The organism is Stenotrophomonas sp. YIM B06876 (assembly GCF_030711595.1).
Lineage (GTDB): Bacteria > Pseudomonadota > Gammaproteobacteria > Xanthomonadales > Xanthomonadaceae > Stenotrophomonas.
In genome coordinates this window covers 1-115,343 of the sequence record NZ_JAUJUJ010000006.1, presented here as the reverse complement: position 1 = coordinate 115,343, position 115,343 = coordinate 1, and the positions used below count along the sequence as shown (strand labels likewise).

The window sequence follows — 115,343 nt, the reverse complement described above, 5'->3', positions numbered from 1 at the left end:
GCAGCGCCCGCTTCTGCGCGCCGAATGCGCTCACCGTCAACGGCGACACGCTGCGCTTCAAGAAGGCCCTGGTCGCCACCGGCGCGCATCCGGTGGTGCTGTCCATTCCCGGCCTGGCCGAGGCCGGCTACCTGACCAACGAGAACGTGTTCAACCTGACCGAACTGCCGCGCCGGCTGATGGTGATTGGCGGTGGCCCGCTGGGCTGCGAACTGGCCCAGGCGTTCTGCCGGCTGGGCTCGAAAACCACGCTGGTGCAGGACATGCCGCTGTTCCTCGGCAACGAGGAACGCGATGCCGCGCAGCTGCTGTCCGATGCATTCGCACGCGATGGCATCGAGGTGCGGCTCAACACGGTGCCGGTGGCGGTGCGGGTGGAAAACGGCGAAAAGCAGGTCGATCTGGTCAGTGCCGACTACCGCAACACGGTGACGGTGGATGCGATCCTGACCGGCATCGGTCATGTGCCGCACGTCCAGCACCTGGGGCTGGAAGCGGCCGGGGTCGACTACAGCCTGAGCGAGGGCATCGGCGTCGATGATTTCCTGCGCAGCAGCAACCCGGACATCTATGCCGCCGGCGACGTGTGCCTGGAACACAAATACACCCACACCGCCGAGGCGGCGGCGCATCTGGTGGTGCAGAACGCGCTGTTCGCCGGGCGCGGGCGCATGAGCGAACTGGTGGTGCCGTGGTGCACCTTCACCGATCCGGAAATCGCCCATGTCGGCCTGTACGTGCGCCAGGCCAACCGGCTGGACATCCCGGTCAAGACCTTCACCATTCCGATGCACCAGATCGACCGCGCGGTAACGGACAGCGAGCAGGGCGGTTTTGTGAAGATCCATACCCGCGGCCGCACCGACAAGATCCTCGGCGCCACGATTGTCGCCCGCCATGCCGGCGACATGATCAACGAGATCACCCTGGCGATGGTGTCCGGAATCGGGCTGCGCACGCTGGCTAGGGTGATCCATGCCTATCCCACCCAGGCCGCGGCGATCCAGCGCGCGGCGCAGGCCTATTACCACACCCGTTTCACCCCGCGGGTGCAGGCGCGCGTGCAGCGCTGGCTGGCGCGCTGACTACTGCCGCGCTGTCACACCGCGTTGCCGGCCACGCGCGAACAATGAGGCTCGCCGCTGCGGCACCGACCTTCACCACGCTCCGGGAGCTTCCATGGAAATCGGCATGATCGGCCTTGGCCGGATGGGCGCCAACATGGCCCTGCGCCTGCTGCGCGGCGGGCACCGGGCGGTGGGGTTCGACCCCAGGACCGAGGCACGCGCGGCGTTGGAAAAAGAAGGCGCCGGCTCGGCCGATTCGCTGGCCGCGCTGGTCGCCGCGCTGCCGGCCCCGCGGGTGTTGTGGCTGATGGTGCCGTCCGGGGCGATCACCGATACCACCCTGGACCAGCTGCTGCCGCTGCTGGCGGCCGGCGACACCGTGGTCGATGGCGGCAATTCCAACTACAAGGACACCCTGCGCCGCGCCGCCACGTTTGCTGGCCGGCAGCTCCAGTACGTCGATTGCGGCACCAGTGGCGGCGTGTGGGGGCTGGCCGCGGGCTACAGCCTGATGATCGGTGGCGACAGCGCCACGGTGGAGCGCCTGCGCCCGCTGTTTGAAACCCTCGCCCCGGGCAGGGACCAGGGCTGGGGCCGGGTCGGGCCGGTGGGTGCGGGCCACTTCACCAAGATGATCCACAACGGCATCGAGTACGGAATGATGCAGGCCTATGCCGAAGGCTTTTCGATCCTGCAACACAAGCACGATTTCGCGCTGGACCTGCACCAGGTGGCGCAGATATGGCGCTACGGCAGCGTGGTGCGCTCGTGGCTGCTGGACCTGACCGCCACCGCACTGGAAGCCCATCCGGGCATGGCCGGGATCGCCCCGTATGTCGCCGATTCGGGCGAGGGGCGCTGGACCGTGGATGAAGCCATCGACCTGAACGTGCCGGCGCCGGTGATCACCCAGGCGCTGATTGAACGGCTGCGCTCGCGCGATACCGATTCGTTCTCCGACAAGCTGCTGGCGGCCATGCGCAACCAGTTCGGCGGGCATCCGCTCACGCACGAATAAGCCGCGCCGCGGCCTTCAGCGGTCGAGCACGGCCAGCGCGCGGCTGCAGACGTGTTCGACGGTGAAGCCGTATTCGCGCAACAGCACCGCCGCCGGCGCCGACGCACCGAAATGTTCGATCCCGAGCATGTCGCCGTGCGCGCCGACATAGCGCTCCCAGCCCTGCGACACCCCCAGCTCGATGGCCAGGCGCGCAGTAACCGCCGGCGGCAGTACGCGCTCACGCTCGGCCTGTGGCAGGGCCTCGAACAACTCCCAGCTCGGCATCGACACGCAGCGCACGGCGATGCCCTGCGCCTGCAGGCGTTGCGCCGCGGCCAGCATCAGGCTGACTTCCGAGCCGCTGGCGATGAGGATCAGCTCCGGCGCGCCAGCCGCCGCGTCGCTGAGGATGTAGGCGCCTTGGCGCAGGCCCTCGGCACTGGCGTAGTGCTGGCGATCCAGCGTGGGCAGGCTCTGCCGGCTCAGGATCAGCGCCACCGGCGCGTCGCGGGTTTCCAGCGCCACCTGCCAGGCCACGGCGGTTTCATTGGCATCGCCCGGGCGCAGGGTGATCAGGTGCGGCAGCGCGCGCAGGTTGGCCAGCTGCTCCACCGGCTGGTGGGTCGGGCCGTCCTCACCCAGGGCGATGCTGTCGTGGGTGAACACATGGACCACATGCAGCCCCATCAGCGCGGCCAGCCGGATCGGCGGGCGCATGTAGTCGGAGAAGATCAGGAAGGTGGCGCCGAACGGGATGAAGCCGCCATGGGCCGCCAACCCGTTCACGATCGCGCCCATCGCGTGTTCGCGCACGCCGAAATGCAGGTTGCGGCCCTGCGCGCTCCAACCGGCCGCGTCCGAGCCCTGCAGGTCCTCGCCCGGCGTGGCGGGCGGATTGAAGTCGCCCTGGTCTTTGAGCGCGGTTTTTGTCGAGGGGTCCAGGTCGGCCGAGCCGCCGGTCAAGGCCGGCAGTCGCGGCGCGATCGCATTGATCACCTTGCCCGAGGCCTCGCGGCTGGCCATGCCCTTTTCGTCGGCGGGGAATACCGGGATATCCGCATTCCACTGTGGCGGCAGTTGTCCGTCCAGGCGCTGGCGCAGTTCCCCGTACTCCGCTGGAAATGCCTCGGCATAGGCCTGCAGGCGCTGCTCGTACGCGGTCTCCAGATCGCCGCCGCGTACCAGGGCCTCGCGGAAATGCGCGCGCGCACGCTCCGGCACCAGGAAGTCCGGTTCGGTCGGCCAGCCCAGCGCCTGCTTGGTCCGGCGCACATCCTCCACCCCCAGCGGCGAGCCGTGCGCCTTGAAGCTGTCCTGCTCGGGCGAGCCGTAGCCCAGATGGGTGCGCACCAGGACCAGCGAGGGCCGGGCAACGTCCTCATGCGCCGCGCGCAGGGCCGCATCGATGGCCTCGATATCGTTGCCATCGGCCACGTGCAGCGTCTGCCAGCCATAGGCCTGGAAGCGGCGGGCGCGATCTTCGGAAAAGGCCATGTCGGTGCCGGCCGACAGGGTCACCAGGTTGTCGTCGTACAGGCACACCAGCTTGCCCAGCTGCAGGTGCCCGGCCAGCGAGGCGGCCTCCGAGGCCACTCCTTCCATCAGGTCGCCATCGCTGACGATCGCATAGGTGTGATGGTGGATCAGCGCGTGCCCGGGACGGTTGTAGCGCGCCGCCAGCTGCGCCTCGCCGATGGCCATGCCCACGGCGTTGGCCATGCCCTGGCCGAGCGGCCCGGTGGTGGTTTCCACCCCCGGCGTGTGCCCGCGCTCGGGATGGCCCGGGGTCTTGCTGCCCCATTGCCGGAACTGCTTGAGATCGTCCAGCGACAGGTCGTAGCCGGTCATGTGCAACAGGCTGTAGAGCAGCGCCGAGCCGTGTCCGGCCGACAGCACGAAGCGGTCGCGGTCGACCCAGCCCGGATTCAGCGGATGGTGCCGCAGCCAGCGGGTCCACAGCACATAGGCCATCGGCGCGGCGCCCAGCGGCAGGCCGGGATGGCCACTGTCGGCCTTCTGCACCATGTCCACGGACAGGAAACGCAGGGTGTTGATGCACAGCTGGTCGAGTTCGGCGGACATGGCGGTTACCTGCAAGGTAATCAGGAGGCGGAGGGCGCGGCGGCGCGGCCGGCGGGATCGCCGCCCTGCAGGGCGGTATCCACGATCTGCTGGGCCTGCTGCAGGATCGCCTGCAGGTGCGCGTCATCCTTGAAACTTTCGGCGTAGATCTTGTAGATGTCCTCGGTACCGGACGGGCGCGCGGCAAACCAGCCGCTGGCGGTGCTGACCTTGATGCCGCCGATCGGCGCATCGTTGCCGGGGGCGCGATCCAGCACGCTGTCGACCTTCTCGCCGGCCAGCTGGGTGAGCTGCAGCTGGTGCGGCGAGAGCCGGGCCAGTTGCGCCCGCTGCGGCGCGGTGGCCGGCGCCTGCACCCGGTCGGCGAAGGGCGTGCCCAGGGCCTGCGCCAGCGCCTGGTAGCGCTGGCCCGGATCGACCTGTTCGCGGGCGCTGATTTCCGCCGCCAGCAGCGCCGGTACGATGCCGTCCTTGTCGGTGGTCCACACCTGGCCGTTGCGGCGCAGGAACGCGGCGCCGGCGCTTTCCTCGCCGCCAAAGCCGAGCGAAGCCCCCAGCAGGCCCTCGACAAACCACTTGAAGCCGACCGGCACCTCGAACAGCGGGCGCCCCAGCTGGCGGGCGATGCGGTCGATCAGGCCGGTGCTGACCACGGTCTTGCCGATCCCCGCCTTCGGGTTCCATTGCGGGCGATGCCGGAACAGGTAATCGACCATCACCGCCAGGTAATGGTTGGGCGGGATCAGCCCGCCGCCGCGGGTGACGATGCCATGGCGGTCGTGATCGGTATCGCAGGCGAATGCCACGTCATAGGCCGCCTTCAGCCCGATCAGCCGCTGCATCGCATAGGGCGAGGACGGGTCCATGCGGATCCGTCCGTCCCAGTCCACGGTCATGAAACCGAACTGCGGATCCACCTCCTCGCTGATCACGCTCAGATCGATCCGGTAGCGCTCGGCGATCGGCGCCCAGTAATGCACCCCGGCGCCGCCCAGCGGATCCACCGCCAGGTGCAGGCCGGCGCCACGGATCAGCTCGAAGTCGATCATGGCGCCCAGATCGCCGACATACGGCTCCAGATAATCGAATGCGTGGGTGCTGGCCGCATGCCGCGCGCGCAGGTAGGGCATCCGCCGCACGTCGCGCAGCCCGCCGCGCAGCAGCGCGTTGGCGCGCTGCTCGATCCAGCCGGTGACATCGACATCGGCCGGGCCACCGTTGGGCGGGTTGTACTTGAAACCGCCGTTGTCGGGCGGGTTGTGCGAGGGGGTGATGACGATGCCATCGGCCAGCCGCGTGGTCCGCCCGTGGTTGTGGCCGAGGATGGCGTGGGAGATCACCGGGGTCGGGGTGAACTCGCCGTTGCGCGCGATCATCGTGTCCACGCCGTTGCCGGCCAGCACTTCCAGCGCGCTTTCAAATGCCGGCTGCGACAGCGCATGGGTATCGAAGCCGATGTAGAGCGGGCCGTCGATCTGCTGGCGCTGGCGGTAGTCGCAGATCGCCTGGCTGATCGCCAGCACGTGCCATTCGTTGAAACTGCGCTGCAACGAGCTGCCGCGATGGCCGGACGTGCCAAACACCACCTGCTGCGCCGGCACCGACGGATCCGGGCGCAACCCGGCATAGGCGGCCAGCAGCCGGGCCACATCCACCAGCAGCGACGGCGGCGCCGGCTTGCCGGCCAGCGGACTGATCGCGGTGCTCATGGCCCCCCCGGCGGCGCGGCGGGCCCGCGCCCGGGCGCCTTGTCGGCGATGCGCTGCAGCAGCTGCTGCCAGGATTTGACGAACGCCGCCGCACCGTCTTCCTGCAGCTGGTGGGCCAGCGCGTCCAGGTCGATCCCGGCCTGTGCAAAGCGCGCCAGCACGGCCTCGGCATCGCCGCCGTCCACCGCCATCGGGCCTTCCAGCACGCCGTGGTCGGCAAACGCGCGCAGGGTGGCCGGCGGCATCGTGTTGATGGTGCCGGGGGCGGCCAGGGCCTGGATGTACAGCGTGTCTGGCGCCTGTGGATCCTTGGTGCCGGTGCTGGCCCACAGCAGCCGCTGCGGCAGCGCGCCGGCGTCGGCGAGGGCGCGCCAGCGCGGCGAGGCCAGCAGCTCGCGGTAGGCGCGATAGGTGCGCCCGGCCATGGCGATGCCCAGCCGGTTGTGCAGCGCCGGCTCCACCCGCGGGTTGGCCGCCACATCCCAGCGACTGACAAACAGCGAGGCCACCGAGCTCACCCGCGGATCGAGCCCGTCGGCGATGCGCCGCTCGATGCCGCGCATATACGCCTCGGCGCTGGCCAGGTATTGCGCGCAGGAGAACAGCAGGGTCACGTTGATCGGAACGCCGGCATGGATCGCGTCCTCGATCGCCGGAATCCCCGCCGGAAGGCCGGGGATCTTCACCAGCAGATTGGGACATGCGGCCTGGGCATGGATCTGGCGTGCGGCGGCGGTGCTGCCGGCGCTGTCGTGGGCCAGCAATGGCGACACCTCCATCGACACCCAGCCATCGCCGTGGTGACTGGCCTCGAACACCGGCCGGAACAGCGCGGCGGCGCGGCGCAGGTCTTCCAGCGCCAGCTCGATGAACAGCGCCTCGCCCGATTTGCCCGCCGCCACTTTCTCGGCGATGCCGGCGTCATAGGCGTGGCCGCTGCCAATGGCCGCATCGAAGATGCTGGGATTGGAGGTCAGCCCGGTGATGGAGAACTCGTCGATGTACTGCCGCATCGTGCCGTCATCGAGGATCTGGCGGGTGATGTTGTCCAGCCACAGGCTCTGGCCGAGCGCGTGCAGGTGCCGGGTAGGGTTCATGTCGACTCCGGAGAGGATGTGATCAGCGGGACGGGCCCATTGGCGCGGGCGGACGGCTGGCGCGCGGCGGCGAAGTCCGCCAGTGCGAAGTGGCACAGCTGGCCGATGTGATCGACGCTGAGGTCCGGTGCCGGGTCCACGGAGGCGGTCTGCACCGCGGCGGCGTAATGGCCCTGGCGCACGAACACGGTGGTGACGCGCGTGCCCAGCTCGCGCTTGACCGCCGCCAGCAGCAGCGCCTTGTCATCGACCATCACGTAGTGGCCGGCCGGAAACCGCTGTTGCATCGCGGCCAGCCGCTGCTGCTTGTGCACGTACACCAGGACCCGCCCGGCCACCGCCTGCCACAGGCCGCAGCGGCGGATCTTGTGCGGCTGGAACACGATGTCGCCATCGGAAAAAATCACCGGGGTGCCGAGCGTTTCCAGGTGCCGCAGCGTCTGCCGCGCCTGCGGATAGAAGCGCTCGGCGAAGGGATAGTCGAACAGGAACGCGGACAGCTGCAGCAGGGCCGGCTCGTCGTCATTGTCCAGCCGCAGCTGCTGCAGCGCGCCGAGATAGTCGGCGTAGCCGAGCGTGCGCTTCAACCCGGCATACAGCGCCCAGTAGCGCTCGCGCTGTCCGGCTCCGACGCTGCGGTCCAGCTGCGCGCCAAGGTCGGCGGCAAAGCGGTCGTTGTCGAGCAGGGTGTTGTCGACATCGAGCAGGAACAGCGGGCGCTGCGCGCTCAGCATGGCGCGCCCGCCTCCGGCTGCGGATCGTGCCAGCCCTCGGTGTCGGCGACGATCGCCGCCGCTGCGGGTGGCCCCCAGCTGCCGCGCGGGTAGGACTGCACCGGTCCGGGGGCATCCAGCACCGGCTGCACCACCGCCCACGCCTGTTCGACGCAGGCATCACTGGTGAACAGCGTGCCGTCACCGCGCAGGGCATCGCCCAGCAGGCGCTGGTAAGGCAGCGCGTCGTAGCCGGGCTGATTGCGCGCCAGCAGCTCCACGCCTTCGCCGCGCATCCCCGATCCGGCCTGCTTGACCCGGGTCCCGGCGGCGATCACCACCTCGGGGCTGAGCCGGAAGCGGAAGAAGTTCGATTGCGCCGGGCTGATGACGTCGAACACCGGCAACGGCGGGGGGTTGAGGTCCACCCTTACTTCGGTGGTGGTGATCGGCAGGCATTTGCCGGCGCGCAGGTAGAACGGCACTCCGGCCCAGCGCCACGTGTCGATGTGCAGCCGCAGCGCGATGAAGGTTTCAACCTGCGAGTCGGGCGCCACGCCTTTCTCGTGGCGATAGCCGTCGAACTGGCCGCGCACCACGTTGCCCGGTTCCAGCGGACGCATCGCCCGCAGCAGCCGCAGCTTCTCGGCGCGCATCCCCGCCGGGTCGGTGCTGACCGGCGCTTCCATCGCCAGCAGGGTGACCACCTGCAGCAGGTGGTTCTGCACCACGTCACGCAGCGCGCCCGCTTCCTCGTAGAAACTGCCGCGGCCTTCGATGCCGAAGCTCTCGGCCAGGGTGATCTCCACACTGTGGATATAGCTGCGGTTCCACAGCGGTTCCAGAAAACTGTTGGCGAAGCGGAAGTACAGCAGGTTCTCCACCGCCTCCTTGCCCAGGTAATGGTCGATGCGGAAGATCGCCGATTCGGGAAACACCGTTTGCAGCGTGCGGTTCAGCGCCTGCGCCGAGGCCAGATTGCGACCGAACGGCTTTTCCACCACGATCCGCGCATTGTCGGCACACCCGGCCTTGGCCAGTCCCTGCACCACGGTGGCGAACATGCTTGGCGGAATGGCCAGGTAATGCAGCGGGCGTCTGGCCTGGCCCAGCCGTTGCCGCAACTCGTGGTAGACCGCGTCCTGGGTGTAATCGCCGTCCAGATAGTACAGCTGCGCGCACAGCCGGGTGAAGGCAGCGGGGTCGAGCGTGGCGTGTTCTTCGATGCTGGCGCGCGCGCGGTCGCGCAGCTGTTGCTGGCTCCAGCCGCTGTAGGCGATGCCGATGATCGGCATCTCCAGCTCGCCGGCGAGGATCATCGCCTGCAGCGCAGGGAAGATCTTCTTGTACGCCAGGTCACCGGTCGCACCGAAAAATACAAACGCGTCTGAACAGGGGCTGGTCATGGCCGCAACACCGGCAGCCGCGCTGCCGGCAAGGTGCTCGCTGTCATCGCCAATGCATGGCCTGGACCGTCACCGTGCTCCCGGCCACGTTAAGGCCGGGCATGGAGCGGCTTTCACACCGCGCAACGCCCGCCCTGCCGCGCTAGGACGGCGGCGCGCAGCGCACCTGCAGGGAGTGGTCCCTGCCGTCGTCGACCAGGGTGATCGGCGCCCCGGCATCCAGCGGCTGCACGCCATCGGCGGGCGCATCGGCGCGGATGACGGTGATGTGGTAATCGGTGCCGCCATAGCGGTAGTCCACGGTGAAGGATGGCCATTCCGGCGGCAGCAGCGGCGCGATCCGCAGTTGCGCGCCCTGCACCTGCACGCCGAGCAGCGATTCCAGCAGCAGCCGGTACATCCAGCCGGCCGAACCGGTGTACCAGCTCCAGCCGCCGCGGCCCACGTGGCGCTCCGCCGCGTAGACATCGGCGGCGACCACGTACGGTTCGAGCTGGTAGATGCCGGCGGCGGCATCGCTGCGGCCGTGCCGGGTCGGTTCGAGCAGGCGCAGCAGCTGCCACGCGCGCGGGCCATCGCCGCGGGCAGCGAAGGCCATGGCGGCCCAGATCGCGGCCTGGGTGTACTGGCCGCCGTTCTCGCGCACGCCCGGCACATAGCCCTGGATATAGCCGGGAGCGGGCAGCGAACGGTCGAACGGGGGCGTCAGCAATCGCACCAGCCCGCTGTCCTCGTCGACCAGGTGCTGCAGCAGCGCCGCCATCGCCTGCTGCTGGCGGCCGTCATCGCCCGCGTCTGACAGCACCGACCAGCTCTGCGCGATCGAATCGATCCGGCATTCGGCGTTGCCGGCCGATCCCAGCGGCGTGCCATCGTCAAAATAGGCGCGCCGGTACCAGTGGCCATCCCAGCCATGCCGCTGCAGATTCTTCTTCAGCGTTGCAGCCTCGGCTTCGCAGTAGCCGGCAAACCCGGCATCACCGTAGCGACGCGCCAGCGGCGCGAACTGCAGCAGCACGTGGCGCAGGAAGAAGCCGAGCCAGACACTTTCCCCCCGGCCGTGTTCACCCACCAGGTTCATGCCATCGTTCCAGTCGCCGCTGCCGATCAGCGGCAGGCCATGCACGCCGCGCGCCGCGGCATGTTCGATGGCGCGCACGCAGTGCCGGTACAGCGGCTCGCGCAACTCCGTGCGGGCCGACAGGTCGTAATACGACTCCTCGCCGGCATTGAGCGGCCGGCCTTCGAGATAACCGGCCGGTTCATCGAGCACCGCCTGGTCGCCACTGGTGGTGACATACCGGCTGACCGCCAGCGGCAGCCACAGGTAGTCATCCGAGCAGCGGGTGCGCACGCCACGCTCCAGCGGCGGATGCCACCAGTGCTGCACGTCACCCTCCAGAAACTGGTGCTCGGCGCACAGCAGCAGATGCTGCCGCACCCGGTACGGCGCGGCATGCACCATCGCCATCGCATCCTGCAACTGGTCGCGGAAACCGATCGCCCCGCCGGACTGGTAATAGCCGCTGCGCGCCAGGAAGCGGCAGGCGATGGTCTGGTACATCAGCCAGCCATTGACCAGCACATCCACCGCCGGGTCCGGCGTATGCACCTGCACCCGGCCCAGCACCCATTGCCAGTGCAGCCGTACCGCCTCCAGTGCCGCTGCCGCGGTGCCGGGGCCGCGGCAGCGCTGCAGCAGTTCCACGGCCGCGCGGGCGTCGGCGGCCACCCCGAGGCGGAACACCACCTCGTGTTCTTCGCCCGGTTCCAGCTCGAAGGGCACCTGGAGCGCCGCGCACGGGTCCAGCCCGGCCCCGACCTGTCCGGACAGGCGCGCGTTGGCCATCGCCGCCGGCGCCCGGGTGCTGCCGTTGCGGCCGAGAAATTCCGTGCGGTTGCCACTGAGGCTGCGGCCCGGATCGTCGACATCGAAAAACGCCACCCGATCGGGAAATTCGGTGTTGTAGGCATTGCGCGCCAGCAACGCACCGGTGAGCGGATCGGTCTCGGTCACCACATACATGCCCATGCGCGCGCGCAGATCGCCCAGCACCCACTCGACATACCCGGTGGCCGACAGCCGCCGCCGGCGCGCGGAGTCGTTGCGGACCTTCAGCACGATGAACTTGACCGGCAGATCCTGCGCCACGTACATCCACACGCTGCTGCCGACGCCATCCTGCTGGTGCTCGAACACGCTGTAGCCGAAGCCGTGGCGGATCCGGTAGCTGCCCTGGCCGCGACACGGCAACGGGGTTGGCGACCAGTAGCGGCCGCTGTGCTCGTCGCGCAGGTACAGCGCCTCGCCACTGGCATCGGTGACCGGATCATTGGCCCAGGGCGTGAGCCGGAATTCGTGCGCATTCTCGCCCCAGGTATAGGCGCTGCCGCTTTCGGAAACGACGCTGCCGAACTGCGGATTGGCCAGCACATTGGCCCACGGCGCCGGCGTGGCGTGCCCGGCGGCCAAGGTGATGATGTACTCGCTGCCATCGGCACTGAAGCCGCCGTAGGGCCCTTCCAGCAACAGCGGCAATGGCGCCGGCGCCGGTGGCGGCAGCTCCCGCTCGGGCGTGCCGCTGACCGCCAGCTGCGCCGGATACAGCCGCAGCGGCCGGCGCGCCGCCTGCTCGGCAAGACTGCCGCCATTGCCGGTCAGCACCAGCCGCGCCACGGTCTGCACCAGGATGCGGTCTTCGCTGGCGATCTGCTGCGCCGGGACCACGAAGATTCCCCCGGCCCGGTTGACCAGGCTCGCCTCCACCCCCGAGCTGATCAGCCCCATGACCATGTCCTGCAGCTGCTGGCGATAGCCGGCGTGGTCTTCGATCAGCACCACCAGGTCCACCGCCAGGCCCTTGAGCCGCCAGTACGCGTGGGCCTGCACCAGTTGCCGGGCCAGCGGCACATGCGCCGGGGTGGAGATGTGCAGCAGCACGATCGGCAGGTCGCCGGAGATCGCCTGTCCCCACAGCGCCGACTGGCCACGGCGGTTGGCGCGCAGGATCGCCGCGTCGGCGCGGACGGCGGCGTTGGCATACAGGATCGAGGCGGCCATCAGCTCGTACAGTTGCGCGTCGGCGTGGCTGGCGTTGAGCTGGCGCAGCATCACCTGGCTGTGGGTCCAGGCCAGGTCGACCACGCGCTCGGCCAGATGCCGGTCGCGGTATTTGGCGATCAGATGCAGGCAGGCCTGGCGGCTGTCGGCCACGCCGGTGACCATGTCCACCAGCGCCGACTGCTCCGGTTGCAGCGTGATCCGGCAGCGGATGGCGACAATCGGGTCCAGTACCGCGCCGTGGCTGTCCGAGAGCCGGCCCTCACCGCCGGCACCGGCCTGCAGCACCACCGGGTCGGCCACGCTGCGGCCGCGGCCGATAAAGCGGGCGCGATCGGTTTCGTAGGAAATCTGCTGGACATCGGCCTCGTGCACGGCCATCAGATGGCACATCCACGGCGCCGGATCGGCGCCCGAGCGCGGCCGCCGGGTACAGACGATGGCCTGCAGTTCCGGGATCAGCTCGGTCTGCACGAACAGCTTGCTGAAAGCCGGGTGCAGCGCATCGGCGATGGCCGGCGCCAGCACCACTTCGGCATAGCTGGTGATCTCGATCGTGCGCGCGACCCGGCTGCGATTGGTGAGGCGGACCCGGCGCAGCTCGATGTCGTCCTCGGACGACACCACAATTTCGGTATGCGCGTCGTAGTCCTGGTGACGCACGCGGAACTCGGCGCGGGCATCGGAAAACGCCGCCTCGTAGTGCTCCACCGGTTGCAGCAACGGCTGATGCGTGGCCGACCAGCACTGGCCGCTGGCGACATCGCGCAGGTAGCAGAACAGGCCCCAGTCATCCCGGCTGAGGTCCTCCTGCCAGCGCGTGACCGCCAGCTCGCCGCAGCGGCTGTAGCCGCCGCCAGCGCTGCTGACCATCACGTGGTAATGGCCGTTGGACAGCAGCTGCACCGCCGGCCGCGAGCGGTCCGGGTCGGTGAATATCCGCAGCGTGGCCTCGGCGTTGGCGGTGGCCCCGGCCGGGTTTCCGGTCGCATGCAGGTACTTGACCGCGGTGCGGGGCATCCGTTCCTGCAGCAACAGCAACGTCGCCCGCAGGTGCGGATCGGTCTGGAAGCGGCGCTGCATCGGCTGCTGCCGCAACAGATAATCCAGCGCCAGCAGACTCATCCCCTGGTGATGGGCCATGAAGGCCCGCAACACGACCGCGCGTTGCCCGCGCGGCAAGCGCGCCGGGGTGTAGTCGACCGCCTCGTACAGGCCGAAGCGCCCTTCCAGCCCCTCGGCGGCCAGCCGCTGCAGATTGGCGCAGGCCGGCCCGGGCGCCACCATCAACGCCAGCGCGCTGGCATAGGGCGCCACCACCAGTTCTTCTTCCAGGCCCCGTTTGAGCCCCAGCCCGGGCACGCCGAACGCGCGGTACTGGTAGTTCAGATGGATGTCCATGATGTTGTACATCGACTCGGAGATGCCCCACGGCACCCCGCGTTGACTGCCGTATTCGATCTGCCGGGCCACCGCGGCGTGGCAGGTCTGGTCGAGCAGGCTGTCCTCGTAGCCGGGCATGACCAGCAACGGCATCAGGTACTCGAACATCGAGCCGGTCCATGACAGCAGCACCGGCTCGCCGCCGGTGGTGGTCAACAACCGCCGCAGCATGAACCAGGTTTCCTGCGGCAGTTGTTCCTGGGCGATGGCGACAAAGCTGGCCAAGCGCGCTTCGGAGGCCAGCAGGTCGTAATGACCGTTGTCGAGGCGGCGCTCTTCCAGGTTGTAGCCGATGGTCAGCAGCTCGGCGAGCGGATCGTAGAGGAAGCCGTATTCCATGACCGCCATCGCGGCCAGCTGCGCGGCCAGCCCAGTGATCTCCTGCACCAGTGCGGTGGCGACCGGCTGCAGCGGGCGGGCGGCCAGCTGCCGCAGCGTGGCAAAGCCTCCCACCGCAGGCTCACCGGCAGCGGACGCGACGCTGAAACCGGCCAGATAGGTGCGGGCATCGTCGCACTGCGCCGCCAGTGCGCTTATCCAGAAACCGGCCTCATCGTCGGCCTCACCGGTATGGGCGGCGGCCACGGCGGCGCTGAGCCGCTGCAATCGCGGCAGGCACACCTGCGCGGCCTCGGGTGTCAGCGGCGGCGCCGCGCGCGCCTGGTCCAGCTCGCGCTGCAACGCGGCCAGCCCGCCGGTATCGATCGCCTGCGCCGCGCAGGCCGTACGCAGCACCTGCACGGTGTCGTCCAGCCCGTCCAGCAATCGCGGGTCGAACACAGGCTCATCGACCAGGGCCAGCAGGCCGGCGCGCAGCGTCAGCAGGTGCCCGGCCAGGTTGCCGCTGTCCACGGTGGAGATGTAGTGCGGGGGCAGCGGCTGCAGCGTGAGCGTGTCGTACCAGTTGTAGAAATGGCCGCGGTGTCGCGGCAGCTGCAACATGGTCTGCAGCGCCGGTGCGGTGCGGTGCAGCAACCGCTGCGCCGTCAGGTAGCCGAAGTCATACGCGGCCAGATTGGCCAGCAGTGCCAACCCCATATTGGTCGGCGAGGTGCGATGGGCGATGCGCGCGGGCTGCTCCTGCACGTTGTCCGGCGGCAACCAGTTGTCCTGCGGGCCGACATGGGCTTCGAAGAAGCCCCAGGTTTTACGGGCCAGCGCACGCAGGAAGCGCAGCTCGATGGCGGACGGGGCGAACTCCGCGCGTCCGGACGGCCGCCCCACCCACCACGCCAGCGCGGGGGCCAGCAGCCACAACAGCAGGACCGGCGCGGCCACCGTCAGCGCCGCGGGCCGCTGCAGCGCCAACGCGGGCAGCAGCGCCAGCGCAAGCCCCGGGGCGATCCACATCAGCCGGTAGTGCCCGGCCAGGCTCGCCGTGCTGGTGCGTTCCGTCTCGCGCGAGGCGTTCCACTGCAACCGGTGACGATGGCTGATCGCCATCCGCCACAAGGTGCGGATCACCGCATCGAGGCTGTAGAGCGCCTCGTGCGGCAGCCACGCCAGCGTCAACCCCACCCGTAGCAGCTGCTGCCCGGTCGCCTGCAGGCACAGCCGCAGGTGCTGGCCGAACGGCAGGTCGCGCGGCTTGCGCAGCAGCGTCAGCACCGCGGCCAGCAGTCCCGGCAGCAGCAGCACCGCCACCACCAGCATCGTCCACGGCAGCAGCGGCGAGAGCACCAGCCACGCGGTCAGCAGCAACCCCTGCAGCACCACCGGCATCAGGCTGCGGCGCAGGTTGTCGAATATCTTCCAGCGCGACAGCAGCGACAGGTGGACGGGTCCGGTGCGGTCCTTGCGCGGCACCCGCGGCCACAGCCACGGCAACAATTGCCAGTCGCCGCGGATCCAGCGATGGCGGCGGGTGACGTCGGCGCTGTAGCGCGAGGTGTATTCCTCGTACAGCTGCAGATCGCTGATCAGCCCCGAGCGCGCATAGCAGCCCTCGATCAGGTCATGGCTGAGGATGCGGTTGTCGGGAAAGCGGTCATCAATGGCGCGCTCGAATGCCTGCAGGTCGTAGATGCCCTTGCCGATGAACGAGCCTTCGCCAAACAGGTCCTGGTACACGTCCGAAACCGTGCGTGTATACGGATCGATGCCGGCATCGCTGCCGAACAGGCGCGCATAGCTCGAGCGCGCCGCGCTGGGCAGGCTGATTCCCACGCGCGGTTGCAGGATCGCGTACCCGGCCACGACCCGGCCTTTTTCCGGGTCGTAGCGTGGCTGGTTGAGCGGATGCGCCATGGCGCCGATGAACTGCCGCGCGCTGCCCCGCGGCAGCTGCGTATCCACATCCAGGGTGATGACATATTTCACCTCTTCCAGCACGTCGAGGCGGCCGACGATCAGGCAGAAGCGATCGGTCCGGCCGCCCAGCAGCAACGCGTTGAGGTCGGCCAGCTTGCCGCGCTTGCGCTCGTGTCCCATCCATACCCGTTCGAGCGGATTCCAGCGCCGGGGCCGGTGGAACAGGAAGAAGCGCTCACCGCGTGCATCGCCATGGATCGCATTGAGCCGCTCGATGCCGTGCTGCGCGCGCGCCAGTATCGCCGCGTCGTCGGCCATCACTTCGGCAGGGGCATCGCCGAAGTCGGTCAGCAGTGCGAAATGCAGGTACTCGTCACGGTTGGCGAGGAAGCGCACCTCCAGCCCTTCGATCAGTTCATCGACATCCTGCAGCCGCGAAAACATGCACGGCACCACCACCAGGCTGCGCTTGTGGACGGGCACGCCTTTTGAATAATCCATGCGCGGCAGCATCTGCGGCTTCAGCACGATCGACGCCAGCCAGTTCACCAGGCTGATCGCCAGCTGGCCGGCGGCCATCACCCCGGCCACGGCGAGCAGCAGCCGCCAGTGCGTGGGGATGCCGGTGTGCGCCAGGCGGTGCAGCAACGGCCCGCAGATGCCCAGCGTCAGCAGCGTGATCGCGCCGAAATAGAACCGCAGCGGGAACCGCGTCAGCCGTTGCTGCCATGCATCGCGATAGCCGGGCCGCGCGCCGAGGTGCCGTTGCAGCAGCGGCAGCCCGTGGCCGACCAGGTAGAAGCCGACATGGCCCTGGCTGCCGGCCGCCCCCGCAGCGGGCTGGCGGGCCAGCGCCAGCGCGCTCTGCGCCACCTCGACCTCGCTGCGAGCGCTGTTGCGCGCCAGCCGTTCCACCACGTGGCGATAGTCGTCGCGGGTGGCGAAGTCCATTTCCGCATAGACCGCGGCCGGATCGTCGCGCAACACGCGCTCGACCGCGCTGGCACTTTCCACGAATTCGCGCCAGTCCACGGTGGCCAGCAGGCGCAGGCTGGCGATGCTGTTGCCGATCGACACCTGGTCGGCGGCCTGCTGCTGGGCTTCCAGCTGCACCAGGCGCTCGATGCCCAGCCCCGACTCGGCCAGGTGCTGTTCAACCCAGTTCAACGGCAGCGCCAGCGCCGGCCCCTGCCCCTGCAACCGCCGGGTCAGTTCGGCGACAAACGAGCTGGCCATCGGCGGCGCGGAGCGGGCCATGTCGGCCAGCGTCAGCACCACATTTTTGGGATCGCGCTCGGCCACTTCCACCATCCGCTCGGCCCACTGGCCGGCCAGATTGCGTTCATCCCAGTCGGCCAGCACCGATGCCGCGATCCGGCGCAGATTCTCGATCAGCGCCAGCCGCAGCATGATCGGAATGGCCCACAACTCGCCCAGGGTCAGCTCGGTGACGCGCTGGTAGGAAGCCACGAAGCGGCCCAGCCGTTCGCGGTCGATGCGGCCGTCGCCATGGCTGATCGTTTCGATGGCGATATCGTAGACCCGCGGCCGTTGCGCGTTTGCCCCGTTGAGCAACCGCGGCAGCTCGCGGCTGTAGCCTTTGGGCAGATGCCGATGGGCGGTGCGGATCTGTTCTTCGATCAGGTAGTAGTTGTCGAGCAGCCATTCGGCGGCCGGGGTGATGGCCCGATCCGCGCCATGGGCGCGGGTCAGCAGCTCGCAGGAACGGGCCAGCAACGCCTCGTTGGCCGCCAGCCGCTGCAACAGCCAGTTCCCCGGCGAACAGGGCCCGGACCGATGCGCGCTGGCCAATGCGGCGCCATACACATCCATCTGCTCGGCACTGAACAACTCCGAACGCAGGATCGGCTCGCGCAGTTGTTGCCGTGGCCGGCTACGGCTGGCACCCGGACGGAACCCGACTCTGAGCCGGCGGATCCGGCGCGCGAGAAGGAAGGAACTGATCATGGAAAGTCGCCTTCCTTTGCAGCTCGGGCAGGGCAACGAAGCAGGGCCGGCCGCGGCGGGAACCAATTGCAGACGCGCCGGCCAAGGCGTCAAGTTCTACCCGCATCGCACGCAGTGGCGCGTGAAAGCACCGCGCCGCCACGACCGATCCGCCAGCGCGGTGAACGCCGCGAGGGCGTCATTGCAGGAGGTTTACCGCGTGGCCACCGACGGTGGCTGCAGCACCTGGCGCAGCATCGACTTGAGCCCGCGCCCCTGGGAGCGGAAATACGCGCGCTCGGCGCGCCAGTCCGGGAAGCGTGTTTCCACTTCGGCCCAGAACGCCGGGGAATGGTTGGCTTGCAGCAGATGGCACAGCTCATGCACCAGCACATATTCGAATGCCGACGGCCGCCCCAGCACCAGCGCCAGATCCAGCGCCATCGAACCGTCCGGGGCCAGCGAGCCCCATTGCGAGGACATCACCTTCAGCCGCAGCCGGCTGGGCGCGCGCGGCAGTCCGGGCAGATAGCGCGGCAACCAGCGACCGACGTCGGCGCGCATCTGCGCTTCGTAGAACTCGCGCAGGGCGCGCCGCAACGCCGGCTCGCCCGCCTGGGGCGGCAACTGCACGCAGGCGCCGTCGGTATCGACCACGACCTGGGCGAAACGGCCCGGCTGCCAGCGCAGCGGCAACAACGCCCCACGCAGCGGCAGCAGGCCGGGCTGGTTGAGCCGCACCGGTGCCGGCAGCTCGTCGCGACAGTAATGCGCCAGCTGTTGGACCAGCCATTGCCGGTTGGCCTGCAGGAAGCGTTCGCCTGCCACCAGGCTGGCGCGCGGCGGCAGGGTCAGGCGCACGCCGCGCTCATCGACGCTGAGCTTGAGCCGGCGCGCACGCGGATCGCGCACGCGCAGCACGTCGATCTCGGATTCCTCCAGTCGCAGCCGCACCGTGTCACGCTGGATTGCGGGAGCGGCGGGAACCACAAGACGGCGGAACAGGCTGGACATGCTCACAGCATAGCCCTTCGCCACGCAGGCTCCTGTGCAGGCGCGGCGATGCTCAGCTGTCGGCCTTGCTGAGCTTGAATGCCGTTTCCAGCAACAGGAACAGACGACGGATCTCGCCACTCTGCAGCACGAAGCGGGCGTCCAGTTCGGCGCGGCGGCCATCGTCGTCGGAATGCTCCAGCTGGTCGAGCGCGCCATCGAGGAACTTCAGCTTGCGCACGATCAGATCCTCGCCCAGCACGAACGACATGTTGTCTTCGAACACCAGCGCCAGCTTGGTCACCTGCTTGCCGGCATCCAGGTGCTTGTCGATCTCGTCGCACCGCAGTTCCTGGTGCTGGCACTTGACCACCGCGCCGCCCTCGGCCGGATCCTTCATCTCGCATTCTTCGCCCAGGCTCAGCCCGGTCGGCAGCGGCTCGCCGGCAATCCAGCTGGTGAGGATCGAGCGCGGCGCGACTTCGGCATTGAGCGGCATCGCCGGGAAGCTGCCGAGCAGGCCGCGGATATCGCTCATCACGTTCTCGGCGGTCTTCTGGCTGGAGCCGTTCACCGTCACATAGCCGTGCGCCAGGTCGAAGAAGGCATCGATGCGCGAGGTTTTCACGAACGCGCGCGGCAGCAGCTCATGCAGCAGGTCGTCCTTCAGGCGCTTGCGCTCGCGGCCGCCCGGACGCCGGCCTTCCTTTTCCTCGATCTCTTCCAGCCGGCGCTCGAGCAGATCGTTGACCACCGCGCCCGGCAGGATCTTCTCCTCGCCACCGACGGTCAGCCACAACGCCTCCTCGATCCGGTGCGAGAACACTTCCTTCTCCTCGCGGCCGAACGGCGAGGTGAAGCCGCGCGAGCTCATTTCCAGCGCGCCCACCGGCTTGAGCAGCGCGTTCGGCAACAGCGTGTCGATTTCGGAAAAATCCACCGTGGTGGGGAAACGGAAAAACGTCAGATTTTTGAAGAACATGGATTACCAACAAGAGGTTCGAAAGAAGGGACGCCACTGCGCCCCGAGGTTAGGCGATCGGCGTCTCAGCCGCTGCGCCGGCATCCGCATCGGCCGGCCACGGCGCTACGGCCGGCCGCGACGCAGCCGGGTCCCGGCCCAGCCCGATGAAGTCGAACAGCGCCGGATCGGCCAGTTGCGAAGGCTCGACGCTGCCCAGCGCGCGGGCAATCTGCTCGACCCGGCCGGGGTACTGGTGTTCCCACTGCGCCAGCATCCGCGCCACCTGCTGGCGCTGCAGGTTCTGCTGGCTGCCGCACAGCGTGCACGGAATGATCGGAAACCGGCGCGCCCGCGCGTAGTCGACGATATCGGCCTCGCGCACGTAGGCCAGCGGGCGGATCACCACATGCGCGCCATCGTCACTGCGCAGCTTCGGCGGCATGGCCGAGAGCTTGGCGTGGTGGAACAGGTTCATGAAGAACGTGGCCACCATGTCGTCGCGATGGTGGCCCAGCGCAATCTTGCTGAAGCCGTGCTCGCGCGCATGCCGGTACAGCGCGCCGCGCCGCAGCCGCGAGCACAGCGAACACAGGGTCTTGCCCTGCGGTATCACCCGGCGGACCACCGAATAGGTGTCCTGTTCGATGATCTGGAACGGCACGCCCAGCGCCTGCAGGTAATCCGGCAGCACGTGTTCGGGGAAACCGGGCTGTTTCTGGTCCAGATTGACCGCAACCAGTTCGAACGGCACCGGCGCCTTCTTCCGCAGCTGCAGCAGCAGGTCCAGCAGGGTGTAGCTGTCCTTGCCGCCGGACAGGCACACCATCACCCTGTCGCCGGCCTCGATCATGCCGAAGTCGGCGATCGCCTGGCCCACCTGGTGGCGCAGGCGCTTGCCGAGGCGCGCATGCGCACTGGGATCCATGTGCGGATCACGGGCGCGCATGACGGGATCGGGCAGGGGAATAACGGCGCTCATCCACGCCATTCTACCGGCTCGTACTCCGCCGCACGGCCCCCGCCACCCGGCCAGCCCATAGCTGTGTATGCTCCAGGTCCGTGGAAACCATGCCGCCCGAACAGCTGCGCCAGCGCCTTGCCGAACTGCAGGCCGAACATCGCGCGCTCGACGAACAGATCCGGCGCATCCCGGCCAACCCCGACGACGAACTGGAAGCCAAGCGCCTGAAGCGGCGCAAGCTGCAGTTGAAGGACTGCATCGGCCGGCTGCAGGACCTGCTGACCCCCGACGAGCCGGCGTGAGAGGCGCAGCGCGCGCCCGCTGACCTCGGCCGGCAGCAGCGGGCGCGGATCGACCTGCCGCGCAGGCGCCATCGCCACGCTCATCCCGCTGTTGACGATGGCCGAGCCCTGCCGCAAAGCACCGGCGGCAATCACGGCACCCCGCGCGGTCGAACGCGGCGTGACGCTGCAGGTGGGCAACCGGGCGCCGCGCCGATGAACGCCTCGCCACGCGCCGGATCCCGGCGCGGCCACGCAATCAGCGGACCCGATCGCGCCCGGCGGCAAGCGCCGCGGTGATGTCCCGCGATCAGTCCTGCGGCGCTGGCTCTTCCGGCTTGGCCGCTTCCGGGCTGACCCGCTCGATGGTGTGGCGCAGCTCGCGGCCGAGGATGTAGCGGGCGTCCTTGGCCCACGCATCGAGCCGGTCATCGAACAGCAGCTTGCTGTTCTCGTCCGGCCATACCAGGCGCAGCTCGCGCAGCTTCTGGATGAAGCCCCGGAACAGGGTGCGGTCGAAGAATTCCGGCGCGGCCGGTGCGTACAGCAGGCTCAGCCGTTGCGCCGCCTGCTGGCACAGGCTTTCCAGCTCGCCGGCGCCGAGCACGCCCGGGCCGTTCTTCACCAGCACCGAGATGGCGATGTAATAGCGCTCGAACGCCTGCTGCAGCGAGTGCCCGATGGCCCGCAGGCGGAACACCTCGTCGGTCTGTCCGGTGTTGCGCGTGAGCATGCCGCCGTCGTCCTCGTTGACCTGCTGCAACAGCCCCTCGCGCATGAACACGTCGATGGTCTGGTCGATGCGGGCGGCGAACTGGTCCTCGCTCCACGGCAGGAACAGCTCGGCCTGCAGGAACGGGTACAACCCGCGACCCAGCCGCAGCAGCCCGCCGCGGCTCATGCGGCGGTTGTTCTGGAAACAGCAGGCCACCCACGAGGAGGCGGTGAACAGGTGCACCACGTTGTTGCGGAAGTAGCTCAGCAGCACCGCGTTGTCGCCACTGACACTGAGCACATCGCCCAGCGGATGCTTGATGCGGGTGAGAACGTTGATTTCCTCGGCGTGGGCGATGATCCGTTCCGGCGAATGCGGCGTCACCGTGACCCGCTCCGAATACGGCAGTTCCACCAGCAGGGTCGTGCACAGCTGGATCTGCGCGATCAGGTCGGCCTCGCCCATGGCGTGCTTGGGGGTGGACAGCAGGGCCAGCGCCAGCAGGTTGATCGGATTGACGTCGGCGGCGCCGTTGATGCGGACTTGGATCTGCTCGGCCAGCGTATCCACCGTGCCCGACAGCCAGGACGGCTTTTCGTCCTCGCCGACCGGGCTGCCATCCCATTCCGGGGCCTGCTCGGCCAGCACGTCATTGAGCGCGATCGGCTCACCGAAGTTCACCACCACCTGGCCGTAGTTCTGCTTGAGCACCTTGGGGATGCCCCACAGCAGCGACCAGATCGACTCCTTTTCCTTCGGCCGCCCGGACAGCTCGTCCAGGTAGCTGCCGCCTTCCATCAGCTTTTCGTAGCCGATGTAGATCGGCTGGAACAGCACCGGTTTGCGTGGCTGGCGCAGGAACGCGCGCAGCGTCATCGAGATCATGCCGCCCTTGGGCTGCAGCAACCGGCCGGTGCGCGAGCGCCCGCCTTCGACGAAGTATTCGATCGAATAACCACCGCCCACCAGCTGCGCCACGTACTCGCTCAGCACCGCCGAATACAGCGCGTTGCCGCGGATCGAGCGGCGGATGAAAAACGCGCCACCCTTGCGCAGCAGGGTGCCGACCACCGGCAGGTTGAGGTTGATGCCGGCCACGATGTGCGGCGGCACGATGCCGCGGTCGTACAGCAGGTAGCTCAGCAGCAGGTAGTCCATGTGGCTGCGGTGGCTGGGCACATAGACCACTTCGTGGCCGGGCGCGGCGGCCTTGAACTTGTCCAGGTGATGCACCAGCACGCCGGCGTAGATGCGGTTCCAGACATGGCTGAGCATGAAGCTGGCCGAACGCACCACCGGCGCGGAGTAGTCGGCGGCGATCTCCCAGGCGTAGCCATGGGCCTTCCGCCAGGCGTCGGCCGGTTTGGAATTGTCGCGCTTGGCCTGGATCGCAATGGCTTCGCGCACCGAATCGGCTTCCAGCACCTTGTCCACCAGCAGCCGGCGGGTGGACAGGTCCGGGCCGATCACCGACTCACGGATGCGGCGGAAGTGCGCGCGCAGCACGCGCTGCAGCTTGCGCACCGTGCGTTCCGGCTCCAGCCCTTCATCGACGGTCTGACGCAGCGAAATGGGCGCGGCGAAACGCACGATGGTGCTGCGGCCGTTGAGCAGCACCGCCAGCAACCGGCGGAAACGGCCTACCAGCGCCCAGTTTTCCGAGAACAGCACCGCGAACCAGCCACTCTGCTTGTCCGGGGCACGGCCGACAAAAATCGACACCGGCACCAGATGCACATCCAGCCCGCCGTTGGCCCGATGCGCCTGCAGCACCTTGGCCAGCGAATCGGAATGGGTCTTGGCGCCGCGCTGCTCGGGAATCAGCAGGTTGTTGCCGGAGCGGCGTGACAGCGCCAGATAGGCGCGGCGGCGGCCGGTCGGATCGCCGGTCAACGGCACCAGCGGCGACGGCAACCCGGCTTGACGGCAGGCCTTGTCCAGGATCAGCGCATTGGACAGCCCGTAGTCCTCCAGCACGTACAGCAGCGGCCGGCCATCGTTGTAAGGGTCGGGCAGTTCCGGCTCGATCTTCAGCGTCAGCCACGGCTCGACCAGCCGGCCCAGCAGGCGCGCCCACAACGGGCGGCGGCCGCCCCGGGCAGGCACCGGCTGGGCACCGGGCAGATGCGGCGCGACCGCAGCGGCGGGCATCGCCTCGGTGGACGGGGGTGCGGGCATATCGCCCGGGGGGGCAGGGGAATTGTGTTTCGACATCGGCAACATTATGGCTTAGCCGATGAAATGGCGGGCTTTTCCGCCGCATCCGGCGCGCCGGCGGGGTCTGCGGTGGGCGGCGCAGCCCCCCGTGCCGCTTCCGCGGCCGCCGCCGCGGCCAGCACCGTATCCACCTCGGTCAGGATCTGCGCCAGATACCAGCGACCCTCCCGGCGGACCAGGGGCACCTGGATGTCCAGTTCCTTGCCGGCCAGCGGATATTGCACCCGCACCGTGGCCTGATCGCCGCGCTCGACCACCAGCCCGGCGCGCAGCTGCGTCAGGCTGTCATCCAGCGACAATCCGTAGCTGGCCAGCACCTGCTTGAAGCCATGCAGCACCGGTCCCAGCCGTTGCAGGCTGCCGCTCATACCGGCCTGCTGGAACGCGGCATCGCTGTCCAATCCGGCCGCACGGGCCACCGCGGTCAAGTTGCCGATCGCCTTTTGCGCCAGCTTCGGATCGGACAGCGGCGCGGCCATCGCCCACTCGCTCAGCGCGCTGACCAGCTGCACATAATGGGCACGCTGCTCGGCGCTGTAGTCGCCCTGGCTGCCCAGGTACTGCGCGCCGAACAGGCCCAGCGAATGCGCCGCCTGCCGCACTCCGGCCGCCTGGCCGGCGATCTGGGTCTTGAAGGCGCGCTGCAGCCGGGTTTCCGCATCGGCCGCCGACAGGGTGGCGAGGATGCCGGGAAGTTTCTGGTGCAACGGCAGCTCGCTCAGCGGCCAGCGGCTGTCGCCGGCGCTCCAGGCCGCTTCCAGCCGGGTGTACTGCGCCGGCGGTACTGCTGCACGGGCGTAGCCGACCAGATCGTCGTCCTTCAGGTAGTGCGCCAGCTGGCGCACCGCCGAGGCCGGCCCGGTCTCGGCACCCGGCAATTCCGCGCTTTCGCGGCGGCAGCCGGCAGCCAGCGCCACGGCACATAAGGACAGCAACAACCAGCAGCGATGCGTGCTCGATGAACGGCGTGACATGACGTCGAACTCCTCCCCGGGGCGGCCCGCATCTTGCGGCCTGCACCCTGACAGCGGCAAGCACCGCCGTCACGCCCCGCCCCTGGGCGGCCCCGATAAAAAAAAGAGGCCGCCCCGTTGCCGATGGCAAACCTCCTCAAGCCGGCACGACGCCGGTAGAACATGGTGTGGCACACCTGCCGGCAAGGCCGGACAACGCGAATCCTACCGGTCACCAAAAGTTAATTCAACACTTCAATTTATCAATCTCAAGTCATTGATTTTAATTGTTATCGCATTGGATATTTCACTCTGGATCGCCTCCGCGGCCGCGCGCGGATCGGGCGCCAGCCGGATCGGCCGGCCGACCACGATGGCATCGGCGCCATCGGCAAACGCCTGCGCCACCCCCACCGTGCGCTGCTGGTCATCGCCCACCGGGCCACCGGCGCGGATGCCGGGGCAGACGATCGAGAACCCGGCGCCGGTGGCGGCGCGGATCGGCGCCGCTTCCTGGCCCGAGGCGATCACCCCGTCGATTCCGGCGGCCTGCGCGGCCAGCGCGCGCTCGACCACCACGTCCACCGGCGCGCGGTCCAGCCCCATCCGGGCCAGATCGGCGCGGCCCATCGAGGTCAGCACGGTGACGGCCAGCAGCCGCATGTCCGAGCTGTTGGCCGTCGCCGCGGCCTCCATCATCGCCGGGTGCCAGCCATGGATCGTGGCGTAGCTGACCGGCCACTGCGACAGCCGCCGGATCACCCCGGCGACCGTGGCGGGAATATCGAAGAACTTGAGGTCGACGAACACGCGCTTGTCGCGCCGCGCCAGTTCCTCGAGCACGTCGAAATACTCGCCCGAGGCCAGCAGCTCCATGCCGATCTTGTAGAACGACACCGCATCGCCGAGCCGCTCCACCCACTCGATCGCCTGCGCGCGGCCGGGCACGTCCAGCGCGAAGATCAGCCGTTCGCGGGGACCCAGCGACAGGGGCGCGCGACTCACGGCGTGGTCTCCAGCTCCAGCGCATCCCGCTTGGCCTGGCGGCGGATGTCTTCAGGCAGCGACCACCTGTTGTTGAACGCCGCCGCCTCCCAGCCGCCGTAGGTCGGCCCCGGGATCACCCACCAGCGCTGGCCGATCCAGGCATCGTGCTGTTCCATCAGCGTGCGGCGGGTGGCGTAGCGGTTGTCGGTGATCTGCACGAAATCGGTGATCTGGTCGCCGAACTGCATCAGCACGCGGTACTTCTGCGCCACCAGCTGGCGCCGGCAGCCCTTCTCGCTGCCATGCTGCTCGCAGCCGGGCACGTTCACACCGAGCCCCAGGTACACGCTGTCGTCGGCCACCGGGAAGCCGGCCTGGCGCAGGTTGGCCAGGGTGTCCTGCTTCATCGCCTCGGTGCGGTTGGTGAGGTAGATCATGGTCACGCCCTTGGCCGCGGCCGCCCGCGCGAACTCCACGGCGCCGGGGACGGCTTTGGCCTTGCGCTCGGCCACCCATTCGGCCCAGCTGGCATCGTTGTAGCTGCCGCCCTCGATCACCACCCGCGCCTGGTAGGGCGAGTTGTCGAGCACGGTCTCATCGACATCGACCACGACCGCCGGCTTCAGCCCACGGGTGTCGCGCGCGCCGCCTTCTTCGGGCAGCAAGGCATTCCAGTGCGGATCGGCCACCGCCTGGTCCAGCAGCCGGGCCGCCGCGCGCCAGGTCTGCAGCGACAGCGCGCGGTATTCGTCCGAGCGCTGCACCCACAGCACCGCGTTGAGGTTGTCGTTGGCCGGCGCGGCCACCCCGGCCACCGGCTCGGCGGCGGCGGCCGGGGCGCGGGTCAACGATCCGGCCGGGGCGCAGGCGGTCAACGCCAGCAGCGAGCAGGCCAGCAGGGAAAAGGTCGGGATACGGGACATGGGCAACCACCGGTTACAGATTCGCGCCAGTTTACCGGCTCGCGCCGGGGCGATCTTGCCGCGGCTGCCGGTCGGCTATCCTTGCGCCCCCTGCGCGACCGGAATCCGACCATGACCGAAGCCCCCCAGAGCCCCGCCCTTCCCGTCCTCACTGCCGCGCAGGCGCGCACTCTGGGTTGCCTGATCGAAAAAGAGGCGACCACCCCGGACACCTATCCGCTCACGGTCAATGCCGCGCAGGTGGCCGCCAACCAGAAGACCGCGCGTGAGCCGGTGATGGCGCTGTCCACCGGTGATGTGCACCACGCCCTGCGTCAGCTGGAAACACTGGGCCTGGCGCGGCAGCAGTACTCTTCGCGCGCCGAACGCTACGAGCACCGCACCGGCGCGATGCTCGACCTTACCCGCCAGCAGACCGCACTGCTCGGCCTGCTGTTGCTGCGCGGCCCGCAGACCGTGGCCGAACTGTTCACGCGCAGCGAACGGCTGGTCAAATTCGCCGATGGTGAAGACGTGCGCCACCACCTTGAGCGCCTGGTCCAGCGCGAACTGGCGGTGCTGCTGCCGCGCGCCAGCGGCCAGCGCGAAGACCGCTACATGCATCTGCTATGCGGCCCGGTGGATGGAGAGGCCCTGGCCGCGCAGTACCGCGCGCCGGTAAGCGCAGGCAACAGCGCATTGGAAGAGCGCGTGCAACAGCTGGAAACCAGCGTCGCCGCGTTGCAGGAACAACTGGCCCGGCTGCAGCAGCAGCTGGACGGCGGGTCACCGGCCCCTTCATCCGCAGGCGCACTGTAGGAGCGCGGTGAGTCGCGACCTGCGTCCGCAATACGCTCGTGGCTGAGGTCGCGCCTACAGGGCGGCTGCGGGCACATTGACGAACAGCAGCAGCTGTTCGTCCTTGCCGGGCAGGCGGGTCGTGCCGGCGGCCTGGAAGGCGAGCGTTTCCAGCAGCGCGACCGAGCGCTGATTTCCCGGTGCCACGATCGCGCACAGCGCGTGCAGGCCCAGGCTGTGCCGGGCGTGAGCCACCACCGCCCGCGCGGCCTCCCGCGCATAGCCCTGGCCGGCATGACGTTGCAGCAGGGCATAGCCGAGGTCCGCGCTGGGCAGCCCAGCGCGGCGCACCAGTCCGGCGTTGCCCAGCCAGGCACCGTCGTGGCGGCGTTCGATCGCGTACATGCCGAAGCCGTGTTGCGCGTAGCTGGCCAATGCGCCGTTGCGGATGTAGTCGCAGGCCTGCTCCACGGTGCGTACGCCGCGGTCGCCAATGTGGCGGTGGAAGGCGGGTTCGTTGAGCAGCTCCAGCATCGCCGCCGCATCGGACGCGTCGGCGCGCAGATGGCGCAGGCGCAGGCGCGCGGTTTCAATCACGACCGTCATGACCACCTCCTCGACATCGGAATGCCGCCGAGGGTGAAGCCAGCGCCGCCGGCTGACAAGCGCCCCCGCCGCGTGCGCCAATCCGCCCTCAGTCGAACAGCGCCTCGATCGCCGCCAGCCCGGCCTGCGCGCGTTCCTTCTTGTGCGCGGCATCGGCCACCGGGTCGGCGCCGTCGCGCTGGATCTCCTGGGCCGGAATCTCGGCGAAAAAGCGGCTGGGCTTGAGGCGGATGTGTTCGCCGAACTTGCGGGTGAGCTTGCTGTAGCTCATCCACAGCTGCACCTTGGCGCGGGTGATGCCCACGTACAGCAGCCGGCGTTCCTCCTGCACCATGCCTTCGTCCAGGCTCACCTGGTGCGGCAACACGCCGTCCTCGCAGCCGACGATGAACACATAGGGAAATTCCAGTCCCTTGGAGGCGTGCAGGGTCATCATCCGCACCTGGTTGCCACCGTCATCCTTGTCGTTGCGCGACAGCAGCGCCAGCTGCCCGGCCATGTCGGCGGCCGTGGCCCCGCGCGGTCCCTTTTCAAACCACTGCGCCAGCTCTTCCAGGTTGCCGGCGCGACGCTGATAGCCGGCCTCGTCCTTGCTCTGGTTGCGCAGCTCCGAAAGCAGCCCCGAGTCCTTGGCCAGCCGGCGCACCAGGTCGCCGGAAGAAATGCCGGACATCTGCATGCGCAGATCACGCACGATGTCGGTGAAGCGGCTCAGGCCGTTGGCCGCGCGCGGTGGCAGCTGCGACAACGCGCCCAGGCTCTCGGCCGCCTGCGCCATCGGCATGCCCTTGCTGGAGGCCAGTTCGGCCAGCTTGGCCAGGGTGCCGGCGCCGACTTCGCGCTTGGGCGACTGCACCGCGCGCATGAACGCGGTGTCGTCATCCGGGTTCACCAGCAGCCGCAGCCAGGCCAGCGTGTCCTTCACTTCCTGCCGCTCCAGGAACACCGTGCCGCCGGACAGGTGATACGGCACGCCGACCAGCTGCATCGCCTTCTCCAGCGGCCGCGACTGGAAATTGCCGCGGAACAGGATGCAGAAATCGCTCCACGGCACCCGCCGGCTGGTGGCGATGAACTGGATCTCCGCGGCCACCTTCTCCGCCTCGTGCTCGCTGTTGCGGCACTCCCACACGCGGATGCGCTCGCCATCGGCCTGATCGGACCACAGCGTCTTCAGGTGCTCGTGCGGGTTGTTGGCGATCAGCGCATTGGCCGCGCGCAGCACCCGGTTGGAGCAGCGGTAGTTCTGCTCCAGCTTGATGATTTCCAGCGCCGGGTAATCGCGCCCCATCTGCTGCAGGTTTTCCGGATTGGCACCGCGCCAGGCGTAGATCGACTGGTCGTCATCACCCACGCAGGTGAAGTTGCCACGCGGCCCGGCCAGCTGCTTGAGCAGCCGGTACTGGGCATCGTTGGTGTCCTGGCACTCGTCGACCAGCAGATAGCCGATGCGTTCGCGCCAGGCCAGGGCGAGGTCCGGATGTTCCTCCAGCACCTGCACCGGCAGCCGGATCAGGTCATCGAAGTCGACCGCGTTGAACGCGGTCAGGCGCGCCTGGTACAGCGCGTAGACCATGGCCGCGTTCTTCTCGCGGCTGCTGCGCGCGGCCATCGCCGCCTGCTCGGGCGACAAGCCACCGTTCTTGGCCCGCGAGATCAGGTTCTTCACGTCCTCGATATCGTCCGGCTTGGCCGTCGTGCCGCCCAGCAGATCCTTGATCTGCGCGTGCGCGTCGTCGGCATCGAAAATCGAAAAGCCGCGCTTGAGCCCCGCCGCGGCGTGCTCGATCTGCAGGAATTTCAGCCCCAGTGCGTGGAACGTGCAGATGGTCACCTCGTCGGCGTCACTGCCGTGCAGGCGCTTGGCCACGCGCTCGCGCATTTCCTTGGCCGACTTGTTGGTGAAGGTGATCGCGGCAATGCGCCTGGCCGGGTAACGCCCGGTGGCGATCAGGTGCGCGATTTTCTCCACGATCACCCGCGTCTTGCCGCTGCCGGCACCGGCCAGCACCAGCAAGGGACCTTCGCAGTGCAATACCGCGGCGCGTTGGGGAGGATTGAGGAAATCCAGCATGATCGGCATCGGGAGCGGGCGCATAGTCTATGCGGCCACGTCGCCAGATGCCGGCCGCCGATGTTCAGATGTGCGGCAAGCGCGATGCCCGCACGGCACGTTCGCCACGCCGCGCGCCCGGGTTACGATCAGGCCCCTTTCCGACCGGCACGACGCGATGCGCCCTGGCTGCAGATCCCTGTTGTTGCTGTGGCTGCTGGCAGGCGCCGGCGCGGCGCTGGCGGCCGCACCCCGCCCTGCCGCCGGTCCCGACGCCGAACTGGTGGAGGCCGGCTTCCTCAGCGGCCATCCCGACCTGCGCCACCGCCTGCGGGGCATGGAGCTGTACCAGCGCGGCGATTATGCCGGGGCGATGCGCAGCTTCCAGATGGCCGCGCGCTTTGCCGACAAGGCCGCGCAGGCAATGCTCGCGGAAATGCTGTGGACCGGCACCGGCACCGCCGTCGACCGGCCGCTGGCCTATGTCTGGATCGATCTGGCGGCCGAACGTGGCTACCTGCCGCTGGTCGCCATTCGCGAGCGCTACTGGGAGGCGCTGGGCGAGGACGAACGCGCGCGTGCCCGCCGCGAGGGTCCCGCGCTGCAGGCGATCTACCACGATGGCGTGGCCAGGCCCCGGCTGGCGGCCGTGCTGCGCCGCAGCCGCGGGCAGATGACCGGCTCGCGCACCGGCTATACCGGCAATCCACTGCGGATCATCTCGCCCGGCGGCTTCGGCGAAACCACCCTCGACGGCAACCAGTTCTTCGACGACCGCTATTGGGACCCGGCGCAGTACCAGGCCTGGCAGGACGAGGTCTGGACCCGCCCGCTGCAGGGCCGGGTGGAAGTGGGCGAGGCCGCGCCGCAGCCGGCAACCGCGCCGGTCAAACCCGATCCACCCACGCCGCGGTGAGGCGGCGGGCCGCAGAGCCCGCGTCAGCGCAAGCCCCCGCCGCAGACGAACCCGGCCGGCGCCGCTAAAATCGCGGCATGGCCAAGCTCTATTTCTACTACTCGGCGATGAACGCCGGAAAGACCACCACCTTGCTGCAGTCGGCGCACAACTACCGCGAACGCGGCATGCGGGTGACGATCCTGACCCCGCGGCTGGACCATCGCGCCGGGGCCGGCGTGGTCGCCTCACGCATCGGGCTGCAGGCCGAGGCCGTGGCCTTCGACCGTGAGAACGACCTGGAAACGCTGATCCAGCGTGATATCGCCGCACACGGGAAGATCGGTTGCGTGCTGGTGGACGAGGCGCAATTCCTCAGCCGCGCGCAGGTCTGGCAGCTGAGCGAGGTGGTCGACCAGTTGCACATTCCGGTGCTGTGCTACGGCCTGCGCACCGATTTCCGCGGCGAGCTGTTCGAAGGCAGCCAGTACCTGCTGGCCTGGGCCGACGAGATGCAGGAAATCAAGACCATCTGCCACAGCGGCAAGAAGGCGACGATGACCGTGCGCGTGGACGAACACGGCCGTGCGGTGCAGGACGGGCCGCAGGTGGAGATCGGCGGCAACGAGCGCTACGTGTCGGTATCGCGCGCCGAGTTCAAGAAGATCACCCGCGGCGAAGGCCGCATCGACCCGATGCAGGCGCCGCTGCCGCTGTAACCACGCATTGGCGTATCTACCCCGCCGTCTGCGGCGCAAGCCGCGGGCCCCGGCTCATCCTCTCCCCGGGCGGTCGGCGCGCGCCCAACGGCGCCGGCACCGCAGGCGCCTGCCCTGTGGCGGCAACCGGGCACCTGATCAGTACAGCGTCCGCTGCGGCGCCCCGGCCGGAGGTGGCGTCCACTGGTACAGCCAGGTTTCGGTGAGGGTCTTGCCGCCGCTGTGCAGGAACAGGCGGATGTCGATCTGCGCGGTCGAATCATCCGGCGGCACCACATCGAACATCGCGCGGTAGCCATGGATCTGGCGCAGCGGTCGCGCCGAGACGGTCTCGCTGCGGCCACGGCTCACCTGCACCACCGCCTCGACCTGGGCCTTGTCGATCAGCGCGGCCAGCTCGCCGCCTTCGAAGTCGACCGCGAAACGCCAGGAAAAGTACTCGCGCTTCTTGCCGATCACGCCGCCCAGCCCGGTATGCGTGGCCACGCAGCGGGCCAACGGGGTCTGTGCCGGCGGCTGCGCGCCCCAGTACAGGCGGTAGCCGAACAGCAGCTCCTGGCCCGGCTGCGGTTTGGCCTGCGGGTTCCAGAACGCGACGATGTTGTCGAAGGTCTCGTCCACCGTCGGGATTTCCACCAGTTGCACCGACCCGGCGCCCCATTGGCCCTTGGGTTCGACCCACAGGCTGGGGCGTTTTTCGTAGAACACGCCGTCGTCCTGGTAGTGGTCGAAGTTGCGGTCGCGCTGCAGCAGGCCGAAACCGCGCGGGTTGTCGTCCACGAACATGTTGAAGCGCAGCTGCGGCGGATTGCCCAGCGGCCGCCAGATCCACTCGCCGGCCCCGGTCCACAGCGACAGGCCATCGCTGTCGTGGATTTCCGGACGCCAGTCCCAGGCCATGCGGCGGTCGTTCTCGCCGGTCTGGTACATGCTGGTGCACGGGGCGATGCCCAGCCGCTCGATCGCCGTGCGCGGATACAGCGCGCAGTCCACGTCCATCAGCAGCACATCGCCGTTGGTGATCGCGAACCGGTAGGCCCCGGCGACACTGGGCGAGTCCAGCAGCGCATACACCACCACCGTGCGCGAATCGGCCGCCGGCTGCTCCAGGTAATAGGCAATGAAATCCGGAAATTCCTCCGGCCGCCCCATGCCGGTGTCGATTGCCAGGCCCCGCGCGGACAGGCCGTACTGGCCTTCCTTGCCGACGGCGCGGAAATAGCTGGCGCCGAGGAACGCGGCAAAGTCGCGGTCGGTATCGGTGCGGGTAGTGAGGCGGAAGCCGGCAAAACCGAGGTTGACCGGCAGCGCCGCGCCTTTCACTCCACTGTTGCCGTAGTCGAACGCGGCTGGATCGTAGGCCAACTCCTGGGCCTTGCCATCAACCACGTCGTACATGCGCACCGGCGAATGGAAATACAGGCCCAAGTGGAAGAATTTGGCCTGGTAGCGGCCGGGCTGGTCGGCCCACAGCGCATGGTCCTGGCGATAGCGGATCGACTGGTACTGGTCCCAGTCCAGCGCTTCGACCGCCGGCGGCAAGGTGCGTTTGTGGCTGTGGTAGGGCGCCTGCGACAGCGCACGCGCCTGTCCCTTCAGCGCCGCATAGTCGAACGGCTGCGGCTGGCCCAGGCGGCGCAGGCCGATCTGGGGAGTGCCGGCCGCGCAGGCGGGCAGGGCGGGCAGTCCAAGGGCCACCAGCGCAACGGTGGCGGTGCGCAGGAAGTCGCGTCGTTGCATGCAGGAAACCCGGCGATCAGGAGCGCGCATGATAGGCGGACCCAGGTTAACGCTGCGCGGCCACCGGCCTGTCGCGGCGCGACGGGGATGCACAACGCCGGCCACCCACGCCGCGGGCGGACCCCGATCAGCGGGCCGCCAGGCGCCGGCTGTCCTCGCAACCGGCCTGCAGGGCGCCGATTTCGCGACTGAGCGAGCCACCCTCGGGCATCGCGGCCGTCACCTCGCGCTGCACACCGCGCAGTTCCTGCAGCGCCGCAGCGGCGCCTTGCCGGCATCGCAGCTCGGCGGCATAGCTGCGGGCCAGCCAGCGCAGCTTGCGGTTGCCGAGTTCTCCGGCATCGCCGCTGGCCAGCGTTTCCAGCTGCTGCAGGGCCTCTTCACGATGGCCCATGCGCCCCATGTGGCGCGCCTGCGCCAGCCGCATCGCGCGCATGCGCGGATGGTCCGGGGCGTAATGATGCTGTGCCCGCGCGATGGCACGGTCCAGCAATCCGGCCGCATCCTGCGCCTGTCCCTGCGCGGCCAGCACCTCGGCAATCTGGAGATCGATATCGACCACTGCGCCATCGTCGGGGCCGAGCTGCGCCACCCGCAACCGGCGTGCTTCGCGCAACGCCGTCAAGGCCTCGGCCGGGCGACCGGCCAGCAGCAGCAGCCGCCCATAGTTGCCCAAGCCGTAGGGCAGCAGGCGCAGGCTGTCCGGTTGCCGCCATACCTGCACACTTTTGCCGGCGTCGGCCACCGCCTCGTCGAGCCTGCCCTGCTCCAGCGCCAGCTTGCCAAGTGCATCCCAGCTCAGCCCGGTTTCGCGGTGCTGCGGCCCCAGCGTCTGCACGGTCAATGCATGCGCCTGGCGCAGCTCGCGTTCGGCCTGGATCAACTGTCCCTGGTCAATCAGTACCGCCGCCAGCAACCGGCGGATCGCCAGCGTTTCCGGATGGCGCGGCCCGTGCACCTGTTCGGCGTCGGCGCGGGCCGCGCGCAGCTGCTGTTCGGCGCTGACCGTATCGCCCAGCTCGCGGTAGGCCGTGGCCAGGCTGCGCTGCAGGTTGATCATCACCGGGTGGCGTTCGCCGCCCTGCTGGCGCAACAGCACCAGCGCCTGGCGGTAGCCGGCCACGGCCGCCGCGCTGTGCCCGGCATCGCCCTCCAGCCCGGCCAGATCGGTCATGTTCTCAATCGCGCCGATGGCATCGCCCAGCACATCGCGGCGCAGCGCCAGCGACCGCTGCAGCCAGCGGCGCGCCTGCAGGGTGCTGCCGCCCATGCGCTCACAACGCCCCAGCTGCGAATAGAAGTTGGCCGCATGCCGCGGCAAGGCCGCCTGCTGTTCGATCGCCATGGCGGTCAACGGCGCCATCAGCTTGATGCACTGGCTGGACTGGCCGAGCATGCGCAGCGCGCGCCCGTGCTGGGTCACCGCCTCCAGCCGCAGGCCTTTGGGGACCTGCGACTGGGTGACCAGCAGGCGCTGCTGTTTCTCCAGCAATCCCAACGCCTGCCGGTAATCGCCCAGGCCGATGCGCAAGCGCGCGATCACCCCGGCCAGTTCGGCCTGCGCCAGCGGCTGTTGCCCCAGCTCGTCCTGGCCGCGGCGCTCACCGGCCTCGAGCAGCCGGTGGATGTCGAAGTCGCCGCGCGGGATGTTTCCGGCCACGTCGAACAGGCCGACGACGAAGTTCTGCAAGGTCTGCGCGCGGGCCATCTCGACCCGGGCCTGGCGCGCCTGCCACAGCGCGGTGGCCGACGTCGCCAGCAATGCCAGCACGGCGATGCTGGCCATCGCGGCCGCCCACCGGTAGCGGCGCAGGTATTTGTGCAGCCGATACAGCGGCCGCGCCGGCCGGGCCTGTACCGGGTGATCCTGCAGGTGCCGCTGCAGGTCCAGCCCGAGCGCCTCGGCGGAGGCGTAACGCCGGGCCGGCACCTTCTGCAACGCCTTGGTCAGGATGCTGTCCAGATCGCCGCGCAGCCGCCAGGCCAGACGCCGGGCATGGGGCAGGGTGTCCTGGGTGGCGGTGCGCACCACCGCCAGCGACGGCAGCGGCGGCTCCACCCCAAGGATCGCGGTCTCCCATTCGGCATCGCTGTGCCGCCGCAGGCGGTAGGGCTTCTGGTCGGTCAGCACCTCGTACAGCACCACGCCCAGCGAATACACGTCGGTCAGGGTGGTGATGGCTTCGCCGCGCACCTGCTCGGGGGCGGCGTAGTGCAGGGTGAACGCACGCGCCTCGGGCAATGCCTGCGGATTTGCCGGGCCCTCGGTATCGAGCAGCTTGGCGATGCCGAAATCCAGCAGGCACACCTCCCCTTCGGCGGTGACCAGGATGTTGGAGGGCTTCAGGTCGCGATGTACCACCAGGTTGGCATGCGCGTGACTGACCGCCGCGCAGACCTGCATGATCAACCGCAGCCGCGCCTCGACCGGCAGACGCAGGCGCTGGCAGTAGTCGGTGATCGGCTCGCCCTCGACATAGGCCAGCGCCAAGTACGGCTGGCCCCCTTCGCCCACGCCGGCATCCAGCAGCCGTGCAAGATGCGGATGCTCGAGCCGGGCCAGGATCTGGCGCTCCTGGCTGAAGCGCTGGTATAGCCCCGGGTCGGCGTAACCGGCGCGCAGCAGCTTCAGTGCCACCCGACGCTGGTAGAGGCCGTCTGCACGCTCGGCCAGCCACACCTCGCCCATGCCGCCTTCGCCCAGCCGGCGCAGCAGGCGATAGGCGCCGAACAGGGCTCCGGCGCGGGCGCTTTCATCGGGCGGGGTCCAGCACGGCTCGGCCAGGAAGCTGGTCGCCTCGTGTTCGGTGGCCAGCAGCTCGTGCAGTGCCAGCGCCAGTGCAGGGTCATCCCGGCCCAGGTGATCCAGCCGTTGTTGCCGGTGCGACGGTTCCATCTCCAGCAACTGGTCCAGCAGCTGCGACAGTACTTTCCAGCGTGTGGCATCCATCGGCAGCCTCCCTCCGCTGCACTGTGCGGCGCGCCGCCGCCTTCCGCCCCAGGATGACCGCCGGACGCGGTCACCGTTGCGGCACCCCTCAGTCCTCGCGCATCGACGCCAGCAGGAACATCCGCGCCTTCTGCCAGTCGCGGCGGATGCTGCGCTCCGAGCGTGCGCTCAATTCGGCGATCTCCAGCTCGGAGAGGCCGGCGAAGTAACGCAGTTCCACCACCCGGGTCAGATGCGGGTCCACCGCATGCAACCGCTTCAGGGCCGCATCCAGCGCCAGCATGTCCTCGTCCAGGCGCAGGCTGCTGCGGCTGTCTTCGGGGATTTCCGCCACCCGTATCAGGTCGCCGCCGCGCTTGCGGGTGAGCCGGGTGCGCGCGTAATCCACCACCACGCTGCGCATCGCCGAGGCCGCATAGGCGAAGAAATGCGCACGATCCTCGAACCGCGCCGCGCCCTGCGCGCCGAGCAGTTTCAAATAGGATTCATGCACCAGCGAGGTCGCATCCAGGGTGCGTCCCTGCTGGCCGGCAAGCTGGCGCCGCGCCATCGCATGCAGTTCCTGGTACAGCAGCCCCAACACCCGGTCCAGCGCCTGACGGTCGTCATTGCGCGCGGCATCAAGCAGCAGGGTGATATCGGGTGCATCTTCCATCACGCACTCCAAAGCCACGGAACGTGGCGCTGACTATAGCGCCGGCGGCAAAACCGGAGTGAATACGCTCAGCGCTGGCAATGGCCGCACCAGACCGTGGCGCGCTGGCCGATGCTGGCGTGGCGCAATACCCGACCGCACTGTTTGCAGGCCCCGCCTTCGCGGCCGTAGACCAGCAGCTCCTGTTCAAAGTAGCCCGGCGCGCCGTCGGGGCTGATGAAGTCGCGCAGGGTGGTGCCGCCGCGGGTGATGGCATGGCCGAGGATCTGTTTGACCGCGTCGCCCAGCCGCCGGTAGCGCGCGCGCGACACCTTGCCGGCCTCGCGCAACGGATTGATGCCGGCCATGAACAGGCTTTCGGCGGCGTAGATGTTGCCCACCCCGACGACGATGCGCTGGTCCATCAGGAAGGTCTTCACTGCGGCGCTGCGGCCGCGGCTGCGGGCGAACAGGTAGTCGCCGTTGAAGTCATCCCCCAGCGGCTCCGGGCCGAGATCGCGCAGCAGTTCGTGGGTGTCCCCGGCCGGCTGCCACAGCAGGCAACCGAACCGGCGCGGGTCGTTGAACCGCAGCAGCTGGCCGTTGTCCAGGCTGATGTCGACATGGTCGTGGGCGCGCAGCGGGGTATCACCCGGCAGCACCCGCAGGCTGCCGGACATGCCCAGATGCAGCAGCGCGCTGCCGACGGCGGTATCGAGCAACAGGTACTTGGCGCGGCGGCGGATGGCTTCGATCCGCTGGCCCGGCAGCCGCTGTCCGATTTCCGCCGGGATCGGCCAGCGCAGATCCGGCCGGCGCAGGATCACGCCGTGGATGCGGTGCCCGAGCAGATGCGGCTCCAGACCGCGGCGGGTGGTTTCAACTTCGGGCAGCTCAGGCATGGCGGCATTGTAAGGCCGCCGGCAGTGCGGACGTCGGCACGGCTCGCGCCACCGCCAGCCGCCACCGGTGCGTGCCGGGATGGCGAAACGCGGCATGGCGGCAACCAGGCGCGCGGGCACCGGTCAGCGCGGCGGCGCCAGCAACTCTCTGGCGCTGAGAAAGCCGTCGCCGTTGGCATCCTGCTTGTGGAAGCGCTCGACCAGCGTCTGTCGCTGTTGTTCACGGGTGACCGGTTTGCCGCGTCCTCCCGGCAATTCGTCCGCGCCCAGGATGCCGTCGCCGTTGCGGTCCATCCGATCGAAGGCATACAGCATCCACTGCACGTATTCCTCGACACTGACCCGGCCATCGCCGTCCTGGTCCATGCGCTGCAGGTAGTCGCCGGTACTGTTGACCTGCGCCAGCCCCCCACCAGCCCATGAGCCGGCGGCGAGCAGGGCCAGCAGAGCGCACGAACCCCGCAGCGGGCGGCGTCCGTGCCGGGAGCGCGCCGGGTCGCTCATGCGGGGCTGAGCGAATAGCCTTTCAGACGCGCCGCGTAGTCCTGCAGCGCGCGGATGCCGCTGGCCTCGGCCTCATGGCACCACGCCTGCAGCTGCTTCAGCCGTTCGGAGGCGTCATGGGTGCGGGCCTCCAGCAGCGCCGCGAGGCGGGCGCGATGCTCGACCAGCACCTGGATACGCGGGCGCTGTTCCACCCAGTCGTTGAGCTGCGCGCGGCAATCGGGCTGGAGCCAGCGGCCATCGTTGACCAGCCCTTTGCGCAGGCGCCGCGGCAACAGCTTGCGCAGCTTGGCACCGGCGGCGGCGGCCTCTTCCTTCAGCGCCGGGGTGAACACATTGCGCTGGTAGTCGGTCATGGCCTGGAAGCGGTGCGACAGCAGCGCCTTCAGCGTGTCGGCATCGGGCACGGCGATATTGGGACGCACATCCATGCTCGGCGCCACCCGCAGCACCTTGGCCAGGCGCAACGCCTGCAGGCCACGGATCACGCTCCAGCCGATATCGAATTCCCAACGCCGCATCGAAAACCGCGCCGAGCTTGGAAACGCATGATGGTTGTTGTGCAGCTCTTCGCCACCGATCCAGAACGCCCACGGCGTCAGGTTGGTCGAGGTGTCGGCTGATTCGAAGTTGCGGTAGCCCCACCAGTGGCCCAGGCCGTTGACCACGCCGGCCGCCCAGAACGGAATCCACGCCATCTGGATCGCCCACAAGGCCACGCCGGGCAGGCCGAACAGCACGCTGTTGATGACCAGCAACACCACCGGGCCGAGATTGGCGTGCGGGGTGTACAGGCGGCGCTCGATCCAGTCCTCCGGCGCGCCGCGGCCGTACTGCTCGATGTCCGCGCGCATCGTGCGCGCCTCGCGGTACAGCTCCACGCCGCGCCAGAACACGCGGCCGATGCCCTTGGTCACCGGGCTGTGCGGGTCTTCGTCGGTTTCCACCTTGGCGTGGTGCTTGCGGTGGATGGCCACCCACTCCCTGGTGATCATCGAGGTGGTCAGCCACACCCAGAAGCGGAACACATGCGACACGACCGGGTGGAAATCCACGCCGCGGTGGGCTTGGCTGCGATGCAGGTACAGGGTGACGGCGAAGATCGTCAGCTGGGTGAAGACCAGCAGCACCGCCAGCATGCCCCACCAGCCCAGGCCGACCAGCCCGCCGGTGAGGAAATCGAGGAGGGTGTCAAACATTGAAGACTCCAGGCCGCGGTCGGCGCGCACGAAAAACGGTACAGGGTGAGCAGACATGATGGGGCCAGTACCGGCAAACTTCACCCGTCGCCGGCGTACGTTGTTCAGCCGGTTTTTCCGATCCGCCCGGACCCGCCCATTCATGCCTGCCGCCGCCGTTGCCGATGTGCCACTGATCGAGCTGGACCATGCCTGCGTCATCCGCGGCCAGGTGCGGGTGCTGCACGGGCTGCAGCTGCGCATCGAACAGGGCCAGCACACCGCCCTGCTGGGGCCCAATGGCTGCGGCAAGTCCTCGCTCATCAAACTGATCACCCGCGAGCTGTATCCACTGGCCCGCGCCGACGGCCAGGTGCCGGTCAAGGTGCTGGGCCAGGCGCGCTGGCAGGTGGACCGCTTGCGCGCGCAGCTGGGCATCGTCACCGGTGATCTCGGTGGCCACCTGGCCGACATGCCGGGACTGGGCGTGGAGGATGCGGTGCTGTCCGGCTTTTTCGCCAGTTACCTGGTGCCGGCGCACCGCGATGTCACCGATGAAATGCGCGAACGTGCCCGCCACGCGTTGGAACTGGCGCGTGCGCTGCCGTTGCTGGAACGCCGCTATGCACAGCTGTCGGCCGGCGAAGCGCGACGGGTGCTGATCGCCCGCGCGCTGGTCAACCGGCCCCGCGCGTTGCTGCTGGATGAACCCTCGACCGGGCTGGACCTGGTCTCGCGCCAGCACCTGATCGACAGCCTGCGCCACCTCGCCCGGCAGGGCATCACCCTGGTACTGGTCACCCACCACATCGAGGAGGTGATTCCCGAAATCGAGCGGGTGGTGCTGCTGCGGGGCGGCCGCATCCACGCCGACGGTACGCGCGCCGACCTGCTGCGTTCGGGCCCGTTGTCCGAGGTGTTCGGCGGTCCCATCGAGCTACGTGAGGAGGATGGCCGCCTCACCGCTTTGGTCCGCCCCGACTGAAGTGCAAAATCTCGCGGGCGGTGGGGGATCCGCCCGGCGGCCCTCGGCGTGCGCCGGTCATGTCCAGACGCGAGCGTCGGCGGGGACCTCCCCGACGCGCACCGGTACCGCGAAGTGCGGCAAAGCCGGCTGATCGGCGCGGCCAGCGTGGCACGGTTGCACACGACAATCCCCGGTTTACGCCGCGATCTGGCGCAGGCGCGGGGGGAGATCGGCAAGCCACGGTTACGCGCCCTGCGACCGCGCCGGCGAGCGGCCTTTCCCAAGCCCGCTGACGCCACGCAACCGCGGTCCGGAAGGATCGCTGCACGTCTCTGGCCGCCCCCCCCCCCCCTTCCACCACGGCAACCAAGACCCGGTGTTGCGGCGGCAGATCCGCGGATTGCCGCCGCTGCGGAAGACGCGCAGGGCGGAAGAACCGCCATGACCCAGCGCCGGCGCCGATCACCGGTGGCCGCCACGCGGACCCGGTCATCCCCTTAGACTTGGCCTCCATTCCCGTCACGGTATGCCGGCATGACCCAGTGGTATTTCCATATTCCCGGCCAGGCCGAACGCATCGGCCCGCTCGATGACGACGCGGCCCGCCGCCAGGCCCAGGGCAGTCCGCGCGCGCTGGTCTGGTGCGAGGGCATGAATGGCTGGATGGCCATTGCCGATGTTCCCGAGCTGCGACTGGCCGCGGGTCCGTCGCCGGGCGCACCGCCCCCGCTGCCCGGTGGCAGTCGGGCACGCGCCGATGACATCGAGTTCCGCATCGTCGGCCACGAGATGCAGTTCGTGGAGATCGAGCTGGATCCGGGCGAAAGCGCGATCGCCGAAGCCGGCGCGCTGATGTTCAAGGACGCCTCGGTGCAGATGGACACCGTGTTCGGCGATGGCCGCCATGAAGGCCAGGATGGCGGCGGCTTCATGGACAAGCTGATGAGCGCCGGCAAGCGCGTGCTGACCGGTGAAAGCCTGTTTGCCACGCTCTACACCCATACCGGCCACGGCAAGGCCAAAGTCGCCTTCGCCGCGCCCTACCCCGGCACCGTGCTGGCAATGAAACTCGATGAGCACGGCGGCAAGTTGGTCTGCCAGAAGGACAGCTTCCTGGCCGGCGCGCGCGGGGTGCGGATCGGGGTGCACTTCCAGCGCAAGGTGATGACCGGCCTGTTCGGCGGCGAAGGTTTCATCATGCAGAAGCTGGAGGGCGATGGCTGGGTGTTCGTGCATGCCGGCGGTTGCGTGGTCGAGCGCGAGCTGGCGGCTGGCGAACGGCTGGATGTGGACACCGGCTGCGTGGTCGCCTACCACGCCAGCGTGGACATGGACGTGCGCCGCGTGGCCGGCGTCAAAAGCATGATCTTCGGCGGCGAAGGCGTGTTCCTGGCCACCCTCACCGGCCCGGGCAAGGTCTGGCTGCAGTCGCTGCCGTTCTCGCGCCTGGCCGGGCGCATGTTCGCCGCCGCCCCGCAGGGCGGCGGCCAGAACCGCGGCGAAGGTTCGGTGCTGGGCGGACTGGGGCGGTTGCTGGATGGCGACAACAAGTTCTGAGGATGCGGGAACCTGACCTTGCCGCGCTCCCGTCGGGAGCGTGGCGAGAGTCGCCCCCTGCCTTTGGGAAGCTCGAACAGGCAGCGCAATCGCGGAGTGGACGGCAACCCGCCGGCATCACCTCGCTGCGACGCATCTTGTCGCTTGCATGCAGATCATCCGGAGCATGGTCTCGATTCCGGATTTCCTTTTGCGCCGCCCCCCAAGCTCACGTTTGGCATCCATAGCGCCAGGTGCTGAACTCAATCCACGTGTCCGGCTATGGGTGCTGCGCACCCTGGTAACACTGGGCGGGCACCGTTTGTTCATTCGCGAGCGTGATTTCAGCGACGACTCACTGGCCCTGACCCTCGGGCTGGGCCGCTGGATCGACGCCGACAGTGACGATTTCGCCCCACGACAGATCCTGGCCGAACTGCGCCGGCAACACCTGCAAGCCGAACAACGCAGCGCTCGTTCGCGCCTGCCCGCCAACCTGGATGGCAACCTCAAGCGCCTGTCAAAACTGGCGGGCCTGGATGGCTGTGAATCGCGCATCCTGGAGTTCATCATCTGCGTCCATAACGAGCCCCTGCTGGAAACGGCAACCGACCTGCTCGGCGACCTGTCATCGGCCAAGGTTCCCAAGCTGCTGGCGTGCTGCCTTTCACTGCCGGTAACCGAGGTGCGTCACGCGTTGCATCCGCAGGGCGCTCTGGCCCGCTCGGGTCTGGTCACCAGCAGCAGCTTCGCCAGTACGCTGCGCCACAAGCTGGACCTGCTGTCGTCCAACTTCGCCGACGCGATGCTGATCCCGCGGAGCAACCCGCTCAACCTGTTGCGCGGCATGATCGCCAAGGCCGGCAAGGGCCATCTGAAACTGCAGGACTTCACCCATATCCAACCGCATCTGGATATCGCTCTGCCCTGCCTGCGTCATGCACTTGGCAATGGCAGCCATGGCGTCAACCTGCTCATCCACGGCCGGCCCGGCACCGGCAAGAGCCAGCTGGTGCGGACGTTGGCCAAAGCCCTGCGCACCGACCTGTTCGAGGTGGCGCATGAGGATGAAGATGGCGACCCCGTTGATGGCGGCGTACGGCTGAAATCCTTCCGCGCGGCCCAATGCTTCCTGGCAAAGCGGCGGACGCTGCTGGTCTTTGATGAGATCGAAGATGTTTTCTGCGATCACCACGGCAACGAGCCGATCCGGCATCGCAAAGCCTGGATCAACCACATGCTCGAAACCAATCCGGTGCCGACGGTATGGCTGTCCAACGATATCCGCAGCATGGATCCTGCCTTCATCCGCCGCTTCGACATGGTGTTCGAACTGACCATTCCACCTCGTCAGCAGCGCGCGAAGATCCTGCGCTCGCACTGCAAGGGGCTGCTGGACGATAGCCAGATCGCCGCGATCGCCGAGCTGGACCAGTTGGCACCGGCCGTCGTCACCCGGGCCAGCCAGGTGGTGCGCGCCGTGCGCGATGACATCGGTCGCGACAACAGCGCCCGGGCGATGCGGTTGCTGATCGACAGCAGCCTGCAGGCGCAGCGGTTGCCTACATTGTCACGGGCGACGGCCAACCACCTGCCCGAGGGGTATGACCCGCAGTTCATCCAGGCCGACGTCGACCTGGCCGAAGTGGCCGCCGGCCTTTGCAACTCGCGCAGCGGCCGGCTGTGCCTGTATGGCCCGCCCGGCACCGGCAAGACCGCCTATGCGCGCTGGCTGGCGCAGCAGCTGGAGATACCACTGCAGGTCAAACGTGTCTCGGATCTGATCTCACCGTATATCGGCGAAAGCGAGCAGAACATGGCTGCCGCTTTCAGCGACGCCGAGCGCGACGGCGCGCTGCTGCTGATCGACGAGATGGACAGCTTCCTGCAGGACCGCCGCAAGGCTCAGCGCAGCTGGGAGATCAGCATGGTCAACGAGATGCTGACTTGCCTGGAGAGCTTTCCCGGCGTTTTTGTCGCCTCCACCAACCTGATGGAGGGACTGGATCCGGCGGCGCTGCGCCGCTTCGACCTCAAGGTGAAATTCGATTTCCTGCGTCACGAGCAGGCCTGGGAGCTGCTGCACCGGCAGTGCGCGCAACTTTCCCTGCCAGCGCCGAGCCCGTCCCTGCAGGCCAGCCTGCAGAAGCTCGACCGCCTGACACCCGGCGACTTCGCCGCCGTACTGCGCCAGCACCGCTTCCGGCCACTGGCCACACCAGCCCTGCTGGTATTGGCCCTGCAAGCCGAATGCGCTGTAAAGGAACACGGCAGCAGGCCGATAGGTTTTGTATAAGCGCCTGCATCACATGGATTGGCAGACGCCGGGGACGCTGCTGCCCGGCACTAATGGAAAGCGACAATGGCCAAGCGCCCCGACACCATTGAAACCGTAGTTCTGGCCATCGAGCTGCTGCGCCGGATTCCGCGCAGCCACAGGATCACCGCTGGCGAACTGCACCAGCAGCTGCAACAGGCTGGTATCGAGCGCGACCTGCGCAGCGTGCAACGGCAGCTCAAACTGCTCTGCGAGCACTTCGACATCGAGTGCGACAGCCGCGAGAAGCCTTACGGCTATCGCTGGCTGCCATATTCCAAGGCCTTGCTCGTCCCCAACCTGAGCGCGCAGGAATCACTGCTGCTGCAGCTGGCCGAAGAACACCTGCGCAACCTGCTGCCCTCCCGGCTGATGAAGTCCATGGACAGCTTCTTCACCCAGGCCCGCCATAACCTCGGCCCCGGCAGCGATGCCCGGCTGGAGCGCGAATGGCCCGGCAAGGTGCGTGTGGTCGCCACCAGCCAGCCGCTGCTGCCGCCGAAGATCGAAGCCGGTGTGATGGAGGCGGTCAGCGACGCGCTGTACCACAACCACTGGCTGCATCTGGATTACAAAAACTCGCGAGGCAAGCACAGCCAGGCCGATGTGATGCCGCTGGGCCTGGCCCAGCAGGGACCGCGCCTGTATCTGGTCTGCCGCTTCCGCAACTACGACGACAACCGCAACCTCGCCCTGCACCGCATCCTTTCGGCGAGCGTCTCGGCCTTTGCTTTCCAACGCCCGCAGGACTTCGACCTCAAGCGCTATGACGACGACGGCCGCTTCGGCTTCGGCACGGGCGAACGCATCGCCCTCAGCTTCAAGATCACCCGCAATGCCGGCATGCAACTGCTGGAAACCCCGCTGTCACCCGACCAGAAAGTGGTGGAGTTGGAGAACGGCTGGCTGCAGGTCACAGCTACCGTGGTGGACAGCATGTTGCTGCGGCGGTGGTTGGCAGGATTCGGGGAGGCGGTGACGAATGTGCATCAAGAGCCTGCAGCTAAATAGCCACAGGCTCCCTTCTACCGAGTCAACGAGCTTCAATCAACGCTTGTTGACCGCTACGCGCCCCATGAATGAGACAAATGGAATGTACGAGCACTTGTTCTCTTCCCTTTTCACAACGCCCCTCTCTCGCAAGGCAAATCTCCTGAACTCAGGAGGAAACGTGTAAGTGGCAATGAACTGTGGCCTCTTGTTTAGCCCACCCACGACTCCCGCCAGGCCGTCCCGCAGGCCTACCACGCCATTGTCAAGAAGATCTGCCTCTTCCAACGACACCTTACTCTGAGCCACCACGACCATAAGAGCCATTGATATTGGAGAAGGATATGCACGCCTATCCTCCTTCTGCCGAGCACGCAAAGTCGTTTGTGCAGTTTGCGCCTGATCGTTTACACCGTTCCATCTTTCTTGCAACTTAGATGTCACAGTTGGATTTTTTACATTGACCCTTCCTGCCTTCAACTCAACGGCAACCACTCTGTTTCCATACCATGCCAAGTAGTCAACGCGCCCCGCGCTGCTTGGAGAGTCATTGTCATCGCTGTTTTCATCATCGGCGGGGCGCCTGATTCTGTCGATCCTGGCCTCTGGCCTGGAACGAGGCGCCACCCGCGATATGGCATTGGAGAAGAGGCCCGAAAGTATGCGTTCATTGGCTCTCAATGGAGGATCAAGCTGCATCGCTCCGTCGTCGCCTTCGCTGCGAATGATCGCCTCACTCATTAACTGCCTATAGTTCTCGGTAACAACTTCGACCAGAACATTCTCGATGAAATTGTTCAAATTTCCCGATTTGTCATGTGTTGCAGCAGACCCACCAAACGGCATTGCAATTTTGATCACACCCACTCCCAGATGACATTAGTGATGTGAAAATTATCGACCTGCATCGGGATTTCTTAATCACCCTGATCCATGCGAAAAAAATTAGGCCGCATGTTATTTCGCGGACCCAAGTCCCTCAGCAATCCATGGCCCTAAATTGAACAGCATCGTCCGCAGGTAAGGTTTCATATACAACTGAGAGCCGAGCTCCACCTTTGGATCAAACGTGGCACCAGCGTGGCGGCGTTGCCACAGGCGAAGTGAAACCGTGGTGGCATGGCCTCCGGTCGTTCCTTTGCGATCAACACCTTCTGGGCCATGTAGTGGACGGCCCCCAGCAATGACGCCGCCGGATGCACGGTAAGCGAGGTGCCGACCACCAGCACCTTGCCGGCATTGCGCAGGTGCCGGCGGGCCACGTCCATGTTCCGCGTTTGCTCACCAAACCAGACCACGTCCGGGCGCAGCTGGGTACCGTCCTCGCAGCACTGACCCATGGCGATCGACTCACCGCCAAGGTGGTAGCGCTTGGGTTCAGCCGAAGTGCCCCGCGCCCAGGCAAGTTCGCCGTGCAGATGGATCACCTGCGTGGAACCCGCGCGCTCGTGCAGTGCATCGACGTTCTGGGTAATGACGACGACTTCGCAAGTCGCTTCCAATGCGGCAATTGCCAGATGCGCGGCGTTGGGCTGTGCCTCCCAGGCCTTGTGCCTGCGCTCGTTGTAGAAAGCCTGCACCACCTCCGGCTGGCTCGCCCAGGCTTGCGGGCTGGCCAGTTCGAACCACGAGTGGTTGTTCCACAAGCCATCGGCGTCGCGGAAGGTGGGCAGGCCGCTTTCAGCGCTCAAACCGGCACCGGAGAAGATCACTGCTTTGTCTGGCTGCATCTTGGGTTTCATCCAGGCGTCAACTGAAATCGAAGGTGACACGGCTGCCACCGGCCTTGGCGATGCGGACCAGCGCATCGCCCGTACGATTCCGTGCTTTGACCGTTACCGGAGCGGGCGTGCTTTCAACGATGCGGACGACGGCATCGGTGCCCAGGTTTTCACCGATGACAATGGGGCCGCCACCCGCACGGGCAATCCTGACAACCACGTCGGCAGCGTGCGCGGGCAGGTTGTTGTGGGGAGAGGTACAAGCGCAATGTGACGGCTCGCCAGTAGATGCCACTTCATCGGAAGCTGAAACAGGATCTTCAGCTATACGGGCCGAAAGCAGGTTTACCAGTTGGATCATGCCGGCCTGGCGTTCCGAGCGCGGGCCGAATGCGCCAAAACGCATCGAGCCCATTTTGGATTTGACCTGTCCGGCGACAATCTGCGGCGCCCCTTCATGATCGGTTTCCCACTGCAAGCCTTCGCACAAGGCGGCGATGATCGGAAACCAGCCATCGCCACAGCTGATGCGCTGCTCCGGTGGCAGGCAGTCCAGCCCGTCACTGTTGGCGGCGAAAATGCGTGGCCACGTGGTAAGCAGCTGGTCGATCAACACCTCCTTCATGGCACGGTACCAGGGCAGACGCGTTCCACGCGCTGATGGATGCGTCGTGCAAAACCGGCGATCAGCTCGGCGCGATGCAGGGTATCCAGCCATTGCCCGGGAATTGCCTCCACGCCATACAGTGCACCGGCAATCTGTCCGGTGATTGCGGCCGTGGTGTCGGCGTCGTCACCCAGATTGGCCGCCATCAGGATGGCCTGCGGAAAGTCACCGGTCACATGCACACACCACAGCGCCGCCTCCAGCGACTGTACGCAATAGCCAGTGCCGCTTATCTGTTCGCGGGATTTGTGCCGGTAGTGGCCTTCGGCCAGTTCCCGCACCTTGGGCTCGGTGAGGAAAGCGGCGCTGCCGGCCAACAGTTCATCCTTGGACTTTCCCGCCAACGCATTGCCGATCACCGTCGCCAGCAAGCGGCAACAATCCACCGCTTCGCGCGTGGCGTGGGTGGTCAGGGAGCTGCGCACTGCATACACCACCGCGTTGTCAGTGTCCGGATGGAACCACAGTACAACCGGTGCCAGTCGCATCAGTGAGCCGTTGCCGGCCTTCATCGGGTCCGGGGAGCCTGCATACGGATCACCCGTCCGGCGAAAACGCATCAATGCCTGGGCCACGGTCTTGCCAAGGCCGAAGGCGTGCTGTCGGGTTGAAAGATAGCCTTCGTCGGCCCATCGCCAGTAACGCTGCATCTGATCCAGCGGGTCGAAGCCACCACATGAAATGAGGCTGTCGGCCAAGCAAAGCGCCATAGCGGTGTCGTCCGTCCACTCGCCGGGAAGAAGCCTGAATTTGCCGCCTCCCTGCATCCCCTGTACCGGCAGGAAACGTCCCCGGCGATAGAATTCGACAGGTGCACCGACGGCATCACCACATGCCAGGCCAAGCAGGCAGCCGAGGTAGCGTTGCTTCAATCCGATCATTTCCGGTGAGTCCATGAGAGATGGCTCCCATCTTTCACGGCGCAGCGACGTCCTGCGTCGCAGGCGGCACCCTGCCTCACCGGCACCGGCTGTTGCAACGAAGAAATCGCAGCTGAACCCAGCACCCGCCTTTCCCTCTGTCCCGGCGGCAGGCGCTATGCTGGCGCCCTTTCCAAGCACCCCCATTCATCATGAAGCCGCGCAACACCCGCCTGCTGCTGTCCCTGTCCCTGTTCGGCCTGCTGGCCGCCTGCGGCGGCGAGAACGTCAAACCCGCAGCGCCGGTGGCGGCCACCCCGGTGACCCCGGCCACGCCGGTCAAACCCGTGAAGATCGGTGTGGCGCTGGGCGGCGGTGCGGCCAAGGGTTTTGCCCATATCGGCGTGATCAAGATGCTCGAAGCCAACGGTTTCGAACCGGTGGTGATTTCCGGTACCAGTGCCGGCAGCGTGGTCGGCGCGCTCTATGCCAGCGGCATGGATGCGTTTGAAATGCAGCAGAAGGCGGTGGCGCTGGACCAGGCCAGCATCCGCGATGTGCGGCTGTTCTCCGGCGGACTGGTGCAGGGCCAGAAGCTGCAGGATTACGTCAACGCGCAGCTGGGCAACCGCGCCATCGAAAAGCTGAAGAAGCCGTTCGCCGCGGTGGCCACCCAGCTGGAAACCGGTGACCGCGCGGTATTCGTGCGTGGCAACGCCGGCCAGGCGGTACGCGCCTCCAGCTCGATTCCCGGCGTGTTCGAGCCGGTGAGCATCGGCGGCAAGACCTATGTCGACGGCGGCGTGGTCAGCCCGGTGCCGGTGGACGCGGCCAGGCAGCTGGGCGCCGACTTCGTCATCGCGGTGGATATCTCCAGCAAGGCCAGCGGCCAGCGCCCCACCGGCCTGCTCGGGGCCGTGGGCCAGTCGATCACGATCATGGGCCAGCGGCTGGGCGAGCAGGAGCTGTCGCGCGCCGACATCATCATCCGGCCGCAGGTGCTGGACATCGGCGCGACCGACTTCGAGCAGCGGGGCCGCGCCATCCTGGAAGGGGAAAAGGCGGCGATGGCGGCGATGCCGCAGATCCGCGCCAAGATCCAGCAGTTGCAGAACGCCCGCAACGCCGCGCTGGCGCCGCGGCCGGTGCCCAAATGCGAAGCACCCTCCCGCATGGGCAAGCTGGTGGGCCGCAAGGAACACTGCGAAGGCTGATTGCCGGCGGGGAGCCCTCAGCCCCGCTCCAGCTGCGACAGCGGCAGCGCACGGAACTCCTTGACCGTGCGCAGCACGAAGCTGGAATTGACGTCGGCCACGCCGGCGGCATTGAGCAGTTTGTCCAGCAGGAATGCGGAGAAGTGGTCGAGGTCGCGCACGTAGATGTGCAGCAGGTAATCCATGTCGCCAGTGAGCGCATGGCAGGCCACCACTTCGTCCCACAGCTGCACCGACGCGACGAAATGGTCGATCGCGTCCTGCCCGTGCTTGGACAGCTGCACCCGCACGAACGCCTGCAGGCCCAGGCCGATCTGGCGCGGTTCCAGCCGTGCGCCGTAGCCGGCAATCACGCCCTCGCTTTCCAGGCGCTGCACCCGGCGCAGGCAGGCCGAGGGCGACAGATTCACCCGCGCGGCCAATTCGGCATTGGTGGCGCGGCCGTGCTGCTGGATTTCGGCCAACAACCGCAGGTCCGTTCGATCAAGCGTGACTTTCCCCATATTTGCTGCTCCGCAACATGCAAATCACGCAATAATATTGCGCATTGAGTGGATTTTCCCACAATTTCGCACACCTGTTGCGCGAAGCCACTTCTACCATCAAGGGGCCAACCTGCCGGAAATACCCTCCATGGAAGACACCCCGCGCCGCGTCGAACGCCAGCAGACCGACAAGGGTTACGTGCCGGTCTACACCACCGCCGTGGTCGAGCAGCCCTGGGACAGCTACAGCGGTGACGACCACGCCACCTGGAGCACGCTGTACCAGCGCCAGCGCGAGCTGCTGGTCGGCCGCGCCTGCGACGAGTTCCTGCGGGCGCAGGACGAGATGGGCATGAACGAGCACATGATTCCGCGCTTCGACCAGCTCAACGAAGTGCTGGGCGCGGCCACCGGCTGGACCCTGGTCGGGGTGGAAGGGCTGCTGCCGGAACTGGATTTCTTCGACCATCTGGCCAACCGCCGCTTCCCGGTGACCTGGTGGATCCGCCGCCCGGACCAGATCGACTACATCGCCGAGCCGGACCTGTTCCACGACCTGTTCGGGCATGTGCCGCTGCTGATGAACCCGGTGTTCGCCGACTACATGGCCGCCTATGGCCGTGGCGGGGTCAAGGCGCATGCGATCGGCCCGGAGGCGCTGCAGAACCTGACCCGGCTGTACTGGTACACGGTGGAATTCGGCCTGATCAACACCGCCGAGGGCCTGCGCATCTACGGCGCCGGGATCGTCTCGTCCAAGGGTGAGTCGCTGTACTCGCTGGAATCGGCCGCGCCCAACCGCATCGGCTTCGATCTGGAGCGGATCATGCGCACGCGCTACCGCATCGACACCTTCCAGAAGACCTATTTCGTCATCGACAGTTTCGAGCAGCTGATGGCGGCCACCGGCCCGGACTTCACCCCGATCTACGCGCGCCTGGCCGCCGCCGAACACCTGCCCGCCGGCGAGGTGCAGGACGGCGACCATGTATTCCAGCACGGCAGCGGCGAAGGCTGGAGCAGCGACGGCGATGTCTGAGTTGCGACACCCGCCGATGCGGGACATGCAACGGATGTGCGCGGGTATCCACCGGCTGCGGTGATGCACCGCTCATCAGGACGCGTTCGCGGCCTATCCCGCTTCGACCACTTCCACGGTGACGTGCACGATCTCCTCATGGATCGACAGCGCGCGGCGGAACACCTCGGCATCCACGCCGGGCGCGGCCACCACTTCCATCGCACAGGCGAAGCGTCCGCGCCCCACCTGCCAGACATGCAGGTCGCTGATCCGCGCCGGTATCCCGCCCTGCTCCACCGCTTCGCGGATTTCAGCCACCACCGGCGCGTCCATCTGCGCATCCAGCAGCACGCGCCCGGTCTGGCGGATCAGGCCATAGGCCCATGCCGACACCAGCACCGCACCGACGATGCCCATCAGCGGGTCCAGCCATGAAGCGCTGAAATACAGGCCGCCGAGCAGCGCGATGATCGCCAGCACCGACGTGGCCGCGTCGGCCATCACATGCAGGTAGGCCGAACGCTGGTTCAAATCATGATGGTGGTGATGGTCGCCATGGTGTCCGTGAGCGTGTCCGTGGCCATGCTCGTGGGGGTGGTCGCGCAGCCACCACGCGCACAGCAGGTTCACGGCCAGGCCGATCACCGCGATGACGATGGCCTGCTGGTAGTGGATGGGGCTGGGCTTGAACATCCGCACGATGGATTCGAACACCATGATCGCGGCCACGCCGAGCAGCAGGATTGCGCTGGTGTAGCCGGCCAGGATCTCGATCTTCCAGGTGCCGAAGGCAAAGCGCGGATCGTCGCGGTAATGCCGCGCGCAGGCATAGGCAAAGGCGGCCAGCCCCAGCGCCAACGCGTGCGAACTCATGTGCCAGCCATCGGCAAGCACCGCCATCGAGTTGAACCACCAGCCACCGACGATCTCCACCACCATCATCACGGTGGTCAAGAGCATCGCGCGACGGGTGCTCTTCTCGGCCATCGGGTTGCCATCGCTGAAGGCATGGCTGTGCTGGCGCGACCGGGCAAGGACTTCGAGATTCATCACGGCGACCTTCTCATATACCCCCATAGGGTATAGCATCGCGGTCATGGCACACATCCAGCGTGACAGGAAAAAACTGCTTGCCCGCGTCCGCCGCATCGCCGGACAGGTCGCCGCACTGGAACAGGCGCTGGAAGCCGGCGATGACTGCGATGCGGTGCTGGTGCAGATCGCCGCCGCCAAGGGCGCGATGCACGGGCTGATGCTGGAAGTGATGGCCGGCCACCTGAACGACCACATCGTCGCCGAAAGTGACCCGGCCCACCGCAGCCGCGAGGCGGCGGTGCTGCTGGAACTGCTCAAACGCCATGCGCGTTGAGCCCGGACCGGTCTTCACCGCCATGAATGGCCCCCGGCGGGCGCCGCTGGCTGCGCCATGTAAAATGCCGGTCTTTTAGTCAGCAGCCATGGCGAAAGCACCTCAACGGGCGCCCGTTCTGGGCCCGGCGTTCATTCGCCTGCTGGCCCGCTTCACCGACGCCGATGTCTCCCGCCCGCCACCGGCCCTGTCCGAGCGGCTGAACCAGTGGTTTGACTGGAATCGGGCGATCACGCTTTCCAGAGCCTTGGATGGTCGCCTTTCAGAGGCGCTGGACGGCGCTGATTTCGACAGCGCCGAAGACGCCGGATGCGCCCGGATGCGGGCCACGCTGCTGGACAGCATCCACGCCGGTGTGGACACCACCACACCCCGCCGCATCAGCAGCGCCGAACGTGAAGCCCATGCGGGCTACGCTCCGTACCGCCAGCACTATCTGGCCGTGCAGCGCGCGATGCTGGCCACCACCGGCAACCTGCGCGGACGCCTGCGCGAGATGCTGGCCCGGCAGTCGCCGGCCAAGGCGCGACTGGCCGAAGTGGACGCGGTGATGGAGGCCAGCCTGAGCCCGCGCGAACACAGCCTGCTGTCCACCGTCCCGGCGCTGCTGGGCACGCACTTCTCCAGGCTGCACGCGGCCCACCGGCAGAGTGCGGCCCCCCCCGAACCTCCCGATATATCCGAAGATGCCGAACCGGCGCCTTCCGGCCCGTGGCTGGCCGTGTTCGAACAGGACCTGCGCACTGCGCTGCTGGCCGAACTGGATATCCGTTTCCACCCTGTTGATGGCCTGCTTGCAGCGCTGCGTACCCGGTAATCCGCCCCTCATGTCCAAGAATCTGCTTCGTCTCGTCGTGTTCCTTGCCGGTCTGGTTGCCATCGGCTGGATCGGGGCGGGCTATCTCACCAGCAACCCGCTCGGTCTGGTCGTCACCGCGGTGATCGCGGCCTGCTACATCGCCGGTGCACGGGAATTGCAGCGTTACCGGCAAGCCACCGCCACGCTCGACCTGGCTCTTGCCGATATCACGCCGGCCCAGTCCGATCTGGGTGCCTGGCTGGCACGCCTGCACCCGAGCCTGCGCAATGCCGTGCAGCTGCGCGTGGAAGGTGAGCGCGTCGCATTGCCGGCACCGTCGATGACGCCGTATCTGGTCGGCCTGCTGGTGCTGCTGGGCATGCTCGGCACGCTGCTGGGCATGATGGCGACCTTGCGTGGCACCGGTCTGGCGCTGGAAAGCGCGACCGATCTGGAAGCCATCCGCGGCTCACTCGGTGCGCCGGTCAAGGGTCTGGCGTTCGCCTTCGGCACCTCGATTGCCGGTGTCGCCGGCTCGGCCATGCTCGGCCTGCTGTCGGCACTGTGCCGTCGCGAACGCGTGCAGGCGGTGCAGCAGCTCGACGTGCAGCTGGCTTCCACGCTGCGCCCGTACTCGCACGCCCACCAGCGCGAGGAAGCGTTCCGCCTGTTGCAGCAGCAGACCGGCTTGATGCCGACGCTGATCGAGCGCCTGCAGACGATGATGACCACGCTGGAGCAGCACAACCACAACGCCGCCGAACGGCTGGCCAGCAGCCAGCAGGAATTCCACCAGCGCGCCGAAGCCAGCCACCTGCAGCTGGCCACCTCGCTGCAGCAGTCGCTGACCACCGGCATGGCCGAAAGCGCCAAGACTGTCGGCAGCGCCTTGCAGCCGGTGGTGGAAGCCACGCTGGCCGGGCTCGGCCGCGAAACCGCCGCCATGCAGGCCAGTGTCAGCAGCGCCGTGCAGCAGCAGCTCGACGGCCTGGCCGGCAACCTGCAGGCCACCACCCGCGCCGCCGCCGACACCTGGAACGCAGCCACCACGCAGCAGCAGCAGAGCAACGAAATGCTGGCGCAGGATTTTCGCGACAGCTTGCAGCAGTTCAGCGACACCTTCGCCCAGCGCTCGGAATCCCTGCTCGCCTCGGTATCGGCGCATCTGGATGACAGCACCGCGACCGCCGCGCGCGGCTGGAGCCAGACGCTGTCACAACAGCAGGCCCTCAACGAACAACTGGCCGCACGCAACGAGCAGGCGCTGGGCAACGCGGCGCTGGGCTTTGAACAGCGTGCCAGCGCGTTGCTGGACGTGATGCAGCGCTCGCACGCCGGCCTGCAGGAAACACTGGAATCCCGCGATCAGCAGCGCCTTGCCCAGTGGGCCGACAGCTTCGCCACGATGACGGCCGCGCTCCACCAGCAATGGGAACGCAGTGGCGAACAGATCGCCAGCCGTCAGCAGGAAATCTGCGACACGCTGGTGCGTAGCGCCGGCGAAGTCGCCCGGCAGGTGCAAGGCAACGCGGCCGATACCATCGCCGGAATCTCGCGCCATGCACAGCAGCTGGTCAGCGCGGCGGAAGGCTTCGATGCACGCACCGGCAATTTGCTGGACGCCATGCAGCAATCGCACGGCGACCTGCAGGCGGCGCTGGAAGCGCGCGACCAGCAGCGTCTGGCGCAATGGTCCGAGGCGCTGTCTTCGATCAGCACGACGCTGAGCCGGAACTGGCAGCTCAGCAGCGACCACGTCGCCAGCCGCCAGCAGGACATCTGCGATACGTTGGCGAAGACCGCCGAGCAGATGTCGGCACAGTCGCAGGCGCACGCGCGCGACACCATCGCCGAAATCTCGCGGCTGGTACAGAGCGCCTCGGAAGCACCGCGCGCGGCCGCGGAGGTCGTTGCCGAACTGCGCCAGAAACTGTCCGACAGCATGGTGCGCGATACCGCGATGCTGGAAGAACGCGGCCGCCTGCTGTCCACGCTGGAAACCCTGCTCGATGCGGTCAACCACGCCTCCACCGACCAGCGCACCGCGGTGGACGCACTGGTCAGCACCTCGGCCGACCTGCTTGAACGGGTCGGCAACCGCTTCTCCGTCCAGATCGAAACCGAAGCCGGCAAGCTCGACGACGCCGCCGCGCACGTCACCAGCAGCGCGGTGGAAATGGCCAGCCTCGGTGAAGCCTTCGGCACGGCGGTGCAGCTGTTCGGCAGCTCCACCGAGGCATTGAACGAACGCCTGCAGGTGATCGAATCGGCGCTGGAGAAGTCGCTCACCCGCAGCGACGAGCAGCTCGCCTACTACGTCGCCCAGGCACGTGAGGTGGTCGAACTGAGCATGCTCTCGCAGAAGCAGATCATCGCCGAGCTGCAGCAGCTGGGTGACCGTCGCAATGCGCCCGGGACGCAAGCCGGATGAGTGACGAGATCGAACTGGACTCCGAATCCACGTCCACCACCTGGGCCGCGTTCGGCGACCTGATGGCGGTGCTGCTGGGCGCGTTCGTGCTGATCCTGGCCGGCGTCATCGGCATCCAGCTGCAGCTGTCCAGGCAGCTGGATGAAGAGGTCAAGCAGCGCCAGGTGGAGGCGCAGAAACTCAAGACGCTGGAGCAGGCATTGGCCGCGCCACTGGCGGCCGGGCGCGTGACCGTCATCAACGGCCGCATCGGCATCAGCGGCAGCGTGCTGTTCGCATTGAACTCCGACCAGCTGCAGCCCGAAGGCCGCGAGTTGCTGCAGAGCCTTGCCGCGCCGTTGCGCGACTATCTGGGCACGCGCGAGGAAGTGCTGATGGTCAGCGGCTTCACCGACAATCAACCGGTGCGGGTGGGCAATGGCCGCTTTGCCGACAACTGGGAACTGTCCGCCGCACGCGCGCTGACGGTGACGCGTACCCTGATTGCCGATGGCGTGCCATCGTCGTCGGTGTTCGCCGCCGCGTTCGGTGCCGAACAACCGGTCAGCGCCAACACCGATGAAGCCGGACGGGCAAAGAATCGCCGTGTGGAAATCGCACCGATTCCCCGCCCCAAAGTGGACAGCAATGGCGATGCCAGGTAAGCCCGCATCGCCACAGGCACAGCTGGAGGCATGGCGCGGGCAAGGCGCCGACCGTGTCGATCGGACGCGCTTCAGCCTGATCGCCAGTCTGGCGCAGCGCGCGACGCGGTATGAGGGCCGCACGGCACAGCGGTTGCAGCAGCGGCTGGCACAACTGGTCGACGACTACGCGCAGCGCGTGGCCGCATCACTGCAGGCCAACACCGTGCCAGCCACCCCTGCGGTGAGCTCATCTAAGTTGCGCACGCTGCTCGAACATATCGGCAACCGCGCGTCATCGCCGCTGCCGGTGCCGGTGGCGGACCCCACTTCCGCCGTTGCCGCAGAGGCGGCCGGCGATCCTGCTGCGCTGCCGGCACTGGCGCCGCTCGCGGCGTTGGACGAATTCCAGCAGCTGTGGGGCCGCATCCGTATCGACAGCCTGTTGCGGCAATCGCAGGAATCGATTTCCGAAGATGCCGGCCCGTTGCATTCCAGCGTCCTGCTCCACCGCGCCATGAACCTGATGCGCGATATCGCCCCGGAATATCTGCAGCACTTTCTCGCTTACAGCGACGCGCTGTCATGGTTGGAGCAGCTGGACGGCGGCACCACGCGCAACAGCGGCGATACCGTGCGTGCCACCGCTCCCCGCAAAAACACCCGGGCCACCGGCACCCGGCGCAGGAAGCCGCCCGCGACCGAGCAGCAATAGGCGCGCTGCGGTTCGAGTCCGATGCCGTCCGGATTCCGGAATTGGCTCTCACTTTCGCAAGACAGAAGAAAGGCGCAGTTGCCTGCGCCTTGTTCATGCTCCACGGCTGAAAGCACTCAGGCCGCCGTATCCACCAGCACCAGTTCGGTGTCTTCCAGCGCGGTGATATGGATGCTGTCCACGCCGGTGATCGCCGCGCCATCGCGGGCTTCCAGCGTCACGCCATCCACGTCGACCTTGCCGGTGTTGGGCACCAGATAGCCGTGACGGGTGGTGTCGGTGAAGCGGTACTCGGTGCTTTCGCCGGCCTTGAGCGTGGCACCGAGTACGCGCGCATTGGCGCGGATCGGCAGTGCCTCGTCATCGCCGGCCATACCGCTGGCCAAGGCGATGAAACGGCCGGAGCGCCCGCCCTTGGGGAACGGCCGGGTACCCCACGACGGCGTGCCACCACGCTCATCCGGGAAGATCCAGATCTGGAAGATGCGGGTGATGCCCGGTTCCCGGTTGTACTCGGCATGCCGGATACCGCTGCCGGCACTCATCACCTGCACATCGCCCGCCTCGGTACGGCCCTGGTTGCCCTGGTCGTCCTGGTGGGTGATGGCGCCTTCGCGCACGTAGGTGATGATCTCCATCTCGGCGTGCGGATGCGGCGGGAAGCCGGTGCCGGGCTGGATGGTGTCGTCATTCCACACCCGCATCGCCCCCCAATGCATGCGCCCGGGGTCGTGGTATTCGGCGAACGAGAAGTGATGCCTGGCATCGAGCCAACCATGATTGGCTCCACCAAGGCTGGCAAACGGGCGACGTTCGATCATGGCGGGCTCCTGCGTGGCAACGGATTCGATGGGCACAGTCTAGGCCGGCGTCGTGCGGTCAAAAACACAGCCACCGGCAATTCATTGTTTCCATTTGCGGCGTGATCCGGGTCTCCGGGTGCCCTCATTTACGTGGATCATCTGCCCACCCTCGACGCGGGCTGTCTGCGGCAACGCCGGACGACGGGTACCCGCATAGCTGATCCCCTGAGCGGCAACCGCTGCTTTCCGCATGGCACTGCTTGCGCCTTCGATGATCGCGACCTGTGGCCCTACCGCGCCCCTGCCGCTGGATACGCCAGCAGCACCACCAGGTCTTCGTTTCCGGCCTGCTGCAATGCATGGGTGCTGCCGCTGCGGGTCAGCAGTGCATGCCCGGGACCAACCACGTATTGCCGGCCATCCAGCACATACAGGCCATGGCCGCTGACGATGTAGTAGATCTCGTCCTTGTGCTGTGGGTGCAGGCCGATGCCCGCGCCTTTATGAAGCACGCGCTTGCGCATGACGAAGGGCAGATCGTCCACATCGGCGAAGAACGGATAGGCCGTGGTCGGGCCGGCGCCACCGTGCGGGCCGGGTTGTTCACGGCCGATGTCCTGTTCGCGGATCACCTGCGAGCCATGCGGGTTCGGCGCCTCGATCTTCGCCGCAGCCGCCGGTGAAGAAGCTGCCGGCAACGTTGGGGCGCCTGCAGCCGCTATCGCCGGGGCCGTGATCGCCCCGCAATCGATATCACGCTGCAATGCCGCTCTCATTCGCGGCTGCAGATCGACCCAGCCACGCATCACCTGGCAGGCCACGGCGGTGGCGCCGGCCACGCTGAAATGGGTACCGTCGGCCTTGCCCTGCTCGGGCACGAACATGAAGTACGGCTTGGCGCCCTGCTCGCCCAGCGCGCGGATCCATGCCATCGAGCTGGCGTTGAGGTCGATCAACGGCACCTGCTGTTCAGCGGCCAGGCGCTTCATCGATGCGGTATAGCGGCCATGCGTATCCAGCAACGCACCGAAGTCGTAGAGCAAACGCGCCACCGGGGTGATCAGGATCGGCGTTGCGCCCTTCGCGCGGGCCAGCGCGACATAGCGCGACAGGAACTGCGGATAGTCACCATCGGGGTCGGTATAACGCGTGGCGTCTTCGTACTTGGCATCGTTGTGGCCGAACTGGATCAGCACTATATCGCCGTTGCGCAGTTGCTGGCCGATCGCATCCAGACGGCCTTCATCGATGAAGCTGCGGGTACTGCGGCCACCGATGGCGTGATTGCGCACTTCCCATTGCGCAGGTGCCAGCCAGCTCTGCAGCACCTGGCCCCAGCCGGCCTGCGGCGCGCGTTCCGGACCGTAACTGGCGGCGGTGGAATCGGCGGCGATGAAGACCCGCTGTGGCGGCGCTGCGGCGTGGGTCATGCCGGCGATGGCACACAGCCACAGCAGGTGGAAAGCGCTCGGTTTCATGCGGACTCCAGCAACGTGCGGTAATGGGAGCAACGCCGGCGAGCATCGGCCATATGCCGCGCCCCGCGGTTTCGGTTTGGCCGCGTCGCAACCCGTCTCACTCCCGCAACGGCGCGGGAGCGGTTTTCAAACAACAAGGGCGCCACGTGGGCGCCCTTGTCTGCCCGTGGGGGCAATGCAGCGGTGCGGCCAGGCTTACTTGCCCAGCACGCCCTTCACGTAGGCCACGATGTCCGCGTCCTGGGCATTGTCGAAGAACGCCTTCTGGAAACGCTCGCCGCCGACGGCCTGCTTGACCAGCTCCGGGTCGATGGCCTTCAGGCCTTCGATGAAGTTCTTGGACGCGCCCTGCTTGACCTGCGCCAGGATGCCGGCGTTGGCCATCTGCGATTCGCGGCGCTCGGCCGGGTAACCCTGGCCGCGCTCGCCGGCGAATGCCTTCTCGAAGATGTAGCGGATGTTGATTTCCGCGCCCCAGCCGAAGCCCTTGGCGAACGGCAGTGCCAACGCGTTGCCGCTGTTGACCTGGGCGAACAGGAACGCGTCGGTCGGCTCGATGCAGTAACCGCAGAACACGCCCGGCCATGCGTTGAGCGACATCATCGCGCCCTGGCCGGTGCCGCAGCCGGCAACGACGAAGTCGACCGCCTTGGAGTTCAGCAGCAGCGCGGCGCAGATGCCCAGGTGGATGTAGGTCAGGCGGTGGTCGTTGTCACCGTCCATGCCGACGTTGAACACGTCGTGGCCCTGGGCCGAAGCAACGGTGTTGAGCTGCTCCAGCACCACCGGGTTCTTGGCGGCCTGGCTGAATTCCTGCATCAATGCGATTTTCATTGCGTAACTCTCTTTGATGGAAAAACGTGTTCGAGGTGGATGGGCTGAAAGGCGCCCTCATCCGCCCTTCGGGCACCTTCTCCCACAAGCGGGAGAAGGGAAAAACAGATTCAGCCAAGGCTGGGGCACCTTCTCCCTTACGGGAGAAGGCATAACGCAGAGTCCGGCTGAGTGCAGCGGCCGCGCCCGCAGTGAGCAGGCCGCCATCCGTCAGCGGGCCAGCCAGCCACCGTCGACCGGGATGATCGCGCCGTTGACGTAATCCGAGGCGCTGGACGCCAGGAACACCGCGGTGCCGCCGAGGTCTTCCGGCTTGCCCCAGCGCCCGGCCGGGATGCGGTCCAGGATCGCCTTGTTGCGGTCCGCGTCGGCGCGCAGCTGCGCGGTGTTGTCGGTGGCCATGTAGCCCGGAGCGATGGCGTTGATGGTCACGCCCTTGCCGGCCCATTCGTTGGCCAGCAGCCGGGTGATGCCGGCGATGCCGCTCTTGGAGGCGGTGTAGGACGGTACGCGCACGCCGCCCTGGAACGACAGCATCGAGGCGATGTTGATGATCTTGCCGCCGCCCTGGGCGATGAAATGCTTGCCGGCGGCCTGCGACATGAAGAAGGCGGACTTGATGTTGACGTTCATCACGTCGTCCCAGTCCTTCTCGCTGAAATCGACCGCATCGGCGCGGCGGATCAGGCCGGCGTTGTTGACCAGGATGTCGAGACGGCCGAGGCCGCCGATGGTTTCAGCCACCACCCGCTCGATCGGCTCGATGCTGATCAGGTTGGCCTCGATGTTGAGGAAGCGGCGGCCGAGCGCACGCACCTTCTCGGCGGTTTCGTCCGCCGGCACGATGCCGGCCCCGGCGATGTCGGCACCGGCGGCGGCCAGTGCCAGCGCGATGCCCTGGCCCAGACCGGTATTGGCACCGGTAACCAGTGCGACCTTGCCTTCGAGACTGAATGGATTCGTCATGGTGTTTCTCTCCCAGAGCGGTGGTTCGGGTACTTGAAGATGCCGGCGCCGGGCGCCGGAAGGGTCACTTGAGCTGGCAGATATCCAGCACGTGCATATCGGTGTAATCGAGGTTTTCGCCACCCATCGCCCAGATGAAGGCGTAGTTGCCGGTGCCGGCCCCCATGTGGATCGACCATGGCGGCGACACGATGGCCTCGTTGTTCTGGATCACCACATGGCGCTGTGCCTGCGGCTCGCCCATGAAGTGGTAGACGCGGTCGTTGGCGCCCAGGTCGAAGTAGAAATAGACCTCGCTGCGGCGGTCGTGCAGGTGTGGCGGCATGGTGTTCCAGACGCTGCCCGGCTTGAGCACGGTCAGCCCCAGCAGCAGCTGCGAGGACTGGCAGGTGGCCGGCACGATGTACTGGTAGATGGTGCGCTCGTTGCTGGTTTCCAGCGCGCCGCGGTCCAGCGCGACCGCATCCTTGATCGACAGCTTCCGGGTCTGGAAGCGCGCATGCGCCGGGGTCGAGGCCAGATAGAACTGCGCCGGGATGGCGGCATCGGCCGAGGCGAAGCGGACGTCCTCACTGCCCATGGCGATGTACAGCCCGTCCTTCGGGCCGAGCACGTAATCGGTGCCGTCCACGGTGACCGTGCCGGGGCCCGCGCCGACGTTGATCACACCCAGCTCGCGACGCTCCAGGAAGGGATGGCCGGCGGCCGAGGCCGGCTCGGTCTGCCGCGGCAGCTGCAGCGTGCGCGACACCGGCGCCACCCCGCCGAGCACGAAGCGCTCGTAGTGGGTGTACTTCAGCGTCACCGCGTCGTTCTGGAACAGGCCGTCAAGCAGGTACAGGTCGCGCAGCTCATCGTTGCTGGCGCCCTTGAGGGCGTCGGGATGGGTGGCGTAGTGGGTTTTGCAGTACATGGTCATCTCCGGAGCAGAGAGGGGGCCGTGGCCGGATCGGCCCATGCGCGATTTGGAGTCATTCTACCCCTATGGGAAACCGGTGTCATTTTGCGCCGCAAGATACCTGAATTGTTCTGGAACAAACGCTTACGTATTCAATCCTGGGGCGGCTGGCAGGAGTCGCGCACGATCAGGTGCGGCCGCACGCTGGCCATCGGCAGCGGGTTGTGGCCCTCGGGCTGGATCAGCATGGCCGCCGCTGTTCGCCCGGTGTCACGGGTATTGCGGCGCACCGAGGTCAGCGATGGCCACAGCCGCGATGCCAGCGGACTGTCGTCGTAGCCGATCACCGACAGCTCGCGCGGGATGTTGATGCCGGCGCGCATGGCGACCTTGTAGACGCCGGCCGCCATTTCATCGTTACCGGTGAAGATCGCCGTCGGCCGCTGCTTGCCGAGCAGCAGCTTCTCGGCCGCGGCCACGCCTGATTCAAAGGTGTAACCGGCTTCGATGATGCGCCCCGGCGGCAGCTCGATACCGCGGTGCTCCAGGGCCCCGAGGAAACCGGCGGTACGCTCGTGCGCCGAACGGTAGGCCGACGGACCGGTGACCAGGGCGATGTCGCGGTGACCGAGCGAAAGCAGGTAATCGGCCGCTTCGGCGGCGCCGTCGCGGTCATGGGTGATCACCATCTGCGAGGTCTCATCCAGCGGCAGCGACGCGATGCGGGTGAAGCGGCAGCCGATTTCTTCGAGCATGTCGGCCAGCGCCTGGTCCTCGGAAGCACGCGGCACCAGGATCACGCCATGCAGCTTCTGCTGCTGTACGAAGCGGCGTACGCCTTCGATGTAGCCGGGACTGCGGCTGTCGCACGGATGCACCACCAGTTCGAAGCTGGAGCCGCGCAGCGCGTCCAGCGCGCCATATTGCATATCCACGATGTACTGCGCGGTGGGGTTGTCGTAGACCATGCCGATCAGGAACGAACGCCGGAACGCCAGGCCGCGCGCCAACGGATCAGGCGTATAGCCGACCTCGCGCATCAGCGCCTCGACCTTGTCACGGGTGTCTTTGCGCACCAGCGGCGAGTTGTTGATGATGCGCGACACCGTTTTTTTGGAGACGCCGGACAGCCGCGCGATATCGTTGATCGTGGCAGCTTTGGCCCGGACCTTGGTGGCGGGCGCCGCATCAGGCTTGGTGCGCAAGGGCATGTTCCTTCAAACCGTTCAATTCGGGGATTCTATCGGGCCGCGCCGGGTGCAGCGCGGTCGGGCAACAAAAGGAGGCGGAAACTCCCGCTGCCGCGGCCTGAGCGGTGGCAGCGGCGGTGGGCTCCCCGCGCCATGGTCGGGGCAGCCGCTGGCGGTCTTCCGAACGTGACGCCGGTCGTTGCGCGCGCGGCCGCGATCAACCGCGCAGCAGCCCCGGCAGCCACAGCGACAACCCCGGGAAGAACGTCACCACCATCAACACCGCCAGTCCGGCCAGCCAGAACGGCCAGATGCTCTTCATGCTTTCACCGATGCTGATCTTGCCGATGGCGGTACCGATGAACAGCACCGAGCCCACCGGCGGCGTCACCAGCCCCAGCCCGCCGGTCAGGACCAGCACCAGGCCGAAGTGGATCGGATCGATGCCGTAGGCCTTGGCCACGGGCAGGAAGATCGGGGTGCAGATCAGGATCATCGGCGCCAGGTCCATGAAGGTGCCCAGCAGCAGCAGCATCACCACGATCATCAACAGCACCATGGTCTTGTTGTGCGCGAACGACTGCAGCAACTCCACCGCGGCGGCGGGCACCTGCAGGTAGGCCAGCAGCCAGCCGAACACCGCGGCGGCGGCAATCACGAACAGGATCACCCCGGTGCTGCGCGCGGCGTGGGTCACCGTCTGCAGGAATCCGCGCCAGTTGAGCTGGCGGTAGATCACCGTGGTCACCAGCAGCGCATAGACCACGGCGATGGCCGCACTCTCCACCGCGGTGAAGATGCCGGCCCGGATACCGACAAAGATCAGCGCCACCAGACCCAGGCCGGGCAGGGCGGTGATGGTGCGGGTCAACACGGCGCGCATGCCCGGGAACGCTTCCACGCCGTAGCCGCGGCGGCGGGCCACCGCATAGCCGGTGATCATCAGCACCACGGTCATCAGCAGCGCCGGAACCACGCCGGCGGCGAACAGGTCGGCAATGGACAGGCCGCCACCTGCCGCTGCCGAAAACAGGATCAGGTTGTGCGACGGCGGCACCAGCAGCGCCACCAGCGCGGCGGTGATGCTGACGTTGACCGCGAAGTCGCGGTCGTAGCCGCGTTTGACCATCTGCGGAATCATGGTGCCGCCCACCGCCGAGACGTCGGCGATGGCCGAGCCGGAGACGCCGCCGAAGAACAGCGAGGACAGGATCGACACTTGCCCGAGGCCGCCACGCAGACGCCCCACCAGCGAGGAGGCCAGCGCGATCAGACGTTCGGAAATACCGCCGCGCATCATGATTTCGCCGGCGAAAATAAACAGCGGAATGGCGATCAGCGAGCCCGAACCGGTACCTGCCGAAATCTGCTGCACCAGCACGATGCTGGGCAGGTCCAGATACAGCAGCGTGGCCAGTGCGGCAGCGGCCAGCGCATAGGCGACCGGCACACCGATCAGCAACAGCAGGCCGAACAGCGCAAACAGGATGGCGATACCCATGACTCAGCGAGCTCCTTCGATAGCGGCGGGGCGCAGCAGCAATACCAGCCGGTTCAAGGCGAACAGCACCATCAGCGCACCGCCCACGCTCAACGGCAGGTAGTTGATGCTCTGCGGCAGCGGCGCGCCGGCGATCTTGATATGCAGCCCGTCGACCAGCAGTACCCAGCCCCATGCCGCGATCACCGCGCCGATGGCGGCGATGATCAGCGGCACCAGCGCATCGACCAGGCGCCGGAACACCGGATTCAGCTGTTCGGCCAGCAGGTAGAAACCGAAATGGCGGTTGCTGTACACGCCGGCGGCCGCACCCATGCTCATCGCCGTGCTCAGCAACAGCAGCGTCACCGGTTCGGTCCAGCTGGGCGAATCGTTGATGACATAGCGGGCGAATACCTGCCAGGCCTGCACGACCACCAGCCCGAGCAGGGCGGCGACGGCAATGTAGATGACGATATCGGCAATCACCGCAAGGGCGCGCTGGGCACCGTGCGGGGCGGCGGTGGAGGTCGGTTCGGACATCGGACGGGATCTCAGGCGTAGGCGCGGATGCGGCGATGGAGGGAGGCGATATCCGGCTGCTGCAGGTACTGGCGCAGCAGCGGTGCGGCGGCCTGGTGGAAAGCCGGCATATCGACCGCGTTGAACTTCACTCCGTAAGCGGCCACGGCCTGGCGGGCCTTGTCTTCGGAGGCGTCCCATTGCGTGCGCATGACCTGCACCGAAGCACGCGCGGTATCCAGCAACAGGCGGCGATCGGCCGGCGACAGCAACTCGAAACGGCGGCGCGACATCAGCAGCACGTCCGGCGCATACGAATGCTCGCTCTGCGACCAGTAATGCGCCGCTTCGAAATGGCGGCTGGAATGGAAGCTGCGCATGTTGTTTTCGGCGCCGTCGATCATGTGCGTCTCCATGCCGGAGAACGTGTCGCCCAGCGACATCGGAGTCGGATTGGCGCCGAGCATGCGCATCAGCTGGATGAAGATGTCCGAGTTGGCCACGCGCAGTTTCAGGCCATGCAGGTCGTGCGGCTCCACGATCGGATGCTTGGTGTTGTAGAAACAGCGCGGGCCCGAATCGTAGATCGCCAGGCCGACCAGGTCGCGGCTCTCGAACCCCTGCAGCACGCTGTCGGCGATACCGCTGTCCAGCGCATGGCGCATGTGTTCCACCGAGTCGAACACATACGGCAGGCACAGCGCCTGGGTCAGCGGAAAGGCGTTGTTGAGCGCGCCGGAATAGACGCGGGTGATATCGATCGCGCCGAAGCGGGCCATGTCGATCGCCTCGCTCTCGCGCCCGAGCTGGCCGGAGTGGTACTGGCGCAGCTTCAGCCGGCCGCCGGTCTGGCGCTCCAGCGTTTCACCGATCCACTTCACCGCGGTCACGGTCGGATAGTCGGCCACATGTACATCGGTGGCGGTCAGCACGTGGCCGCCGCCGGCTGCGGCACCGCCGGGCGAACAGGCCGACAGCAACGGTGCGGCAAGTGCGCCGATGCTGCCGGTGAGAAAACCTCTGCGAGTGATCATCTGCGCCCTCCCGCGCGTCCCCGCCATCGCCACCGGTCAGCCGGCAGCGACAGCCTTGCAAGAAATATCACCGTAACCAGTGAAGCGGATCACCGCCTGCTGGCCGACCGCGATGTCATGGATGCCGGTGGCATTGCCGGTGGCGATCAGATCGCCTTTCTTCAACGGCCGGCCACGCTGGGCCGACCGCGACAGCGCGAACGCGTAGGCCGCACGCAGGCCGCCGGGCAGCCGCGTGGCGCCACCGGTGCCGACCACCTCGCCTTCGATCTCGGTCTGCGCGCGCAGCGAGGGTTCATCCAGCGTGGTCCAGGCCGGCACTTCCGGGCCCAGGATCAGGCCGTTGTTGTTGCCGAAGTCCGATACCACCGCGAGCGGCCCCAGCACGTTGATCGTCGCCAGCGGACTGCTGGCCACTTCCACGCCGATGAACATCCGCGCCGGCAGCGCCTCGGCCTGTTCCGGGCTCCAGTGCAGCTGGTCGACCGGGGCGTCGGCCTGCAGTTGCAGGACGTATTCGGCCTCGACCGCGGCAAAGCCGCCGGCGCCGGAAAACACCGGAATCTCCACGATGGCACCGGTGGCATTCCAGAGCTTGCGCGAGAAGACCGGGCCCAGCAGGCGGTCGTCGCCGGAGGAGTCGCGGCGCTCGGCGGCGATGTAACCGACCTTCCAGCCGACCACGCGGTCATCCCATTGGCTGATGGCAAGGTCCTGCACGCGATACGCGGTTTCCAGATCGTCCGGGATAAGGCCCGGAAAATCGGACAACGACCCGCCCCGCAGGCGGGCGCTGACAAATTGGCGGGCAATTTCGCCGAGTCCGGCCGGGGGCAGGTCCGGTTTGCCTGGATCGTTGCTCAAGCGCATCTCCTGATGTCTTTGTTGCACTGCCTGTCGACAGTGACCGAGTTGGCTGTATATGGTAAACCGGTGTCATTGGCAATGTGCAGCGCGTCAGAACCCTTCGATTGCGGATCTCCCAGCCACCCCCATGTCGCTCCTCAAACCCTTGCCAGTCTTGCGTCTGCGGCTGTTCGCCCTGCTCCTGGCCGGAGCGGCATTGCCGCTCTGGGCCAGCAGCGGCGAACCGGCGCCCGGCGCCCCCGATCGCATCGCGCTGTGGCCCACTGGAGTGGCCCCCGGGGACAGCGCGTTGTCCGCGCCGGCAAGGATTGTCGAGCGCAGCCCCGCTGCGGAGCTGCCGGACCGCTATATCGAACACGTCAGCGAGCCGTACCTGGTGGTCTACCGCCCCGCCAGGCCCAACGGCCGCGCGCTGCTGGTGATTCCCGGCGGCGGCTACCAGCGGGTGGTGCTGGACAAGGAAGGCAGCGCGCTGGTGCCGGCGTTCGTCGACCGCGGCGGGCTGACCCTGTTCGTGCTGCGCTACCGGCTGCCAGGCGATGGCCGGCCCGACCGCGACGCGGCCCTGGCCGATGCCCAGCGCGCGCTGCGGCTGATCCGCGCCCAAGCCGCGGCGTGGCAGCTGGACCCGCGGATGATCGGGGTGATCGGGTTTTCCGCCGGCGGGCACCTGGCCGCCCGTCTGGGCACCGGCTTCGACCAGATGGTCTATCGGCCGGTGGATGCGGCCGACCGCCTCAGCGCGCGGCCCGACTTCCAGCTGCTGGTGTATCCGGTGATCACCATGGCCGGAGAGGATGCCCACCCCGGCTCGCGCCAGCGGCTGCTCGGCGATGTCGCGGACCCGGCGCTGTTGCAACGGTACTCGCCGCACCAGCAGGTGAGCGCGCGCACTCCGCCCAGCTTCCTGCTGCACGCCCAGGACGACGCCGTGGTGCCGGTCGGCAACAGCCTCGTGTTCTACCAGGCACTGCAACGTGCCGGCATCTCCAGCGAAATGCACCTGTTTCCGCACGGTGGCCACGGTTTCGGCATCCGTGGCAGCGCGGGCCTGACCACGGCGGCATGGCCGCAGCTGGCGCTGGACTGGATCACCACGGTTACCGAGGACCCCACCCCATGAGCGAACACCCCGCGCATCCCGCCCGCCGCGCTTTCCTGCGCCAGACCGCGCTGTGCACCGCCGGCGCCGGGCTGGTGCTGGCCGCGCCGCTGGCCGCTGCCGCCGCCATACCCGGACCGCGCCCCGGTTCCCCCTCGCTGGCGCGGGTGCGCAGCGGACGCATCGGCGGCCAGCGGGAGCAGGGTATCCATGTATTCCGCGGCATTCCCTACGGCGCCGATACCGCGCCACAACGCTTTCAGCCGGCGCTGCAGGAAGTGCCATGGCGGGGCGTGCGCGACGCCCTGGACTATGGCGCCGCGGCGCCGCAGAGCGGCAGCGAGGGCCCCGGCAGCGAGGATTGCCTGTTCCTCAACGTGTGGACGCCGGCGCTGCGCGATGGCCGCAAGCGGCCGATCCTGTTCTATATCCATGGCGGCGGCTTCAACAACGGCTCCGGCAGCGATCCGCTGTATGACGGCGGCAACCTGTGCCGGCGCGGCGACGTGGTGGTGGTCACGGTCAACCACCGGCTCAACCTGTTCGGCTACCTGTACCTGGCGCAGCTCGGCGGCGCCGGATTCGCCGATTCGGGCAACGTCGGCCAGCTCGATCTGGTGCAGGCGCTGCAGTGGGTGCGCCAGCACGCGGCCGAATTCGGCGGCGATGCCGGCAACATCACCGTGTTCGGCCAGTCCGGCGGCGGCGCCAAGATCGCCACGCTGATGGCGATGCCCGCCGCGAAGGGGCTGTTCCAGCGCGCGTGGACCATGAGCGGACAGCAGGTGACCGCCGCCGGGCCGCGCGCCGCCACGCAACGCGCGCAGCAGGTGCTGCAGCATTTCAACAGCGATGCCCACGCGTTGCGCACGTTGCCGATGGAAAAACTGCTGGAGGCGGGCAAGCTGCGCGATCCCTCGCGGGTGGAGAACACCGGCCTGTATCTGGGCCCGGTGCTGGACGCGCGCGCGTTGCCGCGGCATCCGTTCTACCCCGATGCCGCGCCGCAATCGGCGGGTATCCCGATGGTGATCGGCAACACCCATGACGAAACCCGCGCCTTCCTCGGCAACGATCCGGCCAACTTCACGCTGGACTGGGACACGCTGCCGGCCCGGCTGGAACAGCAGCAGTACGTGGATCTGCTGCCATCGGTGGTGATTGCCGAATACCGCCGGCTGTATCCGCATTACACGCCCTCGGACGTGTTCTTCGCCGCCACCACGGCCGGCCGCTCCTGGCGCGGTGCGGTGGAGGAACTGGAAGCACGCGCGCGCCAGGATGCGCCGACCTGGGCCTACCAGCTGGACTGGTACGACCGCACCGGCGAGGCGGCGAAACTGCGCGCCTTCCACACCCTGGATATCCCGCTGGTATTCGACAACATCGGCCAACCGGGGTCGCGGACCGGCCACAGCGCGGACGCGCAGCGCGTGGCCGGCCGCATGAGCGATGCGTTGCTGGCCTTCGCCCGCAACGGTGATCCCAACCATGACGGCCTGCCGCGCTGGGATTGCTACCGCCTGCCGCAACGCCAGACCTTGCTTTTCGATGTCGACAGCCGCCAGGCCGACGATCCGCGCGGCGGCGAACGCAGGCTCTACCAGCAGGCTCCGTTCATCCAGCGCGGCACCTTCTGAGGCCTTTGATGATCCATTTCCGTTGCCTGTGGGCCACCTTGGTGCTGGCCGCCGCCAGCGCCCACGCCGCGCCGGACCCGTCGTCCGGCGAGCGCCCATCGCCGAACCCGGTCCGCGCCAGCAAGATCGTGCTGGTGGGCGACTCCACCACCGCGGTGCACAGCGGCTGGGGCGCGGCGTTCTGCGCCAGCCACGTCACTTCTGCGCTGAGCTGCGTGAATCTGGCCCGCGGCGGCCGCAGCAGTTACAGCTACCGGGCCGAGGGCTCATGGGCGCTGGCGGTGCAGGAGATGCGCCGCGGCGGCTATCAGGACGTGCATGTGCTGATCCAGTTCGGCCACAACGACCAGCCTGGCAAGCCGGGACGTTCCACCGATCTGGCGCGGGAATTTCCCGACAACCTGCGCCGCTACGTGCGCGAGGTACGCGCTGCAGGGGCGATTCCGGTGTTGCTGACGCCGCTGACCCGGCGCCAGTTCCGCGACGGCCAGCTGCTGGACGATCTTGCCCCGTGGGCCGAAGCCACGCGCACGGTGGCAGCGGAAATGGCGGTGCCGCTGGTCGATCTGCATGCCCGTAGCCGCGCCGCGGTGCAGGGCCTGGGCCCGGTGCTGGCCTTGCGTCTGGCCCAGGCGCCGGCCTCGCCGCTCCAGGTCAGCGCCGCGCAACAGGGCACCACCGTGGACAACCCGGCCGCGGCCAACGTGCCGCCCGTTACCCCGCAAACCCTGTCCCCGCCCGAGCCGATGGCGCAGGCAAAGACCGCGTTCGACTACACCCATCTTGGTGCGCAAGGCGCGGGCCTGTTCGCGGCGATCGTCGCCGATGAACTGGCCCGTCAGGTGCCGGCGCTGCGGCGCAACCTGCTGCCCTGAGTCGCGGGCGCGTCGGCGCGTCAACGACGTCGCATAAGCGCAGCACGGCCGGCGCGCCGGGAAAGCCGGAACATTCCGTTAACCGCGTTCACCTAGACTGCGGCCATGCCTCACGATATCAGCGGGTATCCGACCTTTCCTGGCCGCGACCGTCTGCTTGCCGCCATCGACCACGCGGTGCAGGGCGGCGACAGCCCGCAGGTCACCGCCGCCTTGCAGCAGGTGCTGCGCCAGGCCATGGCCGATGCGCGCATCCGCCTGCCCGGGTGCGTGCACCAGCCCGTGGCCGGCCACTACGCGCGCCGCGAGCTGTACCGCAGCGCCACGCATGGCTACAGCATCGTGGCGATGACCTGGGGCCCGGGACAGGCCACGCCGCTGCACGACCACGCCGGCCTGTGGTGCGTGGAAGGGGTGTGGAGCGGCGCGCTGCAGGTCACCCGCTACGAACTGGTTGAACGCGACGGCGAGCACTTCCGCTTCGACGCCCGTCAGGGCCTGCTGGCCGGGCCGGGCAGCGCCGGCAGCCTGATTCCGCCGCAGGAATACCACACCCTGTGCAACCCGGGCCGCGAGCAGGTCGCCGTCTCGGTGCACGTGTACCAGGCAGCGCTGGAGCGCTGCACCATCTTCGTGCCCGACCCGGACCGTGCGCCGTGGTATCTGCGCGCGGAGCGGGCACTGCAGAACGATGGCCAGGGCGGTGCGCCCCGCCCCGCATCGGCGATGCCGCTCCGCCGATAGCGCGGGCCGGCCACCACGCGCGGCCGCAGCCATCCTCACGATGGCCACGGTCACGCCAGCCGGATCAGCGCAACGGCAGCACGTTGTTGAGCCGGGTCACTTCTTCGGCCCCGTTTTCCTGCGCCACCCGCACCCGCGCCCCGTCGCGCCGGAACCCGGCCGGCAGCGGCAACTGCACGGTGACGGTCTTGGGCCGCAGGTCGCTGGGCGCCGGCAGGGCCGGGATCGCCACGCGCGCCACTTCCCTGCCGCGCGCATCCTCCAGCACCGCCACGCCCGGCATGGTGGCCACATGGCCCAGGCTGTGCACGGTCAGCTGCAGCTGCTCGCCGTCGATGCGCAGGTCGCCGCGGCCGATGCCCAGGTCCGCGCGCTTGTCCACCGGGGTGCCGGGCTGGATGCGTTCGAATTCGAACAGCTGGGTCTTGCCGGGCAGGAATTCCAGCGCGGTCGCCATGCTCTTCTCGAAGACGAACTCGCGGGTCGACGGTTTGCCGTCGATACGGCCATCGCCATCGGCATCGATGCCGCTGCGCACCCGCCATTGCCCCGGCGCCACGTTCCAGCCGGTCATCTGCGCCCGCTCGCTGCGCTTGCCCAGGTTGTAGGCGGTGACAGTGAAGCGCTCGGGCGAGGGCGCATGCACCAGCAGCGCGACCTGTCCGGCGGCCTCGGCGTTGTCGAAGCGCCAGCTCACCGTATGCCCGGGCCAACTCTGGTTGCGCTTGAGCGCGATCCCGCCCAGCCGTGCGCGCTGCAGGAACTCGCTGGGCGCCTCGACCCGGTCGCTCCACCAGTGGCCTTCGGTATTCATGTACTCGCGTTGCGCCTTGGCCTGGATGCCGTCGGCATGCAGCGCTTCCAGATACGTCCTGTCGCCGGTGGCCTGCCACGCCATCAGGCTGGAGAACCCGGTGTTGCCGGCATCGGCATCGGCGATCAAGCGCGGGTTCCAGTCCTGGCCACGGCCCAATACCTCGACGAAGTTCTCGCCCAGGTTGGACAGCGCCCCCGGGCCGCCGCGGGCGACGCGGTAGTCCAGTGCCTTCAGGTATTTGTCATCGCCACTCCAGCGCCACGCCGCCCAGAACAGGTGCATCGTGTCGCCGCCGCCCGAGCCCTGGTTCAACTCGCCGCCACGGGTCTTGCCGGTGGCCCAGTTGATCTCGTTGGGCAGCACCCAGACGCCATCGTCGGCGGTGTAGCCATGGGCCAGGTAGCTGTCGGCCAGGCCGGTGACCAGTTTGCGGCCGGTCGCATCGGCGTTGTAGTCGCCCAGCAGGAACGCCGGGTGCAGCGCCGGGAACGAATACGGCTTCTGCCACTGCCAGTTCGGTTCGCGGTAGACCTTGTTGCCGCCAAACCAGTTGCTGGAGAACAGCAGGTGGCCGTGCGGATTGGGCAGGATGATGCGCTCGTCGAACGCCTTGACCGTTTCCATCAGCCGCTCGACGGTCAGCGGATCGCCCCAGTTGAGGTAGAGCATCGCGCTGTTGGCGTTGATGCCTTCCTCGTAGGAATGCAGCTCGTCGGTCTCGATCGTGCTCAGGCCGTTGGCGAACATGCCGTTCCTGTAGACCGCGTCGGACAGCGCGGTCAGCGAGGCGTTGAGCCGGTCCGGCTGCACGCCCATCAGCGCCAGCCCCGGCCACTGCTGGGTCAGGTCGGTGTCGTCGGAAATACCGCCGCCGAAGTCGCCGTACTCGACCTGGCGGTGGTCGATCCACCAGTCGACGAAGCGGCGCACGTACTTGAGGTCTTCGGTCTGGCGGAACGCCCACAGCGGCACGCCCTTCGGCGCCTGCGGCTGGGTGAACGGCGGCCGGCCCTGGCTGTTGTAGCTGATGTAGTTCCAGTACAGCCGGCCCAGTTCGTGCTCCGGGTCGACCCGCAGCAGATCGCTCAGATCGGCGTAGACGCGCGCATACAGCCGCTGCCGCTTGGAGGTGGTGTGTTCCTCGACCAGGAAACCCCAGTTGTCACGCACCTGGTTGAAGCGGTCGGCCACGTGTTCGGTGATCGCCTGCTTGCGGTCCTTGAACACCAGCCGCACCTCGGCGCCATCCAGCGCAGCCGCATTGAAGCCGGGCGCGGCCGCGGCGATCGACAGCCACAGGCTGTCGGCGGTGAGGATGCGATCGCGCAGATCCAGCCACAGCGTGCGCTTTTCACCGGGTTTGACCGAGACCGAGACATCGATCATGTCGCGCGCCGGCCAGATCGGGTCCTTGATGCGGATATTGAGCGGGATCACCTTGCCGTCGGCACCGTCGTGGGTGGCGGCAAGGTCCAGNCGAGACATCGATCATGTCGCGCGCCGGCCAGATCGGGTCCTTGATGCGGATATTGAGCGGGATCACCTTGCCGTCGGCACCGTCGTGGGTGGCGGCAAGGTCCAGCGCCGGCAGGTCGATGGCGATGCCATCCAGCCCGTCATGCATGTTTTCCCAGCTGTGCGCCCAGCTGCGGATCAACGGCTGCGCGGCCGGGGCATCGCCGACGCCGGAGGGAATCAGCACGTGCACGATCGGCAGCGGCGTGGCCGGCAGGGTATCGGCAGCGCGTTTGCGCGAACCCGCGCCCTTGGGCAACGCCATCACCATGCTGCGCTCGGCTGGGGCGAAGCGGCCGTTGATGTAGTCGCGCAGCGCGGCGACGTTGGTGTAATCCGGCAGCACCGCGCTGTCGATCAGGTAGCGCTGTTTGACCGTGCCTTGCGGCTCGGCCGCGTCGCTGACCTGGTATCCCCAGATCTCCTGGATCGGGGTTTCCTGCTCGACATTGGAGAAGCGCAGCTGGCCGCCGCGCTGTGTGGCAAAACTGTCGACGCTGCGCACCACGCCCCGCGGCCGGGTGAACAGGGTGCCGGCGCTGCCGTCCAGCGTGCCGAACGCGGCGCCGCGGATCTCGATGCGGTTGATGCTTTCAGCGGCCGGGAGGGTCAGGTCCAGGTGCTGGCCGCCTTCGACATAGGTGTTCCAGTCCGGCAGCTGGAAATAGTCATTGCGTCCGGGCAGGCGCGAGCGGTTGTAGACGCCGGGCCAGGTGGTTTCGGCGATGCCGTCGGTGGCCTTCCACATCCACTGCTTCTTGTCCTTGACGTCGGCGAACTCGACCTTGCGGATCGAGGTCACCGGCGTGGCCAGCAACGGCGGCGGCGCGCCTTCCCAGCCGTAGCGATGCCACCAGGCGCGAGCCGAGGTACGGCCGGCCCCGGCACCGCGCGGCTCGGCATTGCGCACCAGTGCGGCCACCGCGGCGGCATCGAGCATGCGGTCGTAGACGCGGATCTCGTCGAAATCGCTGCCGCGCAGGAAGTTGTAGCGGCTCTGCACCTGGTACGGCGCCATGACCCGGCCGGCCAGGCCGAACTGGTCCAGCGCCGCGTCGTAGTCACCGGTGGTCTGTGCGCGTGCCACTTCCTTGCCATCGACGAACAGGACCACGCCGCGGTCTTCATCCCAGCCGAAGGCGATGTGCTGCCACTGCTGCGGCGAGGGATTCTGGTCGAGCTTGAACGACACCCGGGTGCGAGCCAGATTGGCATCGGTGACGAAGGCATCGAAGCCCTGGCCGTTCCAGTCGATGCGCAGCCACGCCATGTCCCAGCTGCTGTGGTCGGCGTAACCGACGCGGAAAATCACGAACGGCGCCTCGCCCACGGCATAGCGCGAACGCCAGAAGAACGACAGGGTGCCGCGTTCGCTGTGGATATTGCCCGGCGCATTCCACGACAGCACGCCGTCGTCCTGCCACTGGATGGCACGGCCGAAGGCACCGTCCTCGACCAGGCTCACCTTGTCCTGGAAATTGGGGATGGCATCGCCGTCGGCGTGGTCGGCCACCAGGCCCTGGTCGGCGGAAACCCGGAACAGCAGGTGTGGCGAGGAATCGTGGGCCGCGGCCGGCAGCGTGGCGAACAGCGCGGTTGCCAGCGCCAGCGGACGCAGGGGGGAGAGCTTGAAACGTCGTGACATCGTGCATCTCTTGGTGACGTGCGACCGAGCATCCCCATCGCACGCGGTGGGCCAAGTTAGCGACGCCAACGCGTCTGCACATTCTGCGTCGCACCATAAAAGACATGCCCCGGCACGTGGCCGGGGCATGGGTTACCGCATCAGAACTTGTAACGCAGGCCCAGTGTGTACTGGCGGCCGGTCTGGCTGTATTCCAGCGGCAGCGACACATTCGGGTTGGACACCCACGACTCCTGTGCCTGGTTGGTCAGATTGGCGCCTTCCAGGCTGACTTCCAGCTGGGCGTTGATCTTGTAGTGCAGCGAGGCATCGATGAAGGTGGTGCCGCTCTGGCCATGCACACCCTGGGCGGCGCTGTCGAAGCCCACCTCGGTCCCCGGCACCTGGATCAGGTAATCGTCACGGTGGGTCGCCGAGACCCGGCCGGACCAGCTGCTGCCTTCATAGAACAGCGTGGTGTTCCACGCGTTCTTGGACAGGCCGGTCAGGTTGGTCTTCTGCGCGACCACGCCGCTGCTGGTCAGGTACTGGATCTTGGAGTCGACGTAGGTGTAGTTCAGCTGCGCGCCGAGGTTGGACCAGTTGCCCGGCAGGAAGGTGAACGGCTGGGTGTAGTTGAACTCGACACCGGTCAGGTCACCGCCGGGGGTGTTGATCGGCACGGTGAACACGAACTCGTCGCTGGGGCTGGCGGTGGTGCCATTGAGCAGGCTGTCCGGCAGGCCGCTCTGCGAATACACACGGCTTTCGCGGGTGTTCTGGATGAAGCTCTCGATGTTCTTGTAGAACAGGCCGACGCCGAGCATCGCGCCTTGTTCGAAGTACCACTCGAAGCCCAGGTCGGCGGTCTTGGCGCGGATCGGATCCAGCAGCGGGTTGCCGCCGCTGACCGTGCGCGCACTGCCGCTGACGTTGACCGTCACGCCCGGGGTCAGGGCGCCCAGGCCCGGACGCGACATCACCTTGGCCGCACCGAAGCGGATCAGGAAGTCGGGGGTGATCTCGGCCACCAGATTCAACGACGGCAGGGTGTCGCTGTATTCGCGCTGCACCGTGGTGGAAACCGGCTTGCCGCTGGCGGTGGCCACACCGGTGGAGGTCTGCTGGGTCTTGACGTAACGCACGCCGAAGTTGCCCGACAGCGGGATCGAGCCGATGTCGGTGGAGAACTGGCCCATCAGCCAGCCGCTGCGGTCCTGCTCTTCGACGCTGCGGATGCTGGCGGCGTAGTCGCTCAGGGCGAACGTGCCCTGATTGCTGAAGATCCCGAACTGGTCGGCAATGGCGCCGAAGTTCGGTACCACCCACTCGCCGGGCGCGCCCTTCAGGCCGCTGAGCTTGGCCAGCTGGGTCATGTCGGCCGGCACCTTGGTGTTGCCGCTGGCGAAATTGGGAACAATGGTTTCAGTGGCGGTACGCCGGCGCTCCAGCGAATCGAAGCCGAAGTTCTTGGCCTGCACGCCACCGGACAGCGTGAACGCCGGGCCCACCACCCACGAGAAGCCCAGGTCACCCGTATTGAACTCGTTGGTGACGTAGTTCTGGCGCAGGCGGATGGTGGACAGCGTCCAGCCATTGGGATCGGTCGGGTCGAAGCCGTAGTTGAACACCGGCTTGTTCTTGTTGCCACGGTAATCGTAGCTGTAACCCTGCACATCCAGCTTGTCCATCATGATGGTCGCCTGGACCGGATTGTCATGCCTGGAACGGGACGTGCCCACCTTGCCGGTGAGGGTGATGTCGTCGGTCAGCTTGTGCTCGCCATCCAGGCTGAGCTGGTAGAAATCCGTGCTCCACTCGTCATGGCGGTTCTCGGCGCGGATATCGACGTTGTCCATCTGTGCGTAGACCAGCGCGCCATTACGCACTTCGCCGTTGTTGACCAGAATCTGCGACTTGCCGGCGGCGCCGGTCTTGCTCAGGCCATTGGCCTCGATGTAGTTCTCGTCGCGCTTGGCATCGATCTTGGAGTACAGCGCGTCCAGGCTGAAAAGGGTGCGGTCGCTGGGCTTGAACTGCAGCGCGCCGGTCACGCCCACGCGCTTCTGGTCGTGTTTCATCAGCGTATAACGCGGAAAGCGCGGCGCAAAGACGTCCGCGCGCAGCGCATCCTTGAATGCGGAGTTCGGGTTGAAGCCGCCATTGGTCGGACCACCGGACCAGCGCACCGTGCCGGTGCCTTCTTCCACCGTGTCACGCTCGGAGTAGGCCACCGACAACAGCGCGCCGAACTTGCCGTCGGCCCAGCTGTTGGAGACCAGTCCGGCGAAGCGCGGCATCGCCTTCTCCGAGGCATCGTTGTAGGCCGCCTGCACGTTGCTGACCAGGGTGAAACCGTCGTAATCGAACGGGCGCCCGGTGCGCAGGTCGACGGTGGCGCCCAGCGAGCCTTCGTCCACGTCGGCCGAGGCGGTCTTGCGCACGATCAGCTGCGAGAACAGGTCCGAGGCGAACACGTTGAAGTCGAAGCCGCGGCCGCGGTTGGTACCGCCCTGGCCATCGCTGCTGCCGACGGTGCTCAGTGCTTCGAGCCCGTTCAGGCGCACGCGGGTGAAGTCCGGGCCCAGGCCCCGCACGGAAATGCTGCGACCTTCGCCGCCATCACGGGTGATCACCACGCCGGGGATGCGCTGCAGCGATTCGGCCAGGTTGCTGTCCGGGAACTTGCCGATGTCCTCGGCGACGATGGCATCGACCACGCCGGTCTCGCCGCGCTTGATGTCCAAGGCCTTCTCGACGCTGGCGCGGTAGCCGGTGACGGTCACCGTGTCCAGGTCGGTGGCGTTCGGAGCGGGGTCCTGCGCCATCGCGGCGCCCGCCTGCAGCGCCAGGGCGATGGAAACCGCCAGCAAGGTAACCGGTGTCTTTTTCCGTGCGGTATGTGAGTGCATGTTTTTCCCTCTCCCAAGGTCCTACATGTGACTGCTGTTATTTATGAGGTCACGCGGATGACACCGCTAGCCAAACGCGACGTTAACAGTTGGAATCGGGTCAGGCATCTTGCACTGCAACAGCCGCCGCCATTGGTCGAAAGCACTGCGCCGTCGAGGTTTGACCCTGTGAAACCGGCTCCGCCCAGGGCGGCAAGGCTAGAATGACACCGCTGGCCAATTGCCATGCGATCATTCCCCACTGTCGACAGCGACGAGGAGTCCCATGAGTCATACCCGTGTGGTCTGTTTTGGCGAACTGCTGCTGCGGCTCGGTGCCCCCGGCAACCAGCTGCTGCTGCAATCGCCGCGGTTGGAGGTGCATGCCGGCGGTGCCGAGGCCAACGTCGGCGTTTCCCTGGCCCATTTCGGTCATGCCGTGGCGATGGTCAGCGTGGTCGCCGACAACCCGCTCGGCGCGGCGGTGACCGGTGAGCTGCGCCGGCACGGGCTGGACACCTCGCGCGTGCGCCGCAGCGCCGGCCGCATGGGCCTGTATTTCCTGACCACCGGCGCCGGCCACCGGCCCAGCGAGGTGGTCTATGACCGCGCCGACTCGGCCTTCGCCAGCGCCGCGGCCGACAGCTACGACTGGCCGCTGCTGCTGCAGGGCGCGCAGTGGCTGCACCTGTCGGGGGTCAACCCAGCGCTGGGCCCGGAGGCGGCGCAGGCCACCCTGGCGGCCGCGCGCGCGGCGGTGGCAATGGGCATCAAGGTGTCGTTTGATGGCAACTTCCGGCCCAAGCTGTGGGAACGCTGGGGCGGCGATGCCAAGGCGATCCTGCGTGATCTGTTCGACTGCGCGTACATCGTGTTTGCCGACTACCGCGACATCGGCGTGGTGCTGGGTGGACAGTTTCCGCAGGCCGACGCGCAGGCGCGGGTAGACGCCGCCGCGGCGCTGGCCTTTGCCGCGTTCCCGCGCCTGCACTACATGGCCTGCACCCAGCGCACCGCGCACAATGTCGGCCACCACTCGCTGGGGGCGATGCTGCTCGGTCGCGACGGCATCCGCGCGCTGGCGCCGGCCGAAGAGCTCACCGGCATCGTGGACCGCATCGGCGGCGGTGACGCCTTTGCTGCCGGGGTGTTGCATGGCCTGATCGAGGGCTTCGATGCCGAGGCCACGATCCGTTTCGGGCTGGCCGCCGGCTGCCTGAAGCATTCCATTCCCGGCGATTTCAACCCGGTCGGCGTGGCCGACGTACTGGCCCTGGTGGGCGAAGGAAAATTCGATGTCAGGCGCTGATCCCCGCGTGCGTGCGGTCCTCAAACTCGCCCCGGTGATTCCGGTGTTCACCCCGGAAGACATCGATGACGCGGTGCAGGTGGCGCAGGCGCTGTTCAACGGGGGCCTGCCGGTGATCGAGGTGACGTTGCGCACGCCCGCGGCGATGGCCGCGATCGAGGCGATGGTCCAGGCCGTGCCCGAGGCCGTGATCGGCGCCGGCACCGTGCTCACCGCCGCGCAGATGGAACAGCTCAAGCACGCCGGCGGCCGCTTTGCGGTGTCCCCCGGCGCCACCGACCGGCTTTACGCCGCCGCCCGCGATACCGACATGGCATTCCTGCCCGGCGTGGCGACCTCGTCGGAACTGATGCGCGGGCTGGAGCAGGGGCTGGATACGTTCAAGTTCTTCCCGGCGGTGCAGGCCGGGGGCGCGGCCATGCTGTCGGCCTGGAACGGCCCGTTCGGCGAGGTGCGCTTCTGCCCCACCGGCGGCATCAGCGCGCAGACCGCACGCCAGTTCCTGCACCTGCCCAACGTGCTGTGCGTGGGCGGATCGTGGTTGACCACGCGTGAACGGGTGCAGGCGCGGGACTGGGCAGGCATCGAGCAGCTGGCGCGCGAGGCGGCAACGCTCGCCGGATAAGCGCCAGCCATCTGCCACGGCGGCGGACGTTTCGCACCGTGGCGCGGCGTTGCGTTTGTGTGATCGCGACACGCCGCCCGGCAAACGGCAGCGCTGGCTACCCGACGCTGCGCGCCGTCATTGCCTGCAATGGCGTATCGCCGCGACGGGCATATGGTCCAACGCGCGCCAGGCATCTTCCACCACCGCGCGCGCCTGCCGCCATTCCAGCCGCGACTCGCCGCGCACCAGTTCCCAGTGCGCCGCCAGCTCATCGTCGATATCGGCACTGCCGCGCGGCCAGTCCGCTGAATGGCTGCTCAGGGCGAAGGCGTATGCCGGGCACAGATCGCGCCAGGTGGCAGCGCCATGGGTGCGGCGGCGATCGTAGTCATCCAGGCTGTATTGCAGGAAATCCTGCGCCACCGCGTTGGCCTCCGCCAGCCGGCGCAATCGCAGGCGGCGTGCCGGCCGCGGGTCCAGATGGGCGTTGAACAACGAGAACGTGGTGCGGCGTTCCAGGCGTTGCATAGCCGCGACTCCGGCATTGGGCGGGTGACAGCTTTAACGCCGCCCACGTTAGTGGTCGGTGACAACTGCGTGCACGGCGTCCGGTTCGCGGCGCGTTAACGGCGATGGCGCTGTAGTTGCAACTCATCTTGATAGGAGACGGTCATGCAACGGGATCCCCTGCGTGAATCACATCTGCGGCAGCCGGGTGAGCAGCGCGGCAAGCACGACAGTGAGGACAGCGAAAACCGTGGCGCCGCCGGCCTGGAAGGCGAGCCCGGAAACCCCCCGCGGCTGACCGCTCCCTCCACCGGTCCCAAGGACACGCCGGCCAGGCGCCCCGCGCCCGCCCCGGAAGACGAGCAACAGCGGCAGCGGCGCAAGGACCACGAAAGCGAGAACCAGGACGAGGCGCTGGACGAGACCTTCCCGGCCAGCGATCCGACCTCCCCGTTCGTGCCGGCCAAGGAACCCCGGTAGTCCACGGTGGCGAGTCAGCGCGCCCATTGCCATTGCAGGCCGACGCTGCCACCACGCCCCGGGCCCGGTTCGAAATAGCGCTGGTTGCCGTCGTTGACGATCACCGAGCCGATGTAACGCCGGTCCAGCGCATTGTCGATGCGGGCAAACAGGCGCAGCGCACCGGCGGCGGCCGCCCATTCCCGCGACGCTTCCAGATTCAGCAACGCATGGCCCGGGGCGGTCGCGGTGGCCGCATCGTTGATCCCGGTATCGCTGGCGGCAACCACCTCGGTGGCGAACTGCCAGGCACGCGGCTGCCACTGCCAACGCGCGAACAGCTGCTGGCGCGGTACCCCCGGCAACCGCGTACCGGCGGCCACCCGGGTGTCCGGCGTGGTGCAGCCGCTGCCGGCGCAGGCCAGATAACCCTGGCGCACGTTGGCCTCGATAAAGGTCCACGCCAGCTGCAGCTGGGCGTGCCCACCCAGCGGCTGCACATAGCCGGCTTCCACCCCCTGGCGACGGGTGCGGCCGATGTTGCGATAGGTGCTGCGGCCATTGAGGTTGGACGCCACGGCCAGTTCATCGTCGGTATCGGCGCGGAACAGCGCCAGCTCCGCATGCGCGCCGCTGTGCCGACGCCATTTGCCGCCCAGTTCCATATTGCGGCTGCGCGCTGCGCCCAGATCCAGCGCCAGGCCGGCCGCCCCATCGGCGCGGTAGCCCAGTTCGTTGAAGGTCGGGGTTTCAAACCCGCGCCCGGCCGAGGCATACAGGCGCAACGCGTCGCTGGCGCGGAACACCAGGCCGGCCACCGGGGTAGTGGCGGCGTAACCACGGCGGCCACTGTCATCGGGATTGCCGGCGGCGAGGTAACGGTCGGCGGAACGGAAGCGCACCTGGCTGTGGCGCGCCCCGGCCAGCGCCGACCAGCGCGCAGCCAGCTGCCACCACAGCTGCACGAACTGGTCCACGTTCTGCACCCGGTCGAGCTGGTCACGACGCAGCCGGCCTTTGACGCCCAGCTGCGCGCCGACGAAGTTCTCGTAGCCGCGGCGGTGCTGGCGCTGGCGGTCGGCATTGGCCCCGGCCACCAGCTCCAACGGACGCCCGGCCAGTTGCCCCTGCCAGGCCCAGCGCGCGTCGATCCCGCCGTAATCGCTGTCCAGACCGATCACCCCGCCGGAGTGCAGCGGATGGTTCTGCGGGGCCGGCGGAATCGCCAGGAACTGTTCCACCGCGCGGGTTCCGGCATAGCCCATCCACCGCAGCGTGTGCTGCTCCCGCTGTGCGGTGAACACCGCACCGGCCTGTGACTGCCGCGCGGATTTGCGGGTGTTGTACTGCGTGGCCACCGCCGTAGCCTGGCGCGGATCAGCGCGCAGCTGTTCACGGCTCAGGCCCAACGGGTCCTGCGCGTGGGGCGCGTCGAAATGGTTGAACAGCAGCTCCAGCCGCCGCCCCGGCGCCAATTCCACGCCGAAGCGGGCGTTGAGCGATTCACGCCGCGCCGCACTGTGCTCGCGCCAGCCATCGGTGCGGATATGGCTGGCGGCCACGTTGTAATGCACGTCGCCTTCGCGGCCCTTGAGCTGCAGCCCGGTGACCACGGCGTTGTCGCTGCCGACACTGCTGCGCAGCCGCCACGGATCGCCGGCCTGGCCGTCGGCACTCCACAGCTGCACCACGCCGCCGGAGGAGTTGCCATACAGCGCCGAGAACGGCCCGCGCAGCACCTCGATACGATCGGCGCCGAGCAAATTGAAATGCGACAGCTGGCCCTGGCCATCGGGCATGGTCGCCGGCACACCATCGGCCAGCAGCCGCACCCCGCGCACGCCAAAGCTGGAACGCGCGCCGAAGCCGCGGATCGACAACTGGGTGTCCTGGGCATAATTCTGCCGGTCGCGCGCCAGCAGCCCGGGAATCCCGGCCAGCGCTTCGGAAACCTGCGCCCCGCGGCCATTGCCCTGGCCGATCTCCTGCACCGTGGTGAGCGACGCCGGCAGTTCGAAATCATCCACCGCCCGCACCCGCGCGGCCTGCACCTGTACCGCCGGCAGCGTCGACACCGGCGAGGGGGCCGCCACCTGTGCCGGGGCGGGCAGGGCCAGGCCCAGCAACACGCCGGCGCACAGCAGCCTTGAGACCGGTTTTGGCATGCGTGGACGTTCCCCGTTGAGGCAGCCTGATGATAGCCGCGGCCGCCGCAGGCGCCTTGCGCGATCGCGCGGTCGCCGGACGTGTGGCCTGATAGGATGACCGGGTTTCGGTCAGTACCGCGTGACCCGGGCCGAATCCGCCACTCCCGCCACTCAACGAGTTATCGCCGTGTCCTTCTTTGCAAACGTGGAACAGGTTCCAGGTGATCCGATCCTGGGTTTGACCGAGGCATACAACGCCGACAGCCGCTCGACCAAGGTCAACCTTGGCGTGGGCATCTATTACGACGAAAACGGCCGGATTCCGCTGCTGCGCGCGGTCAAGCAGATCGAACAGCAGCTGGCGGCCGAAGCCAAACCGCGGGGTTACCTGCCGATCGACGGCTTGCCGGCCTACACCCAGGCCACGCAGAAACTGGTGTTCGGTGAAGGTTCGGAGCTGATTGCCGCCGGCCGCGTCGCCACCTCGCAGACCATCGGCGGCAGCGGTGCGCTGCGCGTGGGCGCGGACCTGCTCAAGAAGCTGCTGCCGCACGCCACCGTCGCGATCAGCAACCCGAGCTGGGAAAACCATCGCGCCGTGTTCGGCGCCGCCGGTTTCGCCATGGTCGATTACACCTATTTCGACGCCGCCCGCCATGGCCTGGATTTCGCCGGCATGCTGGCCGACCTGCAGAAGCTGCAGCCGGGCACCGTGGTGCTGCTGCACGCCTGCTGCCACAACCCGACCGGTGCCGACCTCACGGTCGAGCAATGGCAGCAGGTGGCCGCGCTGATGAAGGATCGCCAGCTGTTCCCGTTCATCGACATGGCCTACCAGGGTTTCGACAAGGGCATCGCGCAGGACGGCGCGGCCGTGCGCATCGTGGCCGAAGCCGGCATCGACAGCTTCGTGGTCGCCAATTCGTACTCCAAGTCGTTCTCGCTGTATGGCGAGCGCATCGGCGCGTTGTCGGTGGTGGGCCCGGACGCGGCCTCGACCAGGGCGGTGCAGTCGCAGGTCAAGCGCATCATCCGCACCATCTATTCCAGCCCGTCCACCCATGGCGCGGCGCTGGTCTCCGGCGTGCTCAACAGCACCGAGCTGCGTGCCATGTGGGAAGCGGAGCTGACCGAGATGCGCGAGCGCATCCACGCCCTGCGTGCCGGCATGGTGGCCAGGCTGGCCGCGCTGGGCGCGCCGGAATTCGGTTTCATCCAGCAGCAGGCCGGCATGTTCTCGTACTCGGGCCTGAGCAAGGCGCAGGTGGATACGCTGCGTGACCAGTACGGGATCTACGCCGTGGGCACCGGCCGCATCTGCGTGGCCGCGCTGAGCCAGAGCAACCTGGACTACGTGGCCAAGGCGGTCTACGAGGTCAGCCGCGGCTGATCCGGCGGCACCATCGCGCAGCTCAAAGCCCGGGCGCAATCCCGGGCTTTTTTTTGGGTCCGTGGTCCGGCCATCGTGATGCACCCGCAGCGAAGGAATGTGGATAACTTGCCAGGCGGCACACCCTTCGCCCGCACGCGGGAGAAGGGGGCCCTGCCTATCGGCGGACGAGGGCGCCGGCCGGCTCGCGCGCACGTGGGATACCGCCCTCCATCCCGGAAGCTTTCGCCTTGGTGAGGCCGCGCCGCAAAGCGGCACGCTGCCAGAAGTTGTCCACAACCGGACCCTGCCTGGCCCCGCCTCGTAAAGCCCGGCACAAGCCGCGACAATAGCGATCCTTCTGACTCAAGGTAGCTCCCGACCATGTCCCGTACTTCGCTGACCCGCTTCCTGATCGAAGAACAGCATGCCGAACGCATCAACGCCGACCTGCGCCAGCTGGTGGCGGTGGTCGCCCGCGCCTGCACCAGCATCTCGATTGCGGTCAGCAAGGGCGCCTTGGGGGGCGTGCTCGGCGATGCCGGCACTGGCAACGTGCAGGGCGAAGCGCAGAAGAAGCTGGACGTGATCTCCAACGAGATCCTGCTGGAAGCCAACGCTTGGGGCGGCCACCTGGCCGCCTGCGCCTCGGAAGAAATGGACCACAGCCAGCCGGTACCGTCCGAATATCCGCAGGGCGACTTCCTGCTGCTGTTCGACCCGCTGGACGGCAGCTCCAACATCGACGTCAACGTCTCCGTCGGCACCATCTTCTCGGTGCTGCGCGCGCCGGCCGGTGTGGATAACCCTGGGGATGAACATTTCCTGCAGGCGGGTACGCAGCAGGTGGCCGCCGGCTACTGCATCTACGGGCCGAGCACGATGCTGGTGCTGACCGTCGGCCACGGCACCCACGCCTTCACCCTGGACCGCGAGACCGGCGAGTTCGTGCTGACCCAGCGCGGCATGCGGATTCCAGCCGACACCCAGGAATTCGCCATCAACATGTCCAACCAGCGCCATTGGGAAGCGCCGATGCAGGCGTATGTGGCCGACCTGCTGGCCGGCAGCGACGGCGTGCGCGGCAAGAACTTCAACATGCGCTGGATCGCCTCGATGGTGGCCGACGTGCACCGCATCCTGACCCGCGGCGGCATCTTCATCTATCCGTGGGACAGGAAGGACCCGGGCAAGGCCGGCAAGCTGCGGCTGATGTACGAGGCCAATCCGATGTCGCTGCTGGTCGAACAGGCTGGCGGTGCCGCCACCAACGGCCGCGAGCGCATCCTCGACATCGCCCCCGACCAGCTGCACCAGCGCGTGCCGGTGTTCCTCGGCTCGAAGAACGAAGTGGCCGAAGCCACCCGTTACCACCGCCAGTTCGACGCCCAACCGGCCTGAGCAGCGGAAAGCAGCCCGGACATCCGGCGACAACGCTTCCGGTCACAGCGTTGTCGCCGCTTCGGCGGTACCCGACCGACTACGGACAGGTCCGATGCGCATCCATGGCACCGTCGTGAGCTGGAATGGGGATCGCGGCTTCGGCTTCGTCCGCCCCGCCGGCAAGGACACCGGGCTTTTCATCCATATCTCGGCGTTCCCCCGCGGCGGGCCGCTGCCGCAGGTCGGTGAGCTGATCTCGTTCGAGATCGATGCCACGGCGGAAAAACCGCGCGGCATCAACGTGCAACGCACCGGCGCGGCCCGTGCACCATCCCCCCGACCACCGCGGCGTGCAACACCACGGCGACGCCCGTTTCCAGTCACGTCCTGGCTGACCGCCGCGGCATTGGTCGCCATTGCCGCCGCATTGCTGGTGCAGCGCTGGCCGACCCGGCCCGCGTGGCAACCGGCAGCGGCCACCTCCGCCGGATTGCCGGCGGCCCGCCAGGTCCCGGACGCCACCTATCGTTGCGATGGGCGCACCCGTTGCGCGCAGATGACCTCGTGCGCGGAAGCCACCTGGTTCATCGGCAACTGTCCAAATACGCAGATGGACGGCAATGGCGACGGGGTCCCCTGCGAAAGCCAGTGGTGCCGTTGATCCGGCGCGCCGCGGCCCATTGAGGGTGCGGTAACACCGGTCCTGGCGACCGGTTGCCGCAAACCGGTTCCCGGCAATCCTTACGGCACACGCGCCGGCCGGTGATCTTTCGCATCGGCCCCGGCGCAGGACGGAGGGAACCCGCCCGGATCGCGGGCTGCGCCACCCGTTGCGCCCGCCGGCCGCAGCAGCCATCCGCGCCGCGAGGGCGCTGCCGCAAGCTTGTCCACAGGCCCGCAAGGGCGGGGCAAAGACCGCCGGATCAGAACAGCTCGCCCTGCGGCGACGGCTTGCGCGGCGGGGGCGGGGGCACGAAGCGGCTGCAATCCAATGCCGGCCATTGGCTGCGGGATGCGGCAAACCCCAGCCGCTTGCTGGCCAGCGCGAAGCGCCGCGACAGCAGATCGGCATACACGCCTTTGCCGCGCATGCGGCTGCCGAAGGCCGCGTCGTAATCCTTGCCGCCGCGCAGCTGGTTGATGGTGCTCATCACATGCGCGGCGCGCTGCGGGTGATGGGCCTGCAGCCAGTCGCGGAACAGCGGGGCCACTTCGTGCGGCAGCCGCAGCAGCACGTAACCGGCCGTCGCTGCACCGGCATCGCGCGCGGCCTCCAGCACCGCTTCCAGTTCGGCATCGTTGATCCACGGAATCACCGGCGCCACCATCACCCCGACCGGAATACCGGCCTGGCTCAAACGCCGCATCGCCCGCAGCCGCGCATGCGGTGCCGAGGCGCGCGGTTCGAGTCGGGCCGACAGGTGTGGATCGAGCGAGGTCACCGAAAAATGCACGCTGACCAGCTGCTGCGCGGCCAGTGGCGCCAGCAGGTCGATGTCGCGTTCGACCAGCGCGTTCTTGGTGATCAGCGAGAACGGATGCCGGGTCTGGGCCATCACTTCGATCAGCTGCCGGGTGAGGCCGAGCGTGCGTTCAATCGGCTGGTAGGCATCGGTGTTGATGCCCAGCGCGATGGGCTGCGGCACGTAACCGGGCCGGGCCAGTTCCTGGCGCAGCAGCTCGGCGGCATTGGTCTTGGCGAAGATTTTTGTTTCGAAATCCAGCCCCGGCGACAGGTTCAGATACGCATGCGTGGGCCGCGCAAAACAGTACGAGCAGCCGTGCTCGCAGCCACGGTACGGATTGACCGACTGGTTGAAGCCGACATCCGGCGAGCGGTTGCGGCTGATGATGCTGCGCGCGGTTTCCGCGCGGACCTGCGTGCGCAGCCGCGGCGCGGCGAATTCCTCGCTCGCGTCCTGCAGCCAGCCGTCGTCCACCGCCTCGGCGGTGGTGACCTCGAAGCGGCCGGGCATTGAGCCGGTCGCGCCACGTCCCTTGATTGCCGTCGTCATTTTCTTAGGCTACGCCGCGAACGTCGCACCGGCCGCGACAGCGGCCTCGGAAAACTGAAGGCTTCAGCAGCGGCTTCCGGACTGGATCACCGCGGGGGCGCCCATGCCGGCGCCGAGCGTCACAGCGGGCGGTAGCGACGGGGGAGCGATGCCATCGCACCGGCGCCCGTCGCGTCAGCCGGCTCCGGTGGAAGGCCGGGGCCACTGTGGTCGCCGGCGTGCGGGGCCAGCCGGGTGAGGGTGGCGGTGCAGCCCCACCGGCGCCTTCGCGAATGCCACGCGCGGCGGGGCCCACTCCCCTAGAATCCCGCCATGCATGAAACTTTCGAGATCGCCTGGCAGTGGCTGGACAGCGTTCCGCATCTGGGCCAGCTGCTGGCTGCCACCTATGTGGTCTATCTGGCCTGGTTGACCGGTTACATCGTGCTGCAGAAGCGCGAGCCGGTCGCCACGCTCAGCTGGATCCTGTCACTGGCGGCACTGCCCTATATCGGCCTGTTCATCTTCTATCTGCTGGGGCCGCAGAAGATCACCCGGCAGCGCCTGCGCCGCGGCCGCTCGCGGTCGGGAATGGAGCAGTACAGCGCCGTCTGTCCGCCCGATGCGGAGTGCGCCGAGCTGTCGCGTATCGGCCAGGCCACCACCGGGCTGGCGCCCAGTTCGGCCACCGCGGTCGACTGGCTGGTGGACGGCGCCGCCACCTATGCGGCCATCCTCGCCGCGGTGGCGCAGGCGCGGCGGCATGTGCATCTGCAGTACTACATTTTCGAACCCGACCACACCGGCACCGCGCTGCGCGATGCGCTGGTCGAACGCGCCCGGGCCGGGGTCAGGATCCGCCTGCTGCTCGACGCGGTGGGCTCCTCACGCTTGCGCCGGCATTTCCTGCAGCCGTTGCGCGATGCCGGCGCCGAGGTGGTGTGGTTCCATCCCAGCCAGCTGCTCAAACCGTTCAAGCGGCCGTGGTTGAACCTGCGCACGCACCGCAAGCTAGTGGTGATCGATGGCGCGCTGGCCTTTACCGGCGGGATCAACATCACCGACGCGCAGGACGAGCGCCGCCACGCCGATGCCTACCGCGACCTGCACATGCGGGTGCAAGGCCATGTGGTGCGCAGCCTGCAGCTGGTGTTTGTCGAGGACTGGATCTACGCCAGCGGACAGGCGCCGGCGCAGTTCGACCGCGACGACCTGTTCCCGCTGGTCCATCCCGCCCGCAGCGATGGTTCGATCCAGGCCCAGGTGCTGGTGTCCGGACCGGACTCATCCTGGGAGGCGATCCACCGCATGCATGTGGCCGCCATCCATGAAGCGCAACGGCGGGTGTGGTTGGTGACCCCGTATTTCGTGCCCGGCGAGGCGGCGCGCATGGCGCTGACCTCGGCCGCGCTGGGCGGTCTGGATACCCGGCTGTTGATTCCGCGCCACAGCGATTCACGGCTGGTCACGCTGGCGGCGCGCTCCTACTTCGACGAGCTGCTGCAGGCCGGGGTGAAAATCTACGAATACGGCCCGCGCATGCTGCACACCAAGGCGCTGATCGCCGACGACGCGCTGTGCATCGTCGGCAGCGCCAACTTCGATCACCGCAGCTTCCGCCTCAATTTCGAGTTGTCGATGATGTTCGACGACCGCCGCCTGACCACCGAACTGGAAGCATTGCTGGTGGCCGAATTCGCCACCGCCACGCCGGTGCAACAGCAGCGGCAGCGTTCGCTGTGGCGCCACCGCCTGCCCGAAGCGTTCGCACGGCTGGCCTCGCCGCTGCTGTAGCACGCCAGCCGTGGCCGCGGCGATGGCCCGTGGAACCGGCACCGGCCACGACGCTACACTGCGCGGGTCCTTCCGGAGATCGTCATGTACTGGCTGTTCCTGCTGCTTGCCATTGGCGCTTTCATGCTCGCCATTTCCACCCCGCAGCTGTGGCTGCTGGTTCTCGCGCTGCTGACGGCGCTGGCTTTCTTCCTGTTGTGGATAAAAGGCCTGTATGTGAGCAGATTCGGCACTGTCGCCGATGCGCCGCGCGCGCTGCATCCGGCCGAACTGCAGCGCCTGCGTGAGCAGCTGCGTCCGGACACGGCGACGGAAACCTCCGCCGCGGCGCCGCCCGGGGAACCGCGATGACCCGGCTCAGTGTCAACGTCAACAAGATCGCGGTGCTGCGCAATTCGCGCGGCGGCCAGGATCCGGATGTGCTGCAGGCGGCGGCCACCTGCCTGCGCGCCGGCGCCCATGGCATCACCGTGCACCCGCGCCCGGACCGGCGCCATATCCATGCCGAGGACGTGCTGGCGTTGTCGACGCTGACGCAACAGCACGGCGTGGAATTCAATATCGAGGGCAATCCTTTCGCGCCGCCGCGCCCCGGCTATCCCGGGCTGCTGCCGTTGTGCGCGCAGACCCGCCCGGCACAGGCGACGCTGGTGCCGGATACCGACGGCCAACTCACCTCCGACCACGGCTTCGACTTCACCCGCGACGGCGCGCGCCTGCGCCCGTTGATTGCCGAACTCACATCCTATGGCTGCCGGGTCAGCCTGTTCGTCGATGCCGGCAATCCGGCCCTCGAAGAAGCCGCCGCGCTCGGTGCCGATCGCATCGAGCTGTATACCGGGCCCTATGCCGAGGCCCATCTGCGCGGGCAGCCGCAGGCCGCCTTGGCGCTGTTCGCCGGCGCCGCACGCCGCGCGCAGGCCGCAGGCCTGGGCGTCAATGCCGGGCATGACCTGTCACACGCCAACCTGGGCCAGTTCCTCGCCACGGTGCCGGCGGTACTGGAAGTCTCCATTGGCCATGCCCTGATCAGCGAGGCGTTGTACGCCGGGCTCGAGGCCACCGTGGCCGCGTATCTGGCGGTCATCGCGCAGGCGCGCTGAGCGGCGTACCGGCCGGGCAGGGGCCCCGGCCGCACCAATCTGTGTGCTGTTTTCCCGGCATCTTTTCTTTCCCTGCGCGAGCGCAAAGGCCGGCGGCCGCCGGCCTGCCCGCACCCGCGGCCGGAGGATGCCCGCCTCCCGCTGAAGCGGATCTTTTGCGGCGCGTGGCCGGGCGATCCTGGCGACAGGGGAAATATCGCTTCTCCGCCGCCTGCGGCCGGCACCACGGCCGCCACACAGTGGCAGGTTACGGAGCCTTGTCGCCGCGGTCGGCGCATCGCCAGTCAGCCTTGCCGCCGGCTGCGATCCGGCGCAGCACCGCGCGCCGTCAAGCGGCAAACACGCCAGGCGGCGGTCCGACGGCCCCACCGATCCGCAGCTGCACGGACACCGGCATTGACACCTGTGGATAAACAAAAAAAACGCCCCCGTTGCCGGGAGCGCTTTTCCAGTCGCGTCATGACTTGATGGTGCTTATTGCTGGAAGCCGATCTTCTTCATCTGCGCGTTCTTGGCGGCGGCCAGAATCTTGGCCATCACCTCGTACTCGGAATCGGGATTGGCATCGATGCGCAGTTCCGGCTGGTTGGTCGGATCGCGCTGTACTTCCTCTTCCATCCGCTGCTGCAACTCGGCCACGGCAACCGGGCTGTTGTTCCAGTACACCTGGTTGCTGGCGTCGACCTTCAACTCGATCGGCGGCGGCGGCTCCCGCAACTGCGGCGGCGGGTTGATGACCCGCTGCGGCAGATCCACGGCGATCGGATAGGTCATGATCGGCGCGGTCACGATAAAGATGATCAGCAGCACCAGCATCACGTCCACGAGGGGCGTGACGTTGATGTCGGCCATTGGGCCTCTGTTACCACCGCTACTGAAAGCCATGTCTTATTGCCCCTTTTCTTTGGTGGCAACGAAACCGACGTCCAGCATGCCCTGGCTCTGCGCGATCTTGGTCACTTCGTTGATCGTGCGCATCTTGGTGGTCTTGTCACCACGCAGATTGAGCGGCGGCTGCGGAGTCTGCTGGGCAGCAGTGGCGAAACGCGATTCCAAGGTGTCCTTGGTGACCGGCTCGTCATTCCAGTACAGCGACCCGTCTTCCTTGACCGAAACGGTGATCGGCCCGGAACGCTTTTCGGCGTCTTCCGGATTCTGGATCAGGTTGGCCTCGGGAAGCTCCACCTTGACCTTGTGGGACATCAGCGGCGCCGTGATGATGAAGATGATCAGCAGCACCAGCATGACGTCCACCAGGGGCGTCACGTTGATGTCGGCCATCGGGCCGCTGCTGTTACCACTACTGAAAGCCATAACGGGCTCCGTCTATATCGTTGCGAGGACTGCTCGGCTTGCCGGATTAGCGAACGCGCGAACCGGTAGCGAAGAAGTCATGCAGATCGTGAGCGAACGTATCGAAACGGCTGATCGTGGCGCTGTTGATCTTGCTGAAGAAGTTGAAGGCGAACACGGCCGGGATCGCAACGAACAGACCGATCGCGGTCATGATCAGGGCTTCACCCACCGGGCCGGCAACGGCGTCGATCGAGGCCGAACCGGTCGCACCGATCTTGATCAGCGCACCATAGATGCCCCAGACGGTACCGAGCAGACCGACGAACGGCGCGGTCGCACCGACGGTGGCCAGCAGGGTCATGCCCGACTGCAGCTTGTTGCTCTCGCGGGTCACGGCCTGGCGCAGGGCGCGATCGACGAACTCCGAACGGCTCAGGCTTTCACCGGCACCGGCGGTTTCAGAACGCTGGTGATGGGCGGCGGCCTGGGCGGCGTCCAGGGCGATCTTGGAGAACGGCTCCGATGCCGGCTGCTCTTCCATGGCACGGATGGCGTCCTGCGCGTTCGGGGTGTCCCAGAACAGGCTCGGTACGCGGTCCGCAGCCGACTTCAGGCGGGTGGAACGGAAAATGTTGATGACGGTCCAGTACCAGGACATGGCCGACATCACGATCAGGGTGAGGAGAACGACCCAGGAAACGGCGAAATCGCCCGGCTGGGAGGTCATTTCGTGGATCAGATGCTCGAAGCCCATCTGCGAGAGCGCGTTGTTTGCGTTGCCCCCGGCAGCAGCGGCGATGAAAATTTCCTGCAGCATGACGCTTACCTTTGTTGTGTGTGGTGATAAAGGGTATTGCTAGAACCGCTGGTTCCCGGAGAGCGGCCCGGCGGGCCGCCGCGGGGATCAGCTCAGCGCAAAATTGACCGGGACGCGGACTCGGCCTGCAGCCTTCTGTCCATTAACGGTCGACGGGTTGAAACGCCACTTGCGTGCCGCCTCCATCGCTGCGCGGTCGAGGTCGCGGTTGCGACTGGATTTCTCGACCGACACATTGGTGACGTTGCCGCTGGCATCGACATCAATGATCAGGATGACTTCGCCCTGGATGCCGGCCCGGAAAGCGGCGGGCGGGTAGCGGGGCGGGTTCATGTTCTTGGAGGAGATATCGACACTGGCCTGGATGTCGGTCACCTGGGCAGGCGGCGACGGCGGCGACGGCGGCGTGGCAATGTCGCTCGGGCGCGGCGTCACCACATCGACCACCGGTGCTTCCGGCGGCGGCGGCAACGGCGATGCCTTCGGCGGCGCCAGGTTCTTGACCGGCGGCGGCGGGATATCCTGCGGCGGCGGCGGCGGCGGCGGCGGTGGCGGCGGCGGCGGTGCGTCGACCAGGGTCACCATGATGTTGCGCTCCTTCTCCGCCGCGGCCTTGGGAGCCACAGCCGGGATCAGAAGCATCATCAGGGCAGCAAGATGCAAAGCGATTACAAAGGCGATACCCACGATGCGCGGCCAGTTGAGACCTTTGTCATCGTTGCTGTCATACCTGTGGTGGAAAACCAGTTGTTCCGTCATGCGCCAAGAACTCGTTAGTGGGGCCGGATCGGCGCGGTTCTGCCGATCCTGATTCAGCGGTGCATGACACCGCAGGAACCTCCAAGCTTATACCAATCCTGACCGGCTGCGCATCATCAGCACAGCTGTTCAGGCGTTATTCCTGCTTACTTCAGGTTGATGATTTTCTTCGCTTCTTCCGGGCGTTTGATGCCTTTGGCCAACGCCTGCTGGGCGGCCTGCTTGGCCTCGGCAATGCGTCCTTCCGAATGCAACACACGTGCCAGATTCAGGTACGTCTCACCATCCTTGGAAAGCGGCGCGGCCTTCTGCCACGCTTCGATCGCCTTGGGAATGTTGTCGGTGTAGTAGTACGACTGCGCCAGCGCCAGGTAGACCTGGTAGTCCGGCTTGAGGATGCCCTTTGCCAGGCCCTCGTTGATCACCGCAATGACGTCCTTTTCCTTGTTCTCGGTGTTGGCGTAGATCGAATACAACTGCTTGTATTCGCGCTCTTCAGTGAGCTGGCCGCTGCTGCGCAGCTTGTCCATCACCGCGGCGGCCTTGTCCATCTGGTCAGCCTGCATGTACATGCTGGCAAGGTTGAGCTGGGCCTTCTTGTCGCCCGGGTTCTTTGCCGCCAGCGCCTCGGCTTCCTTCACCGCCTCACCGGTCTGGCCGGCTTCGGCATAGGACGCCATCAACAGCTGGTTCCAGTTGTCCTTCGGCTCGCTGGACGCGGCGATGGCCTGTTTCAGCACCGGGATCGCGTCGGCGTAGCGCTCCATCTGGTACAGCGCCTGGCCCTTGATGATCAGCTCTTCGGCCTTGTGCGACTTGGACTCGGCAAAATACTTGTCCAGGGTAGCCAGGCCCTCGGGGTACTGTTCGTCCTGCAGCTGCAGCTGGGCCAGCATCAGCATCGCCTGGTAATGGCCGTTGTTGTCCAGACCGTTCAACCGCAGCGCCTGCTCCAGGTACCGCTTGGTCGCTGCGGTGTCATCCAGGTTGTAGGCGGCCTGCGAGGCCAGCTGCGCGGCGACCGACTTGTCGTATTCGTTGGCGCCCTCGGTGGCCAGGATTTCATCGGCCAGCGTGCGTGTGGTCGCGTAGTCGTCCTTGTTGTAGGCGGCGAACAGCTTCTGCAGCTTGCCGCTCATCTTGGCCGACGCCTTGGTCTTGGGTTCTTCGCGGGTCGCTTCCGGATACAGCACTTCGGCCTTGGCACCGGCCTTGTTGCCCCGACGCTCGCCACGGTCGGCCGAACGCGCCTGGGCGACGGCATCGGTAACCACGGCGCCACCGAGCAGGGTCGCGATAAGGACGGAAAGCACGGCTTGCTTACGGCTGCGGATCATCATGGTTCACCTCGGTCGAACCGCCAGGGCGGTGCTGAAAACGGACGGTCTGTACAAAACAGAGCCGGCAAACGTATCAGAAATATGTTGACTGAGAAATCGTTTCCGTTGCTGCTTTGCAGCATTTACCACTATCCACAACGGGGGATGCGGCCTTCATGGCGTGCCTGCTGGTACACCGGGGTCAATGCCGGCAGGTCGCGTTGCAATCCGCGGATGCGGTTGGAAGGGTCGGGGTGGGTCGAAAGCCATTGCGGAGAACGGCTGCCGCTGGCCGCCATCATGTTCTGCCACAGGTTGATGGCCTGGGCCGGATCGAAACCGGCCTCGGCCATCAGCCGCTGGCCGACGATGTCGGCCTCGCTTTCCTGTTCGCGGGAATTGGGCAGCAGGATCAACCCCTGCGCGCCGAGTGCGCCAAACTGGTTGACGACACTGGTGCCGGTGTCGCCGTAGGCGGCGCCCGCCAGCGCACCCGCCACCTGCAACAGGCTCGAGGTGCCCATTTGCCGGGTCAGGCGTTCTTCGTGGTGGCGCGCGATGACGTGGCCGATTTCGTGACCCAACACCGCGGCCAGTTGATCCTGGTTCTTGGCCACGCTGAAGATGCCCGAATTCACCCCGACCTTGCCTCCCGGCAGGGCAAACGCGTTGGGCTCCTTTTCGACAAACAGCGCGGTCTCCCAGCGGACAGTGCGGTACTGCGCGGGCAACTGCGCCACCAGTGCATTGACCACGCACTGCACATAGGCGTTCTGCCGAGTGTCCTGGCTCACCGTCTGCTTGGCCTTGGCTTCGGCGAAGGCCTGTGCCCCGAGCTGGTCCAGCTGCTGCTGCGATACACCGCCCACTACCTGCTTGCGACCGGTCGGCGAGGTCGTCGTAGCGCAAGCCACCAGCAACAATGCGGTGGCGATACCCGTCAAAACCGATTTCATCATGATCCCCTGAGTTTCCGGCTGCAGTGTGCAAGGGTCGTGCTTAACATTCCGTCAAGCAGGCCTTATTGCACACCGAACAGAAACAGCGCGCTCAAGGCAATCGCGTTGTTGAGCGCATGCGCGGCGACCGGTGCCCACAAGGTGCCCGTGCGCTGGTACAGCCAGGCAAACGCGGCGCCCATGCCGCCGTAGATCAGCCACAGCTGCAGGATTTCCAGCGGGCCATTGCCGCTGGTGCCGGGAATTTCATGCACCAGCGCAAAGGCCGCGCTGCTCAGCACCATCCCCAGCAACGGCCGGTCCGCGGCCCACAGCCGCCCGAACAGCACGCGGCGGAACAGCAGTTCCTCATAGGCCGGGGCCAGCACCACCGCAAACACCACCAGGAACAGCGGGTAGTGGCTGACAGCCTGCTGCATCAGCGGCAGGTTGGTGGGAACCGGTGCGACCCCACCCTGTTTGGCCAGCCATCCGATCAGGCTGCTGCCGCCGAAAACGCCGGCGGCCACCACCGCGGTCCAGCCCCAGGTCGCAGGTTGTGCAGCGTGCCGGCGCGACAACTGTCGCTCCCCCGCGCTGGCGCGACGGCGCCAGAAGTACAGCAGCAACGCCGCGGCCGAGGTGGCGATCAAGGCCATCAGCATCTGCGCCAGGGCGCCGGGTTGTCCGAGTTGGCTGGCAAGATCGGCTGCGGCCGGGGCGGCGCCACTCCGCGCCGCTTCGATCCCCACTACTGCGCCGCGCCACATGCCCCAGGCCAGCCCGCACAGCAGGCTGACGCCCAGCAGGGTGGCGATGCCGATGGCCAGATCCAGCCAGAATGCTGTCAACGGTGAGCCGCGTGGCGCGGGCCGTGGCGCAGACGTCAGCGGGGAGGAGGCCAACGGGACCGGGGGCGGGAGAGACATGACGCTCCTGACGAAAGGCTGCGAAAAAATCGGACAGGCACCACCGCCGGTGGCCCTGTCCCTGCAGCCGGATTGTGTCAGATATCCAGATTCATGGCCTTCAGCGCGTTGTCCTCGATGAAGTCGCGACGCGGCTCCACCACATCGCCCATCAGCGTGCTGAAGATCTGGTCGGCGGCGACCGCATCCTCGATGCGGACCTGCAACAGACGCCGGGTGTCCGGATTGACGGTGGTATCCCACAGCTGTTCCGGGTTCATTTCACCCAGGCCCTTGAAGCGCTGGATCTGGCGGCCCTTCTTGGCCTCGTCCAGCAACCACGCCTGCGCCTGCGCAAACCCGGTGACTTCCATCGACCGGTTGCCGCGGGTGATGCGCCCGCCTTCGCGGATCAGGCCGTGCAGCAACTGCGCGGCCTGGTGCAACGATCGCAGCTCGCCGGTTTCAAATGCGGCCAGCGGCAGTACCTGGATGTGCTCCTCGCCCATGTGGCGGCGGGTGACCAGCACGGCGGCCGGGCGCTGCTCGGTGGGTTCCTGCAGTTCCAGCGTAAACCGCGGCGAGCCCAGGCTGCCCTGGTTCAGGCGCGCGGCCAGCGCCGACAGGCCTTCGTTCTCGTCGGCACTGCGCAGGTGCTCCAGATCCATCGGGGTGAAATCGACCAGCGCTTCGAGCAGTTTGCGGTCGTACCGATGGCTGTTGCGGTTGATCGCTTCCTGCGCGGCGGCATAGCTGAGCAGCAGCTTTTCCAGCCCCTGGCCTTCGATGGGCCGCTCTCCCTCGGCCGGCGTCAGCGCCGCGTTTTCCACCGCGTTGCTGGCCAGGTATGCATCCAGCGCCGGGTCGTCCTTCAGGTACAGCTCGCTCTTGCCCTGCTTGATCTTGTACAGCGGCGGCAGCCCGATATACACGTAGCCGCGCTCGATCAGCTCCGGCATCTGCCGGTAGAAGAAGGTCAGCAGCAGGGTGCGGATATGCGCGCCGTCAACGTCGGCGTCGGTCATGATGATGATCTTGTGGTAGCGCAGCTTGTCCGGGTTGTACTCGTCGCGGCCGATGCCGGTGCCCAGCGCGGTGATCAGCGTACCGACCTGGTCGGAGGCCAGCATGCGGTCAAAGCGCGCACGTTCGACGTTGAGGATCTTGCCGCGCAGTGGCAGCACCGCCTGGTTCTTGCGGTTGCGGCCCTGCTTGGCCGAGCCACCGGCCGAGTCACCCTCGACGATGAACAGCTCGGACAGTGCCGGATCCTTCTCCTGGCAGTCAGCCAGCTTGCCCGGCAGGCCGGCGATATCCAGCGCGCCCTTGCGGCGGGTCAGGTCGCGGGCCTTGCGCGCGGCTTCGCGGGCGCGGGCGGCGTCGACGATCTTGCCGGCAATCGCCTTGGCCTCGTTCGGGTTTTCCTGCAGGAACTCCTGCAGGCGCTCGCCAAAGGCGTTTTCCACCGCCGGGCGCACGTCCGAACTGACCAGCTTTTCCTTGGTCTGGCTGGAGAAACTGGGGTCGGGCACCTTGACCGACAGCACCGCAATCATGCCTTCGCGCATGTCATCGCCGGTCAGGCTGATCTTGGCCTGCTTGGCGATGCCGTTCTGCTCGATGTAGTTGCTCAGCACCCGGGTCAGCGCGGCGCGGAACCCGGCCAGATGGGTGCCGCCATCTTTCTGCGGGATATTGTTGGTGAAGCAGTACATCGTTTCCTGGTAGGAATCGGTCCACTGCAGCGCCACGTCCACGACGATGCCGTTGTGCTCCCCGGTCACCGAGATGACGTTCGGATGCAGCGGCGTCTTCAGCTGGGCCAGATGCTCGACAAAGCTGCGGATGCCGCCTTCGTAATGGAAATCGTCACGACGGCCCTCACCGCGCTCGTCAAGCAGGGTGATCTTGACGCCGGAATTGAGGAACGACAGCTCGCGCAGGCGCCGGGCAAGGATGTCGTAATGGAACTCGACGTCGGAAAAGATCTCGGTGGCCGGCTTGAAGCGCAACGTGGTGCCGCGGCGCTGGGACGCCTCCAGCTGCTTGAGCGGGTACAGCGGTTCACCGAGCGAATATTCCTGCTGATAGTGGTGCCCGTCGCGCCAGATGTCCAGCCACAGGTGCTCGGACAGTGCGTTGACCACCGATACGCCCACGCCGTGCAGGCCGCCGGAAACCTTGTAGCTGTTGTCGTCGAACTTGCCGCCGGCGTGGAGGACGGTGAGGATCACCTCGGCCGCGGACACGTTTTCTTCCTTGTGAATGTCCACCGGAACGCCGCGGCCGTTATCCGACACCGACACCGAGCCGTCGCCATGGATCTTCACCACGATGTCGTCGGCATGCCCGGCCAGGGCTTCATCGACCGAGTTGTCGACCACCTCGAACACCATGTGGTGCAGACCGGTGCCGTCGTGCACGTCGCCGATATACATGCCCGGACGCTTGCGGACGGCCTCCAGGCCACGCAGGACGGTGATCTTGCTCGAGTCGTAATTGCCGGGGGTCGGCGGGGTATTCAGTTCGTCGGTCATTGCGCTTGCCGTAGGCTCCGCAGGTCATGCCATAACGGCGGGCGCCATGGCAAGAGGAATAGGGGGGTAGCGTCAAAATTATAACAGCCGGACCCCCTCCCGCTCCGGGCTGTTCAGATTACCGTTGAAACCCGGCCATGTTCCACGTGGAACGTCAGCGCCGGGGTCATTTCCCCACACAATGCCGTGGGGATTTCGGTGGCGGTGATGAACACCTGCGCCGGACTGCCCGCCAACCGCTGCAACACCCGGCGCTGATGGACCTGGTCCAGCTCCGAAGCCAGGTCGTCCAGCGCGATCACCGGCCACTCGCCGCGCAATGCGGCGTAGTCATCGGCCTGCGCCAGCAGGCAGGCCAGCGCGGTGAGCTTGGCCTGGCCGCGTGAGAGGGCATCGCGGCCGGGAATCTCGCGGAACACCACGCTCCAATCGGCCCGGTGCGGCCCTTGCGAGGTATAGCCGGCCTGGCGGTCGCGCTCGCGCCCCAGCAGCAGCGCGTCGGCCAGCGACATCTCGTTGCGCCGCCAGCCCGGCAGGAACTCCAGTGCGTTGATACCCAGGCCCGGCGCCAGTTCCGCGGCGATGGTGACGGCGCTTTCCTGCAGCCGCTCCAGATACTGCTGCCGGCGTGAGGTCAACGGAGTGCCGGCCTCGGCCAGCTCGTAATCCCAGGCATCCAGGGCGCTGTTCGATCCGCCACTCTTGAGCAGCGCATTGCGTTGCTTCAGCGCCCGCATGTATCGGCGCCACAGCGGAAGGAAATCAGGTTCCACGTGGAACAATCCCCAATCGACAAACCGGCGGCGCGACTCGCTGCCCCCGTTCACCAGTGCGTGACTGCCCGGTTCAAATGTCACCACCGCCAGTGCGGCGCACAGATTGCCCAGTTGCGCGACATCTTCACCGTCCAGCCGGCCTTTCCACGCATGGCCGCTATGCCGCAATCCCGCCCGTCGCCGGGTTGACCCCGTGCCGGAAGCGCCGCTTTCTTCCCATTCGACAAAAACTTCCAGCGCCTCGGCGCCTTTGCGTACCAGTCCGTCACGCACCCGACCGCGAAAGCTGCGGCCATAGGCCATCAGATGCAGGGCTTCGAGGATGCTGCTCTTGCCGGCGCCGTTGTCGCCGGTGATCAAGTTGATGCCCGGTTGGGGCTGCAGTTCAACGGACTCGAAGCGGCGCAGGCAGTTCAGGGTGAGGCGGACGATATGCATCAGGGTTCGCAAGGGGAGGGATGACCGCCGATACCGACGACAGCGGAAGTTGGATCCGGACGCCCAGCTTAAAGCATCCGAAAATCCGCCCGGCTTGCGCCGGAGTAAGGAAAAACAGTGCCGATTTCTTGAAATCTGTCGCGCCGGTCAAGGGATGTCTGCGCAGAATTCACCAGATCAGGACTTCCGCAAAATTCCAGGAAAACAGAATGGTTGGGCACAACCCCCGGACAATCTGTGGATAACAATCCAGGCAACTGCTCAAACCCTACTTATCCCCAGCTATCCACAGCCTTCCGGGCCAGTTCTACCGGGGGTTTCAATGCACATTTATCCTTTATAAACAATGAGATAACCATGTTTTACATGAAATCTACCCCTACCATCACCACCAAGCTCTAGATTTATTCTCTATTTTTAAAGCATTTGCCGCCTGAAAAGCGCATGCGGATGCTGGACACCAGAACCGGACACACATGGCTGGAACGGGAATCGTCGCGCCCGTGGCAATCCCGTCTGCCGGTCCGCAGCGGCAACCCGGACCTTGCCGGTTCGGGGATTGACTGCGCTGGCTGAGGATTTTTCCCGGATCGCCCAGCTACCGACCACCGTCTGCCCAACCGCCCGGGGAGATTGGGCAGCAATTTTTCCGGTGGACGCGGAAACAGGTGCGTAGCCCTATCTCCCACGGGCGGGCCCAAGCTGCCGCAATCAGTTCCGGCATGGGCAAGAATCGGCTGCAACCCGGCTTTCCGACGGCGATTTTGACTGTCGAGGAAGTCCGCCCAACAAAAAGCCCGGCATCGCCGGGCTCTTCATGTTCCACGTGGAACCGTGCGCGCAATCAGAGACGCAGCGGCATGACCACGTGCCGGGACTTCTCGCTGCTGGCTTCGCGTACCAGCGCCGAGGAGTTCGAATCGCGTAACTGGATCACGATGTGCTCATCGCGCAACGCCGACAACGCGTCGAGCAGATAGTTGACGTTGAAGCCGATCGCCAGATCACTGACCGTGGTATCGGCTTCGATCTCTTCCTGGGCTTCTTCCTGCTCCGGATTGTGTGCGCTGATCTTCAGCTGGCCAGGCGTCACTTCGACCCGCACGCCGCGGTATTTCTCGTTGGACAGGATCGCGGCCCGCTGCAAGGCCGCACGCAGGGTTTCGCGATCGACCTTGACCTCCCGATCGGCACCGATCGGGATCACCGCTTCGTAATCGGGAAAGCGGCCATCGATCAGTTTCGAGGTGAAGGTGACATCGTCGCGGCGCATGCGCACGTGGCTGCGGCCCACTTCCAGCTCGACCTCGCGATCGCCGCCTTCCAGCAACCGCTGCAGCTCGGTCACGCCCTTGCGCGGCACGATGATCTGGCGCTTGCTGCCGGCGCTGTTTTCCAGCTCGGTTTCGCACAACGCCAAGCGGTGGCCATCAGTGGCCACGCAGCGCAGGGTCTTGTCGCGCAGGTCGAACAACAGGCCATTGAGGTAATAACGCACGTCCTGCTGCGCCATCGCAAAGGCGGTACGTTCGATCAGCTCTTTCAGCGCCGCTTCCGGCACCGCGACGCGTTCGGTGGCCTCGACCTCATCCACCGACGGGAAGTCGTTGGCGGGCAGCGTGGCCAAAGTGAAACGGCTGCGTCCGGCCTGCACGCTGATCTTGTCACCGGTCTGCGACACGGTGATGCGGCTGCCGTCGGGCAGGGCGCGGATGATCTCGAACAACTTCCGCGCCGGAATCGTGGTTTCGCCATCCTGGGCGTCCTCGACGCCGATGCGGGACACCATTTCCACTTCCAGGTCGGTGCCGGTCAGCGACAACTGGCCACCTTGCACCTGCACCAGGAAGTTGGCCAGCACCGGCAGGGTCTGGCGGCGTTCGACCACATTGACGACTTGCGCCAAGGGCTTGAGAAAGGCTTCGCGCTGCAATGTAAAACGCATGTGGTTACGTGCCCCTATGCTTTAAAAGATGTGAGTTAAATCAAAAGCTTGGTGGTGATGGTAGAGCCAGATTTCGCTTAAAACACATCTAAGTGCTTGTATAGAAAGGGTTTTTCAAAAATGAAACCCCTGTATTACTGTCCCCGAACCGGAGGGGAAACCTGTGGACAGTTTTCGGCCCGGATTGGCTACCGCTTTTATCCACAGATTGTCCCGCATTTGTCCCTGAATGATGCACCGTTTTATACGATGACGCCCGTGCGGCGTGCGTGCATCATTCACTCAGCTTGCGAATCAGCTTGTCCCAGTCTTCGCGCAGCTTGCCGTCGGTTTCCATCAGATGCTTGATCTGGCGGCAGCCATGCAGGACGGTGGTGTGGTCGCGGCCGGCGAATGCATCCCCGATCTCCGGCAGGCTGTGCTCGGTCAGCTCCTTGGTCAGGGCCATGGCGACCTGGCGCGGCCGGGCCAGCGAACGGGTGCGGCGCTTGGACAGCAGATCCTTGATCTGCAGCCCGTAGTAGTCGGCCACGACTTTCTGGATGTTGGGAATGCTGATCGCCTGCTGCTGGGCCCGCAGCAGGTCGCGCAGGGTTTCCTGGGCAAACTCGGTGGTGATGGCACGGCCGGTGAAGTTGGCACGGGCGGTCAGGGTATTGAGCGCCCCTTCCAGGTCGCGCACGTTGGAGCGCATTTTCTTGGCGATCAGGAACGCCACGTCGTCGGGAATCTCGGTCCCCCGCTCGCGGGCCTTGGCCAGCACGATGGCGGCGCGGGTCTCGAAGTCCGGCGGCTCGATCGCGACCGACAGACCCCAGGCCAGGCGCGACTTGAGCCGCGCTTCCAGCCCTTCCACTTCGCGCGGATAGCGGTCGCAGGTCAGGATGATCTGCTGCTTGCCGTCAAACAACGCATTGAAGGTGTGGAAAAACTCCTCCTGGGTGCGGTCCTTGCCGGCGAAGAACTGGATATCGTCGATCAACAGCGCGTCCACCTGCTGGAACTGGCGCTTGAACTGGTCCATGTTCTTCTCCTGCAGCGCCCGGATCATCGCGCTGAAGAACTGGTCCGAACGCAGATACAGCACCTTGGCCGCTGGATTGGCCTGGCGCATCGCATTGCCCGCGGCAAACATCAGGTGGGTCTTGCCCAGACCGGTGCCGCCATACAGCAGCAGCGGGTTGTGGCCACGGTCGCCCGGCTTCTGCGCGGCCTGGAGCGCTGCCGCCAGCCCGAGCTGGTTGCTGCGGCCTTCGACGAAGTTGGCAAAGGTGTAGTGCGAATCCATGTTGCCGTTGAATGGCACCACCGGCGCACTCGGGGCGGCGGCGGTACCCGCCAGCGGCACCGGCGGCAGCGGCTCGGGCGCCCGCGGGCGCGAGCCTATTTCCAGCGACACCTCGCCGCTGCCGGCGAAATAGGCCAGCAGTTCGCTGATCCGCGGCAGGTAGCGCTCGCGGACCTGTTCGACGATAAAGGCGTTGGGCGCGTACAGCACCATGCTGTCCGGGCGCTGATCGGCCTGCAGCGGTTTCAACCAGGTGTGAACATCCTCGGGCGGAAATTCCGCCTCAAGGCGTTCGAGACAACGGGGCCAGGCATCCATCAGAAATAGTCGTCACAAAGGCTGCCGACCAGGCGCACACAGTCGCCGGGCCAGACGCCGGAAGGAGGGGAAAATGAGCAGCCAGACTACCACCGCCGGCGAGGGGCGGGAATGCTTGTCCCGGTTTTATTCACAGAATCATCCACAGGCCCGGCGCGTGCCGTGTGGCATCCACGTGGCGCCAGGCTTGACGGCCCCCCGCCTGGGTCTATAGAATTTCCGGTTCTTTCCGTCTCCTTCATACAGGTGCCCCAATGGCCACCAAGCGCACATTCCAACCCAGCAACCTCAAGCGCAAGCGCGATCACGGCTTTCGCGCACGTATGAAGACCGCTGACGGCCGCAAGATCCTGTCGCGTCGTCGCGCCAAGGGCCGCAAGACCCTTAGCGCTTGATTGCGTTGCCGCTTCCCGCGGCAGATGCAATTTCGATCGTGAGCAGCACTTACCCGCGTAAGCGATTCCCTCGCTCTGCGCGGGTTCGTACGCGTGCCGAATATACATCGGTCTTCAACGGCGCCCGCCGTGTGTCCGACCCGCTGATGACACTGCACTGGCTCAAAGGCGAAACGCCTGCGCGGCTGGGGCTTGCCGTCTCACGCAAGGTCGACACGCGTGCGGTCGGCCGTAACCGTATCAAGCGTGTGTTGCGCAATGCGACACGCCATGTCCGGCCGCGGATGGCCGGCGGTGACTATGTGATTGTGGCCCGCGCGGCCGCAAAAACCGCCAGCAATGACCAGATCCGCGAGGCGTTCGAGCGTCTGTTGCGGCGTGCCGGCGCATTGCCGGTTGTGGCCGCGAGCGGCACAATGCCGCCGCCCGAGGGCGCAGAACCCATTTCTTTGACCGTGCCGGAATCACCTTCCGGTCGAGCCGAGCCTGCCTGCTGATGAACCAGACCCGTGTATTCCTGATTTTTGCCTGGCTGATGGTGGCAGTGCTGCTGTGGATGGAATGGAACCGCGAGAAGACCGCGCCGGAACCGGCCACCGTGGCCACGCAACCGGCGGTGCCGGCGGCCAATGATGCCGACCTCGGCCATGCGGCCGCACCGGTACCGCAGGCCACCGTCCCCGGCCAGGCGATGGCGCCGGTGGCAACGGTCGAATCGGCCGGCAGCGCCCCCCGGGTAACGGTGACCACCGATGTCCTGCGCGTGGTGCTCGATGGCCGCAGTGTGCTTGACGCCGATCTGCTGCAGTTCCCGCAGAGCAAGGCCGCCGGCAGCCCGCCGGTGCAGTTGCTGAGTGAAGATCCGGCCCATCCTTATACCGCCACCACCGGCTGGGCCAGCGAGAACGGCTCCGCGGTGCCGGGCGCCAGCGGTTTCCGGCTGGTGCAGCCGGCCACCGAGCTGACGTTGGCCGAAAACCAGAACGAACTGCAGGTGCCGTTCGTGTGGAGCGGCGCCGATGGCGTCAGCATCCGCCGTACCTACACCCTGGTCCGTGGCGATTACGCGATCAAGGTCAAGGATGAAGTGGTCAATGCCGGTACCGCGCCGTGGCAGGGCTACGTGTTCCGCAAGCTGGACCGGGTGCCGGCCATCATCACCCGTGGCATGACCAACCCGGACTCCTTCAGCTTCAACGGCGCCACTTGGTTCAGCCCGAACGACGGCTACCAGCGCCGGGCGTTCAAGGACTATCTGGACGACGGCAACGTCAACCAGACCATCAGCGGCGGCTGGCTGGCGATGCTGCAGCACCATTTCTTCACCGCGTGGATTCCGCAGGCCGACCAGGCCTCGCTGTACCTGCTGGCGCAGAACGGGCCGCGCAATGTCATCGAAGCCCGTGGCCCCGGCTTCACCGTGGCCCCCGGCCAGCGCGTGAGCACCGAGGCGCGGTTGTGGGTCGGCCCGAAGCTGGTCAACCAGATCGCCAAGGAAGACGTGAAGGGCCTGGACCGCGTGGTCGACTACAGCCGCTTCTCGCTGATGGCGATGATCGGCCAGGGCCTGTTCTGGGTGCTCAACCAGGTGCACAAGCTGGTCGGCAACTGGGGCTGGGCCATCGTCGGTCTGGTGATCCTGCTCAAGCTGGCGCTGTTCCCGCTGTCGGCCGCGCAGTTCAAGTCGCAGGCCAAGATGCGCAAGTTCCAGCCGCGTCTGGCACAGCTGAAGGAGCGCTACGGCGACGACCGGCAGAAGTACCAGACGGCAATGATGGAGCTGTACAAGAAGGAGAAGATCAATCCGATGGGCGGCTGCCTGCCGCTGCTGATCCAGATGCCGATCTTCTTCGCCCTGTACTGGGTGCTGGTGGAATCGGTGGAGCTGCGCCAGGCGCCGTGGTTCGCCTGGATCCAGGACCTGACCGCGCGTGATCCGTACTTCATCCTGCCGGTGATCAACGTGGCGGTGATGTGGTTCACGCAGAAGCTGACGCCGGCGGTCGGCATGGACCCGATGCAGCAGAAGATGATGCAGTTCATGCCGCTGGTGTTTGGCGTGATGATGGCCTTCATGCCGTCCGGCCTGGTGCTGTACTGGGTGGTCAACGGTGGCCTGAGCCTGCTGCAGCAGTGGTGGATGACCAAGAAGCACGGTCAGCACGCCACTCCGCAGGTCGAAGCCAAGTAAGCCGAAAAGCCCGCCGCAAGGCGGGCTTTTCGCATGGGACGATAGAATTGCCCGGCAGCTGTGTTGCCCCTTGTTCCGTTCCACCCGAGTCCCGCGATGCGCCCTCTGTCCGTCTGCCGTAGTCCGTTGGGATCGTTGCTCCTGGCAATGGCCGTGGGCGCGGCCGGCTGTGGCACACCGGCCAGCGGTACCGCGCTGGGCAACGCGCACACAAGCACTGCGCCGGCCACGGCCACCGGCCAGGTCGATGCCACCCACCTCGAACCGCAACCGCAGGGTGCTGCGGCGGCCCCAGCGCGCGCCATTGCACAAGCTGTGACGCCATGACCCGATCTTCCGCGCCCGACACCATCGTCGCCATTGCCACCGGCGCCGCCCCGGGCGGCGTCGGCATGCTGCGCATCTCTGGTGCGCAGGCCCACGCGATCGCGTCCGGACTGGGCTGCGCGCGGCTGCAACCGCGCCATGCCCACTATGCCCGCTGGCGCGATGCGCACGGCGAGATTCTCGACGATGGCATCGTGCTGTGGTTTCCCGGGCCGCACAGTTTCACCGGCGAAGACGTGGTGGAACTGCAGGGGCACGGCAGTCCGGTCGTGCTGCGGCAACTGCTGGCGCGTTGCATCGAACTGGGCGCACGCCAGGCGCGGGCCGGCGAGTTCAGCGAGCGCGCGTTCCTCAACGGCAAGCTGGACCTGGCCCAGGCCGAGGCGATTGCCGACCTGATTGCCGCCGGCGATGTACGCGCCGCACGCGCGGCGCGGCGCTCGCTCGACGGGGTGTTCTCGCGCCGGGTGGACGCGGTCGGCGAACAGCTGGTGCGGCTGCGCATCCATGTCGAGGCGGCGATCGATTTCGCCGACGAACCGCTGGATACGCTGGGCGGGGCGCAGGTGCGCGCCGGGCTGCTGCAGGCGCAGGCGTTGCTGAACCAGTTGCGGATCGACGCCGAACGCGGGCGCAAGCTGCGCGACGGCCTGCATGCGGTGCTGATCGGTCCGCCCAATGCCGGCAAGAGTTCATTGCTCAACGCCCTGGCCGGCAGCGAGCGCGCCATCGTCACCGATATTGCCGGCACCACCCGCGACACCCTGCATGAAACCATCCGCATCGACGGCCTGGAACTGACCCTGGTCGATACCGCCGGCCTGCGCGAGGGCGGTGATGCGATCGAGCGCGAAGGCATGCGCCGCGCACGCGCGGAAATGCAGCGTGCCGATCTGGCTATCGTGGTGCTGGATGCGCGCGATCCGCCCAGCGGCGCACAGGCCGTTGGCGATGCCGCCCGCTCGGCCTCGCGCCAGCTGTGGATCCACAACAAGTGCGATCTGCTGCCGCAGTGGCCCGCTGCGTTGCCGGCCGATGCCATCGCGGTGTCTGCGGCAACCGGGCAGGGCCTGGACGCGTTGCATGCGCGGCTGCGCGACATCGCCAGCGAAGGTGCCGGTGAGGGCGTACACGGCGAATTCTCCGCGCGCGCGCGCCACGTTGAAGCCATCCTCCTGGCCGCCGGGCATCTGGCCACGGCCGATGCGCAGCTGCAGTACGACCAGTTGGAACTGGCCGCCGAGGAGTTGCGTCTGGCCCACGACGCACTGGGTGAAATCAGCGGGCGCATGAGCGCCGATGACCTGCTGGGAAAGATCTTCTCCAGCTTCTGCATCGGCAAGTAGCGTTCAAGGCAACCTGTGCCGTCACCGGCGATTTGCCGGGTCGCGACGCTGCGCGGGAGCTGCGGCCTTCGGCCCGACGCAGTCGTGGGCCACGCTTGACCCGGGGCGCTGGCCGGCGTGCGGTATGCGCAAGCCGGGGCACCGCTGCGGTTGCCCGACGGGCCGGGTCATCGCCCTCCCGATCGGGAGGCGAAGCCCGCGGGTTGGAATCCCGGTTGCAGCGGAATCGCGCCGTGTCCGGGAGGGAGCCACCTGCTGAAACCTGTGGGCGAATACCGGGAACACCCCCGGGGCATACCGGCGAACACGGCGGCCACCGCCGCCGGCCATCACACGCGCCCGGGTCGCCGGGGTTTCTTCGGCCGGTCATATCCGGCCGCCACAATACCCGCTCTTTCAACCGCCCCGACCGGGGCCTGCGGGAATTCACCGTGCGCGCAAAAGTCGTTTTGAAGGTGGGCTTGATGCTGTGCGTGGCATGCTCGTCGGCGATGGGTCAGACCCCGCCAGCGCCGGCGGCCGCGCACGTTTCGGTGTACGCCCACCGTGGCGCCAGCGCCTTGCTGCCCGAGCACACGCTGGCCGCTTATGCCCAGGCCATTGCCGACGGGGCCGACTACATCGAGCCGGATCTGGTGATGAGCCGCGACGGAGTGATGCTGGCCCGCCACGAGAACGAGATCGGCAGCACCACCGATGTGGCCACCCATCCGGAGTTCGCCGCGCGCAAAACCCGCAAGCAGATCGACGGCGAAACGGTCAGCGGCTGGTTTACCGAGGATTTCAGCGTGGCCGAGCTGAAGACGCTGTACGTGCGCGAGCGCCTGCCGGCGCTGCGCGGCACCGCGTTCAATGGCCAGTTCCGCATCGCCACCCTGGATGAAATCATCGCCTTCCTGGTGCAGCAGTCCGCACGCGCCGGGCGTGGCATCGGGCTGGCGCCGGAGATCAAGCACAGCGGCTATTTCCGCAGCATCGGCCTGCCGATGGAAGACGCCTTGCTGGCCACCTTGCGCGCCGATTCGTATACCAATGTGGCCCCGGTGCTGATCCAGTCGTTCGAGACCGACAACCTGCGTTACCTGCGCCGGCAGCTCGGGACCAACTCCAATATCCGCCTGCTGCAGCTGCTGGGTCCGGCCCAGCAGCGGCCCGCCGACGTGCGCCTGGCCGCGGGCGATACCGATTATGCGGCGATGATGACCCCCGCCGGCCTAGGGCGGATCGCCGGCTATGCCGATGGCATCGGCGTCGAGCGCCGGCAGCTGATACCGCTGGATGCGCAGGGCCGGCTCGGGCGCCCGGGCGCACTGATCGCTGACGCGCACGCCGCCGGATTGATGGTGGTGGCCTACAGCTTCCGACCGGAGAACACCTTCCTGCCGCCGGCGCTGCGCCAGGGCGCGGACCACATACGGCATCCGGCCGGTTCGATCGCCGAGATCCGCGCCTATGTCGACGCCGGCATCGATGCGTTCTTCACCGACGATCCGGCGCTGGGCCGCCAGGCGCTGGACGCGCGCTGAGGCGCTTCACTCTTCCGCATCGGGCCGCGGGCGCGGCCGCAGTTGCACCACCACGCCACGTTCGTGTTCACGCCCACGCTGCCACAGCACCGGCACCTGCCGCGGTGAGGGCAGCTCCAGTTCGGGGTCGCCCTCCGCCGCGGCCCCGTCCTCGTCCTCGTCTTCCCAGCTGTAGCGCTTGCGCGGGGCCGGCGGATCGGCGTGGCGGAACGCCAGCGCGGCGACCAGGCCGGCCACCGCGCCGCCCAGGTGCGATTGCCACGACACGCCCGGCTCGTGCGGCAGCACCGTCATCAACATGCCGCCGTAGAACAGGAAGGCGATCATGGCGGCGGCGATGGCCGGGCGATCCCGGCGCAGCAGGCCGAGCCCGAATACCAGGAACATCAGGCCGTGGGTAAGGCCGCTGGCGCCCAGATGGCGGGTGCCGATATCGCCCAGCAACCACGCGCCCAGCCCGGAACCCGCCCACAGCACCGGCAGCGCGCGCAGCGTGGCGCGCGGATAGACGCTGCCGGCCAGCGTGCCCAGGATCAGCAGCGCGGTCGCATTGGCCGCCAGGTGTTCGATCGAGCCGTGCAGCAGCGGCGCACCGAACACGCCAGCCAGCCCTCGCAGCTCCAGGGGCGCCACCGCCCAGGGCCGCCAGTCGAACGCGCCTTGCGCGGTGAACACCGCCACCAGCAGCAGTACGAAGCCCAGGCTGGCGTTGAAGGCGCGCAGCACGCGGCGGCGATCCGGGCTGCGGGCGGGAGAGTCGGGGACGGGAGTCAGCGCGGTCATACCCAGTTGGATAGCGACGGCGCAGGCAAAAGCCAAGGGCGCCACCTTGGGAAACAGTGGCGCGGCCGGCGCGACAGTGGCGCCGGCCGCAACCGGTTCAGGCGTCGTGCCCGGGCTTGGGCGGCTGGCGCAGGCTCAGTACCACGGTCAGCCCGATGATCACCGCGACCACGCCCAGCGAGATCGGCACCGGGATCTTGACCAGGTCCATCAGCAGCATCTTGGCGCCGATGAAACCCAGTACCAGCGCCAGCCCGTAGGGCAGCAGATGGAAGCGGTCGGCCATGCCGGCCAGCAGGAAGAACATCGCGCGCAGGCCGAGCACCGCGAACACGTTCGAGGTCAGCACGACGAACGGGTCGGTGGTGATGGCGAAGATCGCCGGGATCGAGTCCACCGCGAAGATCACGTCGGTGACCGAGATCAGGATCAACACCACGAACATCGGGGTGAACCAGCGCACGCCGTCCTTCTCGGTGACCAGGCGGTTGCCGTTGTACTCGTGGCTGATGCGCAGGTGCCGGCGCATGAACTTCAGCACCGGGTTGTCGTCCAGGCGCGGCTCCTGGCCGGCGGCGAACCACATCTTCCAGCCGGTAAACAGCAGGAACGCGCCAAACAGATACAACAGCCAGTGGAACTGGGTCACCAGCACGCTGCCGGCGAAGATCATGATCGTGCGCAGCAAGATCGCGCCGAGGATGCCGATCACCAGCACCTTCTGCCGCTGCACCTCGGGCACCGCGAAGTAGCCCATGATCAGCAGGAACACGAAGATGTTGTCCACCGCCAGCGCCTTTTCGATCAGGTAGCCGGTCAGGAACTCCAGGCCCACCTGGTTGGCCACCGCCGCGCCGGCGGTCTCATTCAGGTACCACCACAGGCCGGCGTTGAACAGCATCGCCAGCGCCACCCAGCCCAGTGACCACCACAGCGCTTCCTTGAAGGAAACCTTGTGCGGACCTCCGTGGCGCATCAGCACCAGATCCGCCAGCAGCGCTGCGATCACCACGATCACAAAGCCGCCCCACAACCACATATTGCCTATCGTATGCATGGGAACTCCGTTGGGAAAAAGATTGCCTCAAGCCGGCTGGCGAGGGATCTGCAACGGATTCGAAGGGATTCCGGGGACAGACGCTTCGCCAGTACGGCGAAGGTCTTGCTCACAGTCCGGTTCGGGACTGCCGTTGCACCGGAGCTGGTGGGCTCGAATTGACGGCGACAACGTCTGGGAGCTACTCCCCTTCTGCAACGGATACTGGCGGCTGGCGCGGCCTGCGTCAATCAAAAACGGTCGGTCGCGGCGAAGCGGGCGGCTACAATATCGCAATGAATACCCCCCTTCCTGTCGTACGCCTCAAGAACGCCTGGCGCTCCAGCCATCCGTGGATCTTCCAGAAGCTGGTCGAAAAGCCGGCCATCAGACCCAAGTCGGGCACCCTTGTGGATGTCGTCGGCGTGGACGGGGAGTGGATCGGCCGCGGCTTCTACAACGGCCATTCGCGCATCGCGGTGCGCATCCTTGAAACCCATCCGGATAATCCGCTCGATGCCGCCAGGTTCGCGCGCAAGATCGCCGCGGCGGTGTCGCTGCGCCGCGACGTGCTCAAGCTCGACGCCGTGTCCGATGCCTGGCGGGTTATCCACAGCGAGGGCGATGGCCTGTCCGGGCTGGTGGTGGACCGCTACGGCGATCTGATCGTGGTCGAATTCTTTGCTGCCGGCATGTTCCGCCACCGTGAATGGATCTACGAGGCGCTGCGCGAGCAATTCCCCGGCTGCCGTTTCCACAGCTTCGCCGACGAGCACGTGCAGAAGCAGGAGAGCTTCGATTTCCACGGCAACACCACCACCGAGCCGGCGATCATCACCGAGTACGGCATCCGGTTCCGTGCCGACCCTGCCGGCGCCCACAAGACCGGTTTCTTCGCCGACCAGCGCGAGAACCGGCAGTGGCTGAGCCAGCAGGTGGAAGGCAGGAGCGTGCTCGACCTGTGCTGCAACACCGGCGGGTTCGCGGTCTATGCCGCCGCGCGGGGCGCCGCCGAAGTGCTGGGCGTGGACATCGACGAGGCTGTGATCCAGCTCGCCAAGAGCAACGCCAAGCTCAACAACGTGCGCCCGAAGTTCGTACAGGCCGATATTTTCCCGTGGCTGCGCGATGCGGCCAACCGTGGCGACCAGTTCGATGTGGTGATCCTGGACCCGGCCAAGATGACCCGCGACCGCGACCAGGTGATTCCGGCGTTGAAGAAATACCTGGACATGAACCGGCTGGCGCTGGGCGTGGTCAAGCCCGGCGGCCTGTTCGCCACCTTCTCCTGCACCGGTCTGGTGGCCGAGCAGGAGTTCCTGGACATGCTGCGCCGGGCCTCGTATTTCTCCGGCCGCACGATCCAGATCCTGAAAGTGGCCGGCGCCGGTCCGGACCATCCGTTCATGGCCCACGTGCAGGAATCGCGCTACCTCAAGGCGGTGTTCTGCCGCGTGCTGGACTGACCGGCGCAAGGCCCGCATCCGCGCGCCCGTGGGTGAGTGCAACGGCCATGTCCTGCGGGGCATGGCCGTTGTCGTTGTGGCGGCGCGTAAAAGTTATCCCTGCGCTTATCCACAGGGTGTGGAGCGCCGGAAATCCTCCGCAACCGGCGCTGCGGCCGTGCATGGAAGTGCGGGCGGCAGGCATACTCGGCCCTCACCGGCACCGCGACCAGGGTTGCGGCTGCCGCCTTTGTGTCGCCCGTCCGGAGAGTCCATGATCCGTCGCCGTCTGCCGTTGCTGCTCAGTCTTGTCCTGGCGCTGCCCGCCGCCCACGCCATCGAGTTCACGCCGCAGGAACTGGCGCGCGCCAGCACGCTGCAGCGCACGCTGCTGACGCTGGACAGCCACCTGGATACTCCCGCCAACCTGGCCCGGCCCGGCTTCGACATCCTGCAGCGGCATGCCCACAACGCGCTGTCCCAGGTGGACTATCCACGCATGGTGGAAGGCGCGCTGGATGGCGGTTTCTGGGCGATCTACACCGACCAGGGCGACCGCACCGCGAGCGCCCACCGGGCCGAGCGCGACCACGGCCTGCAGCGGTTGCTGGAAATCCGCGAAATGCTCGCCGCCCATCCGGACAGGTTCCAGCTGGCGCTCACTGCCGATGACGCCGCCAGAATCAAGGCCGCCGGCAAGCGCGTGGTCTACATCAGCATGGAAAACGCCAGCCCGCTGGTGGCCGACCCGGACCTGCTCAGCTTCTACCACCAGGCCGGGCTGCGCATGCTCAGCACCGCGCACTTCGCCAACACCGAATTCGCCGATTCGGCCACCGATCCCAAGGGTGCGGAGTGGAACGGGCTGAGCCCGGCCGGCAAGGCACTGGTGCAGGCGGCGGTGCAGCGCGGCATCGTGATCGACCAGTCGCATGCCTCCGATGCGGTGTTCGACCAGCTGCTGGCGATGCTGCCGGTGCCGTTCGTGCTGTCGCACAGCTCGGCCAAGGCGGTCTACAACCACCCGCGCAATCTCGATGACGCGCGCCTGCGCCAGCTGGCGGCCAAGGGCGGGGTGATCCAGGTCAACGCCTATGGCGGTTACCTGCTGGACCCGGGCGCCAGCGCCGAGCGCAAGCAGGCCGAGCAGGCGCTGGAACAGCGGCTGGGTGGCTGGGACCGGATGGGTATCGAAAAGGGCACCGAGCTGGCCACCGCGCTGGCCGAGCTGGACCAGCGCTATCCGGTGCGCAAGGCGACGCTGGACGACTTCTTCGCCCACTTCGAACACATCCTCAAGGTGGCCGGCGCCGCGCACGTGGGCATCGGCCTGGACTGGGATGGCGGCGGCGGCGTGGTCGGCCTGGAGGATGTCAGCGACCTGCCCAAGATCACCGCCTGGCTGCAGCGCAAGGGTTATAGCGACGCGCAGATCGCCGGCATCTGGGGCGGCAACCTGCTGCGGGTGATGCGGCAGGTGCAGGCGTACGCGGCCCAGGACAGCGCGCGCTGAGCAGCCCGCGTGGCGCGCAGTGCGCGGGACGCCTGCGCGGCTCGGGCA

General features: G+C 67.2%; 91 protein-coding genes and 1 pseudogene (1 of these 92 running past the window's edge). 37 read left to right on the top strand and 55 right to left on the bottom strand.

From position 1 onward, the window contains the following. Both QZH66_RS04850 and gnd read left to right on the top strand, forming a co-directional pair. Positions 1-1,085, top strand: the 3' portion of a protein-coding gene (locus QZH66_RS04850) for a mercuric reductase (RefSeq protein WP_305804830.1). 439 nt of this gene lie to the left of the window's left edge; 1,085 of the gene's 1,524 nt are visible here — the last part of the coding sequence; the start codon falls outside the window, past its left edge; its stop codon occupies positions 1,083-1,085. A gap of 94 nt (positions 1,086-1,179) precedes the next feature. Continuing rightward, on the top strand, positions 1,180-2,085 hold the full coding sequence (gnd, locus tag QZH66_RS04845; protein ID WP_305804829.1) for a phosphogluconate dehydrogenase (NAD(+)-dependent, decarboxylating): 906 nt from the start codon (positions 1,180-1,182) through the stop codon (positions 2,083-2,085). A 15-nt stretch (positions 2,086-2,100) separates the two neighbouring features. Here gnd and tkt read toward each other — a convergent pair whose 3' ends face one another. The 9 genes from tkt to ttcA all read right to left on the bottom strand — a co-directional run bounded on the left by tkt (position 2,101) and on the right by ttcA (position 20,711). Continuing rightward, positions 2,101-4,149, bottom strand: coding sequence for a transketolase (gene tkt / locus QZH66_RS04840; protein ID WP_305804828.1), 2,049 nt, complete (start codon positions 4,147-4,149; stop codon positions 2,101-2,103). Positions 4,150-4,169: 20 nt separating this feature from the next. Beyond that, positions 4,170-5,858, bottom strand: coding sequence for a phosphoglucomutase (alpha-D-glucose-1,6-bisphosphate-dependent) (gene pgm, locus QZH66_RS04835; RefSeq protein ID WP_305804827.1), 1,689 nt, complete (start codon positions 5,856-5,858; stop codon positions 4,170-4,172). Continuing rightward, a complete protein-coding gene (gene tal, locus QZH66_RS04830; protein ID WP_305804826.1) occupies positions 5,855-6,955 on the bottom strand; it encodes a transaldolase in 1,101 nt (366 codons plus the stop codon). Before tal ends, pgm begins: the two co-directional genes overlap by 4 nt. Next, positions 6,952-7,689 (bottom strand): HAD family hydrolase, encoded by a 738-nt coding sequence (locus QZH66_RS04825; RefSeq protein ID WP_305804825.1) that lies wholly within the window; start codon positions 7,687-7,689, stop codon positions 6,952-6,954. Before QZH66_RS04825 ends, tal begins: the two co-directional genes overlap by 4 nt. Continuing rightward, the gene (gene zwf / locus QZH66_RS04820; RefSeq protein ID WP_305804824.1) at positions 7,683-9,074 is read right to left on the bottom strand and encodes a glucose-6-phosphate dehydrogenase; all 1,392 of its coding nucleotides are present in this window, start codon (positions 9,072-9,074) and stop codon (positions 7,683-7,685) included. Before zwf ends, QZH66_RS04825 begins: the two co-directional genes overlap by 7 nt. A 142-nt stretch (positions 9,075-9,216) precedes the next feature. Beyond that, complete coding sequence (locus tag QZH66_RS04815) at positions 9,217-17,796, bottom strand: glycoside hydrolase family 94 protein (RefSeq protein ID WP_305804823.1); 8,580 nt, start codon at positions 17,794-17,796, stop codon at positions 9,217-9,219. A 192-nt stretch (positions 17,797-17,988) separates the two neighbouring features. Continuing rightward, positions 17,989-18,789 (bottom strand): SprT family zinc-dependent metalloprotease, encoded by an 801-nt coding sequence (locus QZH66_RS04810; RefSeq protein WP_305804822.1) that lies wholly within the window; start codon positions 18,787-18,789, stop codon positions 17,989-17,991. A gap of 52 nt (positions 18,790-18,841) precedes the next feature. Further along, entirely contained in the window at positions 18,842-19,750 is a 909-nt protein-coding gene (gene rdgC / locus QZH66_RS04805) for a recombination-associated protein RdgC (protein ID WP_305804821.1), read from the bottom strand. A 49-nt stretch (positions 19,751-19,799) separates the two neighbouring features. Next, positions 19,800-20,711 carry a tRNA 2-thiocytidine(32) synthetase TtcA gene (gene ttcA, locus QZH66_RS04800; RefSeq protein ID WP_305804820.1) on the bottom strand — a complete coding sequence of 304 codons (912 nt, stop codon included), beginning with the start codon at positions 20,709-20,711 and terminating at the stop codon, positions 19,800-19,802. 80 nt (positions 20,712-20,791) lie between these two features. On the opposite strand from ttcA, the gene QZH66_RS04795 reads away from it, so the two are divergent. Continuing rightward, positions 20,792-20,995, top strand: coding sequence for a YdcH family protein (locus QZH66_RS04795; protein ID WP_305804819.1), 204 nt, complete (start codon positions 20,792-20,794; stop codon positions 20,993-20,995). A gap of 289 nt (positions 20,996-21,284) precedes the next feature. On the opposite strand, the gene plsB is transcribed toward QZH66_RS04795, so the two are convergent. The 4 genes from plsB to QZH66_RS04775 form a co-directional block, all read right to left on the bottom strand. After that, a complete protein-coding gene (gene plsB / locus QZH66_RS04790) occupies positions 21,285-23,867 on the bottom strand; it encodes a glycerol-3-phosphate 1-O-acyltransferase PlsB (protein ID WP_305804818.1) in 2,583 nt (860 codons plus the stop codon). A gap of 44 nt (positions 23,868-23,911) precedes the next feature. Further along, entirely contained in the window at positions 23,912-24,880 is a 969-nt protein-coding gene (locus QZH66_RS04785; RefSeq protein ID WP_305804817.1) for a hypothetical protein, read from the bottom strand. A gap of 234 nt (positions 24,881-25,114) precedes the next feature. Continuing rightward, positions 25,115-25,864: an orotidine-5'-phosphate decarboxylase gene (pyrF, locus tag QZH66_RS04780; RefSeq protein ID WP_305804816.1), complete on the bottom strand. Its 750-nt coding sequence runs from the start codon at positions 25,862-25,864 to the stop codon at positions 25,115-25,117. Further along, positions 25,861-26,769 (bottom strand): HAD family acid phosphatase, encoded by a 909-nt coding sequence (locus QZH66_RS04775; RefSeq protein WP_305804815.1) that lies wholly within the window; start codon positions 26,767-26,769, stop codon positions 25,861-25,863. Before QZH66_RS04775 ends, pyrF begins: the two co-directional genes overlap by 4 nt. 111 nt (positions 26,770-26,880) lie before the next feature. Here QZH66_RS04775 and QZH66_RS04770 point away from each other — a divergent pair, with 111 nt between their 5' ends. Continuing rightward, the gene (locus tag QZH66_RS04770; RefSeq protein ID WP_305804814.1) at positions 26,881-27,567 is read left to right on the top strand and encodes a DUF480 domain-containing protein; all 687 of its coding nucleotides are present in this window, start codon (positions 26,881-26,883) and stop codon (positions 27,565-27,567) included. Positions 27,568-27,621: 54 nt separating this feature from the next. Here the strand turns inward: QZH66_RS04770 and QZH66_RS04765 are convergent, their stop codons facing one another. Both QZH66_RS04765 and QZH66_RS04760 read right to left on the bottom strand, forming a co-directional pair. After that, entirely contained in the window at positions 27,622-28,152 is a 531-nt protein-coding gene (locus QZH66_RS04765) for a GNAT family N-acetyltransferase (protein WP_305804813.1), read from the bottom strand. Between the two features lie 88 nt (positions 28,153-28,240). Continuing rightward, positions 28,241-30,223, bottom strand: a complete 1,983-nt coding sequence (locus tag QZH66_RS04760) for a UvrD-helicase domain-containing protein (RefSeq protein WP_305804836.1) — start codon at positions 30,221-30,223, stop codon at positions 28,241-28,243. Positions 30,224-30,407: 184 nt separating this feature from the next. Here QZH66_RS04760 and QZH66_RS04755 point away from each other — a divergent pair, with 184 nt between their 5' ends. Both QZH66_RS04755 and QZH66_RS04750 read left to right on the top strand, forming a co-directional pair. Next, positions 30,408-31,121, top strand: coding sequence for a sel1 repeat family protein (locus QZH66_RS04755; protein WP_305804812.1), 714 nt, complete (start codon positions 30,408-30,410; stop codon positions 31,119-31,121). A 77-nt stretch (positions 31,122-31,198) separates the two neighbouring features. Further along, entirely contained in the window at positions 31,199-31,819 is a 621-nt protein-coding gene (locus QZH66_RS04750; RefSeq protein WP_305804811.1) for a thymidine kinase, read from the top strand. A 138-nt stretch (positions 31,820-31,957) separates the two neighbouring features. Here QZH66_RS04750 and QZH66_RS04745 read toward each other — a convergent pair whose 3' ends face one another. From QZH66_RS04745 to QZH66_RS04720, 6 genes are all read right to left on the bottom strand, one after another. After that, positions 31,958-33,559 carry a glucan biosynthesis protein D gene (locus QZH66_RS04745; protein WP_305804810.1) on the bottom strand — a complete coding sequence of 534 codons (1,602 nt, stop codon included), beginning with the start codon at positions 33,557-33,559 and terminating at the stop codon, positions 31,958-31,960. 127 nt (positions 33,560-33,686) lie between these two features. After that, positions 33,687-36,509 (bottom strand): serine/threonine-protein kinase, encoded by a 2,823-nt coding sequence (locus QZH66_RS04740; RefSeq protein ID WP_305804809.1) that lies wholly within the window; start codon positions 36,507-36,509, stop codon positions 33,687-33,689. Positions 36,510-36,597: 88 nt separating this feature from the next. After that, a complete protein-coding gene (locus QZH66_RS04735) occupies positions 36,598-37,164 on the bottom strand; it encodes an ECF-type sigma factor (RefSeq protein ID WP_305804808.1) in 567 nt (188 codons plus the stop codon). A gap of 68 nt (positions 37,165-37,232) precedes the next feature. After that, positions 37,233-38,045 carry a bifunctional DNA-formamidopyrimidine glycosylase/DNA-(apurinic or apyrimidinic site) lyase gene (mutM, locus tag QZH66_RS04730; RefSeq protein ID WP_305804807.1) on the bottom strand — a complete coding sequence of 271 codons (813 nt, stop codon included), beginning with the start codon at positions 38,043-38,045 and terminating at the stop codon, positions 37,233-37,235. Positions 38,046-38,168: 123 nt separating this feature from the next. After that, positions 38,169-38,549, bottom strand: coding sequence for a hypothetical protein (locus tag QZH66_RS04725; RefSeq protein WP_305804806.1), 381 nt, complete (start codon positions 38,547-38,549; stop codon positions 38,169-38,171). Continuing rightward, positions 38,546-39,748, bottom strand: coding sequence for a fatty acid desaturase (locus tag QZH66_RS04720; protein ID WP_305804805.1), 1,203 nt, complete (start codon positions 39,746-39,748; stop codon positions 38,546-38,548). The genes QZH66_RS04725 and QZH66_RS04720 overlap by 4 nt, the downstream gene beginning before the upstream one ends. Before the next feature lie 142 nt (positions 39,749-39,890). Between QZH66_RS04720 and QZH66_RS04715 the strand changes: the two genes are divergently transcribed. The 4 genes from QZH66_RS04715 to QZH66_RS04700 all read left to right on the top strand — a co-directional run bounded on the left by QZH66_RS04715 (position 39,891) and on the right by QZH66_RS04700 (position 45,558). After that, positions 39,891-40,712, top strand: coding sequence for an ATP-binding cassette domain-containing protein (locus QZH66_RS04715; RefSeq protein ID WP_305804804.1), 822 nt, complete (start codon positions 39,891-39,893; stop codon positions 40,710-40,712). A gap of 516 nt (positions 40,713-41,228) precedes the next feature. After that, positions 41,229-42,251: a TIGR00266 family protein gene (locus tag QZH66_RS04710; protein ID WP_305804803.1), complete on the top strand. Its 1,023-nt coding sequence runs from the start codon at positions 41,229-41,231 to the stop codon at positions 42,249-42,251. 265 nt (positions 42,252-42,516) lie between these two features. Then, positions 42,517-44,526: an AAA family ATPase gene (locus QZH66_RS04705; RefSeq protein WP_305804802.1), complete on the top strand. Its 2,010-nt coding sequence runs from the start codon at positions 42,517-42,519 to the stop codon at positions 44,524-44,526. A gap of 66 nt (positions 44,527-44,592) precedes the next feature. Next, positions 44,593-45,558, top strand: coding sequence for a WYL domain-containing protein (locus QZH66_RS04700; RefSeq protein WP_305804801.1), 966 nt, complete (start codon positions 44,593-44,595; stop codon positions 45,556-45,558). Positions 45,559-45,594: 36 nt separating this feature from the next. Here the strand turns inward: QZH66_RS04700 and QZH66_RS04695 are convergent, their stop codons facing one another. From QZH66_RS04695 to QZH66_RS04680, 4 genes are all read right to left on the bottom strand, one after another. Further along, entirely contained in the window at positions 45,595-46,398 is an 804-nt protein-coding gene (locus tag QZH66_RS04695; protein ID WP_305804800.1) for a hypothetical protein, read from the bottom strand. 167 nt (positions 46,399-46,565) lie between these two features. Beyond that, complete coding sequence (locus QZH66_RS04690; RefSeq protein ID WP_305804799.1) at positions 46,566-47,279, bottom strand: Sir2 family NAD-dependent protein deacetylase; 714 nt, start codon at positions 47,277-47,279, stop codon at positions 46,566-46,568. A gap of 7 nt (positions 47,280-47,286) precedes the next feature. Continuing rightward, positions 47,287-47,883: a hypothetical protein gene (locus QZH66_RS04685; RefSeq protein ID WP_305804798.1), complete on the bottom strand. Its 597-nt coding sequence runs from the start codon at positions 47,881-47,883 to the stop codon at positions 47,287-47,289. Continuing rightward, positions 47,880-48,806 carry an ADP-ribosylglycohydrolase family protein gene (locus tag QZH66_RS04680; RefSeq protein WP_305804797.1) on the bottom strand — a complete coding sequence of 309 codons (927 nt, stop codon included), beginning with the start codon at positions 48,804-48,806 and terminating at the stop codon, positions 47,880-47,882. Before QZH66_RS04680 ends, QZH66_RS04685 begins: the two co-directional genes overlap by 4 nt. 191 nt (positions 48,807-48,997) lie before the next feature. Here QZH66_RS04680 and QZH66_RS04675 point away from each other — a divergent pair, with 191 nt between their 5' ends. Then, complete coding sequence (locus QZH66_RS04675) at positions 48,998-49,999, top strand: patatin-like phospholipase family protein (RefSeq protein WP_305804796.1); 1,002 nt, start codon at positions 48,998-49,000, stop codon at positions 49,997-49,999. 17 nt (positions 50,000-50,016) lie between these two features. Here the strand turns inward: QZH66_RS04675 and QZH66_RS04670 are convergent, their stop codons facing one another. Beyond that, entirely contained in the window at positions 50,017-50,502 is a 486-nt protein-coding gene (locus QZH66_RS04670) for an Lrp/AsnC family transcriptional regulator (RefSeq protein WP_305804795.1), read from the bottom strand. 130 nt (positions 50,503-50,632) lie between these two features. Between QZH66_RS04670 and phhA the strand changes: the two genes are divergently transcribed. After that, complete coding sequence (phhA, locus tag QZH66_RS04665) at positions 50,633-51,523, top strand: phenylalanine 4-monooxygenase (protein ID WP_305804794.1); 891 nt, start codon at positions 50,633-50,635, stop codon at positions 51,521-51,523. Between the two features lie 93 nt (positions 51,524-51,616). Here phhA and dmeF read toward each other — a convergent pair whose 3' ends face one another. Next, positions 51,617-52,555: a CDF family Co(II)/Ni(II) efflux transporter DmeF gene (gene dmeF / locus QZH66_RS04660; protein WP_305804835.1), complete on the bottom strand. Its 939-nt coding sequence runs from the start codon at positions 52,553-52,555 to the stop codon at positions 51,617-51,619. Positions 52,556-52,601: 46 nt separating this feature from the next. Between dmeF and QZH66_RS04655 the strand changes: the two genes are divergently transcribed. The 5 genes from QZH66_RS04655 to QZH66_RS04635 all read left to right on the top strand — a co-directional run bounded on the left by QZH66_RS04655 (position 52,602) and on the right by QZH66_RS04635 (position 57,442). Continuing rightward, complete coding sequence (locus QZH66_RS04655; protein WP_305804793.1) at positions 52,602-52,874, top strand: metal/formaldehyde-sensitive transcriptional repressor; 273 nt, start codon at positions 52,602-52,604, stop codon at positions 52,872-52,874. Between the two features lie 88 nt (positions 52,875-52,962). Then, positions 52,963-53,691, top strand: coding sequence for a DUF3348 domain-containing protein (locus tag QZH66_RS04650; protein ID WP_305804792.1), 729 nt, complete (start codon positions 52,963-52,965; stop codon positions 53,689-53,691). 10 nt (positions 53,692-53,701) lie between these two features. Then, a complete protein-coding gene (locus QZH66_RS04645) occupies positions 53,702-56,104 on the top strand; it encodes a DUF802 domain-containing protein (RefSeq protein ID WP_305804791.1) in 2,403 nt (800 codons plus the stop codon). Then, positions 56,101-56,748, top strand: coding sequence for an OmpA family protein (locus tag QZH66_RS04640; RefSeq protein WP_305804790.1), 648 nt, complete (start codon positions 56,101-56,103; stop codon positions 56,746-56,748). The genes QZH66_RS04645 and QZH66_RS04640 overlap by 4 nt, the downstream gene beginning before the upstream one ends. Beyond that, complete coding sequence (locus QZH66_RS04635; RefSeq protein WP_305804789.1) at positions 56,738-57,442, top strand: DUF2894 domain-containing protein; 705 nt, start codon at positions 56,738-56,740, stop codon at positions 57,440-57,442. Before QZH66_RS04640 ends, QZH66_RS04635 begins: the two co-directional genes overlap by 11 nt. Positions 57,443-57,558: 116 nt before the next feature. On the opposite strand, the gene QZH66_RS04630 is transcribed toward QZH66_RS04635, so the two are convergent. The 10 genes from QZH66_RS04630 to QZH66_RS04585 all read right to left on the bottom strand — a co-directional run bounded on the left by QZH66_RS04630 (position 57,559) and on the right by QZH66_RS04585 (position 67,517). Continuing rightward, positions 57,559-58,263, bottom strand: a complete 705-nt coding sequence (locus tag QZH66_RS04630) for a pirin family protein (RefSeq protein WP_305804788.1) — start codon at positions 58,261-58,263, stop codon at positions 57,559-57,561. 272 nt (positions 58,264-58,535) lie between these two features. Beyond that, entirely contained in the window at positions 58,536-59,723 is a 1,188-nt protein-coding gene (locus tag QZH66_RS04625) for a GDSL-type esterase/lipase family protein (RefSeq protein WP_305804787.1), read from the bottom strand. 195 nt (positions 59,724-59,918) lie between these two features. Next, positions 59,919-60,557, bottom strand: coding sequence for an RpiB/LacA/LacB family sugar-phosphate isomerase (locus QZH66_RS04620; RefSeq protein WP_305804786.1), 639 nt, complete (start codon positions 60,555-60,557; stop codon positions 59,919-59,921). A 210-nt stretch (positions 60,558-60,767) separates the two neighbouring features. Next, positions 60,768-61,523: a 2-dehydro-3-deoxy-D-gluconate 5-dehydrogenase KduD gene (gene kduD, locus QZH66_RS04615; protein WP_305804785.1), complete on the bottom strand. Its 756-nt coding sequence runs from the start codon at positions 61,521-61,523 to the stop codon at positions 60,768-60,770. A 64-nt stretch (positions 61,524-61,587) separates the two neighbouring features. Beyond that, positions 61,588-62,442, bottom strand: coding sequence for a 5-dehydro-4-deoxy-D-glucuronate isomerase (gene kduI / locus QZH66_RS04610; protein ID WP_305804834.1), 855 nt, complete (start codon positions 62,440-62,442; stop codon positions 61,588-61,590). A 131-nt stretch (positions 62,443-62,573) separates the two neighbouring features. After that, entirely contained in the window at positions 62,574-63,626 is a 1,053-nt protein-coding gene (locus tag QZH66_RS04605) for a LacI family DNA-binding transcriptional regulator (RefSeq protein ID WP_305804784.1), read from the bottom strand. A gap of 202 nt (positions 63,627-63,828) precedes the next feature. Further along, positions 63,829-65,112 carry a TRAP transporter large permease gene (locus tag QZH66_RS04600; protein WP_305804783.1) on the bottom strand — a complete coding sequence of 428 codons (1,284 nt, stop codon included), beginning with the start codon at positions 65,110-65,112 and terminating at the stop codon, positions 63,829-63,831. 3 nt (positions 65,113-65,115) lie between these two features. Further along, entirely contained in the window at positions 65,116-65,634 is a 519-nt protein-coding gene (locus QZH66_RS04595) for a TRAP transporter small permease (RefSeq protein ID WP_305804782.1), read from the bottom strand. A gap of 11 nt (positions 65,635-65,645) precedes the next feature. Beyond that, positions 65,646-66,647 (bottom strand): TRAP transporter substrate-binding protein, encoded by a 1,002-nt coding sequence (locus tag QZH66_RS04590; protein ID WP_305804781.1) that lies wholly within the window; start codon positions 66,645-66,647, stop codon positions 65,646-65,648. A gap of 36 nt (positions 66,648-66,683) precedes the next feature. Further along, the gene (locus QZH66_RS04585) at positions 66,684-67,517 is read right to left on the bottom strand and encodes a 2-keto-4-pentenoate hydratase (RefSeq protein WP_305804780.1); all 834 of its coding nucleotides are present in this window, start codon (positions 67,515-67,517) and stop codon (positions 66,684-66,686) included. A 124-nt stretch (positions 67,518-67,641) separates the two neighbouring features. On the opposite strand from QZH66_RS04585, the gene QZH66_RS04580 reads away from it, so the two are divergent. The 4 genes from QZH66_RS04580 to QZH66_RS04565 all read left to right on the top strand — a co-directional run bounded on the left by QZH66_RS04580 (position 67,642) and on the right by QZH66_RS04565 (position 71,875). Beyond that, the gene (locus QZH66_RS04580) at positions 67,642-68,637 is read left to right on the top strand and encodes an alpha/beta hydrolase (protein ID WP_305804779.1); all 996 of its coding nucleotides are present in this window, start codon (positions 67,642-67,644) and stop codon (positions 68,635-68,637) included. Then, positions 68,634-70,256, top strand: coding sequence for a carboxylesterase/lipase family protein (locus QZH66_RS04575; RefSeq protein ID WP_305804778.1), 1,623 nt, complete (start codon positions 68,634-68,636; stop codon positions 70,254-70,256). The genes QZH66_RS04580 and QZH66_RS04575 overlap by 4 nt, the downstream gene beginning before the upstream one ends. Positions 70,257-70,264: 8 nt before the next feature. Beyond that, positions 70,265-71,131, top strand: coding sequence for a rhamnogalacturonan acetylesterase (locus QZH66_RS04570; protein ID WP_305804777.1), 867 nt, complete (start codon positions 70,265-70,267; stop codon positions 71,129-71,131). A gap of 105 nt (positions 71,132-71,236) precedes the next feature. After that, the gene (locus tag QZH66_RS04565) at positions 71,237-71,875 is read left to right on the top strand and encodes a cysteine dioxygenase family protein (protein ID WP_305804776.1); all 639 of its coding nucleotides are present in this window, start codon (positions 71,237-71,239) and stop codon (positions 71,873-71,875) included. Between the two features lie 64 nt (positions 71,876-71,939). Here the strand turns inward: QZH66_RS04565 and QZH66_RS04560 are convergent. Both QZH66_RS04560 and QZH66_RS04555 read right to left on the bottom strand, forming a co-directional pair. Continuing rightward, positions 71,940-75,852: pseudogene (locus QZH66_RS04560) on the bottom strand (LamG-like jellyroll fold domain-containing protein). A gap of 140 nt (positions 75,853-75,992) precedes the next feature. Further along, positions 75,993-78,743 carry a TonB-dependent receptor gene (locus QZH66_RS04555; protein ID WP_305804775.1) on the bottom strand — a complete coding sequence of 917 codons (2,751 nt, stop codon included), beginning with the start codon at positions 78,741-78,743 and terminating at the stop codon, positions 75,993-75,995. A 265-nt stretch (positions 78,744-79,008) separates the two neighbouring features. Here QZH66_RS04555 and QZH66_RS04550 point away from each other — a divergent pair, with 265 nt between their 5' ends. Both QZH66_RS04550 and eda read left to right on the top strand, forming a co-directional pair. Then, positions 79,009-80,031 (top strand): sugar kinase, encoded by a 1,023-nt coding sequence (locus QZH66_RS04550; RefSeq protein WP_305804774.1) that lies wholly within the window; start codon positions 79,009-79,011, stop codon positions 80,029-80,031. Beyond that, positions 80,018-80,656, top strand: coding sequence for a bifunctional 4-hydroxy-2-oxoglutarate aldolase/2-dehydro-3-deoxy-phosphogluconate aldolase (gene eda / locus QZH66_RS04545; protein ID WP_305804773.1), 639 nt, complete (start codon positions 80,018-80,020; stop codon positions 80,654-80,656). The genes QZH66_RS04550 and eda overlap by 14 nt, the downstream gene beginning before the upstream one ends. Before the next feature lie 117 nt (positions 80,657-80,773). Here the strand turns inward: eda and QZH66_RS04540 are convergent, their stop codons facing one another. Next, entirely contained in the window at positions 80,774-81,166 is a 393-nt protein-coding gene (locus QZH66_RS04540) for a hypothetical protein (protein ID WP_305804772.1), read from the bottom strand. Positions 81,167-81,310: 144 nt separating this feature from the next. On the opposite strand from QZH66_RS04540, the gene QZH66_RS04535 reads away from it, so the two are divergent. Next, positions 81,311-81,625: a hypothetical protein gene (locus tag QZH66_RS04535; RefSeq protein WP_305804771.1), complete on the top strand. Its 315-nt coding sequence runs from the start codon at positions 81,311-81,313 to the stop codon at positions 81,623-81,625. A gap of 14 nt (positions 81,626-81,639) precedes the next feature. Here QZH66_RS04535 and QZH66_RS04530 read toward each other — a convergent pair whose 3' ends face one another. Further along, positions 81,640-83,769 (bottom strand): TonB-dependent receptor, encoded by a 2,130-nt coding sequence (locus QZH66_RS04530; RefSeq protein ID WP_305804770.1) that lies wholly within the window; start codon positions 83,767-83,769, stop codon positions 81,640-81,642. Positions 83,770-83,938: 169 nt separating this feature from the next. Between QZH66_RS04530 and QZH66_RS04525 the strand changes: the two genes are divergently transcribed. From QZH66_RS04525 to QZH66_RS04515, 3 genes are all read left to right on the top strand, one after another. Further along, on the top strand, positions 83,939-85,141 hold the full coding sequence (locus QZH66_RS04525) for an amino acid aminotransferase (protein WP_305804769.1): 1,203 nt from the start codon (positions 83,939-83,941) through the stop codon (positions 85,139-85,141). A 363-nt stretch (positions 85,142-85,504) separates the two neighbouring features. Then, positions 85,505-86,521: a class 1 fructose-bisphosphatase gene (locus tag QZH66_RS04520; RefSeq protein ID WP_305804768.1), complete on the top strand. Its 1,017-nt coding sequence runs from the start codon at positions 85,505-85,507 to the stop codon at positions 86,519-86,521. A 94-nt stretch (positions 86,522-86,615) separates the two neighbouring features. Next, positions 86,616-87,164 (top strand): excalibur calcium-binding domain-containing protein, encoded by a 549-nt coding sequence (locus tag QZH66_RS04515; protein WP_305804767.1) that lies wholly within the window; start codon positions 86,616-86,618, stop codon positions 87,162-87,164. Between the two features lie 262 nt (positions 87,165-87,426). Here the strand turns inward: QZH66_RS04515 and QZH66_RS04510 are convergent, their stop codons facing one another. Continuing rightward, positions 87,427-88,518: a PA0069 family radical SAM protein gene (locus QZH66_RS04510; RefSeq protein ID WP_305804766.1), complete on the bottom strand. Its 1,092-nt coding sequence runs from the start codon at positions 88,516-88,518 to the stop codon at positions 87,427-87,429. Between the two features lie 312 nt (positions 88,519-88,830). Between QZH66_RS04510 and cls the strand changes: the two genes are divergently transcribed. From cls to QZH66_RS04495, 3 genes are all read left to right on the top strand, one after another. Beyond that, on the top strand, positions 88,831-90,291 hold the full coding sequence (gene cls / locus QZH66_RS04505) for a cardiolipin synthase (protein ID WP_305804765.1): 1,461 nt from the start codon (positions 88,831-88,833) through the stop codon (positions 90,289-90,291). An 84-nt stretch (positions 90,292-90,375) separates the two neighbouring features. Beyond that, positions 90,376-90,642 (top strand): hypothetical protein, encoded by a 267-nt coding sequence (locus QZH66_RS04500; RefSeq protein WP_305804764.1) that lies wholly within the window; start codon positions 90,376-90,378, stop codon positions 90,640-90,642. Beyond that, positions 90,639-91,394 (top strand): pyridoxine 5'-phosphate synthase, encoded by a 756-nt coding sequence (locus QZH66_RS04495; RefSeq protein ID WP_305804763.1) that lies wholly within the window; start codon positions 90,639-90,641, stop codon positions 91,392-91,394. Before QZH66_RS04500 ends, QZH66_RS04495 begins: the two co-directional genes overlap by 4 nt. A gap of 474 nt (positions 91,395-91,868) precedes the next feature. On the opposite strand, the gene QZH66_RS04490 is transcribed toward QZH66_RS04495, so the two are convergent. The 11 genes from QZH66_RS04490 to dnaA all read right to left on the bottom strand — a co-directional run bounded on the left by QZH66_RS04490 (position 91,869) and on the right by dnaA (position 104,733). Continuing rightward, on the bottom strand, positions 91,869-92,279 hold the full coding sequence (locus QZH66_RS04490) for a biopolymer transporter ExbD (protein WP_305804762.1): 411 nt from the start codon (positions 92,277-92,279) through the stop codon (positions 91,869-91,871). Between the two features lie 3 nt (positions 92,280-92,282). Further along, positions 92,283-92,708, bottom strand: coding sequence for a biopolymer transporter ExbD (locus QZH66_RS04485; protein WP_305804761.1), 426 nt, complete (start codon positions 92,706-92,708; stop codon positions 92,283-92,285). Between the two features lie 46 nt (positions 92,709-92,754). Then, a complete protein-coding gene (gene exbB, locus QZH66_RS04480; RefSeq protein ID WP_305804760.1) occupies positions 92,755-93,507 on the bottom strand; it encodes a TonB-system energizer ExbB in 753 nt (250 codons plus the stop codon). 87 nt (positions 93,508-93,594) lie between these two features. Further along, complete coding sequence (locus QZH66_RS04475; RefSeq protein ID WP_305804833.1) at positions 93,595-94,152, bottom strand: energy transducer TonB; 558 nt, start codon at positions 94,150-94,152, stop codon at positions 93,595-93,597. 260 nt (positions 94,153-94,412) lie between these two features. Then, positions 94,413-95,606, bottom strand: coding sequence for a tetratricopeptide repeat protein (locus QZH66_RS04470; RefSeq protein ID WP_305804759.1), 1,194 nt, complete (start codon positions 95,604-95,606; stop codon positions 94,413-94,415). Between the two features lie 128 nt (positions 95,607-95,734). Then, entirely contained in the window at positions 95,735-96,541 is an 807-nt protein-coding gene (locus QZH66_RS04465; protein ID WP_305804758.1) for a M48 family metallopeptidase, read from the bottom strand. Between the two features lie 65 nt (positions 96,542-96,606). Next, complete coding sequence (locus tag QZH66_RS04460; RefSeq protein ID WP_305804757.1) at positions 96,607-97,452, bottom strand: type II CAAX endopeptidase family protein; 846 nt, start codon at positions 97,450-97,452, stop codon at positions 96,607-96,609. A 77-nt stretch (positions 97,453-97,529) separates the two neighbouring features. Next, positions 97,530-99,968 carry a DNA topoisomerase (ATP-hydrolyzing) subunit B gene (gene gyrB / locus QZH66_RS04455; protein WP_305804756.1) on the bottom strand — a complete coding sequence of 813 codons (2,439 nt, stop codon included), beginning with the start codon at positions 99,966-99,968 and terminating at the stop codon, positions 97,530-97,532. Between the two features lie 113 nt (positions 99,969-100,081). After that, the gene (gene recF, locus QZH66_RS04450; protein ID WP_305804755.1) at positions 100,082-101,182 is read right to left on the bottom strand and encodes a DNA replication/repair protein RecF; all 1,101 of its coding nucleotides are present in this window, start codon (positions 101,180-101,182) and stop codon (positions 100,082-100,084) included. Positions 101,183-102,026: 844 nt separating this feature from the next. Next, complete coding sequence (gene dnaN / locus QZH66_RS04445) at positions 102,027-103,127, bottom strand: DNA polymerase III subunit beta (protein WP_305804754.1); 1,101 nt, start codon at positions 103,125-103,127, stop codon at positions 102,027-102,029. Positions 103,128-103,401: 274 nt separating this feature from the next. After that, positions 103,402-104,733, bottom strand: coding sequence for a chromosomal replication initiator protein DnaA (dnaA, locus tag QZH66_RS04440; protein ID WP_305804753.1), 1,332 nt, complete (start codon positions 104,731-104,733; stop codon positions 103,402-103,404). Between the two features lie 254 nt (positions 104,734-104,987). On the opposite strand from dnaA, the gene rpmH reads away from it, so the two are divergent. The 5 genes from rpmH to QZH66_RS04415 all read left to right on the top strand — a co-directional run bounded on the left by rpmH (position 104,988) and on the right by QZH66_RS04415 (position 110,518). After that, entirely contained in the window at positions 104,988-105,128 is a 141-nt protein-coding gene (gene rpmH / locus QZH66_RS04435; RefSeq protein WP_265128150.1) for a 50S ribosomal protein L34, read from the top strand. 38 nt (positions 105,129-105,166) lie between these two features. Then, the gene (gene rnpA / locus QZH66_RS04430) at positions 105,167-105,625 is read left to right on the top strand and encodes a ribonuclease P protein component (protein ID WP_305804752.1); all 459 of its coding nucleotides are present in this window, start codon (positions 105,167-105,169) and stop codon (positions 105,623-105,625) included. Then, complete coding sequence (gene yidC, locus QZH66_RS04425) at positions 105,625-107,319, top strand: membrane protein insertase YidC (protein ID WP_305804751.1); 1,695 nt, start codon at positions 105,625-105,627, stop codon at positions 107,317-107,319. The genes rnpA and yidC overlap by 1 nt, the downstream gene beginning before the upstream one ends. A gap of 323 nt (positions 107,320-107,642) precedes the next feature. Further along, positions 107,643-108,992: a tRNA uridine-5-carboxymethylaminomethyl(34) synthesis GTPase MnmE gene (mnmE, locus tag QZH66_RS04420; RefSeq protein WP_305804750.1), complete on the top strand. Its 1,350-nt coding sequence runs from the start codon at positions 107,643-107,645 to the stop codon at positions 108,990-108,992. A 491-nt stretch (positions 108,993-109,483) separates the two neighbouring features. Further along, positions 109,484-110,518: a glycerophosphodiester phosphodiesterase family protein gene (locus tag QZH66_RS04415; protein ID WP_305804832.1), complete on the top strand. Its 1,035-nt coding sequence runs from the start codon at positions 109,484-109,486 to the stop codon at positions 110,516-110,518. A gap of 6 nt (positions 110,519-110,524) precedes the next feature. Here QZH66_RS04415 and QZH66_RS04410 read toward each other — a convergent pair whose 3' ends face one another. Both QZH66_RS04410 and QZH66_RS04405 read right to left on the bottom strand, forming a co-directional pair. After that, entirely contained in the window at positions 110,525-111,301 is a 777-nt protein-coding gene (locus tag QZH66_RS04410) for a rhomboid family intramembrane serine protease (RefSeq protein ID WP_305804749.1), read from the bottom strand. A gap of 97 nt (positions 111,302-111,398) precedes the next feature. Beyond that, complete coding sequence (locus QZH66_RS04405) at positions 111,399-112,358, bottom strand: TerC family protein (RefSeq protein ID WP_305804748.1); 960 nt, start codon at positions 112,356-112,358, stop codon at positions 111,399-111,401. Between the two features lie 275 nt (positions 112,359-112,633). Here QZH66_RS04405 and QZH66_RS04400 point away from each other — a divergent pair, with 275 nt between their 5' ends. Both QZH66_RS04400 and QZH66_RS04395 read left to right on the top strand, forming a co-directional pair. Next, a complete protein-coding gene (locus QZH66_RS04400) occupies positions 112,634-113,803 on the top strand; it encodes a class I SAM-dependent rRNA methyltransferase (protein WP_305804747.1) in 1,170 nt (389 codons plus the stop codon). A 253-nt stretch (positions 113,804-114,056) separates the two neighbouring features. After that, on the top strand, positions 114,057-115,295 hold the full coding sequence (locus QZH66_RS04395; RefSeq protein ID WP_305804746.1) for a dipeptidase: 1,239 nt from the start codon (positions 114,057-114,059) through the stop codon (positions 115,293-115,295). Positions 115,296-115,343: the final 48 nt, after the last annotated feature.

Excerpts from the sequence above, each read along its gene's own strand:
- rpmH (WP_265128150.1), top strand. The coding sequence starts at position 104,988 with ATGGCCACCAAGCGCACATTCCAACCCAGCAACCTCAAGCGCAAGCGC.
- plsB (WP_305804818.1), bottom strand. The coding sequence starts at position 23,867 with ATGCCCGCACCCCCGTCCACCGAGGCGATGCCCGCCGCTGCGGTCGCG.
- QZH66_RS04815 (WP_305804823.1), bottom strand. The coding sequence starts at position 17,796 with ATGATCAGTTCCTTCCTTCTCGCGCGCCGGATCCGCCGGCTCAGAGTC.
- gnd (WP_305804829.1), top strand. The coding sequence starts at position 1,180 with ATGGAAATCGGCATGATCGGCCTTGGCCGGATGGGCGCCAACATGGCC.
- QZH66_RS04500 (WP_305804764.1), top strand. The coding sequence starts at position 90,376 with ATGTACTGGCTGTTCCTGCTGCTTGCCATTGGCGCTTTCATGCTCGCC.
- QZH66_RS04765 (WP_305804813.1), bottom strand. The coding sequence starts at position 28,152 with ATGACGGTCGTGATTGAAACCGCGCGCCTGCGCCTGCGCCATCTGCGC.
- QZH66_RS04600 (WP_305804783.1), bottom strand. The coding sequence starts at position 65,112 with ATGGGTATCGCCATCCTGTTTGCGCTGTTCGGCCTGCTGTTGCTGATC.
- QZH66_RS04550 (WP_305804774.1), top strand. The coding sequence starts at position 79,009 with ATGAGTCATACCCGTGTGGTCTGTTTTGGCGAACTGCTGCTGCGGCTC.
- gyrB (WP_305804756.1), bottom strand. The coding sequence starts at position 99,968 with ATGACCGACGAACTGAATACCCCGCCGACCCCCGGCAATTACGACTCG.
- pgm (WP_305804827.1), bottom strand. The coding sequence starts at position 5,858 with ATGAGCACCGCGATCAGTCCGCTGGCCGGCAAGCCGGCGCCGCCGTCG.
- QZH66_RS04515 (WP_305804767.1), top strand. The coding sequence starts at position 86,616 with ATGCGCATCCATGGCACCGTCGTGAGCTGGAATGGGGATCGCGGCTTC.
- QZH66_RS04590 (WP_305804781.1), bottom strand. The coding sequence starts at position 66,647 with ATGATCACTCGCAGAGGTTTTCTCACCGGCAGCATCGGCGCACTTGCC.
- QZH66_RS04460 (WP_305804757.1), bottom strand. The coding sequence starts at position 97,452 with ATGTCTCTCCCGCCCCCGGTCCCGTTGGCCTCCTCCCCGCTGACGTCT.
- QZH66_RS04740 (WP_305804809.1), bottom strand. The coding sequence starts at position 36,509 with ATGGATGCCACACGCTGGAAAGTACTGTCGCAGCTGCTGGACCAGTTG.
- QZH66_RS04750 (WP_305804811.1), top strand. The coding sequence starts at position 31,199 with ATGGCCAAGCTCTATTTCTACTACTCGGCGATGAACGCCGGAAAGACC.
- exbB (WP_305804760.1), bottom strand. The coding sequence starts at position 93,507 with ATGCTGCAGGAAATTTTCATCGCCGCTGCTGCCGGGGGCAACGCAAAC.
- QZH66_RS04700 (WP_305804801.1), top strand. The coding sequence starts at position 44,593 with ATGGCCAAGCGCCCCGACACCATTGAAACCGTAGTTCTGGCCATCGAG.
- cls (WP_305804765.1), top strand. The coding sequence starts at position 88,831 with ATGCATGAAACTTTCGAGATCGCCTGGCAGTGGCTGGACAGCGTTCCG.
- QZH66_RS04720 (WP_305804805.1), bottom strand. The coding sequence starts at position 39,748 with ATGTTTGACACCCTCCTCGATTTCCTCACCGGCGGGCTGGTCGGCCTG.
- recF (WP_305804755.1), bottom strand. The coding sequence starts at position 101,182 with ATGCATATCGTCCGCCTCACCCTGAACTGCCTGCGCCGCTTCGAGTCC.
- QZH66_RS04650 (WP_305804792.1), top strand. The coding sequence starts at position 52,963 with ATGGCGAAAGCACCTCAACGGGCGCCCGTTCTGGGCCCGGCGTTCATT.
- QZH66_RS04645 (WP_305804791.1), top strand. The coding sequence starts at position 53,702 with ATGTCCAAGAATCTGCTTCGTCTCGTCGTGTTCCTTGCCGGTCTGGTT.
- QZH66_RS04410 (WP_305804749.1), bottom strand. The coding sequence starts at position 111,301 with ATGACCGCGCTGACTCCCGTCCCCGACTCTCCCGCCCGCAGCCCGGAT.
- QZH66_RS04655 (WP_305804793.1), top strand. The coding sequence starts at position 52,602 with ATGGCACACATCCAGCGTGACAGGAAAAAACTGCTTGCCCGCGTCCGC.
- QZH66_RS04565 (WP_305804776.1), top strand. The coding sequence starts at position 71,237 with ATGCCTCACGATATCAGCGGGTATCCGACCTTTCCTGGCCGCGACCGT.
- eda (WP_305804773.1), top strand. The coding sequence starts at position 80,018 with ATGTCAGGCGCTGATCCCCGCGTGCGTGCGGTCCTCAAACTCGCCCCG.
- QZH66_RS04585 (WP_305804780.1), bottom strand. The coding sequence starts at position 67,517 with ATGCGCTTGAGCAACGATCCAGGCAAACCGGACCTGCCCCCGGCCGGA.
- QZH66_RS04735 (WP_305804808.1), bottom strand. The coding sequence starts at position 37,164 with ATGGAAGATGCACCCGATATCACCCTGCTGCTTGATGCCGCGCGCAAT.
- zwf (WP_305804824.1), bottom strand. The coding sequence starts at position 9,074 with ATGACCAGCCCCTGTTCAGACGCGTTTGTATTTTTCGGTGCGACCGGT.
- dnaA (WP_305804753.1), bottom strand. The coding sequence starts at position 104,733 with ATGGATGCCTGGCCCCGTTGTCTCGAACGCCTTGAGGCGGAATTTCCG.
- rdgC (WP_305804821.1), bottom strand. The coding sequence starts at position 19,750 with ATGTTCTTCAAAAATCTGACGTTTTTCCGTTTCCCCACCACGGTGGAT.
- dmeF (WP_305804835.1), bottom strand. The coding sequence starts at position 52,555 with ATGAATCTCGAAGTCCTTGCCCGGTCGCGCCAGCACAGCCATGCCTTC.
- mnmE (WP_305804750.1), top strand. The coding sequence starts at position 107,643 with ATGACCCGATCTTCCGCGCCCGACACCATCGTCGCCATTGCCACCGGC.
- tkt (WP_305804828.1), bottom strand. The coding sequence starts at position 4,149 with ATGTCCGCCGAACTCGACCAGCTGTGCATCAACACCCTGCGTTTCCTG.
- QZH66_RS04575 (WP_305804778.1), top strand. The coding sequence starts at position 68,634 with ATGAGCGAACACCCCGCGCATCCCGCCCGCCGCGCTTTCCTGCGCCAG.
- QZH66_RS04490 (WP_305804762.1), bottom strand. The coding sequence starts at position 92,279 with ATGGCTTTCAGTAGCGGTGGTAACAGAGGCCCAATGGCCGACATCAAC.
- QZH66_RS04825 (WP_305804825.1), bottom strand. The coding sequence starts at position 7,689 with ATGCTGAGCGCGCAGCGCCCGCTGTTCCTGCTCGATGTCGACAACACC.
- QZH66_RS04770 (WP_305804814.1), top strand. The coding sequence starts at position 26,881 with ATGACCGAAGCCCCCCAGAGCCCCGCCCTTCCCGTCCTCACTGCCGCG.
- dnaN (WP_305804754.1), bottom strand. The coding sequence starts at position 103,127 with ATGCGTTTTACATTGCAGCGCGAAGCCTTTCTCAAGCCCTTGGCGCAA.
- QZH66_RS04555 (WP_305804775.1), bottom strand. The coding sequence starts at position 78,743 with ATGCACTCACATACCGCACGGAAAAAGACACCGGTTACCTTGCTGGCG.
- QZH66_RS04775 (WP_305804815.1), bottom strand. The coding sequence starts at position 26,769 with ATGTCCCGTATCCCGACCTTTTCCCTGCTGGCCTGCTCGCTGCTGGCG.
- QZH66_RS04670 (WP_305804795.1), bottom strand. The coding sequence starts at position 50,502 with ATGGGGAAAGTCACGCTTGATCGAACGGACCTGCGGTTGTTGGCCGAA.
- QZH66_RS04785 (WP_305804817.1), bottom strand. The coding sequence starts at position 24,880 with ATGTCACGCCGTTCATCGAGCACGCATCGCTGCTGGTTGTTGCTGTCC.
- QZH66_RS04745 (WP_305804810.1), bottom strand. The coding sequence starts at position 33,559 with ATGCAACGACGCGACTTCCTGCGCACCGCCACCGTTGCGCTGGTGGCC.
- QZH66_RS04710 (WP_305804803.1), top strand. The coding sequence starts at position 41,229 with ATGACCCAGTGGTATTTCCATATTCCCGGCCAGGCCGAACGCATCGGC.
- yidC (WP_305804751.1), top strand. The coding sequence starts at position 105,625 with ATGAACCAGACCCGTGTATTCCTGATTTTTGCCTGGCTGATGGTGGCA.
- kduD (WP_305804785.1), bottom strand. The coding sequence starts at position 61,523 with ATGACGAATCCATTCAGTCTCGAAGGCAAGGTCGCACTGGTTACCGGT.
- mutM (WP_305804807.1), bottom strand. The coding sequence starts at position 38,045 with ATGCCTGAGCTGCCCGAAGTTGAAACCACCCGCCGCGGTCTGGAGCCG.
- QZH66_RS04595 (WP_305804782.1), bottom strand. The coding sequence starts at position 65,634 with ATGTCCGAACCGACCTCCACCGCCGCCCCGCACGGTGCCCAGCGCGCC.
- QZH66_RS04675 (WP_305804796.1), top strand. The coding sequence starts at position 48,998 with ATGAAGCCGCGCAACACCCGCCTGCTGCTGTCCCTGTCCCTGTTCGGC.
- QZH66_RS04685 (WP_305804798.1), bottom strand. The coding sequence starts at position 47,883 with ATGAAGGAGGTGTTGATCGACCAGCTGCTTACCACGTGGCCACGCATT.
- QZH66_RS04415 (WP_305804832.1), top strand. The coding sequence starts at position 109,484 with ATGGGTCAGACCCCGCCAGCGCCGGCGGCCGCGCACGTTTCGGTGTAC.
- phhA (WP_305804794.1), top strand. The coding sequence starts at position 50,633 with ATGGAAGACACCCCGCGCCGCGTCGAACGCCAGCAGACCGACAAGGGT.
- QZH66_RS04640 (WP_305804790.1), top strand. The coding sequence starts at position 56,101 with ATGAGTGACGAGATCGAACTGGACTCCGAATCCACGTCCACCACCTGG.
- QZH66_RS04530 (WP_305804770.1), bottom strand. The coding sequence starts at position 83,769 with ATGCCAAAACCGGTCTCAAGGCTGCTGTGCGCCGGCGTGTTGCTGGGC.
- tal (WP_305804826.1), bottom strand. The coding sequence starts at position 6,955 with ATGAACCCTACCCGGCACCTGCACGCGCTCGGCCAGAGCCTGTGGCTG.
- QZH66_RS04470 (WP_305804759.1), bottom strand. The coding sequence starts at position 95,606 with ATGATGATCCGCAGCCGTAAGCAAGCCGTGCTTTCCGTCCTTATCGCG.
- QZH66_RS04630 (WP_305804788.1), bottom strand. The coding sequence starts at position 58,263 with ATGATCGAACGTCGCCCGTTTGCCAGCCTTGGTGGAGCCAATCATGGT.
- QZH66_RS04485 (WP_305804761.1), bottom strand. The coding sequence starts at position 92,708 with ATGGCTTTCAGTAGTGGTAACAGCAGCGGCCCGATGGCCGACATCAAC.
- QZH66_RS04535 (WP_305804771.1), top strand. The coding sequence starts at position 81,311 with ATGCAACGGGATCCCCTGCGTGAATCACATCTGCGGCAGCCGGGTGAG.
- QZH66_RS04395 (WP_305804746.1), top strand. The coding sequence starts at position 114,057 with ATGATCCGTCGCCGTCTGCCGTTGCTGCTCAGTCTTGTCCTGGCGCTG.
- QZH66_RS04715 (WP_305804804.1), top strand. The coding sequence starts at position 39,891 with ATGCCTGCCGCCGCCGTTGCCGATGTGCCACTGATCGAGCTGGACCAT.
- QZH66_RS04510 (WP_305804766.1), bottom strand. The coding sequence starts at position 88,518 with ATGACGACGGCAATCAAGGGACGTGGCGCGACCGGCTCAATGCCCGGC.
- QZH66_RS04570 (WP_305804777.1), top strand. The coding sequence starts at position 70,265 with ATGATCCATTTCCGTTGCCTGTGGGCCACCTTGGTGCTGGCCGCCGCC.
- QZH66_RS04725 (WP_305804806.1), bottom strand. The coding sequence starts at position 38,549 with ATGAGCGACCCGGCGCGCTCCCGGCACGGACGCCGCCCGCTGCGGGGT.
- QZH66_RS04405 (WP_305804748.1), bottom strand. The coding sequence starts at position 112,358 with ATGCATACGATAGGCAATATGTGGTTGTGGGGCGGCTTTGTGATCGTG.
- kduI (WP_305804834.1), bottom strand. The coding sequence starts at position 62,442 with ATGACCATGTACTGCAAAACCCACTACGCCACCCATCCCGACGCCCTC.
- QZH66_RS04810 (WP_305804822.1), bottom strand. The coding sequence starts at position 18,789 with ATGTCCAGCCTGTTCCGCCGTCTTGTGGTTCCCGCCGCTCCCGCAATC.
- QZH66_RS04690 (WP_305804799.1), bottom strand. The coding sequence starts at position 47,279 with ATGAAACCCAAGATGCAGCCAGACAAAGCAGTGATCTTCTCCGGTGCC.
- QZH66_RS04495 (WP_305804763.1), top strand. The coding sequence starts at position 90,639 with ATGACCCGGCTCAGTGTCAACGTCAACAAGATCGCGGTGCTGCGCAAT.
- ttcA (WP_305804820.1), bottom strand. The coding sequence starts at position 20,711 with ATGAGCGCCGTTATTCCCCTGCCCGATCCCGTCATGCGCGCCCGTGAT.
- QZH66_RS04465 (WP_305804758.1), bottom strand. The coding sequence starts at position 96,541 with ATGAAATCGGTTTTGACGGGTATCGCCACCGCATTGTTGCTGGTGGCT.
- QZH66_RS04625 (WP_305804787.1), bottom strand. The coding sequence starts at position 59,723 with ATGAAACCGAGCGCTTTCCACCTGCTGTGGCTGTGTGCCATCGCCGGC.
- QZH66_RS04475 (WP_305804833.1), bottom strand. The coding sequence starts at position 94,152 with ATGATGCTTCTGATCCCGGCTGTGGCTCCCAAGGCCGCGGCGGAGAAG.
- QZH66_RS04520 (WP_305804768.1), top strand. The coding sequence starts at position 85,505 with ATGTCCCGTACTTCGCTGACCCGCTTCCTGATCGAAGAACAGCATGCC.
- QZH66_RS04635 (WP_305804789.1), top strand. The coding sequence starts at position 56,738 with ATGCCAGGTAAGCCCGCATCGCCACAGGCACAGCTGGAGGCATGGCGC.
- QZH66_RS04580 (WP_305804779.1), top strand. The coding sequence starts at position 67,642 with ATGTCGCTCCTCAAACCCTTGCCAGTCTTGCGTCTGCGGCTGTTCGCC.
- QZH66_RS04680 (WP_305804797.1), bottom strand. The coding sequence starts at position 48,806 with ATGATCGGATTGAAGCAACGCTACCTCGGCTGCCTGCTTGGCCTGGCA.
- QZH66_RS04400 (WP_305804747.1), top strand. The coding sequence starts at position 112,634 with ATGAATACCCCCCTTCCTGTCGTACGCCTCAAGAACGCCTGGCGCTCC.
- QZH66_RS04540 (WP_305804772.1), bottom strand. The coding sequence starts at position 81,166 with ATGCAACGCCTGGAACGCCGCACCACGTTCTCGTTGTTCAACGCCCAT.
- QZH66_RS04620 (WP_305804786.1), bottom strand. The coding sequence starts at position 60,557 with ATGAAAATCGCATTGATGCAGGAATTCAGCCAGGCCGCCAAGAACCCG.